The following is a 115,343-nucleotide window of genomic DNA, read 5'->3' on the forward strand; positions in this document are numbered from 1 at the left end:
TGAAAATTATACCACAGAATGACCTGAGATGCAAAAGAGAAGCGCTAGTTCAAGCGGGTTCCCTCCCACCGATCTGCGCTCGTCAGCCAATTTCTGATCGTATCATTTTGTAATGCGATTTGAGAAAGAAAGGCTAAAAGTAGAAGGATAATAACAACGTTACGTAGTATCCGCGTTGCACTTTCGGTGAACTTCATCAATTGTTCTCGATCACTATATTTCCTTACAAATTGTCGAAACATCAGGAATGCCTCCTTCCAACATGTGGATAGCATCCCGCGATTTCAATAATTTATTCTGACCTTAACGATTTCGATATTCAAGTTGTTTTTCAAAACAAAATCTAATAATTTTTTGCCTCTCTGAGTCGGTTATGCTAATAAATTTGGACATCACTTCTTTACGTCCAGATTCAAGTACGCTAACTCTTACAATTTCAGCGTGAAAGGATACATGCTCGATTGTCCCATTTTTATAAGGGACTAACAGCCAACACTCCAATGTCTGTTCACTTTGCAAAGGCCACTTACCTTCACATACGAATGAAATACCACCGCCGCCTACATCATCAGTATGACATAAAAAACGGGTGTGACTTGACATTTTCACTGCCATCTCAAGTTCAGCCGGTACTCGCAAAAAACTTCTTCTCTGAACTTTTGTCATTCGCTCTGGATCAGGTTTCATAATTTTTACTAATCGAACACCATCGTCCTTAAAGCCTATAACGTGAGAATCAAAAAAATGTTTGACTCCTTCATCCGACAAAAAAAACACCGACAATTCATCACCTAAAAAAAGACGTTTTGCACGCCCTGCTTGATTACTTAGCGGATATTCAATATGTAAAACTCCATCTTCTTCATCGGCAATACGTGAACGATATTCAATCGTTGCCTCAACCTCATCGGAAGAGGCGACTTGATAGTACAACATCTGATTAACTTTAGGCAACAACATGGATCCCCTCCCGTATATCAGACATTATAGCATGTCGTTTGGAGGGGAGCCATATCGATATTTGCCGAAAAATATCCTTTAGCTTTCAGAAACTTGCTTTTCTTGATTAGTTAAAACCTCTATCGTTTCTTCTATTCCTGTTTCAGCATTAATATATATCCGATAAGTCGAACCATTGATTTGACCCGTGTATTCATAACACAGTGTTTCATCGCCGAGCTCATTAATAATTATCGCAAGCTCTTCATCCGTAACCTTCATTGATGGATTTATCGCTTTTTTCGCTTCTTCTTTCGTTAAACTAGCTTTTGGCAATACACGTTTGTGATGCTCATATACATAGTCGTTTGCTTGCAAGCCAACTACCTCACCATTATCTAGAGCGACTTTAACTGTAAGCTTTTCCGGATAAATTAACACATCGTTTTGCGTGCCAATATATGTGAATGAACCGGAATTATTGTAGACGTCGTAGCTTATTGCCTCCATATCTTTAAAGCCATGATCCTCAAGAAATTTGTCAGCGGAGTCTTCCGCCTTTTCGAAATCAATTTTTGCGGCACCCAATTGGCGTTGCTTCATAAACCAAATTAATTGCCCACCTTTTTGGGTGAAATCCATTTGAACCTTATGATTCGGGTCCTTTTCATTAACAAGTGCGGAATAAGACGCATATTCCGTACCTTTAGCGTTTTCGGCTACTTTTACATGAGAAGGATCGACCTTCAGAAATTGTGCTGCTTTTTTCTTGATCTCTTCAGCGCTGACCATTTCGCCACCTAGCATTTTGATTGTGCGCTTCGCGTACATGCTACTTACAGATGGTCCCCAGTTTACTTCAGGGTATGAGCCAACTTTTTTATCAACGGATCTTAACCCATCAGCGATCACATTGCTGCCTGCTTCTTTATCTGATGCAATTGCAAGCTCGACATCCATCCAACGAAGTCGATTAGACAATACATCCTTCTGCATATGATGCAAATCTTTTGCAATTTCGTCAGATTTCTTATAGAGCGTCTGAAGTGTCTTGAACTCATCTTCAGAAAGCGGCTGCTTCGTTAGATCACGCACTGCCGTCTTATAAGCAAAATTAGAAATATGGGATAGAAAATCTTCTGCCTCCGTAAACGGCAAATAACTTAGTGGCAATTGACTGATCTCGCTTTGCGCTTGGCTAGTAAGTCGCCATACATTTACTAACCCTTTGCGATGATATCCTCCTGATGTGCTGTTAACCGCAAGCGTATTTCCGAGCTGTTCATGAACCTTTTCGACATGCAGAGTCAAATCATGAAAAGCGCGCTGATATTGATTTTCCGCTTTAATCAGAATGGAATTTTTCTCTTGATGCTCTTGATATCCCCAATAAACTGTGCCAATCAAAAGAACGGTCACTATTGGAAACATAACTGAGCTAAGTCTACGATACACCATGCAAAAAGCTCCTTTCTAATGCCAAACCTGGTGTTAGTTTGGTTATCAGTGGGGAGCTTTATGCATAACTGTATTCTTTTGTGAAAGAGTAGCCGGTTTAATAACCAGCATGTTCCTCTATATCTAGATCGTTGCTATTATTGCAAATACATTGCCTAAAGCCTGTATCAATAAAACCCTTTTCGCGCCTACCTCGTAGAACAAATTTTTCACCGCAGACGTTGCAGCGAATCGTCACTTTAATTCTAGCCGCCTCCATCTTAACCTCCCATATGTCTTTATATGGTCAGTATAGACGGAACAATTACAGTTTAACCTCGTCTTTGCGCCCAATAAACCGGAATGGCGATCTAGCGTTTGCTAACGTCATTTTACGTAATCCCCAAATCCAAAGGACAATCATAAAAGGAATGATAAACCAAATCCAATGATGTTTAGCCATCAATATAATCCAATCATATAAACCATGTAGCGCAAATGGTAATAAGAGGGAAATGACGATGTAATAGTTCATTCGGCCCTTCTTCATAAACTTGGCTTTACCCAAATAATAACCCATCATAATACCAAACAGTGCATGACCGGAAACGGGTAATAATGCCCTAACAAATAGTGTCCCGATAGAAGAAGGCATATAGATCGCATAGAGCACATTTTCCATCGTCGCAAAGCCTAATGAGATGGACGCCGCATATACAATTCCATCGTAGGGCTCATCGAATTCCATATGGTTATAGATGACATGGTACAACACGAACCACTTCAGAAATTCCTCCACACCTGCTGACATGATAAAGGCAGAAACAAATGGGTCCTCTCCAAGCCAAAGCTTTAATCCATGTTGTAATACCATAATCGGTACAACTACTAATATTCCAAGGATAAATAACCTCAGCACCATATGAAATGGTTCTGAGTCATACCGATCCCTCAAATATAAATAAGTTAGCAATGAAACACCTGGTGCCACTGCTGCCGTCAATATGGAAAACACAAGCATTTTTCCCCTGCTTTCTTACACCCACCCGCGATATCTGACAGCTTCCGCCATCTTTCTTACACCTGACATATAAGCAGCAAGCCTCATATCAACTTTGCGGGTTCGATGTATTTCATAAACATTTTCAAATCCACGGATCATCATGATACGAAGTTTTTCGTCAATTTCTTCTTCGCCCCAATAATAACCTTGATTATTTTGTACCCACTCAAAGTAAGATACGATTACGCCGCCTGCACTCGCCAGAACGTCTGGTATAAGCAAAATACCTCGCTCTGAAATAATCTTAGTTGCTTCTAGTGTAGTAGGTCCATTAGCAGCTTCCACAATGATAGATGCTTTTATGTTAGGCGCATTTTCTTCTGTAATTTGATTTTCGATAGCTGCTGGTACTAGTACGTCACAATCTAATTCAAGCAGTTCATCATTTGAAATCGTCTTAGGAAATAAATTCGTTACATTACCAAATGAGTCACGACGATCCAATAGATGAGGAATATCGAGTCCATCTTTATTATACAATGCTCCGTTCACATCGGAAATACCAATTACGCGTGCTCCTGCCTCATACATAAATTTGGCAAGGAAACTACCTGCATTACCGAAGCCTTGAATAACAATTCGAGCATCTTGAATAGGTATGTTTTTTATTTTTAACGCTTCATAAATCATGATGACAACCCCGCGAGCTGTTGCCGTCTCTCTTCCTTTGGAACCACCTAGTACAATTGGCTTACCTGTAATAAATCCAGGAGAATCAAATTCACGAATATGGCTATATTCATCCATCATCCAAGCCATAATCTGTGAGTTAGTCATCACATCGGGAGCTGGAATATCTTTTGTTGGACCAACAATTTGACTGACAGCTCGTACATATCCACGACTAAGCCTCTCAAGCTCTCGAAATGACATCTTGCGCGGATCACAAATTACGCCACCTTTACCTCCGCCATAAGGAAGATCCGCAATACCACATTTTAGACTCATCCATATCGACAATGCTTTAACTTCAGTTTCCGTTACTCCTGGATGAAATCTAACGCCACCTTTAGTAGGTCCAACGGAGTCATTATGCTGAGAGCGATAGCCTGTAAACACTACCGTTGACCCATCATCCATACGCACTGGAATACGGACAGTCAAGAGCCTCATAGGCTCCTTTAAAAGATCAATCATGTCTTGTCCATAACCTAATCTCTTTAGTGCTTGTTCAATTACAACTTGCGTTGCATGCAATACATCGCTCATTAAGTCCACCCATCCTGTTCTGCGTCATTATCTACAACTAATATGAACTTCACTAGCACATCATATTCTATTTTTGCATCAATAGGAAATATAAAAAAAGGAACATCGTGCAGAATTATTAATTCTGCTGATGTCCTTTAGTGTGGTGACAGAGTGATCTAATAAAGAAAATGATTGCAAATTTCATGAATTGCTGATTCTGGCATTATCACTTTACCGTATTCCTCCAGCATAGCATGAGTAACTGAAGTTGCTTCTCCATATTCAGCTAATAGTGCAATAACCGCATGATACCTCGTTGATTCTAGTTGTGCAGGTTCTAGCACAAGAATCCACTTACCATTGTAGGAATATAATCTTCCTCCTTCGGTCAGTTTTGAGGTTTTTAGCTGCTTGGCTACTGATATGACGTCTTCAAAGTCACGGAAAGCGAACATGACAACATCGCTATGTTCCATCGTTACTTCCATATCATATATGTCATCTTCCATTTCATCTTCATCCGTAGAATCATCACCAGCAGCGTTCGTTTTGCCGCGGGTCACATTTATGATCATTCCCTGAGCGGGCATAGCAAGCACTTCAACTGCAAGCGGTCCACTCGCGTCAAAACCAAGCTCAGTATATGCTTGATCCATCATTTCCAGGAACAGATCATGAAGCTTAGGCGGTTCTCGCCACATATCGTCCTTATGGATCCCACGTTCCGACAAGTCGTCGAACGTCAGGAAAATTCGTATTCTGTCCTGACTAAGTCGTTCGATTTTCATGACAGGATCCTCCTCTACAGCATCTGTCTTAATAGAATATGAATCTATTGTTCGAATGTGAATAAATTGGTCTCATTCACTATGTAATTACTTTATCATGTCTGCAACTTGAATGCACTATTATTGAACGAAAAAAGAATCGAATCAGCAACTGTTCCATTGGAACGTTACCGAATCGACTCTTGATTAATGACGGTATTATTTAATGTGTGATCGAGGACGATTCCGCTTTTATCTTCTCAACCTCTTGCTTCAGAGCTGGATCACTATTTAATAATAGTTCAATTTGCTCCCAAGATTGTGCGGATTTTTTTGCGGTATCGTCTGAAGACTTTGGGGCATTTGTTACTGCTTCATCTTTCCAATCAGATTGAATAAATTTTGTAACCGATTTGTTAACTAAAATTGTGCCTAAATCAGACATGGCGCTTGAAGCGAAGGCAATAGCTCCTGGCCGCTTCTTGGATAAATAAATAGTTGCTGCAGCGCCAATCAATCCGCCAAACAAAAGACCGCTTAACTTCATAGAGCTGGACACCTCTTTCTTGCTGCATTTTCATGACTTAGTGTGACCGTCTTACTACAGAACCATTCGGCATAAATTAAGGAAGGGCAGAAGTCAAGGGCACACCGAAATATGTTACAATATGATCGCATCCAGTAAGAAGCCAAATGATATTGGGGGATAAAGATGAGAAAAACATGGCAGACAGCGCTTATTCTTCTACTTGCTCTGCAATTAGCAGGCTGCGGAAACCATTCAAATGAAACCACTATAAACATCAAATCAACACCAATTTCAACTGAAACAACTAATCTCGTTCAGACTCAAACTGTAGAAGCTACAGCACAGCCAACACCTGACCCTAAAGAAACGATTCAAGTTGAAGGAACAGCACAAACGCTTTATAGAATGAATAACGTTTTTCGTTTCGAACCCCTCGATAAATTAGCTCCAAAAAAGGCTGTTCTTTTAACTTTTGATGATGGGCCTAATGACGAAACAACGCTGAAAAGTATATTAGATACGCTTGATAAACATAACGCAAAAGCAATCTTTTTCGTAAATGGATATCAAGTAAAACAACACCCTGACCTGTTGAAGCTAATTCATGAACGTAAACAAACGATCGGCAACCATTCCTATGATCACATTAGTTTGAGAAAAGAAAAAGCGGAAGTTGTTGAGAAGCAGCTAACCGGCGTCCAAATAGAGGTTAAACAGTTAACCGGCGTAGTGCCGAAGTTTTTCCGACCACCTTATGGTGAAGGCAGTGATCTTGTTAGGAAAATAGCAAAAGACCACGGCATGTTATACATGACGTGGTCGAATGGATCACTCGATTGGGATAAAACGGCTAAAAACAAACCAGATGTTGTAATCAAAAATGTAATGGAACAATTGCATCCTGGAGCAAACATTCTCATGCATGAACTTAAATGGACAGCTGATGCGCTTGATGAATTGTTAACAAAAATTGAAGCTGATGGATACAGCTTCATCGACCCTGAAACAATTGAAGTTACACACTAAACTTATTACCGTACCAGAATAAAAAAGCGACTAAACATAAAAACAAAATAAATAATAAATTATAGTACCATTTATTCACTTTATGGATGCTCGAAGGAAATTTTTTGCGCCTAGGCGGCAACTCAAGCAAATCATCGATTTCATTCGTGGTATGCGTAAGTTCACCCGCCTTTTCATGTTGTTGCGTTCGTGAGGAACGACTATGTGTTAATTTCCTGCTCATGACTACCTCCTAAAACGAATAATTAATCCCATAATGAGGTCGATCACAAAGTGGGCTATGATCGGCGCCCAAATAGTGCCGCTTTCGATGTATATCCAGCCTAGACCGTAACTAATTGAAAAGACTAGTCCAGTTGGAATCCAATGTTTAAGATATCGAACATGAATAGCGGCGAAGATGATGCTGGTCCAATAAGGACCAATTGCGTGCTGAATCGCACCACGGAAAAGTAACTCTTCGCAAACAGCAACAACAAACGAAATTAATACAATGTGCCAAATGGGACGATTACCAAATATACGATCATTTACTCCACCATCGTCTGCTACATCTTCTGGTATCCACCTAGAAATGAGCAGATCGATCGCAATGACAGCAGCTGCGAGTCCAAGGCCCCACCATATATACATTATCGTCGAAGGGACCGAAAATAGTTGAATTATATTTTGCCGCTGAAATAAAATCCATATGATACCGATAATAAGAGTAAGTGCTTGTGTAGCGTATAAATTAATAAGTAGCATGCGATCATCAATTTCATCAATATTGACCTTGCGTACCCTTATATTACGTATATCAAATTTTTTCATAGTTACCCGCCTGTCTGCAAATGTTGTCGAATACTCATATTTATATACATAAAAGGAGATTTATGATGGAAAAACGATTAACGACCACAGCAATGTTATTTAGTGTAGGATTTGTGTTTATGCTCGTCTGCGCAGTTGGAGCATTTTTCTACGGTGTCAAAATCGGCTCTGATAAAACAGAAATGAAATATGCCTCCACTGCTAAAGCAGATGAAGAAGCAGCCAAACTTGCAAGTACTCCTTATCAACAACAAGATTTAGTGTCCTTTTACTTAACTGTATATTCGCCCTATCGTGAATTTCAGAACGACTGGTTTGCTGCTATGACAAAGCTTTCAAAAGGACAAGACGTCGATACTGAGGCAACTTTCAAAAAATTAGCCAAGTTAGCAGAACAAAAAGCAAAAGAAGCAAGTTCATTCGATATGCAGAAGTCTCCGTTGTTAGGTGAAGCTCAAGTTGGTTATATTCGTAGTTTGAAAAAGTTTAAGGAAGCTGCTGACAAAGCCACCAACGCTAATTCGAATACGAATGTTATTGAATTATATAAAATCATTTTAAATGAAAAAAATTATATTGCAGCTACTGATGAATCGTTGATCGCTCAACGCGCTTACTTCTATGCGATGCAAAAATGGGCAGCTACTGTTGATCCAGATATACCTAGTGCATATAAAACGTCAGAACCAATTAGTGTGAAACAATGGAATTCATTACCCATTTCAATAAAAAACATTATCGTAGTCGATTATTTGGTTAAACGGAACGAATTGAATCCCTTCTACCCTCATGATTTGACTAGCCGTGTTGACGAGTTTATCGAATCCGGTCAAGCATCTAAGATGAAACTTACTACGTTAAATGCAATTGTCGATCTCCTTCTAAATACTGAAGCTGTCGATTTAGGAGATTTTGCGTTGAATAAAGGACGATTCTATCAATCCGAGGTTCTACCTCAACTGCCTTTCTTCTATCCTGAGACACCATAATTCAAAAAATGCTAAAGATGTTGCTTGAATCATAACGAAATTTTCACAAATGAGCAAGTTTCAGCATTGCATTTAACTGCTGTAATGCTATAAAATAATAAAGTCCAATTCGTTCGTAGACTGAACTCTTTATCCGGGCGCTGCACAGCGATGCGGGTCAAGAGTTTTTCTTTTCATATTTTAGCGGAGCTATTAATAGTTTCGCCAATTCTAGGAGGCATGTTCCACATGTACAAAGTGCTCGTATCTGATCCCATAAGTGATTTGGGGATTCAACAGCTTGTCGAAGCAACAGATGTAGTCGTCGACAAAAATCCTGGTCTTAATGAAGACGAATTAGTAGCCATTATTGGTGATTATGACGCTCTTCTTGTCAGAAGTCAGACGCGCGTAACTGCAAGAGTGATGGAAGCCGGCAAGAAACTGAAAGTCGTTGGACGAGCTGGTGTAGGTGTTGACAATATCGATCTAGCAGCAGCTACTGAGCGTGGTATCATTGTCATTAACGCTCCAGACGGTAACACAATTACAACATGTGAGCATACGTTTGCAATGATGATGGCAGTAGCCCGTCATATCCCTCAAGCTTATATGAAAACGGTAAGTGGCACTTGGGATCGTAAATCGTTCCTTGGTGTTGAACTAAGAAACAAAACATTAGGTGTACTCGGTATGGGTCGTATCGGCAGCGAAGTCGCTAAGCGAGCTAAAGCATTCGGCATGAATATTATGGGCTATGATCCGTTTATGACTGAAGAACGTGCAGAAAAAATGGGCGTTAAACTTGCTAGCGTAGACGAAATTGTCCGCCAAGCAGATTTCATGACAGTCCATACCCCTCTAACTCCTGAGACTAGACATATGATTGGCAAAGAGCAATTTAATGTGATGAAAAAAGGTATGCGTATCGTTAACTGTGCACGTGGTGGCATCATTGACGAATATGCATTGGTAGAAGCTATCGATCAAGATATCGTAGCGGGCGCTGCGTTTGACGTATTCGAAGTTGAACCACCAGCTGAAGACCATCCATTCCTTAAACATCCGAAAATAATTGTTACACCTCATCTTGGCGCTTCTACAATTGAAGCTCAAGAAAATGTAGCAATCGACGTATCTGAGCAAGTGCTTCATATTTTGCGTGACGAGCCGTTCACAAATGCTGTGAATATGCCTCCGATTCCTGCAACACTTCAAAGCAAGCTACAACCGTACTTTGCACTTGGTGAAAAACTTGGAAGCTTCATCGCTCAATCTACCGAAGGTGCGGTTACTGAAATTTCTGTTAGCTACTCTGGAGAACTAGCTGAAGTGGATACTCAACCGCTAACACGTTATGTAGTACGTGGTGTACTCGCTCATCATTTGGGCGCAGATCAAGTTAACGTTGTTAACTCCTTACATCTTGCTAAGCTCCGTGAAGTTAACATTGTCGTACAGAAATCACATACACCAAAGGACTTCACAAACCTAGTTACTGTCAGTCTCCGCACAAAGAAAGAGGAGCATGTTGTAGCTGGTACTCTACTTACAGGATACGGACATCGAATTGTTCAAATCGACAAGTTCCCAGTTGACGTAACACCTGAAGGTAATCTAATTCTAATTTCACATAACGACAAACCAGGTATCATTGGCCGCGTAGGCACGCTCCTAGGTAACAATGATGTCAATATCGCTACAATGCAGGTAGGACGTCAACTAGTTGGCGGTTCAGCTATTATGGTACTACGTGTAGACAAAGGAACACCTAAAGAAATTTTAGCTCAACTGACAAACATGTCAGAGTTAAATACAGCAAAAGAAATTATTTTACCTTAATATGTTTCACGAACAACAAGATTAATCTTCTTGCTTCAACAAAAACAGCGTCCCCGCTTAGGGACGCTGTTTTTTCTTTCTACCTTATTGGACAACATCTTTTTCAGATAGACATTATTCATGCACTTCGACAGGAAGCAGCATTGTGAATAACGTACCCGTTTCATAGGTGCTATCCACAACAATTTTCCCATGATGGAGATCGATTAAATTTTTGACAATAGCAAGTCCTAGCCCAGTTCCTCCTGAGGAACCTCTTTTCCTCGCCTTGTCCGCTTTATAAAATCGTTCGAAAATATAAGGAATATCATCAGGAGTAATCCCTTGTCCTTCATCCTTCACTTTCAATTGAATGTAGCCAGTCTCATTAATAATGAGACTTTCGCCAGAAATGGTAATAGCCTTTCCACTCGGTGTATGTCTTAGTGCATTATCCAGAAGATTCGTCAACACTTGTTCTAAACGATCCTCATCGCCTTGCAGCATCGCAAGCGGGTACTCCGGAATTTCCATATGAAGCGTCACTTCACGCTCCTTAGCATAAACATGGAACTTCCTATGAACTCGTTTCACAACATTACGTACATCAACCTCTTGAAAGTGCATATCGACATGGCCGGCTTCCATTCTCGCAATGTCCAGAAAATCATTCACTAAGCGACCCATACGTAATGATTCATCATAGATGACCTGGACTAGCTCCTTACGCTCTTCTGGAGAAACGACGATATCATCTAGAAGTGCTTCACTGTAGCCTTGCAGCATGGATAGAGGCGTTCTGATTTCATGTGAAATGTTCGCTACGAAATCACGACGAAGCTTCTCAAGCTTATGCTCCTCCGTTACATTACGAATAACGGCTACTGCTCCGCGTACAACTCCACCGGATTGAAGTGGAGCCATAACGACAGACCAGACACTGCTATGCACATGAACCTTCCCTGTTAGATCTTGTCCTTCTTCTCTAACATCCTGAAAGAGCTGACGAAGCGGCATCGGAACACTTGTAAACGAAGGCCCGTCATCTTCATTAGACTCTTCCTCCCATCCAGATTCAAGAGATGCCCATTGCTTGATCAGCATATGACCACTTGGATTTGTCAAAATGACTTGTCCATCGGCATCAAAAGTAATGACCGAGTCGCCCATACTTCTCAAAACGCTAGCAAGATGATTTTTCTCATGATTCAAATCATGGATTAGTTTATCCAATTGCTCCGTCATATGATTAAACGTATTGGCTAATTGACCAATTTCATCGGAGGAGCGAATATTGACCCGCGTACTATAGTCACCTTGTGAGACTGAATCTGCCGCATTTTTGAGTAGCAAAAGCGGTTGCTGAATTTTGTTTGATAAGAAAAAAGCAAAAAACGTTGATAACAAAAATCCAATGATCGCAGTAATAATAAAAAGGAGTTTAATATCATTTGCATCACTATGAAACCAAATATCGATGTACGATAAAAGGAATACGCCTAAAATTAATAGCACTACCGCCACGAGCAGCATAATTGTAGCCCAAAGCTTGCCAATTACGCTATGCCATAATAAACGGGCCATTCGATCCCATAACTTCATTTATTTCGGAACCTCGAGCTTATAGCCTACGCCCCAAACTGTCGTAATCATCGTTGCTGCTTCAGTAGATACTTTATTCAGCTTCTCACGAAGTCTTTTCACGTGAGTGTCTACTGTACGCAAGTCACCAAAAAATTCATAGTTCCATACGTCTTTGAGTAGTTCCTCACGAGAAAACACCTTATCAGGCGATACAGCCAAATAATGTAGCAACTCATATTCTTTAGGCGTTAAGCTAACTTCTTGTCCGCCCGCTGATACACGATGAGCATCATGCTCAATAACGAGATGAGGGAACACAATATTGTTACTTGTGTTAAGCTCCTTCGTTAAAAATGCTGTTGCAGAAGAGCGTCTTAGAATAGCTTTCACTCTATAAATAACTTCACGAGGGCTAAATGGTTTTACAACATAATCATCAGCGCCAACTTCAAATCCTTGAACTCTATTCATCTCTTCGCCTTTTGCCGTTAACATGATGACTGGTGTTGCTTTGATCTGGCGAAGCCTTGAACAGACTTCAACCCCATCGATTCCAGGCAACATCACATCAAGCAAAATAAGTGCATAATCTGTATTCGATGCAAGTCTTAGAGCTGATTCACCATCTTCGGCCTCATCAATCGTATAGCCCTCTTTCTCCAAATACATCTTAAGCAGACGGCGAATACGTTCTTCATCATCTACGACCAAAATGCGGTTCGCATAATCAGACATTCAAATCAGCTCCTCTCATTAGCTACATTATGTTCCAGAATAGGAATGCAATCCTGCGATAATTAAGTTAACACCAATTAACGTAAATAATACGATTACAAATCCGATTACAGCAAGCCATGCGGAAGGTAATCCCTGCCATCCTTTTGACAGACGGAAATGCAAGTATGCGCTGTAGAATAACCATGTAATAAGCGCCCAAACTTCCTTCGGATCCCAACCCCAGAACCTACCCCAAGCTATTTCTGCCCATATCATCGCGAAGATGAGTGCTCCAAGAGTAAAGATTGGGAAACCGATTGCAATCGCACGATAACTGATCTCATCCAAATCATCTGGATCGATATCTTGCATAACGGGATGAATAACAGCTCCCAATCGTTTACGAAATAGTAATCGAAGCAAGCCATACAGCAATGTACCAGCAATAATCGACCAAACTACCGTATTCAACTTCCGACCTGCATTTACTCCGTCCATCCAATGTGGAGCCTCAAACAATGGCTTGTCCATACCGAGGAAAGATTCAACACTTACTACTTCGCTGTTATAAGGTTTAACAATTGGCGGTAAGTAATACTTCACATTAGAAACTGTTGATTGCTCTGCACCAAGGTTGTCGATTGTGACTTGCTCTTGTGTAAACTCAGCAACATAACCCATTCCACGGAATGTAAATACTGCAATAATAAAGCCGACAATGACGATTATCGAATAAAGCGTAAACTCTATCCAAAATTGTGATCGACGTGCTGCTTTTGTTTTATCTTCAAAATTAACGACTCTAAGCAAATACATAAGTCCCGCTGCAAATCCTACTGCAAAAAATGCTTCCCCAAGAGCTGCTGTTGTTACATGAACTTTTAGCCAAATGGAGTTAAGAGCAGGAATTAACGGCTGTACTTCTTGCGGGAAAACTGAAGCATACGCAATAATGATAACCGTTAAAGGTAGTGCAAACATACCTAGTAATGGCTTGCGGTACATCGCATATACAATCGTGTAAGCGATCATAATAGCCATACCGAGGAATGTCATAAACTCATACATATTACTAGTTGGAATCTGTTTCATCGGACTTCCGAACCAACGGGTAAAGAAAAACGTAAGATGTGCAGCAAGACCAGTAGTTGAGACGATAAATGCTATTCTACCCCATCGTTTCACATGTTCTACCGGATCTCGATTGCTCCATTTCTTACCTGCTATTGCGATAACATAAAACATAAAGGCGAAGCAGTATAGAAAAAATGCCGCCATAAACGCATCGCTGCTAAACTCCAATAATGTCACGCGTTTTTCCCTCCGTTATCAAGCGTCTTAGGATCTATTGTTATCCCTATCTTCTTCAAGGCAAACGCAATATCCGAACGCATGCCAAACCAATTTTTGTTTGTATGTGCCCCGAGTGATAACTTTCCATTATCGATACGAAGCCATATTCTACGATGCTGCCAATAAGATCCCATAATTAGACCTACCATGGAGAAGATTGCTCCGACCCAAAGATACGGTAATGCACGATCTACACGAACATTCAGAAACGTCGTTGCCTCAGAGAAATCGACATTTTCCATTCCATCCACACGAATTTCAAGTTTATCTGCGAGGTCGCGATTGATTGTGTCTTGTGCAAACTTCACTTTATCCTTTTGCATAGGGAAGTAAATATATGGTTCCCCTTCTTTTGCAAGACCTGGCCCTGTAATATTAAAGACGAATGCAGGTGCTTTTGGTTCTCTGGACAAGGTAGTCGGTTTGCCTTCACTATTCAATGCAAATTCCATGTAATTCGCAAATAAGTCGAGCGTGTACGGCCCAAGCTTATATTGCAGTGCAGCATCTTTCATCGGGAGATCAAACGACCCATATTTTTCTCCAGTTTGCTTATCTTCCAATATCGGCTTCACTGCATTCAAACGTGGTGTTAGATCAAAGTCAAATTGATACAATTTGAGACCTTCATGTGTCAGTGGATCATTTACGATAATGTTATGTTCCTTCACCATTTCTAAAACAGGCTTATTAAGCGGGTCGCTGCAATTGCTTACACACTCATATAGAATTGCTTGTGTTTCAAATTTTTTCGCCCGGTTCATCCCCTGTAACTGCTCTGGCAATTCATCATTGCTATAAAACTCCACTGTGAACTTTTCACTTTTAATGTAGTAGTTAGTCCCAGCTATATGTACTGTGTCACCGTCTGGGATCGTAACGTAGCTATCCATCTGCCAGCCTGGAATGCTACGAGCAAGAATAGCTAGTAGAAACAAAATTAGACCAATATGGTTAATGTATGGCCCCCATCTACTGAACCTGTTCTTTTCAGCTAAAAGAGCAGTACCTGTTCCTTCTTCGTAATGAACCTTGTACCCTTTTCGCTTTAATTGTGCACCAAATTTTGCTGCCCATTCCGCTTCATTTGAGTCAATATCAGTTCTGTAAACTGCTTTTTGACGCATAATAAATTGTAAATGTTTACGAATTTGCTGTTTCTTCAGTGCTCGATATAACGGTAAAACTCGATCTAAGCTACATATGACCAGTGAAGTGCCGATCATAACAAGTAGACCGATAAACCACCAGCTCTCAAACGTATGCGAAAGGCCTAATTCATAATAAATTTTACCGAGTAAACCGTAATTTTCTTCGTAATAAACAGATGCATCAAAATTGTTAATAAACGTACTTTCCTGCGGATAGATCGTACCTAACATCGCTGTTACAAAAGTAATAACGATTAGATAGATTGCACTCTTCACAGAGGAGAAGAAACTCCATATTCGGTCAATGTAACTAGGATCACTCTTCTGTGAACGTCTAGCAACACCATCGTAACGCATTTCAAGCGGCTCGTCCGAATGCTCCAACTCTTTAAGTAAGGGCTTTCCACACGATTCACAAAGTACGGTCCCTACTGAATTTTGATGGCCGCACTCACATTTCGTATTTTCAAGTGCTAACACTAGATGACCTCCTAAAGCTTAAGCAAACGTTCAACCCGCTCATTAATATCTTCTTCTAGCATACCTCCGACTACAACTTCCATCAAAGTGCCGTCGGGCTTAACGAAAAATGTAGTTGGATATTGGCGCAATCCATAGCTTCGTTCTACTTTACGATTTACATCACGTAAAATAGGATAGGTTAGATCCATTTGCTTCACAAAATTGTTAACGGTTAACGTATCCTCACTTAAATTTATAGCTAGTATTACGAGTCCACGATCCGTCCACTTTTCATATTGCCTTTGAAACTCAGGCATTTCTCTCACGCAAGGCTCGCAAAATGTACCCCAAAAGTTGATTACAATTGGCTTACCTGCATAATCCGAAAGTCCCTTCACTTGCCCTGCTGTATCAGCAAGCTTGAACTCTGGAGGTTTGCTACCTACTTTTAACAATCCTTTTTCGTCTTTACCAAACAATGTTGTGCTAATCGCATAACCACCAATGATAAATACAGCCAATAAAATAATGATTTGAACAGTCTTTTTCGACTTTCCCACTTCGTCTTCACCACCAGTTCCATAAGCACGACTACTTTGACTTCATTATAACGAAAAGTCGACGGCAATTACTGCCGCCGTCGATTACTTTTTATGAACTTTATGTGTCTTAAGTGCACACGCTAGAAGCTCTTGCACTTCTTTTTCCGTTAGATGACGATACTTGCCACGAGCTAAGTTATGAAGACTTAAATCACCAAATTTGATACGCTTCAGACGAACAACTTTATGGTTTATCGCCTCAAACATTCTCCTTACTTGACGGTTACGCCCTTCATAAATCGTGATGGAAATGGTAGCTTCTTTTTTTTCTTGATCGACATCATGATATTCGACCTCTGCAGGTGCTGTCATTCCATCCTCAAGCAAAATACCTCTTTGTAATTGCTCAAGCGCTGTTCCATGAGGAATTCCTTTTACAGTCGCATGATAGGTTTTCGGTACATGATGACTTGGGTGCGTCAGCAAATTTGCGAATTCACCATCATTCGTTAGCAAAAGCAATCCTTCCGTATCATAATCTAGCCGGCCGACGGGATATACCCTTTCCTTAATGCCTGGCAAGAAGTCAGTTACAATTTTGCGTCCTTGTGGATCTTTTGCGCTTGTTATTACGCCTTTTGATTTGTTAAGCATCAAATAAAGCTTCTGTTCGCCGCGAACCGTTTTGCCGTTCACTGTAATGACATCGGTAGCTGGATCAGCTTTTACTCCAAGAGTCGTAACTTTCTCACCGTTAACTTCAACGGCTCCTGACAGGATAAGCTCTTCGCATTTGCGACGTGAAGCAACCCCTGCCTGTGCTAAAATTTTCTGTAAACGTTCCACTGCTTTCACCTCACTCTACATCATAACGATATAGCGAGCAAAGCACAAGCGTAGCGCTCAGAATATGTAGAGACAAATTGCAATTGCTGCAAAAAAACCGACAATATCTGAGAATAGACCCACTTTCAATGCATAACGAGTCCTTCTTACTGCAATTGCGCCAAAATAAACGGTAAGTACATACAACGTCGTATCTGTACTTCCTTGAATGGTAGATGCTATTCGTCCTATCATCGAATCAGGTCCATACGTTTGAATAAGATCAGCTGTAAAAGCTAACGAGCCAGCACCTGTGAGCGGTCTTAATATACCAAGTGGTAATACTTCACTTGGTATACCAACCCAATCAAATAGTGGTCTCACAGCAGAAAGCATAATATCCATAGCGCCTGAAGCCCGAAACATACTAATGGCAACCATCATTCCCACTAATGGCGGAATGATACTAATTGCTGTACTAAACCCATCCTTTGCACCTTCCACAAATGTTTCATATACAGGAATCTTCCTTCTTACAGCCCCATACAGAGGAATAAATACGATTATTGCCGGTATCATCCATGCGGAAAGCTTTGTAAATAGCTCATACAAGCTCGCCACCTCCCGATGTTTGAGCAGGTAAGGTATTGTTTCTCGTTTTGCCAGTTGGTGGGGCTAATGGCGGCAGCTTAGATCGATTACGGTACCAACGGTCTGCTGCAATTGCTGCGGCCGTGGCCACGATCGTTGCTGCTATCGTTGTACCTATAATTTCAGCAGGATTTGCAGAACCATAATTCATCCGAATTGCGATTAATGTGGTTGGGATAATCGTGATGCTTGAGGTGTTGAGTGCGAGTAGGGTGCACATTGCGGGTGTTGCTGTATCTTTATTGGGGTTCAGCTTTTGAAGTTCTTGCATCGCTTTGATGCCCATAGGTGTAGCCGCATTACCTAGTCCAAATAAATTGGCACTTAAATTACTCATAATATATCCGATTGCAGGATGGTCCTTCGGAATATCTGGAAATAACCATCTAACAATCGGACGTAACATACGAGCTAACTTTTTCAGTAATCCAGCATCTTCAGCGATACGCATCATCCCAAGCCAAAATACCATTATGCTGATTAAACCAAAACTGACGGTGACGCCTGACTTTGCACCTTCGAAGGCAGCCTGCGTCACCGTATCCATTTTGCCTGTGATAGCTGCTACAACAACACTCACAACGATAAAAAACAACCATATCCAATTTACCATAACAACAAACCTCCCCTTACAAACAATAGCTTTTGTGAGTACTCTTGTACCCTCTCTCCCAGAAGGTCAAGCTAATCACTTCGCCATATTAATTGCTAACCAATTTTCCCAATACTATAATTCATTTATTTGGAAGCGATAATCGTGTGCTACCACTATCGTAAACAGGTACAGAACCAATTAATTTGTTATTCAAATAAAATTGTAAATATCCTCGATCACCTAATGCATATTGCATGGATGTCGAGTCGATAAGAACAAGTTTTGACTCTACTCCGCCCACTTCTTCTGACTCAAGTGGGTAATTAAAGCTTTGACCAACTGCCAAAGGATAACCAGAAATGTCATTACCCCTTTCAACGACTGTTTTTAATGGAAAATGTTTATATCCCCAATCGAGCATATTGCGGTGATCAGCCCAATCGTCACCATCATTAATGGTTACAGCAGCAAGCTTTTGCCCATTACGAGTTGCAGAGCTTACCAAGCAACGAAACGACTTTTTGGTATACCCTGTTTTCACACCGTCTGCACCTTCATACATGTTAAGCATTTTGTTTTTGTTCGTCCATCGATAATCCCATGGATCATGAGGGTTTGGTGCTCGTTTCTCCTTCGTACTCACAATTTCTGCGAAAGCTTCATTTTTTAGCGCATAAGCTGACAGCTTGGCCAAATCATTGGCTGACGAATAATGATTATCCTCATCTAAACCATGTGGGTTCATAAAATGAGAATTCGTTAATCCGATTTGAATTGCTTTTTCATTCATCAAATGAACAAAGCCTTCCTCAGAACCGCCAACATGCTCTGCAATTGCGGTTGCAGCGTCATTGCCTGATCGTAGCATTAATCCAAAGAGCATATCTTTTAAGTTCATCTGCTCATCAAGCTGAAGATAGATGGAAGAACCTTCTTTTCCTACAGCACGCTTGGATGTTTTTACTGTGTCAGATAGATTGCCATGCTCAATAGCTACAATCGCAGTCATAATTTTAGTTAAGCTGGCAATTCTCATCGGTGTATCACCATTGTTGCTATAGAGTAGTCGTCCAGACTCAACATCAATTAGTGCTGCTGCTCTTGCATTAGTTCCAATTGCAGCTGGTGATGCTTGTACATGCTGAGCTGGACTCACATATAAACTGACAAGGGCTACCGTTACAATAAAAGTTGTTAACCGAATGTGTAGTAGCTTTTTGAAGATCATGTTGTTTTTTACTCCTCTCGGTGTGTTAGCGTCAGTTGTCCTAGGGTAGTACATGCTACGTTAGTATATGCTTGTATCAGCCTCGGTAGACGAGCAAAAAACAACTAAAAAAATGAAAAACTGCCCTCGCGGGCAGTTAGCTTGCTTTTAGGCTGACTAATTCCCTAAAGAATCATCAGTCACATGTCCATCTATAATTGTTGTTGTTGTGGCAGTATATTCAGCATTACTATTTCCAGACTGCTGTTTCATCATGCCCTGAAGTTTATCAAACACTTTTGGAGCAGAATCGATCACTTTTTCAATCAGATGTGTTCCGTTATCAAGCGGCACAATCTTTACACCGTTTGTTCCAACGACTAAGAATGCAATTGGTGTAATCGACACACCGCCCCCGCTACCACCACCGAATGGTAACGATACTGTTGCATGATGTGAATCATTTCCTGAACTGCCGTGTTTGTCATTGTTCTCCGTTCGAATATCGCTGCCTCCAGCGACAAATCCGAAACCTACTTTGGAGATTGGCATAATAATACTACCGTCTGGCGTTTGAACAGGGTCACCTACTATCGTGTTTACGTCGACCATTTCTTTAATATTTTCCATTGCAGTTTGCATTAGGCCTTGAATAGGGTGTTCTGCCATGCTTTGACGCCTCCTTTCCATTTCTTCATGCGAACTAATAGTTGCAGTCCGGCAAGGATAGCATAACCGAAGCGGATTTGAGCTATACACGACCATTCAGTAGCAAATGTAGACTGTTGAAAGTTCGGGTTCACTTCCATCGTTGGCTGACCCTTTACATGAACCATTTGGGAAATTAAACCTATAATCGATGTCTTAACAGACCAAAGTGTACCCGTCGCCATAGCGGTCCACATCGCATCACCAGTACCTACTGTAGTATTCCACCGCCACTCTGTAATGCTAACCTTTGACAAAGTCCCTTTGACCCATCCCTTTAGATCACGCGTTATATGGAAAATATGTTTGACCTTATCAATAAAGCTAGTCACTTTCTCTGCATCAATTTCATCATTAAATTGTTTCCATGTATTTATTCCAACGTCAGAATTACTTACTTCCTCCTCCAGTTTCAGTGATCTACCTGTAAAACTTACATATGGTATTTTGTATCGGTATCGGATTAGACCGAACAGCGCCTTTATGTTTAGCTCCGCATCTTCACTTTCCCCTACTCGCCGAATAGTACCATTCACCACGACAGGAGAAGCTGAAACTATAATCACGATGAGCAAAAAAAAGAGACCGCCCGCCATTATCCAACCGTAAGGGTGACTGAGCATCAACATGCTCCCTCCGTTCCCTAATATAGGTTGAATATAGTATGGCCCTGCGGTCAATTCTCATTCTTTCATTTCATCAATTGTCATTTGCCGTCCATCTAATCTTTCAAACAACATCTGAGTTTGTTCATCCAGAGCATCCTCAACATCAACATGTTTAGGTTCTGGCAAACCTTTAATCGAAGCTAATCCGAAATAATCAAGGAATGATTTCGTTGTTCCGTATAGGATTGGTCTTCCTATTGCTTCCGCTCTACCTACTTCTTCGATCAGATCTTTAGAAACTAAAGATTGAATTGCACGATCACTTTTTACACCACGTATTTCCTCGATATCAATCCGTGTAATAGGCTGCCTATAAGCAACAATAGACAACGTCTCTAATGCAGCTTGCGACAATTGCGCCCTTGTAGGAGAATAAGCCATTCTTTCGAAATAAGGAGCGTGCTCAGGATGTGTAGTCATCCGATATGCAGAGGCTACTTCCGTAATCTGCACACCTCTTCCTTCACGCTCCAAGTCCCGTTGAAGATCATAGACAAGCTCCGATGCAAAATCGGTATCAAGCTCCAATATGTCCGAAAGTTGACGTTTCGTTAACCCTTCGTCGCCTGCCATAAATAGTAGTCCTTCAATAATCGACTTCAACTTCTGAAAATCCATCTCCGCTGGTCTCTCCTCTCCAATGAATAACGATATCTTCAAAGAGCGAATGTTGAAAACAACGGATATGCTTCATCTTCATTAGCTCCAAGATCGCAAGGAACGTCACGACTACTTCATGTCTATTCATGTTTTCACGAATAAGCTTTGAAAATCTTACCGTTTCATATTGTTTTAATACTTCAACAATATCTCTAATTCGATCTTTTACTGATATTTCATCACGTTGAACCGTTGCAATTATATTCCTTCTTGCCGCTCTTCGAAGTGCCTTCTGAAATGCAGCGACTAAATCTGATAAATGCAGACCTTCAACTGGGTTGACCTTCTCTTCCTTCTGGAAGGGAGTCATATCTTCGGGCTCTCTTGAGAAAATAAGACTTCTCTCCAGTTCCTTTTCCCGAAGTTGTTCTGCGATCTGCTTAAATTTCCGATATTCCACTAGTTTTTGGATTAGCTCATCGCGTGGGTCCAGTCCATCATCTTGCCAATCATCGTATTCTTCCTCGAATATAGGCGGCTTTGGCAGAAGTTGCTTGCTCTTAATCGCAAGCAGTGTTGCAGCCATCACTAGAAATTCACTTGTTACTTCAAGTTCAAGCTCTTTCATCGCATCCAAATATTCTAAATACTGAGTCGTAATTTCGCTGATGGACACTTCGTGGATATCGATTTCAGACTTATCGATCAAATGAAGCAATAAATCTAGTGGCCCTTCGAACGCATCAAGCTTGTAAAGCACAGACACTGAGTAGTAACCTCCCGCATAAAGCGCTGGAGAGATTAACCCTGCAGCTGCTTCGTTAAATTAGCCATTTCAATAGCGGTAACTGCCGCTTCATATCCTTTATTACCGGCTTTAGTTCCTGCACGTTCGATTGCTTGCTCAATCGAATCAACGGTCAAGACACCAAAGATTGTTGGAACACCCGTTTTAAGAGCAACAGCGGAAACACCTTTAGCAGCTTCGTTGCACACATAGTCAAAATGTGGTGTTGAACCACGAATAACAGCCCCTAGTGTAATAACCGCATCATATTTGCCACTTTCCGCCATCTTTTGAGCGATTAGAGGAATTTCAAATGCACCTGGAACCCATGCCACTTCTACATCAGATTCTTCTGCACCGTGACGTTTGAATGCATCAAGTGCTCCACCAAGTAGCTTACCAGATATAAATTCGTTGAATCTACCTACAACTACACCATATTTTAAACCTTTTGTTACTAAATGTCCCTCATAATATTTCGTCATGTTAATAACTTCCTCTCCATTTTTAATTTTTCTGCTCTGGCACTGCTACTTCGGATACCATTTCGGAGCCTTCGAAACGAAGCATATGGCCTAGCTTTGCTTTTTTTGTACGCAAATAATTATTGTTACTTTCGTTTGCTTCCATTTGGATCGGCACTCGTTCCACAACTTCTAGACCATAACCTTCTAGTCCTCTAATTTTACGAGGATTGTTTGTCAGCAATCGCATCTTCGTTACGCCGAGATCTTTCAAAATTTGAGCACCTATACCATATTCCCGCAAGTCAGGTGCAAATCCTAGCTTTATATTCGCCTCAACTGTATCGAAACCTTGCTCTTGCAATTCATAAGCCTTGAGCTTATTAATCAAACCGATGCCGCGTCCTTCTTGACGCATGTAGAGCAGAATACCGCTCCCTGCTTTTTCAATCTGACTTAGGGCTGCTGCTAGCTGAGGACCGCAGTCACAACGATGAGAATGGAAGACGTCGCCTGTAAGGCATTCTGAGTGAACTCTAACTAATACTGGTGAATCAGAATTAATTTCTCCTTTAACAAGAGCGACATGCTCCTTCTGATCCACTTGATTTGTATATGCTATTGCACGGAACTGACCAAAATCCGTTGGCATCTTCACGTCAACTGCACGTTCAACCAGTTTTTCTTTCTCGTTTCGATATCGGATAAGCTCCTTAATGGTAATGAGTTTCAAGCCATGTTTTGCTTTGAACTCAATAAGATCAGGAAGTCTCGCCATCGTGCCATCTTCTTTAATAATTTCACAAATAACTGCTGCAGGTTCTGAACCGCTTAGCTTTGCTAAATCAATAGCCGCTTCAGTATGTCCGGCACGTCTTAGTACGCCACCCTCTTTAGCTATTAGCGGGAAAATATGACCAGGCCTGCGGAAATCAGCAGCTTTTGCATTAGGGTCAATTAATGCTTTTACCGTTAATGAGCGCTCATAAGCAGAAATACCCGTTGTCGTTGACGTATGATCGACTGAAACGGTAAATGCAGTACCATGATAATCTGTATTTTGTGTAACCATAGGTGGTAAATCAAGCTCATTTGCACGCTCTTGAGTTATTGGAACACATACAAGTCCACGCGCTTCAGAAATCATAAAGTTAATAACTTCAGGAGTTGTTTTATCAGCTAGTGCAATCAGATCACCTTCGTTCTCACGATCCTCATCATCAACCACGATAATTGGCCTGCCACTCTTTAAGTCTTGAACAGCGTCTTCAATGCGGTCAAAATCGTATTCATCCCCACGATTGGTTTCCATTCCGTTTCCCTCCTCTATATAGCTCATCCTTAAGTTATCCGCTTTAACATGTACATCTATAAGAAGCCATGTTCCGCTAAATAAGCTGTTGATAACTTCGAAGTTTCTCCGCGTTTTTGCGATTCTGGTTCTCTGAAGTGAAGTAAATGATCTACATATTTACCGATGATGTCACTTTCTATGTTTACAGTTTCGCCTATACGTCTATTTTGAAGAGCTGTTTCGGCTAATGTATGTGGGATTATCGATACTGTAAAGCCATCTTCCGTCGTATCCACAACAGTTAAACTAATGCCATCGATCGTAACAGAACCTTTTGGGATAATGTAGCGAAGCTGCTTCGGATCTTCTAGCCGAATCGTAAACACAACTGCATTAGCATCAACTTTACGTGATAGTACATGTCCTATCCCGTCAACATGACCTTGTACAATATGTCCACCAAATCTGGCGCCAGCTTGCATTGCTCGTTCTAAATTAATAGGCTCGCCGGTCTTTAGTTCATTCAAACTTGATTTTCGATATGTCTCTGGCATTACATCAACGGAGAAACTTGAGCGGTCAAAAGAAGTTACCGTTAGACAAACACCATTTACTGCTATACTGTCACCGAGCTTTACATCCTTTGTCACAATAGTTGCTCCTACAGTTATAACCATTGCCTCACCTTGTCTGGAGACACTTTTTAATCGGCCTACTTCTTCAACTAATCCAGTAAACATTTCTTCACTCCTTTCTGCTGATCTATTGGTTCACGTATATTGGATAGCCAGTGACACAAATATCCTCGCCAGCCATTTCAATTTTCATTTGTCCCAATTGAATTGCTTCACTCATTAGTTTACGTCCGTTAAAAGTGAAGTTTTGCGGAGCGAGCTGACCTCCAATAATTTTTGGGGCAAAAAATAATATAACTTTATCAATTAGTCCAGCATCAAGCATTGCCCCGTTCAGCTTTCCTCCGCCTTCAAGGAGGATCGAACCAATTTCATTTTTACCTAGCTCTTTCATTCCATACATGAGATCAACATCCCGTCCATCACCACATACGATAATTTCAACACCAGCATCAATTAGTTGACTACGCTTTGCAGGGTCAGCATGACTTGTCGTTAGCACAATCGTCCGTGCCGATCTATCCGTTACAACACGAGATTCTAAAGGCAGTCTAAGTTTAGAATCGACAATGATTCGTACTGGATCAATAGCTGGTACTGAAGCTCGTGTAGTTAGCAAGGGATCGTCCGCTAGGACTGTACCAATGCCAACCATAATGCCTCTATGCTGATGACGCAGCATATGCGTCTGTTCTCTAGCTACAGCACCTGTCACCCACTTGCTGTGTCCCGTTTCAGTCGCAATTTTACCATCCAGTGTGCTTGCCGTTTTGAGAGTTACGAATGGTAAAGCACTCGTAATAAATTTGTTGAATTTCTCGTTCATCTGACGTGACTCTGATTCAAGTAAACCAACTTCAACAACAATATTATGCTCCTTTAACCGCTGAATCCCTCTTCCTGCAACAACAGGATTTGGATCTGTAGTCGCAACAACAACTCTTGCCGCATTAGCGGCAATAATTCTATCGCAGCAAGGTGGTGTTTTACCATGATGACTGCAAGGTTCTAATGTAACGTAAACGGTAGCTCCTTCCGCTTCGTCACCTGCCATCTTTAAAGCATGTACCTCTGCATGTCCTTCGCCACGTCTCAAATGCGCACCAATGCCAATAATTCTACCGTCTTTCACAACAACACAACCTACTACTGGGTTAATGTCAGTCTGACCAGAAGCTTTAGCTGCCATGTCAAGAGCAAGTCGCATGTAATACTCATCGTTTAATACATCTAACAAAACAGAAAAACCCCCTCACCGGCTTGCTTGCCGACAGGGGGTCTTAAGATTGTGAGAACTACGACAGAATTGTTTTTGGTTCTAGATCTCCATTTAGATCACAAATAAACCGCAATTACGCAGTTTGAACCAACACAGCTACATTGTCAAAAAAACTTATCCACCTTGTGAAATTACTCACAAGAGAACAAGCTAAAAAGAGCACACGCAGCCTGCCGAAGCTTCTCCTTCTCCCATCCAGACTATACTGTCGGTCCCGGAATTACACCAGGTCCACCGTTCTAACGACTCACTAGAGCAAATTGCTCACAAGAGCTCATTAGCCCGGGTCACGGACTAACGGAAATGCATATTGTGCGGTTGTCCGCTCCATATTGCATTCCGATCACCGCCGGTTGGGAATCTCACCCTACCCCGAAGGAAAGCTAATTATTTATTTTGGTCAATAATGTCCGCTACAAAGCTAAACATTGATGAAATGTTACCATCTAAAAAATAAAAAAGCAAGGATTTTCATCGTTGCTTCTTTTCAGCTCTAACGATTCGGAAGATATTTGCTTTGATACTTCATTTACTTTAAACCGATTCGAAACCTATTTTGGAAATTTCCGTATTAAACACCATCTAAACCATTCTGAAAGGATTTGATATATGAAATACTCCGCAGGCGATGCTAAACTATTCTGCCCCTGTTGTCAAAACGACACTTTTGATAAAGATTATCGTCAACTCAATTCAAGAGGTGCTTCATTTTTAGGTTTAGATTGGGCTAATAAAAATGCAACCATTCTCGTATGTCAACGTTGTACGCACATATCTTGGTTTATGGATGAAGTATTTGCGACAAGTAACTAAAAGCCGTATATCATATACAAGGGATTGATGGTAATGAAGAAAAAAATCGAAGCAAGACTGACAATGTGTTATACAACCTAGACATATTATTAGAACTTTTGATTTACTTACCTCGCCTACTATTTCGACTATTCAAAGCGATAATTAATACTTAATAAAAACGCCACCAGCCCAATTATTTCAAGGCTGGTGGCGTTTTTGTTCAAATGGAATTTTTCCATCTCGATTAAAAGCACAATTACAAATGTATAACTACATTCGTAATATTACCCGTTCGACACTTCAACAGTTTCCATTTTATCTCCATTTTTAAGCGCGTCAACAAATTCCATACCTTTTGTTACTTTGCCGAACACAGTGTGTCCGCCATCAAGGTGTGGTTGTGGTTGGTAACAAATATAGAACTGGCTACCTCCAGTGTTGCGTCCAGCATGTGCCATAGCAAGAGTGCCACGCTCATGTTTGTTAGGGTTGATTTCACAGTTGATTGTGTAACCAGGGCCACCTGCTCCGCTACCATTCGGGCATCCGCCTTGAGCAACGAAACCTGGAATAACGCGGTGGAAAGACAAGCCATTGTAGAAACCATCGTTTACTAGCTTCTCAAAGTTTGCTACCGTATTTGGAGCATCTGTATCGAACAAGTCCAAATGAACTTCTCCGCCGTTTGCTAATTTAATTTTTGCTTGTTTTGCCATTTTGCATCTACCTCTCTTTTTCCGAATAGTACTACGTTACCAATTTTGCTCTTACTTCGCAAGTGTGGATTTTTGTAGTCTTGCCGGAATGACATCATTGCACACAATATTGTCCAGAGATTCACGCTTAACAGCAAGGTCAGCTACACCATCTTTTACGAATACGACTGCTGGGCGACGAATACGGTTATAGTTGCTCGCCATTGCATAGTTATAAGCGCCTGTGCAGAATACAGCTAACAAATCTCCGCTTTCAGCTTTTGGAAGTTCAAGATCCCAAATTAACATATCACCGCTTTCACAGCACTTTCCTGCGATAGAAACCGTTTCTTCTGTAGCATCATTAGCACGATTAGCCAAAATCGCTTCATATCGTGATTGGTAAAGCGCTGGACGCGGATTATCAGTCATACCGCCATCAACAGCAATGTATTTACGAACGCCTGGAATGTGCTTGCTTGTCCCAACTGTGTATAGTGTTGTTCCTGCATCACCGACCATACTCCGACCTGGTTCTACCCAAATTTCTGGCAACGGAAAGTCAGCATTTGTGAAATTAGTTTTGATCGCACCTGTAATTGCACCAACATAATCACTTATAGGAAGCGGAGTATCTCCGTCTACATAACGAATACCAAAACCTCCGCCGAGGTTGATAACTTTAAACGTTAAACCAAGCTCATCACGAATTGCAACTGCAAATGCAGAAACTTTATCTACTGCCATACGGAAACCTTCTACTTCAAAGATTTGAGAACCGATATGGGAATGTACACCAAGTACGATAAGGTTTGAAAGGCTCATTGCTGTTTGGATCGCTTGTTTCGCTGAACCGTTGCCCAAATCGAATCCAAACTTGGAATCTTGTTGGCCTGTTGAAATATAGTCATGTGTATGTGCTTCTACACCTGGTGTAATACGAAGAAGAATATTCACTTTTTTACCTTTGTCGCCAGCTAAAGCGTTTAGAAGATCAAGCTCATTGAAGTTGTCCACTACAAAACAGCCTATACCTGCATCTAATGCCATATTGATCTCGTCAGGAGTTTTGTTATTGCCATGGAAGTGAATGCGCTCCACAGGGAAACCTGCTTGCAATGCTGTATAAAGTTCGCCGTCAGATACTACGTCAAGCGATAAACCTTCTTGTTCAGCAATCGCGCACATTGCCATAACACTAAATGCTTTACTTGCATAGGCTACTTGAAATTTCAATCCAGATGCTTTAAAAGCTTCTACATATTCGCTTGCACGCTTGCGAATAAGCGCTTCGTCGACAATATATAGCGGTGTGCCGAACTGCCCTGCCAAATCGGTTACGTCACAACCACCGATCTCTAAATGACCTTTAGTGTTAATGTTGCTAGTTCCATGTAGAAACATTGCTACCCCTCGCTTTTCCTCTACCGTTTCGGCAGAACGATTATAGTTTGCATCAATAGCAACAGTATAACGCAAGAGGAGCGCTTCCGTAATGGATAATTTCACATTTCATTTGTATTTTTGCACATTTACTCCGGATTTGGCATCTTGTCCATCTCTTGCGGGCGTAATATGTTAGGGCGAGTTCGATTATGCAATACAGGCTGGCGAATAATAATGTTCCAAAGTGCCATTACATCGAACGGGATAACTGGCCACATATAGGGTCTATTCACCGAACGCTCATTGACAAGGAAAATCAATATTGCAGTCGTTGTAATGACAAATCCTGCTACATTAAAAGCAGCTACAGCCGTTAACAACAATAACCTAACAATACGATTGGCAAGTCCAAGCTCATAACTAGGAGTAGCAAACATACCTATCGCTGCAATCGCCATGTACAAGATGACCTCATTAATGAAAACACCCGTTTTGACAGCAATGTCTCCAATCAAAATAGCTGCAACAAGCGACATGGCGGTCGCCAGTGACTTAGGTGTATGCACCGAAGCCATACGCAATAAGTCAACCCCAATCTCCGCTAATATAAACTGTAAGTAAAGTGGTATTTTACCTGTCTTATTTGGTCCAATAAATTCCAGGATCGCAGGCTTATATTCAGGATGCATGACAAACAGAAGCCATAACGGCAGCAAAAACAACGATGCGAATATCCCTATAAATCTTACCCATCGCAAATAGGTTCCAATAAATGGAGTCTGCCTATTTTCCTCTGCGTGCTGCATGAGATCCATATACCCTGTAGGCAAAGTCATCACGCTTGGTGAAGTGTCCACAAAGATCGCAACTGCACCTTCTAGCATATGTGATGCTACTGTATCCGGACGCTCAGAGTAACGAACAAGCGGGAATGGGCTCCAACCTCGCTTAATGGTTGCTTCCTCCAGTTGCTTATCTGCAAGCGGAAGACCGTCAATTTTGACCATTGAGATCTTATCTCTTATGGACTTCAACATTTCCTTATCAACAATATCATCAATATATGCGATACAAACGTCAGTTTGTGTGCGTTCCCCAACCGTTACTAGCTCATAGCGCAACATCGGATCACGTAATCTACGCCTTACGAGGGATACGTTGACCATTAATGTTTCGATAAACCCGTCACGACTGCCTCGTACAACTTTCTCTAATGAAGGCTCCTCAAGTCCACGTGCTGGAAAGTTTTTTGCATCAATTTTGATTGCACTTGTCTCTCCATCAATAAAAAAGGCAGTCGCACCAGACAATACAACATACATTAGTTTATCCCAATCATCTTCGGCCTCAACCTGGGCTGCAGGTACATAGAGGTCTAGGAAGGAATGCAGCACACCACTGCTTAAATCTTCTGACTCGAGGTATGTAAGTCGTTTTAAAACCTCAGTCAAAATCTCTTCTTTTGCTAGCCCATTCATACAAAACATAGCTGTACGTTTCTCACCAAACGTCATTTCTCGTACAACAATGTCAAAGCTAGTCTTATATCCGATCTCATCTTCAAGCCTTTTAAGCACATCATCTAACTTAGATGGAATACTTCTTTTCTTCTTGTCATCCTTTTCGGAACTCGATGATGATTTTTGACTACTGGAATGCTCCTTTTGCTCAGAATCAGAACGTTCAGACTCCTCACTTCGCTTTTGTGACTCTTCTTGACGTTGTTCGTCTGGTATTAACAATACCGATGGAACATTGTTCTCATCATCATTTCCTTGTCCATGTTCATCTTGCCAATTACTCATAAGATGGTCACCCCATTCATGTTAAACTATAAAATTACCACTGGAATACGAGCCAATCGAATAGTGATCCAAGTGTCTTACCCAACACCATTGCCATAACTAAACTTGCTATAAATTTCGAAAGCTTCATTCGCTTAGCGAGAATAGGCAACACATTCATTACTTCAGTTAAAGCAGCAGCAAGCATACCTACGAATAGTCCATCAAATAGACCTATGATACTAATCAAACTTAGACTCTGTAAGCTAAATTTCCAATCCATAAAATCCGCAAAAGTCCAATAAAGTGATCCGCTAACGATAGCTGTTTCAAACCATTTGGACATCCTGTAAGCTCTAGCAAGTTGGGCTAGTCTTGGTATCAGATCAAATACGATCAGAAGTGCAACTAACCCACTTCCTACTGCTAGCCCCCCTGCAAGCCCCAATATTGCAATGAACAAATTAGTCGCTAGTTCAATCATATGGACCATCATCTTGTTGGTTGTAATGATTTTTTTTTCGCATTTCATCTGCAATAACATAATCATTAACGTTTTCTTGATATCTAAACAACTCAACTTCTAATGGATTAGGCTCTTCATTGAATCGTTTCTTAAAGATATGGTTAAAAAAAAGCACCATCCCAAGGCCAATGCCAATCGAATACGGTATCTGGAACCAAAGTGGATGATCTTCCCGCTCCCCTGTAATGAGCTCAACTATTCGAATATGAACATCCTTCATATTCACATCTGTGTGAAAGTTCATGACAGCAAGTCCCGCACCAAAAAAAAGTAATAGCCACGCTAACACAAGTACAACATATCGCGGCTTTACTGGCTTCTCAGAAACCATAATAAGCACTTGGGGATCACCGTAAGCTTCAACAGTCATATCGGGCGAGAGTTGACGTATCGACTTGACGATTTGTAATAAATCGATAACGACCCTGTTTCCATCCGCTTTGCAGTGCTTGTAGAGCACAATTCCATTGAGCTGTTCTTCCATTTCATGATCATCTGTCAGTAACCTAGCTACTTGCTTCAAGGAAACCGTTTGTTCCGGTTTAATGTAAATTCTTCTTTTGAGTCGCAGATAAAGGACCGCATGGCTGGAATCACCCATATGTCATCCTCCCTCCTGCCTATACTTGGTGAGATCTCCATTAGTATGAGACAAGGAGGATAAGGATACTCAGGCAATTTCATAAAATTTAATAATTAGGCACTCCATGACAAAAAAAAGATCAAACCGCCTATTGGGCGATCTGATCTCGTATCGATTGTAATATTTTTTTCTCTAATCGTGAAACCTGGACCTGTGATATACCTAGCCTGCTGGCAACTTCAGATTGCGTCTTGTCGCGATAGTATCGTAAGTATACGATAAGCCGTTCACGCTCGTTAAGTCCCTCGATCGCTTCTTCGAGTGCCATCTTATCAAACCAGCGATCTTGCGATTCGTCAGCTATTTGATCCATTAGTGTTATAGGATCTCCGTCGTTTTCAAATACTGTCTCATGAATAGAGGTAGGTGGTTTATTAGCTTCCTGAGCGAACACCACATCTTCCGGCGTTATACCTAAGCGTTCCGCTACTTCGGAAATAGTGGGCAGTCTTCCCAACGTTTTGGACAGCTCATCCTTCATCTTACGCACTTTATTAGCTGTCTCTTTAAGCGATCTGCTCACCTTCAACGTTCCATCGTCTCTTAAGAAACGTTGAATCTCACCGATAATCATTGGAACAGCATACGTCGAAAATTTCACGTCATAAGATAAATCGAATTTGTCAACGGACTTAAGTAAGCCGATGCAACCAATCTGGAATAGATCCTCTGGCTCGTACCCCCGATTGATAAACCGCTGAACGACAGACCATACGAGTCGGATATTGCAGCTAACAAGCGTATCTCTTGCTAACGTATCGCCGGATTGACTTAAAGCGATAAGACGCTTAACTTCCGCATCATCCAGATAAGGCTGGCCTGATTGCTTCATATCGACATTCATGAGGCTCAACCCCTATGCTCTAATTATAGAGCGCTTTTTTTGACTCGATGCGTTTCAGCATTTCAACGCGAGTACCGCTGCCTACTGCGCTTGTAACTTCAAAACGGTCCATGAAATTTTCCATAATCGTAAATCCCATACCAGACCGTTCAAGCTCCGGTTTAGACGTATAAAGAGGCTGACGAGCTAGTTCCACGTCTTCAATTCCACGTCCTTCATCCGAGATCGCTATCGAGACAGTATCTCGATCAATCGAAGCTACAATTGTTACTTGACGAGTTGCATCACTCTCATAGCCATGAATGATTGCGTTCGTCACTGCTTCAGAAACTGCTGTTTTAAGATCGTTTAACTCCTCCAGAGTCGGATCGAGCTGGGACACGAAAGCAGCAACTGCTATCCGTGCGAAGGCTTCATTTTCCGAACGAGCGCTGAACGAAAGATTCATTTCGTTTTTTCCAATCATGACACCACCTCCAAACTTGAAATAGCAGTTCGTTCATTGTCTTGAACCGATATGATTTTGAACAACCCCGACAATTCAAACAATCTTCGAACGCCCGGATTGATATCACATACGACCATTTTTCCACCTTTGTTCTTCACTTGCTTGTACCTGCCCAAAATAACGCCAAGCCCCGAGCTGTCCATAAACTGTAGTTCTTTGAGACTTAGAATGACATGACTGACGTTATCCCGCAAAAGCGACTCTTCCATCTTAAATCTGACGTCATTAGCGGTATGATGGTCAAGTTCACCATGAAGCCGTACAATTAGCACGTTGCGGTAATGCTCCAATTCGATTTGCAGACTCATTCAGCTGTTCATCTCCTTTTCGGGTAATGGTTACACTCGCCGAGATAAAACTAGCAATTCTCCAAATGAGCACTGTATTCCTGCACACCGACAAAACTAGAAGCATACCGCTATGAGATGACAAAAAATGTACGTAATTATACGCTAATGAAAGAGGCCACTAGCTGAACGCTTCAACATATTCCACCAACTAGCTTTATCCACATCTTGAGGTGATGCTATGTCATATTCCTTTAATAACTGATCACCTTGATAAATATGAAGCTTTCCGAGTTGCTGTCCCTCTTTGACAGGTGCTTTAATATTGTTGTCTAGCTTTAGCTCATACCTAATATCTTTTGTTTGACTTCCTTTTTTCAATAAAAGGCTATATGGCTGCTTAGCAACTAACTGTAATTGTGATTCCATCCCTTTTTCAACCCTAACGGCACCCATCGTATCTCCTTCACCGATGATAGGATAGTTCATATATTGAGCGAATGAATAGTCAAACATTTGCGAAACTTCAACATTACGTTGTTTTGTTGTAGGTTCACCCATCACAACTGCGACCATTCGAAGATTGTCTCTTTTCGCAGTTGCTGTTAAGCAATATTTCGCTTCACTCGTAAATCCTGTTTTCAATCCGTCCGCACCGCTATAAAAGCGCACCAACTTATTCGTATTTACTAACCAAAACGGTTTAGGAGATGATTTACGCAAATAATCTTGATAGAGACCTGTATATTTGGTCACTTCACTATGTTTAAGCAACTCTCTCGACATAACAGCAATATCATGCGCTGAAGTGTAATGTCCTTCCACAGGCAGACCGTTTGGATTAACAAAACGTGTGTCGTTCATTCCTAATTCTTGCGCCCGTTTGTTCATTAGTGCTACAAACTGTGATTCCGTACCCGCAAGCTTCTCTGCCATAGCTACTGAAGCATCATTTCCAGAAGCAAGTGCAATACCTTTGATCATATCATCAACTGACATTTCTTCGCCTTGTTCGAGAAAAATTTGTGATCCACCCATAGATGCTGCATATTCACTCGTACTCACTTGATCGGTTAACTTAATTTTTCCTTCATCCAATGCTTCCATGATGAGCAACAGAGTCATTACTTTCGTAATACTTGCCGGTGGGAGTTTATCGTGACTGTTTTTCTCATAAATGACAGTACCACTCTCAGCGTCCATTAAGATAGCCGACCTTGCAGATGGCGCTAAGTCAACTGCTGCTAAATTATTTTCCGCAGCCAACCTTTCTTCCGCGAACGCGGTAACTGGCAGTGCAAGTGCACACACCAACGTTAATGCAACAAATGATGTCATTCGAATTTTCAACGTAATGTCCTCCTGATGGAAATGTGTTGTATTACGATTTCAGTTAACGCCACAAATCGGTTATATTTTCCTTTTCAGTGTTGACGAATGATATGCAATTTATTCCACCTCGCTTCTAACAGAGACGATACTTTTGTATGTAAGCTCAATTCTGCACAAAAAAGAGCCTACTGAGAAAACTCAGCAGGCTCTTTACACGTAGGGTCATCGCCTCTAGCATGTAATATCAATTTATTATTATTTCAATACAATTCTATTCACTATAACGTGTTATACCATCTACCGTTACGACAGATAACAATAGAGGACGCGCAACTGGACGATCTTGCTGGATTTGGAATGCACGACGTACACGTTCAGCAACTCCGGCAGCACTTTCGTTCTGTTCACGGATATGAAGCGTTGCTAACGTTTCGCCAGCTTTTACCGCTTCTCCAACCTTTTTGCGAAGAGTGATTCCTACAGCATAATCAATAACCGCTTCCTTAGTAGCTCTACCCGCTCCAAGCACCATCGCTGACAAACCAAGCTCTTCAGCTTCTATAGCGTGTACATAACCGGATTCTGTTGCTGTTACCTCTAACGTGTGCGGCGCCGTAGGAAGCTTACTAGCGTCGTCTACGAAGCTATCGTCGCCACCTTGTGCAACAATGAACGTCCGGAATTTAGCTAAAGCCTCGCCGTTATGAAGTTGCTTGCGAAGCAATTCTTTTGCTTCATCGAAGCTTGCTGCTTTTCCACCAAGAACGACCATATGAGCTCCAAGCACTAGACATAACTCAGTCAAGTCCTCAGGTCCTTGTCCTCTTAGCGTATCAACAGACTCTAATACTTCAAGTGCATTACCGATTGCATAACCAAGCGGCTGATCCATGTCACTAATGACAGCAGCAGTCTGGCGTCCTACTTCAGAACCAATCGCAACCATTGCACTAGCCAATTGCTCTGAACGTTCGACAGTTTTCATAAAAGCTCCACTGCCTGTTTTTACATCTAGAACGATAGCATCTGCACCTGCTGCAATTTTTTTGCTCATTACTGAGCTTGCAATAAGTGGAATTGACTCCACTGTAGCCGTTACATCACGAAGCGCATATAACTTTTTGTCAGCTGGGGCCAAATCACCACTTTGTCCAATTACAGCTAAGCTGATATCGTTTACTTGGTTCATAAATTGTTCGCGTGTTAATTCAGTATGAAAACCTGCGATCGATTCAAGTTTATCGATAGTACCGCCCGTGTGACCAAGTCCACGACCAGACATCTTCGCAACAGGTACTCCAACAGATGCTACTAAAGGACCAAGAATAAGTGTCGTTTTGTCGCCTACGCCACCAGTACTATGTTTGTCTACTTTAATGCCGCTGATCGGTGAAAGATCCACTTGATCACCTGATCTAGCTATTTCAAGCGTAAGCGCAGCAGTTTCACTTGCTGTCATACCTTGAAAAAGAATCGCCATCGCCATTGAAGACATTTGGTAATCAGGTATTTCACCTTGGTTATATCCATTTATCAAAAATGAAATTTCTTCAGCGTTAAGTTCTCCGCCATCACGTTTTTTTTGTATTAAATCTACTGCACGCATGTTCTTCCTCCTCAGTCCTTCGCAATTAGGTCACTTTTGCAAGCGTACGGCGTTCAGATTGCACCCGAACAATAATTTCATCCAATGTTTGGCTAAGTACCAAAACATCACGATGCAATAGATTTTGTTCAGAAATCGCCGTCTCAACCATTTCATTGCGCAATTGCTCTAGTTGTATTAGTAAGTGCTTGTCCATTTTTAGGTCCACTCCATCTTTCTATGATCATGGACATTATACGACGAACAATAGATAAAACACTGTCAAATTGAGTCGAGCTAAATGTTACAATTATGTTACAAAAAAGTTACATCTTAGCGATTAATGCCGACACAAGACCTAAGAATTGGGACTTGACATGTTCTGCTGTTTCCATAACTTCATCATGTGACAAAGGTTGATCCAAAATGCCAGCAGCCATATTTGTAATACAGGAAATACCTACTACTTCCATACCTGCATGACGTGCCGCGATAACTTCAGCAACAGTCGACATTCCGACAGCATCTCCACCTAATGTACGAAGCATACGGATTTCTGCTGGCGTCTCGTAAGTAGGTCCTAGCAACCCAACATAAATACCTTCTTGCAAAGAGAATCCTTGTTCAGTAGCAATTTCAGTAGCAACGGCACGAAGACGTTTGCTATAGGCTTCGGACATATCCGGGAATCTAACGCCTAGCTCATTATCATTTGGTCCGATAAGCGGATTTTTACCTGTCAAATTAATGTGATCAGAAATTAACATTAGATTGCCTGAAGCAAAGTCAAGATTGATTCCACCAGCAGCATTTGTAACTAGAAGTGATTGTGCTCCAATCGCTTTCATTACACGTACAGGGAATGCTGTTAGCTCAGGGCCGTAACCTTCATACATGTGGAAACGTCCACGCATAAGAACAACATTTCTACCGGACAATTTACCAACTAACAACTCACCTGCATGGCCTTCAACTGTAGAAACCGGGAAATGTGGAATATCATGATATTGAATCGTTACTGCTTCTTCAATAAGGTCGCCAAGTACACCAAGACCTGACCCCATAATAAGGCCAATTTCAGGTGTTACATTGATTTTCCCTTGTATGTACTGTGCTGCTTCCTTAATGTGTGCTGCTGTTAGTTGATTCATGTAAATTTCCCCCTAAAATGATTATTTTGTTTCGAGTCGATCTAAGAAACTTGCTCCATTTGGAGGAGCTGCTGCACTGAAATTGTTAGCAATTGTTGCTCCCAAATCAGAAAACGTCGAAGCGATTGGTAGTTCTCTTGTCGCTTTAAATGCAGGGCTGTATAAAAGTACCGGCACGTACTCGCGAGTATGATCAGTACCCGGATGAGTAGGATCATTACCATGATCGGCAGTGACGATAAGAAGATCCTTTTCACCAAGTACACTTTCTAGTTCAGGTAATGCTTGATCAAACTCCTCAAGTGCACGAGCGTAACCTACAGGGTCACGACGATGTCCATATAAGGAATCGAAATCAACCAGATTCGTAAACATCAAACCTTTAAACGGCTTTTTCAAACGTTCGATCGTTTGTCTAATGCCATCAGCATTACTTTTTGTCGGTGAGAACTCGGTAATTCCTTCTCCGTCGAAGATATCATTTATTTTGCCAATGGCAATTGTATCATATCCGCCCTCTTTAAGTGCATCCAAAACAGTTGGTTCAGGCGGTTTTACTGCATAATCGTGACGATTTGATGTACGCTTAAAATCACCAGGTACTCCATTATATGGTCTAGCAATAACACGACCCAACGTAAAACGCTCATCCATCGTCAATTCTCTTGCGATTTCACAAGCACGGTAGAGCTCATCTAGTGGGATAATATCCTCATGTGCTGCAATTTGGAAAACGCTATCAGCTGATGTATAAACGATCCAAGCACCGCTTTTCATCTGCTCTTCGCCTAGCTCATCCAATATTTCAGTTCCACTTGCCGATTTATTTCCGATCACTTTACGTCCAGTCCGCTCTTCAAATGGTCCAATTAGCTCAGGTGGGAATCCATCTGGAAACGTTTGAAAGGGAACAGTAAGCTTAAGACCCATAAGCTCCCAATGACCAGTCATCGTATCTTTACCGACTGAAACTTCTGCCATTTTTCCATAATATGCACGAGCAGCTTCGTCTCCAGCTTTCCAATCAGCTATTGAAGCAATGCGGTCTAATCCCCAACTACGAAGATTTGGCAACGATAAATCCTTTACCTGTTCTGCAATGTGACCTAATGTGTGTGAGCCCTCATCACCAAATTCTGCTGCATCAGGCAACTCACCAATACCAACACTATCCAATACAACTACCGTAATACGTTCGAATTTCATTTTGTCATTTCCTTCCCTTCACCCTCAATTGTTAAGCTCTGGGGTGAGCACTAGTGTAGGCTTCTTTCATTCTTGTTTTAGTCACTTGTGTATACTTTAATGTCGTCGCAATATCGGAATGACCTAACAATTCCTGTACCGTTCGAATATCTGCTCCATTATCGAGGAGATGAGTCGCTACAGAATGTCTAAGCGTGTGAGGTGTAATCTCCTCGTTAAGTTTAGCTTCTTTTGCATACTTTTTAATCATTTTCCAAAATCCTTGTCTCGTCATCCTTGTTCCCAAATGATTGAGAAACAATGCGGAGTCAGGCTCACGCCCAGTAACTAGATGTTCTCTGCCAGCATCCAAATAGGACGTTAGCGCAGCACTAGCATGACTACCGATTGGTATGACTCGCTCTTTCATACTTATGCCTACACATTGGATATAACCTAGCGAGAGGTGTAAATGTTCCGTATTAAGCGATACAAGCTCAGTTACTCGAATGCCTGTCGCATATAGTAGCTCCAACATTGCTTTATCTCGTTTACCTGTTGCACTTACCGTGCAAGGTGTATCGAGCAACGTACTCGTTGTAGCAACAGTGAGCACTAGCGGTGGTTTTTTCTCCTGCTTTGGCGCTTCCATATGAATGGTAGGATCTTGTACGATTATGCCTCTCAAAGCTAAGTAATGAAAGAATGCTCTTACCGATACAATGTGCCGAGATATAGTAGCTGCCTTTCGTCCTTGCTCCTTGAGCAAAACCATATATTTGGAGAGATGATGTCTTTGTACCGTTGCCCATTCCGATATCCCTTGATCTTCAGCATAACCAACAAAGCTTACTAAATCTCTTTCATAAGAAGCCAGTGAATTTGCAGAAAGTCGTTTCTCCATCTGCAAATGCGAAATATAAAGATTCAATTGAGCTTTCATTATAACTCCCTTTCGCAGATGTCGCCATAATGACTGACTGTTCCTCAGAAGATTTCAACATTCGACATGCAAAATCCTTCTTTTTTCAATTGACACTTGTTGGTTGCTAATTTGCTATTCACCATACCAATAAAACCATCGAAGTCGATCAGCAGTATTACCTTGCTCTGGAGATTTCGGATCAGTGACAAACACTTTCACCGCATCCCCTTTCGGCTTCTGGTAAGGATGAATCGGAGATATAACTTCAACAAGAAATCGATATCCACCAGCCGCAAAAAAGAGTAGTATGATGAACACGATAATAAACAACAGTCGGTTCAACCAGCCCTGCAACGAAAACACCATTCATACCATCCTCCCCCTAATATGGACAACCTACAGTCTCTGTCCCTATCACCATATGAAGGAGAACATTTGAATATGATTAGAAGTGGTCATCACCTATTTTTTCAAGGCAATAGCTGATCATATGAAATACTGTTAAGCCCGTCTTCTATTGGTGTATACGCTAGACCAATTGCTTTCGCCACTTGTTCATTTGTAATCAAACCTTTATGTGTGTTCACACCTTTGCGAAGTGGTAAACTCGATCTTAGTGCTTCCAATCCACCATTTGCTAGTTCCATCGCGTAAGAAATCGTTACATTCGTTAGGGCAAATGTAGATGTTCTTGGCACTGCACCAGGAATGTTTGCGACAGCATAATGCAAAACACCATGTTTAATATAAACAGGGTCTTTATGAGTTGTAGGACGATCTACAGTTGCAATTGATCCACCTTGATCTACAGCAACATCAACGATTACTGAGCCCTTTCTCATCCGTTCTACCATTGGCTCTGTTACAAGATGCGGGGCTTTGGCTCCTGGAATGAGTACAGCACCAATAACTAAATCTGCATGACTAACAGCTTCCGCAATATGATAAGGACTCGACATAAGTGTTCGTATGCGACCGCCAAACACCTCATCCAAATATCGCATTCTGTCCGCACTCTTCTCAATGATAACGACATTAGCACCAAGACCAAGCGCCATCCTAGCTGCATTGGTACCAACGATACCTCCACCTATAATAACCACATCAGCTGGAGGCACACCAGGAACACCACCAAGCAGAACTCCCCTTCCGCCATTAAAAGCTTCCAGAAATTGAGCCCCAACCTGAACAGCCATTCTCCCTGCAACTTCGCTCATTGGGGTCAGTAGTGGTAAGCTGCCATTATCCAATTGTATCGTTTCATAAGCGATAGCAGTCACACCTTTATCAACAAGCGCTCTAGTTAGCTCATGTGCAGCCGCAAGATGAAGATACGTAAATAAGAGAAGTCCGTTTCGAAAATATTGAAATTCTTCTTGAAGTGGTTCTTTCACCTTCATAATCATATCCGCTTTAGCCCAAACTTCCGAAGCTTCAGTTAATATCGAAGCACCTTCTCGAATAAAATCTCCATCCTCAAATCCGCTTCCTTCACCAGCTCCAGTTTCGATAATTACTGTATGACCTGCCGCAGTTAACATCGTTACTCCAGCAGGCGTTAGTGCCACTCTATATTCACTTTGTTTGATTTCTTTAGGCACACCAATGATCATGAAGTTACCCTCCTATTTTGATCTTCTCAGCGATACCATTTCCAGCATTGGCCTAAAATATGTGTATGCGCACCGAATCGAATAGGAGACTTTACATTAATTTACTTATAAATGCCAAAACGGCTTGCTCTCCATAAAATGGATTGCACAGCCGTTTAATTTGAAGGTGGATTTTCATTTTTCTCTCTGCAGCGGCGACAAACGCCTTGGAAATCTAATCGATGATCTACGACAAAAAATCCGTATTCGAGCTCAAGACGTTCCTCTAACGGAAGGAGCCAATCATCCTTAATCTCATCCATTGTACCGCATTGAACACAAATAAGGTGGTGATGATGATGTTTATTGCTATCCGTACGTAAATCGTATCTCGCTACTCCATCTCCGAAATTAAGTTTCTCAACAACATGCATCTCGCTCAATAGCTCTAATGTACGATATACCGTTGCCAAACCAATTTCTGGAGCTTTATCCTTTACGAGCATAAAAACATCTTCAGCACTTAAATGGTCTTCTTCATGTTCTAACAAAACTCTTACTGTTGCTTCTCTCTGCGGGGTCAGCTTGTAGCCCTGCGATTGCAACTGTTGCTTAATCTTATCAATCCGGGCTTCCATGATTTCCCCCCTGCTACATGTCTGCGCCTTTAACAGAAAACGTTTCCTTTCATTATAGGGGTTAACCATTAAGAAAGTCAAACAATTTGCCCTCAAAGAATGCCGTTATGGAGCGAAATAAAAGGAGCGGCCCAACTTATTAATGGGGGTGAAATATAAGCTTCAAATAACGATGCCCCTGCAAATATCAGCAACATAATAATGGTTGTTGAGGTGAATGATCCCAGCTCCGGCAGAAGTTCTCCTTTTTGCTGAAGCAGTCTATTTTTCACAATATAGGTACCAAACGAAATAGCTGCTGCACTTGTGATGACAAGAGCGGGAATCGCTATTATATTCTGAGGTGCCACAGCAACTAAAGAAAAAAGGACTCCCTTCCACGCGTATTGTTGTAACAATACACCAACCGAAAATCCAATGAGAGTACCTTTAAGAAAGTTCAGTATTAAGATGACAGGGATTCCAACCACCGTAATTCCTAACAACCAAATCAACATCAGCCACTTAAAATGGAAAAAGAATCGTTCCCAAAATACATCTACCTCGTTGGAACTAACTCCACCGTCCATAAGCTGTATATATTGTTTCACTTCACCTGATAACTCCTGTTGTTGTTCAAGAGTCAATGCGTTAACAAGAAGAGCACCAAATATACCTCCTACAACAAAAAGAACAGAAACAAATATATAAAGGTTGTAATGATATTTCATAGAAAAAAGCCCCCTCACAAGCAACTTAGAACGAAATAGATCTCAAACCTTCCGAAACGTAATAAGGGAATGGTTGTCCTCTATTCATCCTATGCTTGCGACGAAGCCGCTATGACGAGTTATAAGACCTACAGCTTACCGCTGAGCAGATACTGCTTCCATGCATACACAGCTACAATCGTTTTGGCGTCGCTAATACGCCCTTCTGCAATATAAGCGTCCGCTTGCTCGATCGTTATAGCTTCGACAACTATTTCTTCATCGTCATCCAAGCTCTGTACACCACGCTCTACATCATCCGTAAAGTAGAGGTATGTCTTCTGATTTGAAAATCCTGGTGAAGTATAGAACGAGTTGATTAATGTAAGATTTTTTGCGCGATAACCCGTTTCCTCTTCTAGTTCCCGACCAGCAGCAACTATAGGATCTTCGTTAGCATCAAGTTTACCCGCAGGAATTTCAATTTGAAACTTATCAATTGCTTTCCTGAATTGATCGACAACAATGAGTTTCCCATCAAGCAAAGCGATCACTGCCGCCGCACCTGGATGTTTAACGATTTCACGTGAAACCGTACGTCCATCAGCTAGCGAAACGGTGTCGACTTGCATAGAAAGAAACGTTCCTTGATAGATTGACTCCGTTGCAATCGTTTCTTCGCGCCAAAGCTTATGCTTCGTCTCTTTCGCCATCAGAAAGTCACACTCCCTTTCTTCCACGCTTTCTATCAGCATAACTTGTCCTGCCCGTGCATACCTATTCAGTATCAACGTATAGGAGATGAAGACAATGAAACAATATATTGCTCCAAAACATTTGCGAATAGTAGGAAAAGGATGGGAGATCCGTCATCAGCTACGCAAACTAACTGCTGCTAATGACAGATTGCAATTAGATCATTTTACTAAAGGACTTCCTCCCATTAAAGTGAAGCTCGGTAATTACAATTCCACTACTTCAAGAAATAATTAATTATTTCGTAGCTGCTTGTTTAATAATCTCAACTACTAATTGCGTTGTTTTTACAAGATCTTCGACTTTAATCTGTTCCTTCGTTGTGTGGATATACTCATAACCTACAGCTAAATTAACCGTTGGCAATCCTAGTCCATTAAAAATGTTAGCGTCGCTTCCACCACCGGAATGGAATGTTCTTGGAGTAGCACCAATTGCAACGATTGCTTTTTTTGCTAGTTCAACAACAGCATCGCCATCTTTATATTCATAAGCTGGATAAATAACTTCACTATGGAATTCTCCACGAGCCCCATATTCTTTTGCTGTGCTTTCAACAGCTACGCGCATTGCTTCCAACTGTGCATCTAACTTGTGCTGAACGATACTGCGTGCTTCTGCATCAATCTTCACATAGTCGCACACGATATTCGTTGCGCCGCCACCCTCAAATCTACCGATGTTCGCTGTCGTTTCAGAATCGATTCGACCAAGTGACATTTTCGCTATCGCTTTTGCAGCCACTTGAATCGCACTAATTCCGTCTTCAGGATTTACACCAGCATGTGCTGATTTCCCGTACATCTTGATCGTTACTTTTGCTTGCGTAGGTGCAGCAACAGCGATATCACCGATCGAACCATTCGAGTCCAAGGCATAACCAAACTCCGCTTCCAGCTTCGATGCATCAAGCGCTCTAGCTCCTAGAAGACCTGATTCCTCGCCAACTGTAATGACAAATTGGATACGGCCATGAGGGATATTCTGCTCTTTCAATACACGAATAGCTTCGAACATAGCTGATATTCCGGCTTTATCGTCAGCTCCCAAAATTGTTGTACCATCGCTGCGGATATAACCATCTTCATCCAATTGCGGTTTAATGCCTTTACCAGGCGTTACAGTGTCCATATGACATGTAAAGAAGATCGTTGGTACTCCTTCTCCTCCATTACTTGCCTCTAACATTGCAAATAAATTGTTTGCTCCATGCCCTGTTTTTGCTGCCGCGTCGTCCTCACTTAACGTCAATCCGAGTGCACCAAACTTTTCTTTCAATACAATACTAATTTGCTCTTCATGTTTTGTTTCGCTATCCACCTGTACAAGCTCCATAAACTCTTGAACTAAACGATCTTTTTGTATCATCCTATTTCCTCCGCCCATTCTTTTGTTTACAATAGAAGTATTGAGTTACCTAATCTGCGTTTATAGAAAGGAGATATTACCGTATGCGTCAACAAAAAATAATCCGAATTGTAGCCATTGTTGTAGCTGCTGCATTATTAATTACAACCATTTTCGCCGGAATTGGTGCCTTCTTTTTATAGGCTAATCTACTTTGCAATTAAATTGGTTCAGGAAAAATGGCATTATGCCTTCGGCCGCTTCTTGAACAGTCATAGAACTGCCTGTAAGGTCATTAAAGGACGTCACGCCGTATTGTTCAATGCCGCATGGAATAATACCACTGAATCCTTCTGATGCTATGCCAGATTTAATATTGAGTGCAAAACCATGGCTCGTAATAAAGCCTCTTCTCTTGCGGGCTTTATTAAATTTAACACCAATAGCAGCAATTTTTTCATCACCAACCCATACACCTGTATATTCTGGTTTTCTGCCTGCTTCTATACCATACTGTGACAGCCAATCGATAATGACTTGCTCCAAACTTCTTAGGTAAGCATGGAGATCGAGTCCAACCGCGTCAAGGTAAAGAAGTGGATAGCCAACCAGTTGTCCAGGACCGTGATAGGTAATGTCACCGCCTCGATCAATTTCAAACAATGATATCCCCTTTTCACGTAGCTCCGCTTCATCTAGCAGCAAATGTTCTGGATGTTTGTCGGAACCCATCGTGTATGTAGGCGGATGCTGAAGAAGGAGCAGCGTCTCAGAACGCTCCTCCGTATCAATTTGTTTGATATATGATTTTTGTAAATCCCATGCTTCAGCATAAGGAAGCATGCCAATGTACTCGGATTCTAACCGTCTAGAGTAAGTATTTGCTCCCGCTTCCGTCATGATGATATCTCCTTCTCTAGTACAATTTACTTTCAATTGTATAGCTTTCCATGTTTTCCTTCACACGTTGCAGGAATCTGCCACAGATCACTCCATCTAATATCCGGTGATCTAATGATAGACATAGATTAGCCATCGATCTAATTGCTATCATATCATTTATGACAACTGGGCGCTTTACAATCGATTCAAATGTTAATATCGCTGCTTGAGGATGATTGACAATCGGATACGATAGGATAGAACCAAAAGAACCCGTGTTATTTATCGTAAATGTTCCGCCTTGCAAATCAGACAACGTTATTTTTCCATCACGTGTTTTACGTGCAAGTTCGTCGATTTCCTTAGCAAGTCCAGCGACATTTTTATGATCCGCATTTTTGATAACTGGTGTTATAACGGAATCCTCCGTACCTACTGCTAGTGAAATATTAATATCGCGTTTTACGATAATTTTATCACCGGCCCATGATGAGTTCATAATCGGATAATCCTTGATCGCATTAACGACTGCCTTTAATAAGAAAGCAAGGTAAGTTAGATTAATTCCTTCACGCTTCATAAACTCGTCCTTCAGTTTGTTGCGCAGTACGACCAAATTCGTAACATCGACCTCAACTGTCGTCCAAGCATGCGGAATTTCACTAACGCTTCTATGCATGTTTTTAGCAATCGTATTACGCATATGCGTTACATCAATATACGTTTCGCCTCGTCCTGGACTTTCAGACTCTTTAATTTCTATCTTAGGTAGGCGAGGTGTCTCCGACAAATGGATGCCTGATGATCGCACTTGTGCTCGCGGATCTACTGTTGAAACAGGCTGAACCGTATTCGCACTTGTTGATAGATTCGCACCAGATGCAACGTAAGCAAGCACATCTTTACGAGTTATACGGCCTCCTAGTCCAGTACCAGTTAAATCCGATAGACGAACGTTATGTTCACCAGCTAATTGCTGAACAGCTGGCGAGAATCGATTACGCATAGGTGCATTCTCATCCATCTTCATGGCAACGGCTTCATTTGTAGCCACATTAGCTCCGATAGAAGCCGTTCCATTTTCAACCAACTGTTCTTCAGTAGCTTCTGTTTCGATCAAACAAATCGTTGTACCAACAGGCACATTTTCTCCGTTGCCAACTAAAATCTTCACCAATGTACCAGACACTGTTGATGGTAGCTCAGCGTTTACCTTATCCGTAAGTATTTCACAAATTGGTTCATAAATATCAACCCAGTCTCCTGGTTGCTTCAACCATTTATCGATCGTAGCGGATACTAATGACTCTGCAAGTTGTGGCACTGTAATCTCTGTTAATGTTTTCATTTCAACCAACTCCCAACTGTCCAAGCTTTTGCAAGCTCTGCGGATAGGTTAATATAACGCTAAATTTTTCATCGCTTCTTTTACTTTGTCTTTGTTTAACAAAAAGAACTTTTCGCCCGGAGGATTGATTGGCATTGCCGGTACATCAGGTCCGCATAAACGCATAATAGGTGCATCAAGCTCAAAGAGAAGTTCTTCTGCTATAATTGCAGATACTTCAGCACCAACACCACCTGTTTTGTTATCCTCATGGATAATCAATACTTTACCAGTTTTACGAACAGACTCCAAAATGGCTTCTTTATCAAGTGGCTGTAACGTACGAAGATCAAGAATATGAGTACTAATTCCTTCTTGTTGCAATTCTTCAGCCGCTTGTTCAACGAAACGTAGAGGCATGCTATATCCGATAACCGTTATATCATCGCCTTCTCGCAACACATTTGCAACACCAATTGGAACAATATAATCTTCTTCTGGAACTTCACCATTGACAAGCTTATAACATTTTTTATTTTCGAAATAAATGACTGGATCTGCATCACGTACTGCCGCTTTTAATAATCCTTTAGCATCGTACGGTCGATATGGAGCAACAATCTTCAAACCAGGCGTCCCGAAAAATACGGATTCTGTACATTGTGAATGATATAGACCTCCAAACACACCGCCGCCAATCGGCGCTCTAATGACGACCGGGCAAGTCCAATCGTTATTGGAGCGATAACGAATTTTGGCTGCTTCACTTATAATCTGATTTGTTGCTGGAAACATGAAATCAGAATATTGCATTTCAGCTATCGGCTTCATTCCGTACATCGCTGCTCCAATGGCTACACCGGCAATTGCAGACTCCGCAAGTGGAGTATCCATAACTCTCATTTCACCAAATTGCTCATGCAAACCTTTTGTCGTCGTAAAGACGCCGCCTTTAACGCCAACATCTTCACCAAGAACGAAAACGTCTTCGTCTCGCTCCATCTCTTCTTTCATAGCTAACCGAATAGCATCGATATAATCCATAACAGCCATTAGCCTTGTCCTCCTTGCTCAGCATCTTCCGCATAAACATGCAGCATTGTAGATTCTGGTGTTGGAAACGGTGCTTTATCTCCATATGCAGTAGCATCGTCAAGCTCTTTGCGAATAGCCGCTTCTAATTCTGTTTCAAGCTCTTCGTTCCAAAGGCCACATTCAATCAAATATTGCTTGAACTTAGGGATACCGTCTTTTGAACGATGCAAGTCAACTTCTTCTTTTGTTCGATAAGCTAAATCGTTGTCGGATGTGGAGTGTGGGGAAACCCGATACATCATCGCTTCGATCAGTGTAGGCCCTTCTCCTGACACCGCACGCTCACGAGCTTCCTTAACAACTCGGAACACTTCAAGCGCATCATTACCATCAACCTGTAAGCCTGGGAAGCCATAACCAATAGCACGATCGGCAACTTTGCCGCCCAATTGCTTATGTATAGGCACTGAAATAGAATATTGATTATTTTCACACATGAAAATAACTGGTAGTTTATGAACACCTGCGAAGTTGCAACCTTCATGGAAGTCTCCTTGATTGCTTGAACCTTCACCAAATGTTACAAAACTAACAAATGATTTTTTCTTCATCTTTGCTGCCAGTGCAATACCTACAGCGTGTGGAACTTGTGTTGTTACTGGACTTGAGCCTGTAACGATACGAAGCTTTTTTGAACCGAAATGACCCGGCATTTGTCGTCCGCCACTATTTGGGTCCTCTGCTTTTGCAAATACAGACAACAACAAATCGCGGAGCGTCATTCCAACCGAAATGACAAAGCCATAGTCACGGTAGTATGGCAAAAAGTAATCATTATCGCGATCTAGAGCAAATGCTGCTGCAACTTGAGCCACTTCTTGTCCGATTCCGGATACGTGGAAGTTAATTTTGCCAGCACGCTGCAATAGCAACATTCTTTCGTCAAATTTTCTAGATTTCACCATCGTTGCATACATCTCAATCGCTTGCTCATCGCTAAGCCCTAATTCGAGATGACGATGATTTTTTACATGTGTAGTCACTTTGGTCATAAAGGTAGTCCTCCTTATTTGCCAGCTCTTATAACCTGGTACTAAGACCTCGTCTTACTCATTATAACCTCTTTTTAAGTAAAAGGAAATCCGACCTCTTTAAAAGGCAATAGACTTCCCATCAACTGCGAGCATCGCTTCGCCTAACGCTTCAGCAAGTGTAGGATGAGGATGAATCATTGAACCTACTTCCCAAGGCGTTGCATTCAACCACCCAGCTAAAGATGCTTCAGAAATCAAGTCGGTTGCATGTGGACCAATCATATGCACACCCAATATATCATCCGTCTTACGATCTACAATCACTTTTACGAAACCTTCCGCTTCACCCATAACTAAAGCTTTACCTATCGCTTGAAAAGGGACTTTACCAATCTTCACTTCATGTCCTCTCGTACGGGCACCATCTTCTGTTAATCCATACGAAGCTATTTCCGGACTTGAATAAATACACCTTGGAATTAGATGATGTGGTACTTGAGCTGTTTTAATACCACTAATATGATCAGCTGCTGCTAATCCTTCATGAGCTGCAGCGTGTGCTAGCTGAACTCCACCGATAGCATCTCCAATTGCATAGATATGAGGCTCAGTTGTCTGACCATTACCATTTACTTCAATAAAGCCGTTGTTCGTTCTAATATCGGTATTCTCGAGTCCAATACCCTCTATGTTTGCAACTCGTCCAATTGATACAAGCAGTTTCTCTGAAGTTAAAGTAACTTCACCATCTGCCGTCGATGCTTTAATACTAATACCTTCTACATTAACAATGTAACTTTCAGTATTGAGTTGTACATTAGTCAATATACGAACTCCTCTGCGACGAAGTTGCTTCGAAAGTTCAGCCGAAACTTCAGTATCCTCACCTGGCAACAATCGTGATCCTGTCTCAACAATTGTAACTTCAACGCCAAAGTCAGAAAGCATAGAAGCCCACTCAACACCTATAACTCCACCACCTACAATCAACATTGATGTAGGAAGCTCCTCCATTTGTAGTGCGTGGTCACTAGTCAATATATGTATGCCATCCGGCTCTAAACCTGTCAGTTCCCTTGGACGTGACCCAGTTGCAATAATTAAATTGGTTGATACAACGGAATCCATCTCGCCGTCAGCAAGTTCAACTGCAAGTGATCCACTTTTAGGCGAAAAGATCGAAGGACCTATTACTCTGCCTCTACCATTAATAATTTCAATGCCATGTTTTTTCATCAAGCCTTTAAGACCTCTATGTAATTGTTCAACTGTACTTTCTTTACGCAATTGCACTTTGTTAAAGTCGAGTGAAATAGCACCATCTGCCACATCGATGCCGTACACACTAGATTGTAGAAGTGTACGATATACTTCTGCACTTCGCAGGAGCGACTTGCTAGGAATACAACCTTTATGCAAACAAGTTCCTCCTAGCTTGTCCATCTCGATAAGCGCTACCTTCTTACCTGCTTGCGCTGCACGAATGGCTGCCGTATATCCGCCTGGACCGCCTCCAAGAACTGCTACATCTACCGTTATCGCCATACTCTCGCCTCCAATAATTACTACAATATATGATTATACCTTAATTTCATGCCCAGTCTATTATGTTCTAACCTAAATAAGCCGCAGTACTATTGTACTTGTTTTTGGTTCGTTTTTCACTTCCAACTTACAAAATAGACACCTTACTCAGAAAAAGGTATGATAGAAAAAGCCAATCTGAACGCACTAACGTAAGTATACCGCAACTGAATAAGGAGAAATCACATTAATGAAACTTTTGATATCACGTTTTATTGCTATTTTATTCCTTGTCATCCCTGGTTTGATTGCTTGTTTCGGATTTTTGAAAATAAAAGATTCCCTATTCAATTATTTTTCCGAATTCGGAAATGATGCGATTACACCTAATTTTGAATGGCTAACATTTATACTCGGGATTTTCATGTTTGCCGTAGGAGCAGGTTTCATCGGTGGCTGGATCTTCTTCCGAGATCGTAAACGTAATTATGTAGCTCCAAGATTCAAAGAAAAGCGCCCTCGTCCGCCAAAGCCACAAGGCTAGCGTCGATGGCGCTTTTTTTACATTGCGTGTATACTCCCGTCCAAACATTACATTGTTTATATATTGTTTTAATACCCATTTAATAGTTCAGCGTTACAATGTGACTAACAATATAAATGAGGTGAAAACATGAACATTGTATTCGATGTATTTGTTAATGGAAAGATGACTGAAACGATTCGACCAAATAAGTCTCGACTTAGAGATTTGCAAATCTTTATTGCTGAGGAAGCAGCAAATCTTATACGCAAATACGGTAATAACGTATATTTGAGCCGCAGAGTTGAATATTAACTAATGTAGTGCATTCACATAACCATCCTGTGACGAATAATAGATGACCCCATCACCAATAACTGGTGAGGAAAGGATCGGAAACTTCCCGCCTTCATATCGCCACAGTTCCTTACCTGTATCGAGGTCCACAGCATAAAATGCATCTCTAGGATTAATTGTTTCTGTGTACGCAGTACCGAAATATACGATATTACCAGCGATTGACGGCGAGCCAAACACTCTAGTTTTCTCTACCTTAAAGTCAAAAACAAGCTTATTACTCGTTCGGTCAAATACATGTACAACATTAGCATCAGATGACCCAATAACAACAAATTTATCATTCACCGCAGCAGATGAGCCAAGCCAAGAACCACTTGGTGACTGATAACTCCATAGCACCTCGCCTGTTTCTCCTTTAGTTCCATAAACAAATTGATCTCGTGATCCGTAATATAGTATTCCTTCTTTGTAAGCTAAACCACCATGTAATAACCCGTGATTAATTGACCAAAGCTTTTTCCCCGACGACTGCTCTAGCGCTGTTACCGCCCCTGAAAATTCTGCAATAAAAACTTTATCCTCTGCAACAACTGCTTTCCCATGTACAGCTGATTCAGTATTAAAAGTCCACTTAATCTCCCCATTTATTCGATTCAACGCATAAAATGATTTACCTTCGGAACCTATATAAATCGTATCCTCCACGATAGCTGGAGAAGAAATATAATAATCCCAGTGATCACTAATAATTTGATTTGCCAAGCTATCATCTAATTTATTTTCCCAGATAACTGTGCCCGATGAAGCTTCCAGCGCATACATAGTTGAACTTCCATCCATAAAATAAACTGAATCGTTAACTACTGTAGCAGAAGAACGAATTTTTCCATTCGCCTTAAATGTCCACTTTTTTGATCCGTCCGAAGTATTTATAGCGTAGAATGTTCCTTCTTCATCACCGATGTACAGCAAATTACCTGATAGAACTGGCGAACTATTCGTCTTCTCATTCAGTTTAAATTTCCACTTCAATCCTGTAAGCTTTGGAAGACCACTTGCTTCAAATACGCCAGTGTTCTGAATGTCACCTCGATACTCGTTGCTTACCTCTCCTTCTTTCCCCTCATTACCTTTACTTCCATTCGAACAGCCTGCACCAATAACAACTAAAACCATAACGATCATTACTGTCCAATAGTTTCTCATTTGTTTCCCTCCGACATCTTTTGTTAGGACTTTGCTCCTCACCTGTATAGATGCCAAAAGCATGAAACGTCTTACAACAATTTTAACAACTCTTCCAATTTAACTATTCCTTGATGTTCCTGTGCTTGTGCCGCCTCCAAAAGAACGATTGCTTCTTCTTTTATTTCAGGTAAATCTGGCTTTCCACCGTGAGGAAATGGAAATATTTTTTTTAGTTGCTGAAAAATAGTTACGACCTTTTCATACTCCTCAACTGCTTGACCTATTACTAGATCTATTTGAACCGCATTAGGTTTTAACTGCTTGATCCGCTCCTTCATCTCTTTTAAAAACTGTGCAGCGAAATATCTGCTATTCGATGTACTCCATATCATAAATGCATTTTCGAACGGCATAACTAAACCATTTTCGAAATGAGAAATCCAAGTGTCATAAGCTTCTAGCCCATAGGAGTACTTCCTGTTCCTCATTTCTTCTTTACCTTGTGAATGTTCGATAATAGATTTAATTGCCTCTTTATACGATCCAGACTCAGCGACAGACGAAACAGCTCCTAACGTCAGTACAAATAATTTGGAACTCCAGCCTAATCCTAATTCCTCATAAGGGATTGTTTTGGCATCGAATAACCCTATCATATGAAAGTGACGTTTCTTATCATCATAGCCATGAATAAGTCCAAAATATTGGCTCCGAATGCCCCAAACGATAACAGGTTGACCCTTATCAAGAGCGTCTTGTACGAACCCATAAGCTTCAATAATTAAATCATTGGAGGGATAAACTTTCATTCCATCCCCTAAACTTCTTACAGAATATCCTAACCGATTAAGACCTTTTCGAAAAACAGAAGGCCAATGAAAAGAAGCAGTAGTAACTGAGTTTAGTCCGCTTCGTTTTATTTGTAATCTGAACGATAATCCTGTAAGTCCCATTATTTCCTCTATAGAAATGTTCGATTTATTCGTAAATTGAGTAGCGCACAGTACACATAACGCAAATGAATCCCAAATTTCTCCGAAATAAACATAATTAACTTCTAGCTTATTGTGTGTGTAAGTTATTCCTTGATTTGAACGATCCTTTAAATATCTTGTTAAATTTAAGTGGTAGTAAAGGGACTGTAGCTTACGTCGTGATCGCGAAATGGTTGTGTAAACATTGGTAGTAGTTGTGGACAGCAAGTGAGCTATTTCATTTGGACTATAGTCCATAAGTGAATGTGCTTCGAATATCGATCGTTCTTTCGTACTTAAGCTATACAGTAAGCGATGTAGCGTTTCAGTAGATTCTATTCGAAGAGCTGATTCTAAAGGACTTTCTTCAATTTCTTTCGAATAATTCCCATTCATATATGCAGAGAAAGGTTTTTCCTTCGCGTATGGTCCTCCACACCTCATCATCATCAATGCATGATTGCAAACGATTCGCTTTAACCAACTTAGAAACTTTTCCGATTGTTGCAGCGTTCCTAATTGGAGAAAAGCCCGGATAAGAGATTCTTGAGCCGCATCCTCAGCCAGATGCATATCTTTTGTAATGGAATATGCCCATCCCAGCACTTTGTTTCGATGACGGAAAACAAGTTCATTAAAGGCATCCCTCTCGCCAAATTGAACAAGTTGCACCAACTCATTATCCGAATATAAATGGCATTGAAGTGTAGCGCTCAACTAGACCCGCCCCTTTTTTACATCCTTTTCCAATCAATAAAAGCATATCATATCTGTTTTTTATTTAATATGTTAATGATTCTCGTTAATTGATACTTTTCAAAGGGATTAGTATCAATTTTATTTTATGACTATCGTTCCCGACTTACTTTTAACACTTAGATTTTTCTCACCAGCACCTATCATTCCACTTATCGATTTATTTGTTTTTACTGTAGTTAAGAGATTAGCTAAGCTAACATTAGTGTCTCCTTTATTATTTTGTATTTCTACATTCAAACTGGATGGTGTTGTTAGAAAATCCACTTGAACATCGCCTGTAACTGTTTCTATGGTAATGTGTCTATTATCATTTGCCCTCTTTAAAACAATTTCGCCATTTATTGAAGTAACGTTTAAATCTGCTTTAACTTGATCCATTTTGATATAACCCATTTTATTATCAATACTTAGCTTCTCAGTTGCTAACGATTGAATAAGTAGATCACCATCTTTATTTATAATGTCTACTTGATCCACTGTATCTTTTGGAATGAGGATTGAAATGGTTCCTTCCTTAGCAAACGTGAAAGCAGATAGGGCTCCGCCAATTTGTTTATGCTGTTCAATAGTCAATGTTTTGTCTCTATTTGCAACCACAACAGGAACTTTTGTCTTATCCTTCTGCTTACCAAACACGACTACATGTACTTTATTGTCTTTTGATTCCTTCACCTCAATATTCCATGAACCATTAGTAATTTCAATTTTTTGAACTTCTACTACTGGGAATTGTTCTTTTATCTCAAACTTTTTTGAACCTACTTGCGAAGTAATGTAGATAACTACTGACAGACAACATATAATGACTACTAGAATCCATTTATTTGATTTCATTACGCCACATCTATCCTATCAATTTTTCGATACGAAAGATAAGCAATGAATAAACCAAGAAAACATAAAACGGTTGGTATAGTCATAATGTCAAAAATAGAAACTGAACGACTACCATCCGAAACCATTGCATTTAATAAAACGCCTATAATTACTGAACATGTGATAGTTGTCGCTGTAGACTTTTTGCGCATGCCGAAAAACAAAGCAATTAGACTTAAACCCGCTGTCATAGCTGATGCTATTAATATTGATGGAATGGTAATGAATAACACACTAATAGTTACAGGAGTTTCGAAAAATTTCACAATCGGGTTTAATAATACCGTAAATAGTTCAATCGCTATGGTTGAAAGAGCCACACCGAAGAAACAGAAACCAAATATGATCATTAGTTTCGCTTGAATCACTTTTTTTCGTTGTATCGGATATGTAAATAACTGCTGAATGGTTTTACTTTTATATTCTTCAATAATTAGTCTGGAAATAAGTATCCCTGAGAAAACAACAAAAGTAATACGAATAAAAATATTAACGAGTGACATAAAAGATGTAATATCTATAAACATAGGATCATGATGAGATTTTGACATTAGCGCCATCCCTGACACCATACCAAAAACAATAATCATTGTAATTAAAGCCTTTACAACATAACCTGTTAGATTGGTTTTCTCAAATTCTAATTTGATTAATTTAAACATGTTTTGAACCTCCATTAATAATGTTAAGGAAATACTCTTCTAAATTAGATTTCTTCGTTTCAATACTGTTCACTACGATGTCGTTTAATACTAACGCTTTATTTATCGATGCTTGAGTCACATCTTGTTCGTAAATCCGTATCGTTTCTAAATCGATGAGTTGATGGTCTAGGATGTTTAAAGTATCTTTTAATACAACTGAAGCCAACTTGCTATTAGCCACTTTTATTTCAATATAATGAACATTTTCTTTTCGTATATCAGCCATCTTAACTTCCTTTAATAAAGTTCCATCATTAATAATTCCAATTGTATCCGCAATCGATTCAATCTCCGAAACAATATGACTAGATACTAATATCGTTAATCCGCACTCATTCTTTAACTTTAATAAAAGCATCCGAATATCTTTTATGCCTACTGGATCTAAACCGTTAATTGGCTCATCCAAAATTAATACTTTAGGTTCAGTAATAATTGCTCTAGCTAATCCGAGACGTTGTTTCATTCCTAATGAAAATTCATTTATTTTTTTATTTCCTACCCCTCTTAATCCTACAGTTTCTAACACCTCTTCAATTCGATTGGCACCTGAATAGCCAACATATTTACAATGTAGCTTTAAATTTTGAACTGCTGTAAGCCGTTCATAAAAAATTGGATATTCAATAATGCTGCCTACATTCTCTAAATACTGATAAGAATTACGAGTCACAGCTTGATTGAGTATAAAGATTTGACCAGATGTTGGCTTCACCAAATTTAGAATCATTTTCATAATCGTTGTTTTTCCCGCACCATTTGGCCCTAAGAAGCCATAAATTTCCCCTTTTTCGATTCGCATCGATACATTTGAAACAATTTCGATGCCTTTATACGTTTTTGATAATTGATTGATTTGGATCATTGTTTTCATTATTGATCGCTCCTTTTGTTAACAGGTGTGTTTATATGTTCTGGCTGTACCAAAAGCATATCCCTATTATTAAACAATTGAGATAGTAGTATCGCCAACAGTACTTTAACCTTCATAAACGGTACTTTTTGCAACGTTCCACTAACATTAAAAACAACTAAAAAAAGAAGTGCTAGTAGCCATCTATGCGATAGCTTCTAGCACTTCATATGCAACATTATTTATCTTAATTAGAATCCTTAATTAGTTCTTTCCGACTTAAAGCTTCTAACTTTGTTATCATTTCCTTTTGCAATCTTCTTGAAACTAAACAACTTTCGTCATGGTCAAATAACACTAGTTTATTCTTTTTATCAATAGATCTAACGTTCGCTAAGTTAACTACAAATGCTCTATGGCATCTAAAAAGCCGATCATCATATTGTTCAATTTCTTTTAATTCAGCATAAAAACCAATTACTTTTGATTTGGTTTTTAATCTTATTTTATGCGCAATTTCTATCGTCTCAAAATATAATATATCTGAAAAAGGAATTTGAAAACTGGCGTATTTATTCTCAAAAGAAAAGTTATCTTTACATACTGGTATTGTGCGATGCTTGTCGGCAATTAATAAACATTGTTCAACCTTTAAAATAAATTGTTCTTCTGCCAAATCTTTTTCAATAAAATCTAATGCAGCTACACGATATGCAAATGTTGTAGGAGCTAACTCGGAATGTGTCGTAACAAAAACTATAGTACCATAAGGATCTTTTTTTCTTATTTCCTTAGCTACAGACAATCCTTTATGTGCTTCATTATTGATTTCCAAGTCTAGAAAATAAATGTGATGATTGGCTGTAAGATCTATCTGTGCTAATAAATGATCCGGCTTTGCTGTCGAAAATAAACTTTTGTAACGAATTTGATGCTTTAATGTTAAAAACTTAACAATCCGTTCTAAACGTTGCTGTTGAAAGAGGTTATCTTCTAATATAAATATGTTCATTACTGTTCTCCAGTCTTTCTTATTCGTAATGTCTGAGAGAATATGTTTGATTGATCCTCTGTTTCTATTGAAACAAACTTATTTTGTTTGAGTATTTGCTGTACGATATATAATCCTAAGCCACGTCCATTACCTTTCGTTGAATAACCTCTTTCATCTAACCGTCGTAAATTGACATTCCCATTACTACTATTTTGAATTTTAATTAATTGAATAGCTGCGTCTTCCAAAATCACTATGTAAATCTTTGACTGTTCCGTCGTTGCAGCTGCTTCAATTGCATTATCTAATAAAATAGAAAGGATTCTCGTAAAAGAAATCATGTCCATTTGAATCTTAAGTATTGGTTCTTCTATTTCCAACGAAACATCAATTTTCAATTGCTCCGCCTTTAACATTTTGGCTGCCAAAATACTTTTGACTTCTGACACATGAAGATTACGTAATTTAATAAAACTATAATCATTGTTGCGTATCAATTGCCTTGTTGGCTTTACCGTTTTTTCATAAACATCTTTAACTTGCACCCAATCTTCCCTATTGATGCCATCCTCTAAAGTCAACAGAATATTGGCATAATCATGACGAAATCCTTTAAACTCATCATATATATTTTCAAGTTGTGTAGTATAATCCTTCAACTGTATCAATTGTTCATTTTTGGACTTTTCAATTTCTCTTTTCCGCTGTTGATAGTATTGAAAGTGAATATAGAGTAAAGCGATAATAAATAACAACCACATACTTACAAGCAATGTATTCTGATAAGAACTATGCTGACCTTTTGTATTGCCTATTGATAATATCGGATACACTGAAAGAATTATTATAATTAATAATACGATAGCTGGTAACAAAATAACTTTACTGGATTCTTGCAAAATTACTTTATTGAGTTGTGGAAAATAGTGACGAACCATTCTAAGTCCTATTTCATTGATAATTGGTGGTGCTATAGCTGTAATTAGATACGGAAGATAATCTATATTGGCTGTGGATTGTTTAAACATAAATGAAACTAACCATGTAATTGGTTCTGATACAAGATAACCCAAAAAAGAATTCATAACCAAAGCATATGCTCCGTAAAAAACACCTAATGTAGTCATCGTTCCATTGTTTTTAACATAGGACATAAAAATTAAACAAAAAAATAAAATAATAGCTCCCCATATCCCAATAAAATAGGTGGACACAAATCCGATCGTTAAAAATATGGCTAGCCACATTGATATTTCTTTAATTGTAAACGGGTAGCGTGAAATGGATCGAAAAATAAAAAAGAAGCTTACAATTTGAATAGCAATAATAAATTGATACATTATTTCCACCACTTTTAACATCATTTTCTATTTCTTATCGATTATTTTAAAATCAGCAGTAACTTTAATAATTAATTATACACAAATTTCTTAATGGTGTTCAAAAAAAATACCATTCCTATAATGGCTTTGAGAGCCAATAAAGAAATGGTATCCGTATATACTAGAGAGTTATATTTTATTAAAGCTTATCTTTTTTTTCTTGAGCAAGCTTGTTCTTAAGCTTCTCTAGTTCAATCTCTACTTGCTTCGAATGATCATCACATTGTTGTTCATGTAATTCAGGTACAGAATGATTGAATCGAGCTTCATCATTTTGGATTTGCTCTGGTTGTGATTCAATTTCCAGTTGATCAACCTTGTTCTCGTTGTCCTCTATATGAGCAGGTATTGAGGAATGATTATTTCTTTCAGCTTCAATCAACGATTTTATTGTGTCACCTTCTGATAATACAAATGAAGTAGAATCATTTTCTACACTGACATCCTGCGCTGAAAGATTAGTTACAACATTACGTGTGCCACTAATCCGCTCATAGAACAAACGTTTTTCTCCTTTAATCATATTCCACAAAATATGAATCGCAAATACTAACAAAATTATGATGATAACTACTCGTATTGCATATACAGCTTCAATTGGAATATCTCCATAATCGGATATATAGACTAATAAATTTATCGTTCCAAAAACACCGAAGTAAAGTTGCAAATAACGTTTAAGTAGTCCAGTCCATGTTATGAACTTGTTTGAGTCACGTCGTGCATCCTCCACTACATGAATTCGTGTAATCCATTTACCAAGTGTTCGACCACCGAATAGGGCTGGTATTACTACGAAATAAATAATTACTGCTATACCTGATGATAGCATAAAAAACGCAGATTCATTTGGTGTTGCACCTAACGTAATTGAGCTTGTTCCATATAACACGATTGATAATAATCCCGAAATAATCATCAGTACAAACAAATCAACTACGAAAGAAATTCCGCGTCTTATGAAGCCAACCTTTACTTCATTAAGATTTATTTTCTCATCCAATTTATCTGATCGAGGCAAGAAATAATATAGTATAGGTGCTATTAAATATCCGACTACAACACCACTCGTATTCAAGATAAGATCATCAACATCGAATAATCGATAAGGACAAGCGTACAAACCATAAAGACCTGTTACTTGAGATATCTCATAAAATAAAGATACTAGGAGCGCAGATAAGACTGTTCCTAAAAATTTGAATCTAAAATAATAGCGCAAATAAATACCTAGTGGAATCATTAAAATAATATTAAATATGACCTGTAAAAATGAACGTTCTTTTAGTAGTGCAACATACGATGAAAATTGATTCCATGCAAAATTCGTTTCTCTAGTAATATCATTTACAAACGAAAAAGGCTTTAATTGCATATAGGACCATATTGAGCCGTAATCCGTACAATTATGAAGTATCTTTGGTAAAGGTAGTATAACGAGATAATAAGCAACAATGGAATAGAGCAACAAAGAGTAAAGAATAACTGAACGCAGTTTGTTCACATAGCCATATTTCCGATATTGCATAATCAAATACGGAATCGTTAATGCCAGTGCTAACAATGGAAATGTAATAATTGCCTGCTTTATAGGTATAAGATAATGATTCATGTTGCTTGTTAACCTTCCCTCTTCAAAAATCAAATCCGTTCAAAAAACCGTAATTACATTTTACCATAGCTATGACAAATCAATTCTAACAATAATGTAAGGTTTACTATTAAAAAAGTTAGTTTACTAAACTATAGGTTAAAGTAATATGGTCAATATTGGCTCGTTATACATTTATCATGTTGACCAATAATAAAAAGCTCTGTATGTAGCCAAATCGGCATGTACAGAGCTTCCAATTGATTTACAACATAGCGTTCAGGTTATGGGATTGGCAAGATGAATAAGATAGCGAAAGTTGTGCTATAGCTTGCTACTTACAGTTTCTTAAGAGTAAATGTAGAACCTATATAATTTATAATCACCCAGCCACTAGGTACAGGAGAACCTATTAGAGCTGTGACTGTTGCTCCTGACGGTGCCCCATTTAGATTTTTAATCCACACTACACTATCCGTTCTGTTTATCATCACCCAGCCGTTTGGAAGCGGCGAGATGGGTACAATTGTGTAAGTTTCACCATAACCTGCTCCGTTTGCATTTTTGAGTGTAAGCCAACTACTTGTTTGATTAATAATAACCCAACCGCTTGGAATCGCTGAACCCGGCAAAGCGACGGTAGTTGCGCCTGTTGTTGCCCCGATCAAGCACTTGGCAGTTATTGTGCCGCCGATATTATTTACAATGATCCATCCAGTTGGCAACGTCGTACCAACGGGTACCGATGTGGTCACACCGTAACTAGTACAATTAAACGTCGTTAAACTTACGGAAGCTTCTGTAATAGGTGGGGACACACTTACATTTATCCATAAAGAAAAGTTCAACAGCAATGCGAGCAATATTACCCTTGATATTCCCTTTTTAATCATCCGTTTGTCATTCCTTTCTTGTTTCTATTCAGAAGATTATAGTTTAGTATTTTATTCCACAGATTACCATGAGTCAACGGAAGAATTATTATTTTCACTTTCAATATCAGCATAAAAACTGGATTGTTCCAAGTGCAGAAAGTATAAAATTGTCTTACTGGAACTCTAAATCAGTCATAAAAAAATACCGTCTCTTTATTGGATCATAAAATCCAATAAAGAGACGGTATCAGTTGGTTTTAAAAACAGTTATATATCGGTTTTAACACCATATACTCCGCTATTTATAGTCAAATGGTTTTACGGATTGAATCCTCTCAATCCGCAATACTACTTCGTTCAACTAACCTTATGCTCAATACGCAGCTTATCTGCAACCATCGCGATGAATTCTGAGTTTGTAGGTTTCGACTTGCTGATGTTGATTGTGTAGCCAAACAGGTGTGAGATGCTGTCGATATTACCGCGCGTCCAAGCTACTTCAATAGCATGACGGATTGCACATTCTACGCGAGAAGGTGTCGTTTTGAACTTCTCTGCAATAGCCGGATACAACGTTTTCGTAATTGCACCAAGTATCTCAATATTGTTGTATACCATTGTTATTGCTTCGCGCAAATATTGGTATCCTTTAATATGAGCGGGTACACCGATTTCATGAATGATGCTAGTAATGTTTGCATCTAAGTTTTTCCCTTTAGCTAAAGGTACAACGTTAGACTTAATGGTTGTTGTTCCTGTGCTGTAGCTTGCAGTTGAGGAGAATGTCGTATTACCAACAAGTTGACGAATACGATTAGCCAATATATCCATATCAAATGGTTTCAATATGTAATAGGAGGCGCCTAATTGAACTGCTTTTTGCGTAATATTTTCTTGGCCGAAAGCAGTTAACATAATAATCTTTGGCATTGGCGACAAATTCATTTCTTTTAATCGTTCCAATACACCTAGGCCATCCAAGTGAGGCATAATAATATCAAGGATCAACACATCTGGTATGTTTCTTGTGTGCTCCAGATGTCTTATTACCTCTTCACCGTTATACGCAACACCACTAACATTCATATCACTTTGTTCTGATATGTATTCCGATAACAAGTTTGTAAATTCTCTGTTGTCGTCTGCTAACAATACTTCGATCTTATGCAAAGTCTAATCCTCCTCTAAATGATATTTATGTCATCGTTCATTTGCTGTCTGACTAAAGTTTTCGACACTCGCCATGGAATTCCTTCTGTCGAAAATCTTTTTTCTTTATTTTTTTGGAAGAATTCGATATAATAAATAATTTATTGCATGAACCGTACTTTTTCGGGTTCCTTCGACAAAATCCAATCAAATTGAGAATAAAAAGGAAACGTCTCCTGCAGTATAATTAATCCGCAGAAGACGCCTTAATCTTTCTTATGCAGCTTCACCACCACGTTTAGATGATGATTTCAACAACACTCCAGCATCCTGTAGCATCCATTCGATGAAACATCCATAACCAGATGACGGATCATTCACAAATACATGCGTGACGGCTCCAACTAGTTTTCCATCTTGTAGTATGGGACTTCCGGACATGCCTTGCACAATTCCACCGGTCTTATTAATTAAGCGCTTATCAGTAATTTTGATTACCATACCTTTTGTTGCTGGCCCAGATTGTTTAGAAACATGGACAATTTCGATGTTGAATCGCTCCACTTTTTGCCCATTAACGACAGTTAATATTTGTGCAGGCCCTTCTTTAACATCTTCTGCAAAAGCAACAGGCAACGACTTCTCGCTATAACTATGTGTAGGAGCTTCGTTCATCTTCCCAAATATTCCGAAAGGGGTATTCCGTTCAATATTACCCAATATTTTTCCTTCTTTGACGAACTGAGCTCTTTTTTCACCTGGCTCGCCAGTTTGACTTTTGTTTATAGAAATAACATTGGACTGCAATATTTGCCCTTCTCCTACTTCAATTGGCGTTTGAGTATCCATATCCGTTATGACGTGTCCTAGTGCCCCGTAAACGCCCTGATCTGGGGCATAGAACGTTAACGTGCCAACCCCTGCTGCTGAGTCCCTTATATAGAGGCCTAGCCTCCAAGCACGATCATCTGCATCGTACACAGGGCTTAGTTTCGTTCGATTTAGCTGGCCTCCGCGCTTATACGTTACTTGCAATGGCTGCTTGTCATTACCGAACTTTTCGCAATGCTCCCCAACCCTGTGCACTTCATTAATAGGTACGTCATTAATGCTCATAATCAAATCACCCATCTTAAGTCCAGCTGCTTCACCAGGCGATTGCTTCGCACCGTCTCGATCCATAACCTGATGATGTCCAACAACTAAAATTCCAGCTGACTTAACCTTGACCCCAATCGTCTGCCCTCCTGGTATTACACGAAGATCAGGAACGACATTAACTTTAATCGTCTTGAAAGGAATTTTACCAAATAATTTCACTTTCATGTTGGTTTGACCGCTTTGATTCGGTTGCAGTGAAAATGGTTCGTTCAAATTAACGGATAAGGACTGCTCGGATGATCCGTTAATTTGTAGCATCTGAGGATCTACCGTTACCTCCGCATGTACGGGTACTCCATATTGCAGTCGTTTCATTTGTCCAGAGAATAAACGTAGTTCATTCGGAAATGCGGCAAATTGCTGAAACGGGGTGGAGAAACCAACCGTACATACGAAGATAACAAGAACCAGTCCAAACCATCGCTTCCGTTGATTGGAGTTCAATGATTTCACGCTCCTTGTCATTCCATCGCATGACGAAAAAGGATTAATCGCCAATGGCGTACCTTTAAGTTACCCTTCGTCTCAGCTTTTATGTCCACAAAAACATTCCCTGAATGCCTACCTTTACGCCCCCTTCAGTCCATGTGCCAAATCAAGCATTTCCTGTGCATGATGCCTTGTTTTTTCCGTTATTTCCACACCACCGAGCATTCGCGCAAGCTCATCAATTCGAGCTTCATTAATGAGTTGATTCACCGAAGTAGAAGTTCGCTCTCCAATGACTTGTTTTCTTATTTCATAATGATGATCGGACATACAAGCAACTTGTGGTAAATGTGTAATGGAAAACACTTGACACTTTGCTGCAAGTCTAGACAATTTTTCCGCAATTGCTTGTGCAGCCCGTCCACTTACACCTGTATCCACTTCATCAAATATTAAAACCGGAATTTGATCGATTTCCGCAAATATACTTTTTAGTGCTAACATGATCCGAGACATTTCTCCACCGGAAGCAATTTTGTTTAACGGTTTGAGTGGTTCACCTGGATTTGTAGATAACATAAATGTAGCTGCATCGAATCCGTTAGCATTAAGCACTTTTCTTATAGAAGCAAGATCATCCTCTAACGGTCGATCTAATTGAACTTGAAATCTTGCAGCTGGCATTTGCAACTGCTTGAGCTCCTGCTCAATTGACTGAGACAGTCGTGTAGAAGCATGCAATCGCAACTGAGACAATTCTTTTGCAAGTTCAGCTACATACATAAATCTTTCTTCTTCTAGTTTGCGCAAACCTTCAAGCAATTCATCCCTATTTTCAATCTTGTCGCGCTCAGACGTCGTCTTTTCTAAATAAGCTAATATATCTGGGATTGTTTCTCCGTATTTGCGCTTTAGGCCATTAATTAAATCTAAACGATCTTCGACGTATGACAGTTCCTCTGGGTTCGTTTCGATCCCATCACGATAGTCGCGAAGCTGAAACACTGCATCCTCCGCTTGATAAAATGCTGATTGTAATTGCTCAAGTAGTGGTCCCAGTACCTCAGGATCGTAATTTTGAATATCATTCAACTTTGATATTGCTTTACTGAAGACATCAAGTCCTTTGCCACCAGACATAAGCGTATAAGCTTCTGATACTGCATCTATACGCTTCTCTGCATAAGTTAACAATCGGCGTTGCTCCATTAATTGTTCATCTTCTAACGGCTTTAACGCAGCGTTTGAAATCTCTTCAATCTGGAAGCGATACAAATCAAGCATTTGTACATTGTGACGAGTAGAATCTTCAAGTTCTCTTAGTGAACTACGGGCTTGCTGCAATTGATCATATGCATTTTTGTATTGTTGTTTACGTTCCAGTAAAAGATCTCCGCCAAACATGTCGAGCCATTCCAAATGTTGCTCGGTCCGAAGTAACGATTGATGTTCGTGCTGTCCATGAATATTAACTAGACATTCACCAATCTCTTTAAGCATTGATATCGTAACAAGTTGTCCATTTACTCGACTACTGCTTTTCCCATGTGATGACAACTCACGTTTAATCACTAACATTTCCTCAGTACTATACTGCACCCCAAGTCGATCAAGCTGCTTCCATACTGGATGTGTCGCAGGTAGATCGAACATAGCTTCCATCTCAGCTCTTTCGCAACCATATCTAACCATGTCTGCGGAACCTCTCCCACCGACAACTAAACTCAGAGCGTCAATTATGATTGATTTACCTGCTCCTGTTTCTCCTGTTAACACATGAAATCCATGATGAAATGTAACGTTAACTTCTTCAACAACCGCTAAATTCCGGATAGATAGCTCGCGCAGCATGGCCGGGTCCCCTTCCTAATTCATAACTGCAAGCAATCGCTCAACGATTTGCTCGCTCTGTTCTTTAGTTCTACAAATAATAAGTATAGTATCGTCACCACAAATGGTTCCCATTACTTCTGACCACTCCATATTGTCGATAAGTCCACCTATCGCATTAGCAGTTCCTGGAAGGCATTTCAAAACAACTAAATTGTCCGAGAAGTCGATATGCGTAAAATGATCCAGCATCGCTCTTTTTAGCTTATGTATCGGATTTTGACGCTGTTGCTCCATCGGCATTGAATAGACATATCTTCCTTCAGTTACTGGTACTTTAACTAACATAAGTTCCTTAATATCTCTAGAAACTGTTGCTTGAGTTACTTGCATACCCGAATTGCGTAATGCCTCAACTAGATCTTCCTGCGTTTCAATTTCCCCACCCATAATGATTTCTCTAATTTTAAACTGTCTCATACTTTTCATATGGAACCTCCATGGATTGTTAATCGCCTAGTTGAAATGTAATTTTTCGAATGATTCCTTCTTTTGCATCTACAAACAACACACCTGAGCTCTCTGGGAGCAATAAAGAATAGACCAATAATTTGTCCCTAACTCCGCTAGCCGTCCAATCGATCGGCATACGTTCACGAGCAGTTTTTACTACATATGTGCAGTCATCTTTCTCTGCTATATAATCAATATACATTCTAGTACCATTACCTAATGGCACATCATTTAACTCAATAGGTATCGGAATAACATGTTTACCGGAGGAGACGGTGTAACCTGATCGCTCAAGTAACGAGACATTCTCATCATTAGATGAGATAGCTCCTCCCTTACCTAACTTTATCCGATTGACACTTATAGGAGAGTGAAGCCAGCGGTAGAAAGCACGATAGGCCCATACAGCAAGCAACACACCTGCAACCAGCATAATAAACCAATCTCCGTACTGTTCGATTGCTAACACCTCATTCACCATTGGATATACAATGAAAGCGAACGTTTGTTTGGTATAAGTTTATCAAATAAAGGACATGCCTGTAAAGTAAAAAAAGATGCCTTACAGTTATAAAACTGATCGGCACCCTTCCTGGTTGCATGTATTTATTTTGTTACTTTGAAAGTTCCATTAGCTTCCTCTACCAGCTTGCGTAATTCGGACTGTTCTGGTACACCCTTATTAGGATCATTCATCCACAGCCAATAAGCAAGAAATTCAATATTTCCTTCCCCACCTGTAATCGGTGAGAAAGTTATGTTTTGCAAAACATAACCTAGTTCTGATGCCATGTGAAGTACATTCTCAAGTACTTCCACATGTACATTAGCATCCCTAACGACACCTGACTTACCTACTTTTTCTCTTCCAGCTTCAAATTGCGGTTTAATTAAGGCAACTATTCCCGAACCTTCAGCTAATAAAGTAGACAATGTAGGCAGAATCAATTTTAACGAAATGAATGAAACGTCAATACTTGCAAAAGTTGCGGGTGGCCCTTCCAACTGTTCCGGTTGCAAATATCGGAAATTAGTTCTTTCCATAACATTAACTTTCTCATGTTGTCTTAGCGACCAATCCAATTGATTGTACCCTACATCTATTGCGTATACATAATTTGCACCATTTTGAAGTGCACAGTCTGTAAAACCGCCAGTAGAAGCTCCAATGTCGAGCATGACTCTTTCTTTTAGATCGATGTCGAACTCACGTATTGCTTTTTCTAGCTTTAGGCCACCACGGCTAACATAAGGATGGATTGCACCTTTAACTTTAATATCAGCTAGACGCGGCACTTTCATACCGCTCTTATCAACTGGTTCATTGTCAACAAGGACAAGCCCTGCCATCAACGCTTTTTTGGCCTTCTCCCTGCTATCGAAGAAGCCAAGCTCCACAAGCAGCACATCTATTCGTTCTTTCTGAGTGGTTGTCATGATTCTCCTTGATCGTTACACTTGTCCTGTAACGCGTTTAATCCTTTGGGGGAACATTGCTCTTACTTCTGTAGCAACACGCTCTGCTGTCAAACCAGCTTCTACATATTGCTGCCCGATTGAACCATGCTCGATAAACTCATCTGGTATACCGATAATGTGAACAGGTACGTCATATATACTTCTTTGGGAATAGAATTCAAGTACAGCGCTACCTAAACCTCCTAGCACCGAACCTTCCTCGAGTACAATAAGACGTTTACCTTCTTCTGCTAGAGACAATAACATCGTCTCATCCAAAGGTTTAATAAATCTTGCGTTTACGATTTGCACATTAACACCATCGGCACTTAGAATGTTAGCAGCTTTCTCAGCTACTGCAATCATTGGTCCTAGAGCTAGTATAGCGTACGAATCCCCTTCACGAATCGTTTCCCAAGTACCAATTGTAATTGGCTGCGGATTGGCATCTAGTTCAACACCAACACCGTTTATTCTAGGATAACGAACTGCAATCGGACCATCGTTGTAATCAAAAGCCGTTTTCATCATACGACGTAGTTCATTTTCATCCTTAGGCATCATAAGCACTAAGTTAGGTATATGACGTAAGAAAGGAATATCATATACACCATGATGTGTTTCACCATCTGGTCCTACGAATCCTGCACGATCTATTGCGAACACTACATTTGCATTTTGTCTACAAATATCATGTACCACTTGATCATACGCTCTCTGTAGGAATGTAGAATACACAGCATATACAGGCTTAAGACCCTCCATAGCTAGTGCCGCAGACATTGTTGCAGCGTGTTGCTCTGCGATTCCAACATCTATCATACGTTTCGGATATTTTTGTGCAAATTCCAATAGCCCTGAGCCACCTGGCATAGCTGGAGTTATCGCTATAATCCGCTCATCTTGATCAGCTAGTTCAATAAGCATGTCACCGAACACTTTTGTATACATAGGTGGACCTACAGATGCAACCATTTGGCCCGATTCAATCTTGTATGGAGAAGCACCATGCCACTTATGGGAGTCTGCTTCAGCAGGTAAATATCCTTTACCTTTTACGGTTAACACATGTACCAGAACTGGACCAGGCATAGAATCAGCTTGCTTCAAAATATCAATAAGCCCTTCCACGTCATGTCCGTCTACTGGACCTAAGTATGTTAATCCGAATTGCTCAAACAAAATACCGCTAACGAGCAAATACTTTAGACTGTCCTTAACTCGTTCAGCTGTTTTCGCAAGCTTACCACCAATTGCCGGTATTTTGTTTAACAGATACTGAAGTTCATCTTTTGCTTTATGGTAATGTCGGTCTGTTCTAATTTTTCCTAGATAATGATGAAGTGCACCAACGTTAGGTGCAATAGACATCTCATTATCGTTTAAAATAACGATCATGTCCCGCTTCTCATGACCGATATGGTTAAGTGCCTCTAAAGCCATACCGCCTGTAAGAGCACCATCACCAATTACAGCTACGACACGATTAGATTCACCTTTTAAATCTCTACCTAGAGCCATGCCCATTGCAGCTGATAAAGAAGTGCTACTATGTCCAGCTTCCCAAACATCGTGTTCACTTTCAGCACGCTTTACAAATCCGCACAAACCTTTAAATTTTCTAAGGGTATCAAAACGATCCATACGCCCTGTCAAAATCTTGTGCACATAAGATTGATGACCCACGTCAAATATAAATTTATCTTCCGGACTATTAAATAAGTAATGCATAACCAAGGTCAATTCGACGACACCCAAATTGGGAGCTAGATGCCCACCTGTAACAGAAAGCTTCTCAATAAGAAATTGTCGGATTTCTTCGGAAAGTTGCTCTAGTTGAGCAACATTTAGCGTTTTCAAATCTTGAGGTCCGTCTATTTGATCTAGCAGCACGTTACTTTCCTCACTTTCGAGAACAGCTATGGAGCCGTCCTATACACATCTACATTTTACCTATTATATCATATTGCCATTCAGTTGCCCAATTTTCTGACAGTTACAGAACTTGTCAATGGTCCCGTTGCACTAAATAATCGGCAATCTGTAGCAATCGTTCAGGCTGGGCAAGATTTGCTTCTACTATGGCATTTTTCGCTTCTTGCGTTAGCTTTTTCACTAATGCGATACTTTCTTCCATTCCAATAAGGAATGGATAGGTTACTTTCTGCTGGGCAACGTCACTATTCGTTTTTTTACCAAGCTTCTGCTCATCGCCAATCAAGTCCAAAATATCATCTTGGATTTGAAAAGCTAACCCAATATTTCGGCCATAAAGCGCAAGTTTATCTAGTTGTTCCTCATTTGCTCCACCAATTCTTCCACCTGCTACAACCGAAAATACAATCAAATCACTCGTTTTATGCAAATGGATGTACTCAAGCTCATTAATAGAAGTAATACCTTGTTCACCAAGCATGTCTGCCGCCTGACCACCAACCATACCCGATGCTCCTGCATACTTTGCTAAATCATCAACGATTGCAAGTGCTATTTCGGGTTTCACATTGCCTTGACGAGCAGCTTGCGGAATGAGGCGAAATGCATGTGTGAGCAGAGCATCACCTGCTAGTATAGCCATTGCTTCACCAAATACTTTATGGTTTGTTGGCTTTCCCCGACGGAAGTCATCGTCATCCATCGCTGGCAGATCATCATGGATCAATGAATATGTATGTATATATTCAACTGCACAAGCAATTGGCATAGCATCATCACAAATAACCGATGATCCCTGTATAGCATGTGCTGTAGTTAAAACCAGTGCAGGACGAATCCGCTTACCTCCTGCATCTAGAGAGTATTGCATCGCATCACGAAGAAGTTGTGGTACATCCCAATCCGTTGGAAATGAAGATTGAAGCGCCAACTCGATCTTAGACGCGCAGTCTTTCAGATAGGTAGCAGTTGTCACGCTAGCGTTCAAGCTCATTCCCCTTTATCTTCGTTTGTAGCTACAAACGGTTTTTTCTGGAAGCCTTGTTCTGATTCGATCAACAATTCAATTTTGCTCTCCACTTGCTCAAGTTTACTACCACAAAGATGGGAGAGCTTCATTCCTTCTTGGAACAATTCGATTGCTGTTTCAAGAGGGACATCACCGTTTTCAAGCTTTGCGACAATAGACTCAAGACGTTCCATCGCTTGCTCAAAACTTAGCTCATCACTTTTCGCTGCTTTTTTCATTGTTCCAACCTCCTGTCAGGGATTCAACGCGACAAGTTATACTACCATCTGCGAGTTTAACTTGAACGTCATCGCCTACCGTAACATCTTGAATCGATTTAATTAATCGTTTTTTGTTTTCATCATAGACGAGACTATAACCTCTTGCCATTACTTTTAATGGGCTTAATGCATCGAGTTGCTTAATCCCACTTTGTAACCGCAACTTTCCAGACTTTACTAATGCAGCCGAAGCAATCTCTAATTGATGCGTGGCTCCGCTTAATCGTTTAGCGGCATAAATGACACGTTCACCAGGATGATGAGCTGCTAATTGAGATTGGAGCTTTGCTAATTTACTATGTTCTTTCATTGTCAGTCGAGATGTTCTTTCATGGAGCTGCTCTTTGAGACGATCTAGACGCTGAGCTTGATCCAGTAAATATCTACGTGGGTATAAGAAGAACGGAGATCTCCGCACACGCTGGAGACGTTCTTTATCTACCCGAACAGATAGACGTAGAGCAGAAATTAATCGTTGCTCCAAACGGTTTTTCCCTTGTGCAAGTTCAGCAACATGAGGAACAGCAAGCTCTGCTGCTGCTGTAGGTGTTGCTGCTCGTAAGTCAGCAACAAAATCAGATATTGTAAAGTCCGTTTCATGACCGACTGCACTTATTATTGGTATAACCGATTTAGCTATTGCTCTCGCCACTACTTCCTCATTGAATGCCCAAAGTTCCTCTAAAGAACCTCCGCCACGACCTACAATTAATACGTCGCATTCCCCAAAACGATTCATTGCTTCTATTGCATTCACAATTGTAGGCGCTGCTTGTTTACCCTGCACTTGAACCGGATAGATATATACCGGAATCAGCGGATATCTACGCTGAAGTGTAGTTATAATATCACGCACCGCAGCACCTGTAGGTGAAGTAATTACACCAATCGATTTCGGAAATGATGGCAATGCCCTTTTTCGAGAAGAGTCGAATAGCCCCTCTTGCGCAAGCTTGCTCTTAAGCTGCTCATAAGCAAGATATAAGCTACCGATCCCATCAGGTTGCATTGCCATTACATAAAATTGATAATTACCATCTCGTTCAAATACAGAAATATTACCTCTTGCAATTACTTTTGTACCTTCTCGAGGAATAAATGGAAGCCTAGTATTGTGAGATGCAAACATCACACATTTTAGCTTGCTGTCACTATCTTTGAGCGTAAAGTACATATGACCACTGGAATGATGAGTGAAATTAGAAATTTCTCCACGTAACCAAACATCACCTAAGACGAGGTCAGTCTCTAGTTTCATTCGAATGTATTTATTTAGCTCTTTGATCGAGTATACTTTAGGATTAGTTCCCATTTGATGCTTTACACCTCGATTCCGTTTGCCCTTCTAGCCGCCGTAATCGTGTTTTTCATTAGCATAGTAATGGTCATAGGACCTACACCACCTGGAACAGGGGTAATATATGACGCAGCTTCTAAACAATCATTAAAATCAACGTCACCTGCTAATTTTCCGTCTGGTAGACGATTGACTCCAACATCAATTACAATCGCACCAGGCTTCACATATCGGCTGTCGATTGCTTTAGCTTTACCTATTGCAACTACAAGAATGTCTGCTTGTTTAGCGATTTGCTCCATGTTTGTTGTTCGAGAATGACAAATCGTTACGGTAGCATGCTCACGTAATAACAAGTTTGCTACAGGTTTACCAACGATATTGCTACGCCCGATCACTACTGCATGTTTACCTGCGATGTCAACGCCTTGGCGCTTAATGAGTTCAATAACACCAGCAGGAGTACATGGCAATAAACTGTCATCGCCAATAATAAGATTTCCTACACTTTGAGGATGGAAGCCATCTACATCTTTATCTAAACGAATTGCATCAATTACTGCTTTTTCATTAATATGATTTGGAAGTGGAAGCTGAACTAAAATACCATTGATTGTAGATTGTTCATTCAGACGATTAATGAGCGCTAGTAGCTCGGACTCTGTTGTAAGCGCATCTAAACGATGCACCTCAGAGTAAATGCCTAACTGCTGACAAGTCTTTTCTTTGGAACCTACATAAACTTTTGATGCAGGGTCTTCACCAACAAGTACAACTGCTAAACCCGGAACAACATTTTTTGCTTTTAGAGCGGTAACTTCCTGTAAAATCTCGCCCCGTATTTCATCAGAAATTTTTTTACCATCAATAATTTGTGCGCTCATAACCGCTTCAGACTCCTTTGTCCTATAGTAGCTACTTCCCCAAAATTATAATCGTTATTGTTTCAGCTCTTCGATTTCTTGCAACAACTTGCCTAGAACACCATTTACGAACTTACCCGATTCCTCAGTCCCGAAATGTTTAGCAACCTCAATCGCCTCATTAATTGCTGCTACTGGAGGTACATCGTCTCTAAATACCATCTCATAACATGCAAGTCTTAACACTTGTCTATCGACACGCGATAAACGGTCTACTTGCCATCCTGTCAAAAACTGCTGTAGCATTCCATCGATTACTTGTTTGTTTTCCAAAACACCGTTCACAAGTTCACGAACGAACTCGTCTGTACTGCCAATTTCAGATGGATCTGCTTCTATTTCATTTTCCTGACGTAGTTCTTCCATCAACATTTCTATTGCTTCTGATGCAGTAACTTCGTTCATTTCCAATTGGTAAAGACTTGATACTGTTATTTCTCTCGATAATCTACGTTTCATGTAGTATCCACATCCGTTCTTGCCAAATATTTTTTCAGAAAAAAACTATGATCTCCTCCCTGCCCCGAATAAGCGGCTGTCCGAAATCCGGAGTACGGAGGAGACCACAGAATTATCGAAATGGTCTAAATTTATCTTGAAGTGAGTACCATACTCTCTGTAAAGAAAATTCTTCACCATTCGTTTGCTCTTTACCTTTTCCAAACCAATAACCGATGGCGACGAGCAGCGCTACAAAGAGCATGTCCCAGAACCCAAATGCTAAATAAATGATTCCGAAAAACAACCCAACTGCTGCGCCAACCAAACGTTTCCAATAGATTTCCCAGAACTCCCTCCACATCGGTAAGTTCACCTCTATTCTACGCGGCTTTTGAATGTATTTGCTTGAATAACATTAGCAACAAACACAGCTACATTCGTAACTGGTATTCCCGTAATTTCTTCTATATGTTCTTTGACCGCACGCTGAATTTCTTCAGTTAACGTTGGTATCGAATGTTCACCATCAATAATTGCACGAAGCACAATTTCAAGACCTGCATCATTTGCACGAACACGTGCTTTAATGTCTTTTACGCCACGTTGTTTAACAGCAGTCTTCAGTGCCAAGTTTTCAATCGTTTCAATTGAAATTCTAATGTCTCCGAATTCTGTGCGTTGGTCAATTGATTGAGCAGAAATTGAACTACGCTGGACAGATACAACTACTAATCTCACACTAATAAGAAGCAATACACAACCTAGCACTCCACTTGTAAATGAAAGTGAATCACGACTAAAGTAATCGTCCAGTACATCAACTATATTGTAAGCAGATACCCAACCAAAGCCCAAACATATGATGACTACCGAAATAATCCCGATGACGATGCTATACAAAAACAAAAGAAGCTTGTCCACAACTTTTATCAACGCATCCACTCCTCCAGTCAGACCTAATGAAAACCCCCTTGTGCCGAGCGGCATGCCCAATCACGAGGGGGTTGTACGAAATCAACGCTTCATTTGTTATTATTTAACTCTGTTTAGACTATCTTCTTCTACAATCTTCTCAGCAGGTTTGAAATGAACATCATGGATATGAACATTCACTTCTACTACATGAAGACCAGTCATCATCTCAATAGAACGTTTCACATTCGCTTGAATTGCTGAAGCAACCTCAGGAATTTTGTTACCATACTCAACGATGATAGATACGTCTACCGCAGCTTCTCTTTGACCTACTTCAACCTTAACACCTTTAGACAAGTTTTTGCGACCAAGCAATTCGGCAATACCGCCTGCAAGTCCACCACTCATCCCTGCTACGCCTTCCACCTCAACTGCAGCAAGTCCAGCAATAACTTCAATCACTTCAGGTGCAATCTGAATCGTACCGATTTCTGTTTTTTCGTAGTCAGCAGCTATCGTACTCATGTTCGTTGTACACCTCCCTAATATTGCGTGCACTTGGCTCATGCCAAGTATTGATCCGCATCTTATTTCTATACTATAACATTCAGCTTGAAATATGACAAACTATACAGACTTGTTCAAATCTCCGCTAATTGCCGCTTCCGGGGCATTAATATCATGCTCCTCCAGAAATTTAATGTCGAAATCGCCCTGCACAAATTTAGGATGATTAAGAAGCTTAAGATGAAATGGAATAGTTGTGCGAATTCCTTCGATTGCGAATTCAGATAAAGCACGTTTCATTCGTGCAATCGCTTCTTCACGTGTTCTTCCCCATACAATAAGCTTAGCGATCATCGAATCATAGTGAGGAGAAATCGTATAGCCAGGATAAACAGCGCTATCTACACGTACACCTGCACCACCTGGTGGCAAATAAAAAGGAATATGACCAGGTGAAGGCATGAAATTACGTTCCGAATCTTCAGCATTAATACGACACTCTATGGACCAGCCATTGATTGTAAGATCTTCTTGCTTAAAGGAAAGCGGATTGCCTTCCGCAACACTAATCATTTCCTTAATCAAGTCCACATTCGTAATCATCTCAGTTACAGGATGTTCTACTTGGATACGAGTATTCATCTCCATAAAGTAGAACTCTCCATCCTGCCCAAGCAAAAATTCTAATGTGCCTGCACCAGAGTATTGTACTGCGAGTGCAGCACGTACTGCAGCTTGGCCCATCTTTTGGCGCATTTCAGGAGATAATACTGGACAAGGAGCTTCCTCAACCAGCTTTTGTCTTCTACGCTGTACAGAACAATCACGTTCGAACAAATGTACAGCATTACCATGCTTGTCCGCCATAATTTGAATCTCAACATGCTTCATGCCAGTCAAATATTTCTCCAAATATACGCCAGCATTACCAAACGCTTTTTGGGCTTCTTGTTGTGCTGTCGTTATTTGCGTAATAAGAGACTCTTCATCTTCAGCAATACGGATACCTTTGCCTCCGCCGCCTGCAGTTGCTTTGATAATAACGGGATAACCGATTTCTCTTGCAACAATGATTGCATCGTCCATGTTTTCAACTAAGCCATCAGAACCTGGAATAATTGGCACGTTTGCTGTTTTCATTGTCAGCTTAGCGACCGCTTTATCCCCCATCTTACTAATTGCTTCCGGAGAAGGACCTATAAAAGTAATATTACAGGATTCACAGATTTCAGCGAAATCAGCATTCTCAGCGAGGAAACCATAGCCAGGATGAATAGCATCACATTCTGTAATCGTAGCAACGCTCATTATATTGGTTAAATTTAAATAGCTATCTTTAGATGCGGTGGGCCCGATGCAATAGGCTTCGTCTGCTAGACGAACATGAAGCGAATCACGGTCTGCTTCAGAATAAACGGCTACTGTACCGATTCCAAGTTCACGACAAGCGCGAATAATCCGCACTGCGATCTCACCACGGTTTGCAATTAATATTTTTTGGAATTTCACGTAGGAACCCCTTTCAGACGACAGTTTCCCAATTGGGAATGAAAGTTTTAGTCCGCTTTAACAAGAAACAGCGGCTGGCCATATTCAACTAATTGACCATTAGAGACCAATACTTCAACGATCTCACCTTTAACTTCTGCTTCTAGTTCATTCATAAGCTTCATCGCTTCCAAAATACAAACGACGGACTTCTCTTGTACACGGTCACCCGACTTAACGAAAGGACCTGATTCAGGAGTCGGTGAACTGTAGAAAGTACCGACCATAGGCGAAACGATCTGATGAAGATCTGCTGCCGGAGCTTTAACCGGAACCGCTTCTTGAACAGCTGGCTGCGCGCTTGTTACAACGGCTGGCTGCTGCTGAGCAACAGGAAACGGAGTTTGTGAATATGTATGCGTAATTGGAGACGCTTGCACATTCACCACTTCGGTTTTACCTGGTTTACGGATATGCAGACGTGCTCCTTCGTTTTCAATTTCGAGCTCCTGAACGGATGTTTGATCAACCAATTTGATCAATTCTTTAATCTCGCTCAACTTGAACATGAACGTAATCACTCCTCTTCTTCACATAACGTTAAACATTATATCATAAATGTGCGACAAGACGAATCATTTTTTATACAAGCTATTTATTAGCAAAATACTGCACGATCCGCCTCGCAAAGTTCGTCAGAAATTGTTGTATATTAACACAATTATAGCGAAAAAACTCCGTTCGAAGCGGCGTAAAGCCGGTTACGAACGGAGTCTTCTACAATGCCCAATATTTTCTATGGTACTGGAACGTATTGTACAGAAACTTGATCAGCGCCCACTTCCATCACGGTCATTACTTGATCAATAATGCTTGCAGCTTCTTTCTTTTCGAGCTTATCGCTTGTAACAACTACTTTAAATCTTTCGTTTTCTTCTTCAGAAATAAGCGCTATTTTATATTGCTCCATTAAAGTTGACTCCAAATTTTTAATACGGACGATCTTCTCTTCGAGCTCTGCAATTTGAGTTGAAGCTGCAGCCGATTCATCTTGTTTAACATTTACATTTGCTAATACTGACATTATTTTATCGTTAGCTTCCGCATAACTTTTTTCTCGTTTTGCTAACAACTCACTGAAGTATCCGCCTTCAGCAAAGCCTTCTTGCTCCAATTGCTTAAGCACCTGCTGATTAACTTCGCTAACCTCATTACTACCTTCAACTTTCACAACCTCATCAATGACTACTTCCGCCCCGTTTCCTGTCGCCTCTGTTACATTTTGTTCGGGTGTAGTGCTACCTGAAAGTTTGTCAGCATCATTTAAATCTTGAGTGAACAAATAATAAGCAGATAATACCACCATCAAGCTAAGCATAGATACAAGCCAAATTGTTTGTCTTTTTGTGTTCATAAGTAATTCCTCCTCAAATTTTTGTGAAACAAAAATGACTTCGTAAGTATCGATTTTATTGCTTACTCGGCACTACAGAAATTCGGTTAATCGGTACATCAACACCCTTTTCTATTGCATTAACAATTAGTCTTCTAACCATGGCGTTTTCTGCACCTTTGGCAACGATAATGACGCCGCGAATTTTGGGATTGATCGTTTTAGTAACGATTGGTTTTTGATCACCAGATACTTCATTCAAAACAACTTGGCCATCTTTTCCAATCGATGTAATGTGTCTCACCCCTCCATTTGGATCATTTTCATCTGTGATCGTCTGCGTCTCCTGTCTATGTCTTTCGACAACGATTTCCTCAGTTGATTCAACCGTTACCATTACGTCAACAGTACCGACTCCAACGATCTTTTCCAAAATTTCCTTCATTCGTGCCTCTAGCGTTCCTTCAATCGATTCAAAAGGAGAGTTCGAAGTGTTTCCCTTATTCAAGGATTCCTCAACTTTTGGCGGCGGATTGTTTTGCTGCATGGAAGGTTCTACTCCTCGAAAGGGTAGGAATGAATTTAAGAGCATAAGACCAGCTCCGATCCCTCCTACAATAAGAAGTATTCTAAGTGTTCTAACACGTTTCGGCCCACTAGGACCACCGCCGATAGCTGACTCTAATCCTTCCAACCATTTAGCCATTCCAATCCTCCTCCTTCCCTTCATCTTCGTTATTTCGGAACACTTTGGTCCGTACGTTGACGGATTAAAATATTTTTTTTATGAACGCCCCAGCCTTGTGCTAGCACGCCCTGAATGGCGATTGTTTCCGCCTTATTCACTAGGATATAACCTTGTTCCTCAGCTTGCTTCTCTGGCTCACTCTTAGTTGTAGATCCTACTTCAATGCTATTAATCTCTATATTTACTGCTACAGGTGCAACAGCCTTTATACTAGTTTCCCCTTGTTCTACAGATCCACTAGGCACAGGGGCCTTTAATGTAACGGTGATTGCCCCTATATCAGGAGTTGGCTCCCCTTGGCCTTGCTTTTTCCATACCAGTTCGACATTAATGGATTCAACTTTGTTTTCTGTTTGCTGTTCTATTTCCTTCTGCATCGCTTCTTCTAGAGTAAGCTTCGTAATTCTAGCTGCTTCTTGATTACGCTTGTCTCGAATTTCGTTTGCTCTACTTTGTATTTCTTCGAGACTAGGCATCTTAATGTCTTTTTCCATCGCTTGTTCGTTCCATATTTCCATCCCAGCATCCAATCGTGCACTCATATCAGCCTGGAAAAGACGAAGAATTGGCGATAGAATCGTAAGTAGAATAAGTAGACCAATGACAAGTCGTGCATACCGTTGCATCGCTTTGTTTGGCAGCAACAACTCAACAAGAACGGCAAGTAGAATGACTGCGATAATGTCACTAAGCCAATCACTTAACCAAACCATCACATTTAGCTCACCTCCCAAAGTTTTGCGGAGCAAAACTTACTCTTCTATTCTTTACTCAGCGGACCATAATAGCTGCATTGCCAGCTGTCAAAATGATCGTTACCGCCAAAAAGAACATGAGACTTACAGCAGCTAATGCGGCGAAAACATAGATCATTGTTTTTCCAATCGTCTGCAAGCATCCTACTATTGGAGAATCACCTAACGGTTGCATAATTGCTGCCGAGATGTTGTAAATAAGTGCGAGCGTTAATATTTTTAACGCTGGGAAAGCACTCAAAAATAAAAGAATAATTACACCAGCTAAACCGATTGCGTTTTTTGCAAGCATAGATGCCGAGATTACAGTATCAGCAGCATCAGAGAACATTCTCCCCACGACTGGAACAAAGTTACCTGTAACGAACTTTGCAGTTCGAAGCGTCACCCCATCCGTTACAGCCCCCGTTGCACCTTGAACGGAAATTACTCCAAGAAATATTGTTAGTAGTATACCGAGCAAACCAACTGCGATCGTCCTTAATAGATTAGCAAGTTGTGTCACTTTAAACTTCTCCGACAACGCGCTAGCGATATGAAGAACGGCAGAGAAGAACAACAACGGAAATACAATCGTATAGATGACTGTTCCAACGATATGAATCATAAAGATGATAAGTGGATGTAGAACTGAGACGGTTATTAAACTTCCCATTGAAGCAAGTAATGTAAGTAAGAGTGGTACCATGGCAAGCATAAAAGTAATCATATTTTCTATCGCTTCTCTCGCATAACCAATCGCGACATGAAAGCTATTAACTGCTATGATGACAAGCACCATATATGTGATGGAATAAGCAACTTTGCTAATCGTATTTCTTTCAAAAGCATTTTGCAGCGTCTCCAGCACCATGCTAAACACGGTAAGCATAATGATTGTGACGAGCAATTTGCCATTATAGAGCACCTCATGCCACAAATAACGTAGTAAGCCTTGAAAGACGTCCGCTAGCTTCATGCCGCCGCCCGGCATTATCATTTGACTAAAGCTTGGAACACCTTGATCCGGGAAATATCCACCGTACTCATCGCGGAGCTTGTTCCAATAATTTTCGACTGGTTCTGTCTCAAGGACACCAAGCTGTTCCTTAGTTAACTCTTCTGCTGTTGGTGTTGTAGTTACGCCACTTGGTTCACCTTCTGCCTTGCTAATAGAGGTCATAAATGAGAAACAAAACACAGCTACAAACAGGAATAGCATCATCTTAGCTCTGCCTCGCACGTCACCTGACGGCATCATACTGGTCAACTCCCCGCCGGCAACAATCCGATGACTGTCTCGACAATGACGCTAATAATCGGGATTGCCATGACGAGAATGAATACTTTGCCGGCAAATTCAATTTTCGAGGCGATGCTTTCTTGCCCAGCATCTCTTACAATTTGTGCACCAAACTCAGCGATATATGCGATGCCAATTATTTTCAAAACCGTCTTTAAGTAGATCGAAGGTATGCCTGATCGAGTGGCCAAATCCTCCAAAACGGTAATAACAGCTTCAATCTTTCCTATAACAAAAAGGAATATGAATAAACCTGTGAAAGCCGCTAGTAGAAAAGCGAACATCGGCTTTTGCTCTTTGACGACCAAAATGAGTACAGTTGCCATCAAGCCGATACCGACAATTTGAATAATTTCCACTTCGTTCACCTACTGGAACAAAAAGATCGTTTTGATTTCTTGGAACAATTCATTGAGCATCCGAACGACCATAAACAAGACGACCACAAATCCAATCACTGTAACCCAATGCGCCATATCTTCCTTTCCCATCTGTTTAAGAACAGAATGAATCATGGCGATAATGATGCCGATTCCAGCGATTTGAAATATAGCGCTAACATCGATATTCATAAGAAGCGCACCCTCTTACACCATCAAAATGACGATCAGTACAGCGAACAGCACTCCGAGACTTTTCCACATTTTCTCATATCGACCCTGATCGTCTCTCGCTGCATCTTCTTCAGCTTTAAGCTGTAACAATGCCAGTCGCAAATGCTTCATCTGATCTTCTTTATCACTAATACCAAGCGTAGATCCAAGCCGAAGAATGACTGACTGCTCATTACTTTTCATTGACGTTTCTCCCCAATGGGATCGAACCGCTTCTCCCCAACTCTCTTGAAAAGAAAGTCCTTCTGCTTTCCATACTCCAGCAGCCGCTGCTCTTAACATGGATGCAATTGGCTCTGTGGAAGCTTCTGCCGTCCTCTCTAAAGCTTCTGGGAGCGGTGTATGTCCATAACCAATTTCGGTCTCTAGTCGTTGTAGTGCATGAGCTAGTTGCTTCAACTGTTTCGGACGTTCTGAGAAGCGAGCTGCTTGTTGAAAACCTATCAATGTGCCAGCAATTATAATGAGGACTGCCCCAATCAACTTCATAAATCATCAACTCGATTTCGCCCTGTAAAGCTAAGTGATCCTTGTGCTTGCGACAATTCCCTACCCTTTGCTGATGAAGTTCCCGTATTCGAACCGACACTAATAATACGATGCATAATGCCGTCATTCGTACGCTTTAACTCCACAATTTGAGCAAACGTACCGTCCTGAATCAACTTTTGCAATTCTGGTCGTCCTTTAGCATCATGAACATCAAAGGCATGTGCTGTTGCAATTACACTTACACCAGCATGACTTGCTTCTTGAATGGCATCAGCATCTTCTGGCCGACCAATCTCATCGACAATCAATACCTCTGGTGACATAGAACGAAGTAGCATCATCATTCCTTCTGCTTTGGGACAAGCATCCATTACATCTGTACGCGGACCAACATCAAAAGTCGGGATACCTCGAACACACGCTGCGATTTCTGATCTCTCATCAACGATGCCTACTTTTTTTCCACCATTACTGTTCGTGTTACTGCCTGTCCATAGACCGTAACTAATCGATCTAGCGATGTCTCTAATTAGTGTCGTTTTACCTTGCTGAGGAGGTGCCAGTATAAGTGTTGAGTTGACTGTCCCCCTCGTTCGATCAATCAGCTTTGGCATAAGATGACTTGCTGCACCGATAACTTCTCGAGCGATTCGGATATTAAAACCTCCAATATCTCGAATCCCTCTTACCGTCCCACTGTCTAAAATCGTCCTGCCAGCAAGTCCAATTCGATGACCTCCAGAAACGGTAATATATCCTCTGCGAAGTTCCTCTTCCATTGCGTATAACGAATAATTGGTAATACGTTCGAGCAACTTCCGACAATGCTCCGCTGTTGGCTTAAACGCCCCTTCTGACAGCACTTTCAACGAACCGTCAACTCCAATAAATTTGGATGCTCCCTGGAATGAAACTTCCAATGGGCGCTCCTCCCTTATTCGAATTTCTTCTAGTGTCCCTTTGACATCAACAGGGAGCATATCAAGCAGCCTCTTCACCTCTAGCGGCAACAAATGCGAAACTTGGGATAGCATACTTCAATCACTCCCTTATGATTGTCTAACGTCCATACATATTTATGCTTGTCTGCTGAAAATATGACATTCTATTTTGTTATTACTAGATTTACAATCTATTATTTTTTCAATATGCCAATCATCAAACATATAACACCAACAGCTACCCATATAAACTTCGAAACAGATAACTTATCGGACAAGCCAACTAGTCCAATTGTCGTCGTTGCTATTAGAATTAATGGTCCAATTAAAGCAAGTGAAGAATTAACGACTAGCGCCTTCTCTATATCATTCATACGGAGCATGATTAGCGCTGCACATATTTCAATACTGCCAGAGAGCATTCGAAGCATTACCATACTTAAAACGATTTTGTTAAGCACATTCCATAAGCCTCCTTTCTGATTTACACATTTCTTATCTATATGCATGCTTGTCTTACATTCATACCGGACACCTGCCTACATAACGCAGCATATAGTGGATTATTGATCTTTCATGTAATCGGATGAGAAGATTAGTACGAAGCGCACAGTTAATCGATCAAATGATTGAAGAAAGAAGGAATATAAATATGCATGTCCAGGTGATTTCCAGCGTGAATGAATCCTGTTCCGCGAAGTTTCATCACAAGACAGCGATCGTCATCGATGTGCTGCGTGCAACAAGTACGATTGTAACGGCACTTTCAGCTGGAGCTAAATGTGTTGTCCCTGCTGAGACAGTGATGGATGCGCGAGCGATGCAACTTCCTGGCGATGTGCTGGGAGGAGAGCGGTTTTGCCGAAAAATAGCCGGCTTCGACCTTGGCAATTCACCGAATGAATATACACAGCAAACTGTTGGAGGCCGTAAAGTCATTCTGACAACAACGAACGGAACACGCGGCATTCACAAATCAATGCGAGCTGATCACATTATAGTCGCATCATTATTGAACGCTGATGCTTGTGCAAGGTCTGCTTTAGAGCTACGTAGAGACATTGTTATTTTATGTGCAGGAAGTCACGATGATTTCGCGATTGAAGATGGTTTATGTGCAGGACTTATATTGGATTGTTTAAAGAAGCAGAGTGGAATTCCCATTGATGTGGATGACTTCGGTCATGCGATGCACTCTCTTTACCGTGATCGATCAGAAATCGTCTTTGAAACACTGCTTAATAGCCAGTCCGGTAAACGACTGCAAAAAATTGGCTCACGTGGAGATATCGAGTCATGTGCTTCAATAAATACATTGAATCTTGTACCTTATTTAAGTGGTGACCAGCTAATCATACGCCATTAGTCAATCCATAAAAGACGAAGAGGGTGCCCCTGATTGGGACACCCTCTACTTTATTAATAAATGATTATTATTATATTATCTGCGCTCCGATGGACCACCGACGAAAGCTTGCTCATCTGCATCTAAACCATAAACTGTATGAAGTGCTTGAACTACCTCTTTAAGCGGTTCAGAAGCAATAATACAAGAGCATCTGATTTCAGATGTACTCACCATCTTAATGCTAACACCAAGAGAAGATATGGCAGTGAACATTTTTGCAGCTACACCCGGATTACTTACCATGCCAGCTCCAACGATAGAAACTTTAACTAAACCAGCTTCAGACGTTGTTTCTCTGTATGGGACAACATCGCGATTTCCTTCAATGACTGAGATTGCTTTATCTCTGTCTTCACCAGATAGAGTGAATGAGAAGTCCGCTTTACCATCTTGTACTCCGCTTTGAACGATAATATCAACATCAATTCCATTATCAGCTAGTGCACTAAACACATTTGCAAGTACGCCCGGCAAATCCTCAACACCTAAAATGCTAATTCTTGCTACATTTTTGTCAAAAGCGATACCGCGAACGACCACGCCTTGTTCCATGACCGCATCCTCCTTCACACTTGTACCTTCATTTTGCGTAAAGCTTGAACGAACAACGAGACGCACATTGTTATGCTTAGCATACTCAACTGCTCGAGGATGAAGGACTGCAGCACCTAAATTAGCCAGCTCCAGCATTTCGTCATACGAGATTTCATCAAGCTTGCGAGCATTTTTTACAACACGCGGATCCGTAGAATAAATGCCATCAACATCTGTATATATTTCGCAAATATCAGCTTTTAAAGCAGCCGCCAAAGCTACAGCGGTCGTATCAGAACCGCCTCGACCTAACGTTGTAATATCACCTGCTTCACTCATCCCTTGGAAGCCAGCTACTACTGCAACGTTGCCACCTTCCAAAGATTTGAATAGTCGGTCAGGTTTAATATCGATAATTTTAGCTTTACCATGTACGTCATTGGTCAACATACCCACTTGCCAGCCAGTAAAGGACTGGGCTTTGCCACCCACCTGATGTATGCTCATGGATAGAAGAGCGATCGATATTTGTTCACCTACAGTTAAGAGCATATCCATCTCACGAGCAGGAGGGTTCAGGTTAAGTCCCTTCGACTGATCGATTAAATCGTCCGTCGTATCTCCCATAGCAGAAACAACAACTACAATGTCATTGCCTTCTTGCTGTCTCTCGATTATACGTTTTGCTACTCGTTGCATTCTCTCAGGCGTTCCAACAGAACTACCACCAAACTTCATCACGATCAAAGACAAGCCGTCCACTCCCCAACCCCGACATATACATACAAGTTCATATTATACCATATCAGTCCATTTCATGGGTATATCAAACGACAAAAAAACCGTTCGAATTTCTCGAACGGTTTTCCATTTGAGCAATTAAGCTCTTGAGATATATTTGCCTTCGCGTGTATCAATTAGAAGTACATCGCCTTCATTAATAAACAAAGGTACTTGAACGCTTAAGCCAGTTTCACATTTTGCACTTTTAGTTGCACCTTGAGCCGTGTTACCTTTAACGCCTGGCTCAGTTTCAACAACTTTAAGCTCAACACTGTTTGGCATTTGAATTCCCAAAATTTCATTTTGGTAGCTGGAAATGTTAACATTCATGTTTTCTTTAAGGAAGTTAAGTTCCCATTCCAATTGATCCTTTTCCAAGTTGAATTGGTCATAAGTCTCATTGTCCATGAACGTGTATTCCGAACCCGAGTTGTACAAGTACTGTACTGCACGATTTTCGATAATTGCACGGCCGATTGTTTCACCTGCACGGAATGTCTTCTCTGTTACGTTGCCATTACGCAAGTTTTTAAGCTTAGAACGTACAAACGCTGCGCCTTTACCAGGCTTAACATGTTGAAAATCTAGTACTGTATAAATATCGTTATCAACTTGAACTGTCAAACCTGTCTTAAAATCGTTTACTGAAACCATCTCTGATTCCTCCTGAATGATAATCCTTATCCCAAGCTAATAAGCTCTTTCGGGGATGAGGTTAATATTTTAATACCGGATTCCGTTATAACGATGTCATCTTCGATCCTTACTCCGCCGAAGCCTGGAATATAGATACCTGGTTCTACCGTTACTGTCATGCCGGGGGTTAAAATCGTTTCGCTAAGTTTGGACAATCTTGGTGCTTCGTGTATTTCCATACCGAGTCCATGTCCAGTTCCATGACCAAAGTGATCGCCGTAGCCATATTTCGTAATAATATCACGTGTCAAAGCGTCTGCTTCTCTTCCAGTCATTCCTGGGCGAATATACTCAAGTGCATGCATCTGCGCTTCAAGTACGATGCTATGAATTTCACGATGTCTGTCATTCGGTTTGCCGATAACGACAGTACGAGTCAAATCTGAACAGTAGCCATTGTAATATGCGCCAAAGTCTAATTTGATGAACTCATCAACACCAATGACACGATCACTTGCAACGCCATGCGGCAATGCTGAACGTTCACCAGATGCAACAATTGTATCAAACGATGAGCTAGTAGCGCCATTGCTACGCATGAACACTTCCATCTCAAGTGCTACATCTGTTTCCTTCATTCCGCTACGGATCAATCCAAGAATGTAAGTGAAAGTACGATCAGCCAAATCTGCTGCCTCTTGCATCACCTGAAGCTCAGAGTCATCCTTAATCATTCTTAGCTTCTCAACAAATCCTGCAACTGGTTTAAGCTCAATACTTCCGAGCGTCTTCGTCCATTGAACAAACTCACCATAATTGACATGATCCTGCTCGAAGCCTAGTTTGCTTATTCCGGATTGTGCAAGTAACTCATGTACGTCATTCAATGGATTAGTTCCATGCTCAACGATTTCGAAACCCTCTACTTGCTGGGCTGCTTGTATACGATATCGGAAATCTGTCAGCAAATAGCTTTTCTGAGATGTAATGAGTACATAACCTGAAGATCCCGTAAATCCACTAATATAACGTCGGTTATAGGGGCTGCCGATCAAAATAGCTTCCAGTTGTACATCATCCAAAAGCTTTCGAAGTTGGTTCACTCGATTTATCGTCATCTTATTCTCCCTTTCATGCTTCATTCTCGCTCTGCAGTACTTGCTTAACGATCGCTTCAAGTGCAAGCACATACCCTAATGAGCCAAAACCAGCAATTTGTCCTACCGCTACTGGAGCAACAACCGATACATGCCTGAATGCTTCCCTCTTATGAATATTGGACAAGTGCACCTCAATCACAGGTAAAGAAACCGCAGATAATGCGTCACGGATCGCATAACTGTAATGCGTCCATGCTCCGGGATTAATAATAATACCGTCTTCGTTGCCATAAGCATTATGTATCCGGTCAATCATTGCGCCCTCATGATTACTTTGAAAGAAAGAAACCGAAACACCAAGCTCTTCTGCCCTATTCTTTACAAGCAACTCTATCGCAGCTAATGACTCATTTCCGTACACTCCTGGTTCTCTTATGCCAAGCATATTCAAGTTAGGACCATTCAAAATAGTGATTTTGCGCATACCAGCACCTCCTGAGCAACTGTAGTCCATCAATCGTCGAAGATCACTAGACATTTTACCACAAATGTCTGTCCCTTGAGAAGCAATATGTCAGGACTTCGCAGCGATAGGCTCCCTTGAAGCTTCATCCGTGAATTCGAAGGCGATAGAATAACCGATAAACACTCCCCATAACAAGAATAAACAGATTTCTGTATAAATCGTATTCCATCCTAATTTCGTTATCCATTCCATCATCCCAACAAAAGGGCCAACTCCTATAAATAAAATAATCCACCAAGCTAACCCATACAATATGCCTGGCCAAGGCCCTTTACATTTACGAAGTACTGCAATATAGATAAAAGCTGCTGCGATTGAAAAAACAATAAATGCTCCAATGCCTGCTACGATACCCCAGCTTGTCTTTAAAAATGAATGACGAAGGAACGAATCTAGAAGAAATCCGGGTACTACCGTCGTAAATTTCATTCCATAACTGAGCCAGCGAATTACTCCCCATATCAAGCCAGCAAAAAATCCTATTTTAAGTGCAAATAACCAAGGATTTGTTTTGTGAATACGAGCTTTACCACTACCCTTTTTGGATTGATGCTGCATTTTTGGTCTCTCTCCTTCTAAACACTTATGTATTGCTTATATTCGCTAGTATGTGAAAATTTATCTCTCTATAACCATAGTGACATTTGACCCTCTCTTATCCTTTTAAGTACGCTCGCATTTAACAGAAAGATCAAGTACAATAGAACCATACATTTAAATGGAGATCTCATAGTTGAGATGTACCCTAATCAAGGAAGGTGACATGCATTTGCCGCAAGATCTACGAAATATATATGGCGGACAAGCCGTTATTGAAGGCGTTATGTTTGCAGGTAAACACGTAAACGTAACAGCTGTCAGACGTAAAAATGATGAAATCGAATTTTACGAAGTGCCGAAAGTATCGCAGAAATGGGTACATTATTTAAAGAAAATACCTCTTCTTAGAGGAGTAGTCGGAATCGTTGACTCTAGTGCTAAAGGTTCTCAGCATCTAAACTTCTCTATGGAAGCCTATGCAGATGATGAAGCAGAAGAAGATACAAAAGACGGTTCACCGAAAGTAGTAGTGAAGGAAGAAAAGAAAAGTGGTTTCAGTTTGGGAATGCTGATAAGCGTTGCTGTAGCAGGCGTTTTATCTTTCATCTTTGGTAAGTTGATTTTTACTGCGGTACCTGCTGCTCTTGAAGAATTATTGTTTAGCGGGTTATTTGAGAATCAAGTAGGTCATAATTTATTAGAAGGACTTATAAAAATAATATTGTTGCTTGCATACCTCTACTTTATTTCCTTAACACCACTGATTAAACGGTTGTTCCAATATCATGGTGCAGAGCATAAAGTAATTAGCGCTTATGAAGCGGGCGAAGAACTCACTGTACGCAATGTGCAAAAGTATAGCAGACTTCATTACCGTTGCGGTTCCAGCTTTATCGTCTTTACAGTAATTGTTGGTGTAATCGTTTACTCCCTTCCATTCTTTAGTTGGGATTCGATTTGGGAAAGAATTTATATTAGAATTTTACTTCTTCCTTTAGTATTAGGGTTATCATACGAAGTATTACGACTAACGAATGCTGTTCGTGAAGTACCGTTATTGCGTTTCCTTGGTTATCCAGGATTATGGCTGCAGCTTCTTACTACGAAGGAGCCAAAAGACGCTCAGGTTGAAGTGTCAATTGCTTCATTCAATCGGATGCGTGAGTTAGATGCTCAATTGACAACTTCAAAATAGAAACAATTGCAATTTGTTAAGGGAAAGGTGTGATGACGTTGTACAAACGTACAAGGAAACTAAGTATCGGGGCAATCATTATATTTACACTATTGGCGATTGGTTTGATAGTTGGACTAAGTAGAAACTTTTTTCAACTACTACTACCGATTATCGTCTTTGGAGGAATATTTCTCTTATACAAGTATCCACCATCCTTTCTTAGAAAGAATCCATCGCAGCACTATCGTTCAAATGTAATACAAAGTCGAACTACTTCTGACAATGCAAAAAAAGTTCGACCTCGTTCAAAAACAGTTCCATTCAGAGTTATTGATGGCGGCAAAGATGATAACGATCATCCCAAATACCATTAATAAATCGTACAATAACGCAAAGGCAGCCCGACGTCATTTCCAATGACGCTGAGCTGCCTTTTTTTAAATACATGATTTCCTCTTATACGGATCATATGTATTACTCATATAAGTAAAAAAGAGTGACTGTACAGAATTAATATCTGTATAATCACTCTTTCAACTACCAACTAAAACTGTGCTTGGTCACTATATATTACTCCGTGTCCATTTCTGATCTTAACGCTTTAAGCTCGTCCATTCTAGTACTATCACGGCGGAAATATTCAACCAGCGTTTCAATACAAGTTATTGAATCCCAGCTCAGATGATGTTCGATTCCTTCTACATCACGATAAATATTTTCTTCTTGAACACCAATTGTTTCAAGAAACGTTTCTAACAGATGATGGCGATCAACGAGACGTTTACCCATCTTCTTACCTTTATTAGTTAATACAAGTCCACGATATTTCTCATAGATCAAATAATTATCCTTATCGAGCTTCTGGATCATCTTCGTTACTGAAGAAGGATGAACTTCCAGTCCCTCGGCTATATCCGATACACGAGCGTAGCCCTTTTCATCTATTAGCTTGTAAATACGTTCCAAGTAGTCTTCCATGCTCGGAGTCGGCACCTAAGAACCTCCTTACCTTGCTTCATCTTCTAGTTCCCACGTTATCACTCTATGTATCATACACTGTTCAACATAGCGACTGCAACTGAATCAACAATAAGTATATGACGAACCGAAATTAAAATTGTAACCATGAAGGCGTTATACCATTAAGCCAAATTGTAATTTTTATCATTTGATCCGTAAACAATAGTATCCCCATAAAGATCATCATAACGCCACCAACCTTCATAACAACCGCGGAATATTTGAGTATCCAGCGTGCCGTTCCAAGGAAAAAGGCAAGAATAAAAAAGGGAACTGCGAATCCAACAGAATATGCTGTCGTAAGTCCAAACCACGTACCAGGCTCAGCAGCAGCCAGTCCAAGAATTGCCGTAAGTACAGGACCCGTACATGGCGTCCATCCAGCTGAAAATCCGATTCCGAATATAAATGAACTAACATAATTAGCTTTTTTCGGAATAAGGTTCATCCTTCGCTCTTTCATTAGTAGTTTCGGTTGAAATATACCTACTAAGAATAATCCCATCAAAATAATTAAAATGGCTGAAAGCTGTCTAATTAGATCACTATACTGGTCAAAAAATTCACTAAACACATTAGCGCCATACCCTAACGTATAATAAACGACACTAAACCCTAATATAAAAAACAGCGTGTGCGTCATCATTACAATTCGTTGCCTCTTCGTCAACTGTGAATCCTTCAATTCAGAAACTGAGATTCCAGTTATATAAGACAAATAAGACGGATAAAGTGGCAAACAGCATGGTGAAATAAATGACGCAAATCCCGCACCTAATGCTATCCACATATTAATGTCTGACATCATGTCACCTCATCTCAAATAAATCGTTACTTTCATCCCCCTGATTTTGCACCACGACGGAACAACAACAATAACAGCAATATTGCAATCAGCAGCAAAACGATCGTTCCACCTGGAGCTAAATTCCATACACCTGCAATAATTAAACCTGCTATTACCGCAATTTCACCAATGATTACAACGGTAAAAATACTTTGGCGAAAACTTCGAGCAATAATTAAACTACATGCTGCAGGTATTGTCAGTAGTGCGGATACGAGCAAAGCCCCTACAATTTTAATAGATACGCTTATAACAAGTGCAGTAAGCACGCTAATCATAACATTATAGAATTTAACGGGCAACCCACTAACAGCGGCCGCTTCCTCATCGAAGGTAATAAGAAATAATTCCTTCACTTGCAGTCCTATCACAATTAATACGATTGCAGTTACGCCACCAATAATATACAAATCCGTACTATTTAACGTATAAATACTTCCGAACAAATAACTATTAACATTCATCGAAAAGCTTTGTCCCATTGTGAAAAGGATTGAAGCAAGCCCTATACCGCCTGACATAATGATGGCCAGTGATAACTCAGCATACGTTTTATACGCCTTACGCAGCTTCTCAATAGCAAATGAAGCGATAATAGCGAAGACTAGACCTGCAAGAAGTGGGTATACACCCGTTAGAAACCCTAATGCTACTCCTGCAATCGCTACATGCGATAAAGTATCTCCAATCATGGACAATCTACGCAAAACGAGGAATAGTCCCATTAAAGGTGCGGTAATACCGATAAATAATCCACCTAATAACGCTCTCTGAAAAAATTCACTAGTAATGATCTCCAACCTGGTTAACCTCTCTCCCTCTTTCCATTTTCCTTCTCAAACCTTTAAGGCTATGGGCTAAATTATTTTCAACACAATCTTGTGTCTCATGAGAATGTTTAATATAAAGTTTTAGCTTGCCTGAAGTCGAAGCAGGCTCCTGCCCCAAATATCCTTTAATCATTTCCATGTCATGAGAAACCATCAAAAACGTCATATTATGATGTTGATGCATATGTTTGATCATATGGAAAAAACTCTCTTGTGTTTCTGCATCAATACCAACAGTTGGCTCATCCAATATGAGCAACGACGGATTGTTAATAAGCGCTCTAGCCAAAAACACTCTTTGTTGCTGTCCTCCGGAAAGCTGACCTATTTTCTTATCCCCAAGGTCTACGATTCCCATTGCTTCCAATGCATCAATAGCTTTAGTATGATCCGTTTTTGTCACTCTTTTAAACAACTTAGAGCGACCATACAGTCCAGATAATACAACTTCCTTTACGGTTGCTGGGAACTGTGGATTAAGTGCATTTTTTTGCGGAACATATCCGATACGGTCCCACTCTTTAAACTGCTCAATCGGTTGTCCAAACAGTCGAATACTTCCTTCACTAGCTTTATTCAACCCTACAATCATCCGCAGAAGCGTCGTCTTGCCAGCTCCATTTGTTCCGATCAAACCGATGAAATCACGTTCCTTTACACCGAAGCTAACATTGGACAACACGGTTTTGTTCTGGTACGAAAATGATACATTTTGTACTGATATAACTTCATGATGACATCCCGCATTTGAATCAGAACGTTCATTTATCGTTATCATAATTTCACTCCTTACAACAAAAATGGAGCTGAATCAGCTCCGAATTAGTTAATGATCTACTCTATTGTAATGCTTGCATCAAATTTTGCAAGTTGCGTTGCATAAGATTCAAATAGGTTTCGCCGGATTTCTCTTGTTCCTTTGTTAAACCTTCCAGTGGATTAAGCACCATCGTCTTTACATTTGCTTCACCAGCAAGCATTGTAGCTAGTTGATCCGATACAAGCTCTTCGAAGAAGATGTATTTTACATCATTTTCCTTCACAAATTTAGCAATTTTCATAATGTCCTGAGCACGTGGTTCAGCGTCTGGGCTTATTCCCATTATCGCTATTTGATTCAAATCGTAATCTCTTGCTAAGTAACCAAATGCATGGTGAGATACAACCATATTTCTTTGCTTTGCTGTTGCAAGTTGTGATGTATATTCACTATCTAACTTCGCAATCTTCTCTTTTACAAGTTCGTAGTTTGCAACATAATAGTCCGTGTTTGCCGAATCTGCTTCTATCAAACTATCCTTCACATTTTTCGCTAAAATAAGCGCAGACTTCGGACTTACCCATGTGTGCGGATCAATGTCGCTAGAATGCTCATGTCCATGATCTTCTTCCGCATGGTCATGCACTTCTTCCTCCTTGCTGTTTATAAGAGGAATACCTAGACTCATTTCTTTTGTCGCTACTCCGCTATCTTTGGATAGACCTTTAAGAAAATCATTAGCCCACGTCTCTAATCCCGCTCCATGATAGAGAAACAACTCTGCTTTAGATGCTCTATTTAGGTCTTGGCTTTTAGGTGTCCAATCATGTGGCTCTATACCAGCTGCAATTAAATTGTCTACATGAACATGTTCTCCGCCAATTTCAGTTGCTAAAAAATATAACGGATAGAAACTAGTCACTACATTAAGCTTATTGACTTCTACTTTGTTATCATTAGTTGGAGTTCCATTTGTTGACGATGGTGTTGGTGAGTTCTCATTTGGTTTTTGCGTATTTGAGTTAGCTCCATTACCACAAGCCGAAACAGTTAACATTGCAAATAATGCAATCATTATTAATATCGACTTTGATCGGAAGTGATTTATGTTCATTTCATTGATCCCCATTCTATTCCCATTTCCTTTTTAGTAATCGTTATGATTACGTTTAGAATTATACGGTGGATATTAGCCTCTGTCAATATACAAATCAAATAGGAGAACGATGACCTTTTTGATATAGCTAAGCATGCTACTACTAGCCATAGACATAAAAAAGTCGTTCCATACCCAGCTAAGGGATTGGAACGACTTTTTATTTTGAAAATCATTTTACTTTACAATAGCACCATTCGGCATCGAATCTGGTACCGTAGCAAGCGTTAATTGGTCTCCATGTGATGCAGCAAGAATCATCCCTTGCGACATTTCGCCACGTAGCTTCACTGGTTTTAGATTCGTTACACAAATCACTTTTTTGCCAACCAAATCTTCTGGCTTATAGAACTTCGCTATTCCAGAAACAACTTGACGTTTCTCAAAACCAAGGTCTAGTTGCAGTTTCAGTAGCTTATCTGCTTTTGCAACTGGCTCAGCGGACAATACTTGTGCAACGCGAAGTTCTACTTTCGCAAAGTCATCAATTGCTATTTCTTCTTTGCTCTCTACTGCTGGTGCGCTAGTTTTATCAGTAGTTCCTTCTGCACTAGCTGAAGAATCAGCTTGCTCTGCTTTAGGGGCAGAACCTCCACTCATCGATGCTGCAATAAATGCAACCTCCTCCTCCATCTCTAGACGAGGAAATAGTGGTGTACCTTTATCTACTTTAGTACCACCTTGCAAGCTGCCGAATGCTCGCATACTATCCCAGCTAGTTAGTTCACCTTCTGTTAAACCAAGCTGTTGCCACATTACACGAGGCGAATGTGTTAGGAATGGTTGTAACATAATCGAGATCAGACGAAGAGATTCTGCAAGATGATGCATAACGGAAGCTAACTCATCCTTTTTCGCTTCATCTTTTGCTAGTGCCCATGGCTGTGTCTCATCAATATATTTGTTCGTACGACTCACGAATTGCCACAATGCGGATAGTGCAACAGAGAACTCCATACGCTCCATCGCATTTTCAACCTGTTCAATTGTATCAGTCGCTAATTGCTGTAGCGAAGAATCGAACGGTGTAACTTCACCAGCATATTCCGGTATAGCACCATCGAAATATTTATCGATCATTGCGATAGAACGGTTCAATAGGTTACCTAAATCATTAGCCAAATCGAAGTTAATACGTTCTACAAAGTTTTCTGGCGTAAACGCTCCATCTGCTCCAAAAGGAACTTCTCGCAGCAAATAATAACGAAGAGCATCTAGACCATAACGTTCAATTAGAACGACAGGATCAACAACCGTTCCTTTGGACTTCGACATTTTGCCTTCTTTCGTCAATAACCAGCCATGTGCAAATACTTTTTTTGGCAAAGGAAGTTCAAGCGCCATAAGCATAATTGGCCAATAAATCGTATGGAAACGTACAATTTCTTTACCAACTAAATGAACATCAGCTGGCCAAAATTGTTTGTATTTCTCGTCTTTCCCCTCTTCACCAAAGCCAAGAGCAGTAATGTAGTTAGACAGAGCGTCAATCCACACATAAATAACGTGCTTCGGATCTCCAGGAACCTTTATACCCCAATCAAATGTAGTACGTGATACTGCCAAGTCTTCAAGGCCAGGCTTAATAAAGTTGTTAATCATTTCATTTTTACGAGATTCTGGCTGGATAAACTCTGGGTGCTCCTCATAATATTGCAACAAGCGATCCGCATATTTGCTCATTCTGAAGAAATAACTTTCTTCTTTTACGAGTTCAACCGGTCTTCCGCAGTCCGGACAATTTCCATCGTTCAGCTGTCTCTCTAGGAAAAAGGATTCACAAGGCGTACAATACCAACCTTCGTATGTTCCTTTGTAAATATCATCTTGTTTAAGTAGTTGCGCAAAGATTTTTTCCACTACAAGTTTATGACGATCCTCCGTTGTACGGATAAAGTCATCATTAGATATTTCAAGCTTTGCCCACAACTCTTTAATACCAACAACGATGTCATCAACAAACTGTTGTGGTGTCTGATCTTTTTCTTTCGCTTTACGTTCAATCTTTTGACCATGCTCATCAGTACCAGTCAAGTAATGTACGTCATATCCACGCAACCTCTTGTACCTAGCCATTGCGTCACCCGCAACTGTTGTATAGGCATGACCAATGTGCAGCTTGTCACTCGGATAATAGATTGGTGTTGTAATATAAAATGATTTATTCGACATCGAAAATCCCCCTTGTTTATCATTGTTTACAAAGTCAAAAAAACGCAAAAAACTCCCGTCCAACATGGGACGAGAGTTGTTACTCACGTGGTACCACCCAACTTCCAATTGCGCTAAAAATCACATTCTTGCACCATAACAGGGGCAATCCAGTTAGCCGCAACCGCTTCATACGCCGTCATTTGACGACAGTCGTCATTAACGCTGACTCACGCCTCTTCCTTACCCAAGCATGCAACTTCGGTTCGAAAGCGGGCCTCCCGGACCATCTTCCAACATTGTCCCTACCGGCTTTCACCATTTAGCCCGGTTCTCTGCAAAGGGATTTCAGCTGTACTCTTCCATTCATCGGCTTCCTTATATTTCACAAATATATCTAATCCACTTACACAATGTCAAGCGCCATCTCACTTTTGTTTGAAATGATCCTACTTTTCCGCATCAGCAGGAACAATATCCGGTACTGGATCAAAGCCACCTGGATGAAACGGATGACAACGACCAATTCGTTTCGCTGCAAGCCAAGCACCCTTTGCTGGTCCATGTCGTTCAATTGCTTCTAACGCATAAGCCGAGCAAGTCGGATAAAATCTACAAGTTGGCGGTTTCCATGGCGAGATTGCTTTACGGTAAAAATGGACTGGTGCTTTTACGATTTGCCCAGCTAAACGTTTCCCTTGATTCATTCTTCAGTAGCCGTCGCTTCGTCCTGTACACATTGTTTACAGTATCCGAACACCTCGAATTTGTGCTTCACAACACGAAAATCTGCTGGTACTGCGGTTTGTTCCATCGGACAGAACGTAATGGGATACGTTATTCCACATTGCAAACAAATCATGTGATGGTGATGATGTTCTTCCCTGCAATGAAGCTTAAACTTCGCGCCCTCTTCGAACACAACTTGCTCCAATACACCTAGCTCTTCCATCACTCTCAAATTTCGATAGACAGTATCAAAGCTTAAACCGGAATACGTTTTACCCATAAATTCATAAACGTCTTTCGGCGATAAATAACCTGGCGACTCCGCGAATAGCTTTGCAAGCGTCTTACGTTGATCCGTAACGCGTAGCCCTTGACTAGACATCCGCCCAACGATTTCTTCTATAGTATGCATCGTCGATCCTCCGAATATGAAAGTTTCTCTCTACATAATGCCGAAAAAAAAGACTCTCGTCAATGAGAGCCCTCTGTTATCCATTAATCTTCATGTTGATGACAAAGCTAGCACACATCGCAACGAATAAAATGACAGTAACAATTATAAATAGTTGACGACGAAACTTAAGTACTTGAAGTCTTTCAGGATTAGCTCCATTTGACTTACCTTCCGTATACGCTCTTTGCATAAACAAGGTAACGATTGCAGAAGTTACAAAAATCATATTTACAACAAACCAAACTGCGGTCCAGAACAATCTCATACCCCCAGATTAAGCCACTAATGATCCTCTAAACGTACTATGTAGGTAGCTTCATAAATACCATTTGTTCAAAATAAACATAAACACACTAAAGCTAACGATCGCGCCTCCGAAACTTATCCAGCCCGCACGAAATTTTTGTTGGAACATACGAAGAATTCCAAAGCTCAATAAACCGAATATGAGCAATAGAAAGATAACTCCAAGTATAAACAACGTCGGCGATACGCTACTTACATCGACTAACGACATAACGACACTCCCTTTTTGAGCCCAAAATATTCACTTTACTAGCCATTATAAGGGATAGCTCGACCATTATCCAGCCATCAACACAACCAATTCCAGTCTATTTCGTGACAAAAACACGAAGAGCGCATCTATTCGACGCACTCTACTTTAATCTATACTTTTTAAACCCAATTGATCGGGCATTCATTCACCTTACGACCTCGCATACGCTTGCGTACTTTAACATGTAGAACCCCTGCTTTAACAGTTGCTCGACTTAATCGAGGTTGAACTAACTTAGGCAACTTAATTAGTTCATGTTTCCCTCCAGGTAGACCTTCGATACGAATCATATCTTCACGAATTAGTAGCCTAATATCATCACGTTTACATCCATCCGGCAGCTTGAATTTGACTCCGAGAAACTGCTTCGATTCAGAAATTGCAGCAGATGTAGTCGCAGACATATGACCCGCTATATCGGGCAGCGCCTTTGTCATCATTTTCCGAACGAAGTGTTCTACCCAATCGGGCTCCCTTAGTACATCAAAGCCTCTTGGCAACTTCTGTCCTTCCATCCACCGTTCAAGATCCTCCCACTTCGAAGTCATTTTACAATTCACCTGCCTCCTGTCGTTCCTATTACCATATGCGAATGCCTACTCTTAGGATACTTCAACATCGGTAACCTATAGGCGAATGCCGCATACACTATCAAATACCGAGAAGATGACGGGAGTGAAGCACATGCCAGCTGTAATCGGTTTTGTCAAAATTGTAAGCGTCGGATCAGCCTCAATCGTCCAATTCGGCGACACCGTCCAAGTGTCACCTTCAAGCAACTCGAAAGCTTACGCAGGCTCAGGTTCATTCTTAACCGGAAGCTTAACGAATTCAAATACTGCGGTAAGTGCGACTAACTCCATTGACCCTGATCTTCAAGATAATACAAATAATGAAATAGGTAATGGGGTGAGTGCAATATGAGCTGGACCATCCATCAACAAATTACGATTCATCAGTTGCGAGTTGACAGTGTATCGAACAGTTCTGTCTTGCAAGTCGGCAGTGCAGGTGCTATTCGATCTTTGTCACAACTTTATAATAGCGGCGGTTTTACCGGACCAGCACCACAACTTGGCGAAGAAAACCCGTTATCATTTGTCCCGCTTCCGAGCCCAGCTCAAGTGTAATTACACCAGCACATTTGGAGGAGGAATTATACGGTGAAAGATAACAATCAACTTTCTCCTTGGCAGACCTGGTCCTATTCAGTTGAGAAAAGACTTAAGGAACAACAAGAGCAACTTGAGCAGCTCAGATGTACGGTTGCGGATTTATGTGCTCAGCTCAAAAAAGTGGAAGAGAGACCAACCTACAACATCGAAAGTATTGCGTACAGCTTTGATCAGCTTAAGGTAGAAAAACTTGATGGTACACTCAATATTGGGATGACAGCACCTGGTATGGGAAGTAGCAGTGGAGGAAGTAACGGAGGAGCTAACGGCGAAGCAACCTTCCCAGACAATATTGAGCAATTATCAGTCGGAAATCAACTTCAATTTCCATCAGCAGCTTCCTCCTTAACACCTCCGGAGGGACCCTACAATGATATTTTTAGAAAACTAAATACGTTTCTAGATAACGATGCACCACTAATACTTATAGGCCATGAAGATGAGCTAAGTTTGCCTTTAGATCCTCATCATCGTCGAATTATTATCGAGGACGTTCGAAAGCAAATGCCAACACGCATTCATTATTATTTACAACGAGTGCAGAAAGACGACAAGGAATCATTCGACTTGTATCCGAATCTCCTTATCGACAGAGTGTATGGAAAAACGAAGCAGGACGCAGAAACTGCAATTAGCGCTTATATGCGTCAGTTAAAAGCAGGAAACTTAATGTCAGGAGGAAATGCTTAATGGTCAATTTTACTGTTATTAATCATTGTTTGACTGTTGGTGAGATTGAAATATTAGGTGTTTCAAGTGCATCTATGCTTCAAGTAGGTGATACCGATCACGTAGCACTTTATTCGATGTTCGACACACCTCCGGAATCTGTTATCGTTGGTCCTTTAGCTCCGTTGCCAGCACCAGCAGATGGGCGAGATGCAATAGGTGAATCTAACGTCAATGGTGAATAATACTAGCCAATATTACAATGAAACCACTTATCCTATTCGAACATCAGAAGTTGGAATTGTAAGTATTATAAATGCATCTTCCTCCACAACGATTCAATTTGGTGATCGTGGTGAAACGAACGGCAAACTTCAAGCGTTAGCGATCCAGCGTGCAACAGATCATACTACTTCGGGCAATGTTTATTTTGAATCCTATCGTATATTTAATCGACCTCGACCAGAGTTGATTGATCCCGTATACGATGCAGGAGATGCTATTTATGTTAATCGTACTAACCGCTCACCAGCCATTCTTGTTGGATGTATTCGAGTAATCGCTATAGGTGCGTCTTCCAGCCTTCATATCGGGAACAGTAAACGTGTTATTGAAGACTCTAGAATTAAACATATAAGGCAATTCCCTCTCGATCATCCACCCACATAAAAAATTTGGCGCTGCTTCATAAACAGCGGCTAACCTGATTTTCTCAGGATAACCTACACTTCTCGCACTCTTCGGGGCGGCTAACCCGATTTTCTCGGGTTAACCTACACTTCTCGCACTCCTCGGGGTGCCTAACCCGACTTTCTCGGGTTAACCCAAAGTACTTACGTTACAAACCCGAACATACGAGAAAAACTTCACAGCAAAGAAAGGAACACGCTCTAGTCAGATGGATAATCGAACCCGGTAGTACATTCGAGCAAATGGAGAACAATCGAACATTTCAACGTTTCCTTCATGAAAACTTACCAAAAGAAAGCCGAGAAGTTGGGTTGCTTCCACTTGCCTCTAATCTGCTTAAGCAGGTAGCTTTAAACCAAAATAGCAGTACAGGAATAGTACCCTGTACCGCTTCTTTTTAAAATGTATACCACTTTTGTCTGAATCGAGCTGTCTCTTTAGTGTACTTATTGCTTATGGGACAGCTTCTTCATTTTTATCCTTTAACGTTAAGCTCTTTATATTTTGCAACATACCTACATACTGTTTGCACTACCGTAGCATGTGACCACGTAAGAGGCGCTACTGATAGAGGAGATCCGTCAAACGGATTTAACTGTTCTGGCAATAAGCCGCTTTGTAAGGCATGATTAGTAACCCACTGTAATGTTCTTCGAGGTTCCTCAAGATCTTGGATAGACTGGGCAGAATCAATTTCAAAGTTAGCAACCCATAACGTACAAATAATCCACGGATTACCAGGCACTTTATCGATATCGCCCGATTGTTGGAAGTAATAATCGTTAGTATATCTTGCGATCCCACCAACATCTGTTTTGATACGGAGCCCCTCTTTGATAGCTCTCATCGTCCGAATTACTCGATCATCATCCACTGGGAGAACACCAAACTCAAACACTCCAAACACACTGCTCTCTAGTGTCAAATCTTTCACCCAACGATTTTCCTTTTGGATTAGACCACGGGCAAACCGCCCAGTCTCCTCATCCCACAGATGAGTGATAATACCTTGTTTAATACTTTGTGCTGCACTTTTATATCGATCGCTACGTTCATAATCACCGAATAAATCTGTAAAAAAGGCTGCTGCCATTAACCCGCCATAGACGGATGCCGCCGTATAGGTCCAAATGCCGTAACGTTCTTCCCACAAATCGTAGCTTGGCTTTGGTAACGAAAGCGCTGGCTCCATATATTCGCTTAAGAAAGAAGCTCCTTTACGAATTAGATTACTATATAGGGATTGTGGTAGTTCGATGACACCATGCCGCAGATAATCTCTCCACAAGGCAAACAGAACGAGTGCAGTCTCATCCTCCTGAATAGGAAGTCTTCTACTACCCTGCACAATATATGGATGCCAGCTGGAGCCTACTGTACCGTCTGGATTGTATTTGTGATACAAATAACCATCCGGTGACAACGCATTTGCACAGAAATGAAAAAACGGTGCAATTACACTTTGATATCCGGCCATCGACATAGCATCAGCAATGAGCGCTCCATCTCGCGGCCACATGTAACTATAATGATCTCGGTTATATTGCAAAATATCAGTATCGTTAGCTGCCAATATCGCTCCACGCTCATCAACTTGAGTTCGAACAAGCAGTAAACTTTGCTTAAATTGTTTTACTACAGATAGAGGTAGATCTCCTAAATCATTTTCGGATCGACGAAGCCAATGATTCCAATATACAACCATCCGACTAAGCAACTTCTCCGGATGATTATCATGAACATATCGATCAAGCTCCTTGACTTCCTCAAGATTGCGACCGATAGACATCCAATAATAGATCGTTTTTTCGGAATGAGGTTCTACATGTGTTTGGAAGCTTATTGTACTGTCTACAGAACCTTGAGCAATCGTATTACCCATTAAGACACCATCTTCAGCATCCCGCCATGTTCCTTCTGCTGATTGGAACCTCTTAATGCCTGTGGAATACTGCATTATGCCACCTTCATCGGAAAACCCGTTGAACATAAAATAGTTAGAACGTTTGTAATGATACAAACTATGATTTTCGGGATAATAAACAGCCGTGTCACCTACTTCGGAGCCGTCAATCATAAGATCCTGATGAAAAAACAACCGAACATTTCGTGATTGATCTCTTCGATTTCTTACAACGACACGTTTGATGTAAATACATTCGCGCTGATGGATGCCATCGTTAATATACAATTCAATGCCAAAACGATGGTGTTTAGCAACGATATTCGTTACTAATGAATCCTCGATATAATCAAGCTCAAAGCTCCATTCCGGTTCATCGAGCCACGAGAACACCCCATCCACCCAAATACCAAATCGGCAATAATGTCCACCTACATGATTCAATTGACCAACGTACGGATAATAGATATCCCTAATATAACAATGTTGGTCTAGATTAAGCAGCATCTTTCCGTTGCCGATTACGAGATGACGGGCCATCTTTCGTTCTCCTTTCGGTGAGCGAGCAGTTGTGCGTACATGTTCAAATAAGCTTTGGCTGACACATCCCAGCTATAATCTCCACGGGAACCATTTTCCACGATTTTTTTCCATGTTTCTTCATCGTTATAACATGCCAGCGCTCGTTTCACGGTGTACAAATAGTCATGTGCATTATAATTAGAAAAGCTAAAACCATTGCCTTCCCCGGTATATTCGTTATATGCCTGAACGGTATCCTTTAGCCCTCCCGTCTCACGAACAATCGGAACTGAACGATATCGAAGCGCAAGTAGTTGACTTAAACCACAAGGCTCGAACTTGGACGGCATAGCAAAAATGTCTGAACCAGCGTATACTCTACGCGCCATTCGCTCACTATAGCCATGCCAAACGACAGCCTTTTCTGGATGACGTCTTGCTACATCTGCAAATAGTTGTTCATAATGCGTTTCCCCCGCTCCGAGTACGACAAGTTGCACATCTTCTTCCAAAACTTCATCAATCGTTGCTGCGATTAGATCAAAGCCCTTCTGTTCAACAAGTCTAGAAACGATTCCAATTAACGGAATGGACGAAGATTGTGGTAATCCAAGTTCCGCTTGTAAATCAACTTTATTTTTACGTTTACGAGAAATAGAGTTACGGTAAGGTGTATGCAGCGCCATATCATTCATTGGATCATATAAGTCTTCATCAATTCCATTCACAATACCGACTAAATCACCCGCACGATATCGCAACAGTGAGTCAAGATTCTCACCGTAATAAGGCGTTTGAATTTCTTGTGCATACGATTCACTTACTGTAGTTAGCTTGTCCGCGTACACAAGCCCACCTTTCATACAACTTGCAGCTCCATAAAATTCAAGAGATTCCGCGACGAATAGATCATCTCCAGCACCTGTTAGTTCTTTCAGTAAATCAATGCCGAATATGCCCTGATACTTTAAGTTATGGATCGTAAAAACGGACTTCGTATAAGCCCATGCAGGATCGAATGCATATCTTGTTCTGAGTAGAAATGGTATTAGTCCCGTTTGCCAATCGTTGCAATGAACAATGTTAGGATGAAAATCCATATAACGTACTGCTTCCATCACGGCAAATGAGAAGAAAACAAAACGCTCTGCATCATCACCATAACCATACAAACCTCTACGTTTAAAATACAATTCATTATCAATTAAGTAATAAGTAACACCATCGATCGTCCCTCTTTGAAGTCCACAATATTGATTGCGCCAACCAAATGACACTTGAAATTCAGCTATCGTTTCAAAATACGCTAAGTACTGTTCGGCTATATCCTCATACTTAGGTAATACGACTCTAACGTCAACGCCACGTTTGTTTAATGCTTTTGGCAATGCTCCTGCAACGTCCGCCAGACCACCTGTTTTCGCTAGAGGCACTGCCTCTGAAGTTGCGAACAATATGTTCATTTTCTTCTTTACCCCCTCAAGAAGGTGAAGCGGCCTAAGCGACCGCTTCAGCACTTATATTAATTTTCTTTTTCCAGCTAGAAAAGGAGAACTACCAACACCTCGGATATCACGTGCTTCTTCGACTCGAACATCTTTATCCAAAATACTGTAATGTATGTGGCTATTTAAGCCGATTTGTCCGTTTTGCATAATGATACTATCTTTCACGACAGCCCCTTTTTCAACCTGTACACCTCTAAACAAAATGCTATTAATGACCGTTCCTTCGATGCGGCATCCGTTACCAATTAGCGAATTTTTCACCTTTGATTCCGAAGAATATCGAGTTGGTGGTGCATCCTTTACTTTTGTATAAATAGGTCCGGGCTGAAAGAACAGCTCGCGCCAAACATTCGGTTTTAATAGATTCATATTATGTTCATAATAACTTGCAAGCGTATTAACAACGCCTAAATAACCTTCATATTGATAGCCATATACGTTCAGCTGATCAAGCCTTGAGAAAATAGCATGTTTGACAAAATGATCATGTCCTTGTGCAAGCGAAGTTTCAACAAGCTCCATTAACAGCTCCTTACGCATCACATACATCTCCATTGAGGTAGTATCGCTAATCATTCGGCCATAATGGTCCTGAATAGCTTTAATACGTCCGTCATCCCCCATCTTCACCTTGCGAGCTTTTCCGGAAAATGGATCGTTTTGTTGCTTGCAGACAACAGTTATATCCGCGCCTTTCTCTATATGAAAGCCAATCACATCTTCGAAATCAATGTTACAAACCATATGGCTTCTAGTAATAACAACAAATTCAGCAGAAGATCGTTTGAAATAATCTCTATGTTGGTAGAAGTGATAGAGATCACCTCTGCTAATCTCTTGGATATCATCCGTAGCTGGCGGCAGAATAAACAATCCGCTCTGACGATGCTGTAAATCCCAATGCTTTCCTGAACCTAGATGATCCATTAAAGAACGATACTTCGTATGAGCAAATACAGCAACATTACTAATACCTGAATTCACCATACTAGAAAGAACAAAATCGATTAGTCTATATCTTGCACCAAACGGCACAGTTGCCAGACAACGTCCTTGTGTTAATCTTTCCAACTCATCCGTCTCATGAATAAGATTAATAACGCCTAATACTTTATGTTTCATGATTGCTCTACCTCCAGCAGTTGGTGTTCAACCGATACGTATTGCTCCACTGCCACTACAGTAATAGCGTCATCATTAGGATCACCAATCGTTACACCGGCCTGCACAACAGCACCTTCTCCGATAATTGCTCTATGAATATGTGCGCCAGCTCCAATACGAACATTAGGCATTATTACAGACTCAGTAACGGTGCTACCCCGCTCCGCATGAACACCATAAAATAATACAGAACGATCGACGGCCCCTTCCAAAATACAACCTTCCGTCACAAAAGAAGAGGTAACCTCTGCTGTAGATGATGCAAACTGCGCCGGACGATTTGGACTAACAGAGAAAATTCGCCACTCTGGATCATATAGATCAAGCGAAGGTTCATCCGCTATCAAATCCATATTAGCCTCCCACAGCGATTCTATCGTTCCAACATCTTTCCAATAACCTTTAAACGCATATGTATGTAGACGTAATCCATCACGCAACATCGCTGGGATGACATCTTTACCAAAGTCATTGCTTGATAATCGATTGGACTCATCGTAAATTAAATATTTCTGAAGTGCTTTCCACGAAAAAATATAAACACCCATAGAAGCAATGTTACTTGTCGGATTTTTTGGCTTTTCTTCAAAGGCTCGGATTCGATCTTCATCATCTACATGCATAACACCAAAGCGGCTAGCTTCTTTCCAATCTACTTGTATCCCTGCTATCGTGACATCCGCCTCGCAGCTCTTATGATGCTGCAGCATCAGATCATAGTCCATTTTATAAATATGGTCACCCGATATAACAAGCACGTATTCTGGATTATAACGCTCGATAAAAGCCATATTCTGATAGATCGCATTTGCTGTCCCTTTGTACCAAACTCCACCTCTTTGCTTAACATAAGGCGGCAAAATAGTCATGCCACCATCACGTCGATCGAGTCCCCAAGGACTCCCAATACCTAAATATCGATTAAGTTCCAAAGGTTGGTATTGCGTGAGAACGCCAACGGTATCAATGCCTGAATGGGCACAATTGCTAAGAGTGAAATCGATAATGCGATACTTCCCTCCGAAATATACGGCAGGTTTAGCTAGATCTTTTGTGAGCACACCTAGTCTCTTTCCTTCGCCTCCTGCAAGCAGCATAGCGATCATTTCTTTTCGGCCCATGGACACCAACTCCTTCTTAAATTGTGTCCCCCATGTGTGGAGAAAGCAGCAGAAATGTGAGTGGGGGTAAATGAATGGAAATACTTTGCTCGCGACCATGCCACATTATATTTTCGCTTACGTAGCAGTCCTTCGCTTGTGTTACCCCTCCGCCAAATAGAATGTCATTGCTATGAATAATTGAGTAGTAATTGCCTGGCTCAGGAACACCGATTCGATAATCGTGGTAGTCATTTCTGGAGAAGTTGGCAACGATGATGGAAAGGCTAGAAAAGCCACAACGAATAAAGGATATGACGGATTGCTCATAATTATGAACATCTATCCAACTAAAACTTTCATGATCACTATCTCTTTCCCATAAGGATGGCAATTGACGATAGGTTTGGTTGAGTGTTTTGACATATTGTTGCATCAAATTGTGGGAGTCATATTGCAATACCATCCAATCGAGCATGTCACCATCTTTCCACTCATCGAACTGCCCCCATTCGCCTCCCATAAACAGAAGCTTCTTACCTGGATGCGTCATCCAATAACCATAAAATAGTTTTAATTGCTGAAATTTTTCTTCGTAGGAGCCTGGCATTTTATTCAATAATGATTTTTTGCCATGAACGACTTCGTCATGTGATAGTGGGAGAACATAATTTTCCGAAAATGCATAACAAAGCGAAAATGTGATCAGATGGTGATGCCCAGGTCTATCAAAAGGGTCTAGCTCCATATAACGAAGCATGTCGTTCATCCAACCCATATTCCATTTGAAATTGAAGCCAAGGCCTCCCTTGTAAGTCGGCGAAGTAACGGCAGGCCACGCAGATGAATCCTCTGCTAGCATTAAGGTGTCGGGGTAGTAGTGAAATACAGTCTCGTTTAATCTCTTGAGGAAGCGTAGAGCGTCTAAGTTGTCTCTTCCGCCAAATTCATTGTAGGTGTACATGTGGTGTGGTTTATCCATATGCAAGTTAAGCATATTGGCGACAGCGTCTACTCGTAGTCCATCAATGTGGTAGATGTCCATCCAAAAAATTGCGTTTGATATGAGGAAGCTAAGCACTTCTCTTTTGGAAAAATCGAAAGCAAGTGTCCCCCATTGTGGAAGCTCTGCCCGATTGGAATCAGCACCTTCAAAAATCGGTGTCCCATCAAATAATCGTAAACCGTGATTATCTTTACAGAAATGTCCCGGTACCCAATCCAATATGATACCGATATCATTCTGATGACAGCTATCAATAAATCTCATCAGTCCATTAGGATTCCCATATCGACTCGTTGCGCTATAAAAACCTGTAATTTGGTAACCCCATGATTGGTCTAGTGGATGCTCCATAATGGGCATTAATTCAATATGGGTGTACCCCATATCACACAAATAAGGAATGATATCATCGGCCATTTCCTCGTACGTATAAAAAATCTCTTTTCCCTTGATCTTCCATGAACCAATATGTACTTCATAAATCAAAAGTGGATTTGAATATGGCTTTCGTATTTTTTTTACGGATTGCCATTCTTCATCTCCCCAATGATATCCCGTCAAATTAGTAACAACAGATGCTGTCCCTGGCCTACGTTCGGCTAAAAAAGCATACGGATCACTCTTTCGAATTGGAATACCATCTCTAGTAATTAATTCATACTTGTACAATTCACCTTCTGATAGTTCAGGAACAAATAGCGTGAAGATGCCAGTTGTTCCTTGCCGAACCATAACGTGCAACTTTCCATTCCAGTTATTGAAGTCACCAATGACCCGCGCTTCAGACGCATTTGGCGCCCAAACTGTAAATCTTACACCATCGATGCCTTCCCAAACGATAGGATGCGCCCCCATAAATCGATAGCTATGATAAGAGGAGCCTTGATTGAATAAGTAGAGATCTTGCTCTGATAATCCATACAGCGATGTCTCAATCAACCGCAGCTTCACCTCCCAAAAAAGTAATTACGCTTATTATACATACTTCTGTGAAAAAAAACAGTCTATTTTCATAGAACATAACTCGACATAGTAGGTGTGTGTCATAAAACCTCACGTTTCGACGTGATTTTTATGTTGGCACTTATTTTACTAAACTCATTACGCGATTAATATAATAATGTTTAGAACAGTATCCTTTTGTCATAGCTCGCTCTTCACATTTAACCCAGCTACATTTGACAGTTTTCTTAACACGTCTTGGTCTAACGATGGAAGGATCACCATGGCGTAGCTTCCTCTGATGATGCATTGCACATAAACATTTGGCTTTGACAGGTTTTATACACCCTTCAATGCTACAGTTATTCACTTAAAGTCCCTCCTGATGTTAAAATTCTAATGACATTATTGCCTTGGAGTGGCACGGATTAATCTTATAGTGAAAGCGCTTAGTAATAAAGTTCGCTATACGCTCGTTAGAACGGGCAAAATCAAACATATACCCTTAATGCTACGTATAAGCCCGTTTATAGCTATGAAGTTTAAAATATTAAACAAACGGCATATGGAACAATAAAGAAGCCATTAATTGTTTGTTGTACAGGTTAGTTTAATATTTTATACTTTAATTCTATTAATTATGTGTGTTTTGAGTCAGAAGTAAGAGGTGGATTAATTTGTCCGTACATCATCATGTTTTTCAATTACTTAATCAACCAATGCTCATTCTCTCAGAACAAGACGGCCTTGTGAAAATAGAAGATGCAAATGAAGCTTACTTAGAACTAGTAGGCAAAACACTTGATGCAATTAAACAGTTAAAAAGTTCAACACTTAAAGAGAGTTACCATATTGACTTATCAAAACGAATAATCCGTAATGAAATCATCCAAACAAGAAATTGTGACTCAATAACTGTTCGAATCGAACAATTACCATTGCCCAAAGCCGAAAATAACAACATTAAAAGAGCATTTATTATATTCGAGGACCTATCTGCTCAACTTTGGATTAACGAACAGCAAGAAAAAGGTAAAGTTCTAATTAGCGGTATTGTCGACAAACATCTTCAGATTCGATTTTTTAGAGATCTGTTAGCTTCTTTTCTGGTAGATCCTGATCAATCGACAAATGATGAGCACTTACTGCAGTATATCGCCGATCATGAACGACAAAAAATGTTAGATACGATGGAAGCTGCAGCACACGTTAACCAAGAGCAACATATGACATTACAAACAAGTAAACTTGGTGGCGTGCAGCTCGAGTTTGAGCTAACTTTTATTCCTATATTAAATGGTTTTTGCGAATGCAAACAATTTGCATTCGTTATTTGGGATTTCCGCCCAACCGATAATGAGATTGATTCAGCAATGAAGCTTAAAATATGGATGGCTAAACGGGATATGTCAACCGGTCAATTATCAGCAGCAACAGGAATATCACAACAAACGATTTCTAAACTTCGTAATGGAAAAATCGAGAAGCCCCAAAGGCTAACAGCAGAGCTGATCGCATCGGAGCTTCAAGTTGATGTTCATGAAATATGGACAGTTATTCGCAAATAAATAATTGTACGTTGATTTATTCCAAGAATGGCGTCAACTCGCCTGTATAATATAGATGCAGTTCATGCATAGCACGAGTACAGGCGGTATAGAATAACTTCCGTTCGCTTTCTAGTGAATATACTTCGCTTGACGCATTGCAAATAATAACTGCATCAAACTCCACACCTTTCGCCAAATACGACGGTATGACGACAATTCCTTTCTGGAACGTTACCGTCTCCTGTTCAATAAGTCTCATTTCCGGGCAAATTGCCTGTAACTGCAGGCTTATTTTTTTTGCTTCCTCGGCTGTTTTGCAAATCAGTGCGACAGATTCATAACCCGAAGTGATCCATTCATTCATTTGTTCGCCGACTTTATTAATAAGACCTGCTTCATGGTCGAACTTAGTTATAGCTGGTTCAGCGCCATCTCGATTAAATGATTGGATCTGATCCCCACCTTGAATCATCTTACTCGTAAATTGTACAATTTGACGCGTCGAACGATAACTGCGACTCAGCACTATCTTTTCTGTTTCACTCGTATCGTATAGTTGTGATAACGCATGGAATATGTTTCCAGAACCTGAATGTGTAAAGATAGATTGATTATAATCGCCTAATACGGTCATTTTGCAATTCGGAAATATTTTTTTCAAATAATGATATTGGAAGGCTGAATAATCTTGTGCTTCATCAATGAAAAGATGTTTAACTGTAGTATTCGTCTGGAAACCTTCAAGCTTCTCCTTTAAATACAAATATGGAGTTGCATCCTCATAAGGCATTATTCCCGCTTCCAAGCTAGACAACGTCACATCGCTAATAGCTCCCCAGTTTGTAGGAAGTTCAATCGCCAAATTTGTTGACTGTTTAACTAATGATTGAACCTGTCCCTTACCTTGGAACAACGCTTTATATATAGCAGGTACATTCAAAAACTTACCTTGTTTCACTCTTTTCCGTATCGTTTTGAACTTTTCTTGAACGATTTCAACGGCAAGGAAATCTCTTTCCGCACGGTAATCATCAAACGATGATTCTGTAAATTTATTTTTCTTTCTGAGCTCTTGGAAAGCATGCACATATGCATCCTGATCCATCAATTCTATCTCATCATCTACCCATTTTTTCTCCCGTTCAAGTTTACTTAAACGAGTGAGCTCTTTAAGCAGCCACTTAGTTAACTCATTCAATCGATTCGGGATAGACACTTTTGAATCCATTTGATAAAACTGTTCGGCAATCAAGTCCTTCTTAATAATTGCCCGACCTCGGAAAATGATTGAAGAGAAAAGCAAACCTGAGTGACCAAGTGCCACAGTATACGCGTCCATAAGCTCCATAAATGCAACTTCTGATTTGTAGGAAATGCCGTCCATTCTTGCTTTATAATTTGCTTCATCATGTGATGTAAGCGTATATTCCATTTGTGTAAATGGATCTTCTAGCGCAAAGTCTCTAATTAGTCTGTGTTCCAAATATTGCTGATACGTCGTTTGCGCCATATTTTGTTCACCTAGTTCCGGAAGAACGGTAGACACGTAGCTATTGAACATCGGGTTTGGCGAAAATAATACGATTTGATTCGCTTGAAGCAAACCGCGATAGCGATAAAGTAAATAAGCAACCCGTTGAAGTGCAGCCGATGTTTTCCCACTGCCTGCTGCTCCTTGAACAATTAAAAGTTTAGCTTTTTCATTACGTATAATCCGATTTTGCTCCTGTTGGATCGTAGCTACGATACTTTTCATCTGAGCGTCGGATTGTCTGCCAAGTACTTCTTGCAGCAGTTCATCACCAATCGTGACTCCCGTATCAAACATACTTTTAATTTGGGCCTCACGAATGATATATTGACGCTTAAGTGTCATTTCTCCGCGAACTTCGCCGCCAGGCGTCTCATATTTCACTGGACCAGGACCATAATCATAATACAGACTTGAAACGGGTGCTCTCCAATCATAAATAAGATAGTTTTCGCCAGAATCATCCAGCATGGAACCAATTCCGAGGTAAATCGATTCACAATCGCTTTTTGGACTACCATCTTCTTTAATGTCGATTCTGCCGAAATAAGGAGACTGCTGTAATCTGAGCAATGTAGCCAGCTGCTGTTCCATATGCCTAAAGCTTCTTTCCCGCTCAGACAATATCTCCGCTTGCTGCTTCATACTGGCAAATGTTTCTGCTTCCTCAGCGGCATCTTCGAAGTTGACTGTCACGTCGTCCCAGAAATTTTTACGAACATCGACGATCTCACTTCTCGACCCACTCATTTGATCTTGTAAAAATGAAATTCTCTTCGTAATTACTTTGTTTAATTCAACAACACGTAACTGCTCTTCCTGCCATTCAGTTGTTGTACTCGACATAGGTACCCCCTTTTGATAAATAACCGATATCGTCGATCATGACTTTACCTTGATTACTATTAAAACGAAACTTAATTGACTTAATCTCCATAAGATCATTGGTTCCGATTGCATCTGTTTTATTTGTCGTATTAACACCTTTAAATTTTTCGATGGGAATAATATAGGTGTGCATCGTTGCTTCTGCCGCTTCGTTATATTTGTTTTCTTTTATGTGATGCTCCAAAAATCCCATAGATATAAATGAACTGTATATAGGCGACTGCACAGGCATAAATTCATTAAGCACTATACTAATTTCTTTACCTGAGTTCGTATTAATTACTACCTCAACCTCAGGTAAAGATGGCAGCGTAGTTAACTTCCCTTGTTCATTTACCACATTTTCAGTATCTTTTAATTTTTTTTCTTCATTATAAGTACGCAAAAGATGCCATTCCATATTCGCCATTGAAAATACAATACTACCATTACTTACATCCCCTAATCGGTTTGATAATCCATTGGATAGATTCATCTCAAACGATGCCGGGGCCTTATCCCATTGTAATACCAACCCGTCGGTTCCTTTACTATTATTATCTCGATCTTTTAATGGTTCTTTTTCTTTCTTGACCATATTTGATGCCGAAGTAGAAAGAATATTTGTATTTATCCTTTCAAAACGTTCAATTGCAACAAAGTCGGCCCCTTCGTATCGACCCATATACGTTGTATGCGGTAGAAATTCTTCTCCGCTACGGTAATCTTGGAATAACGCTTTGTATTCCGATTTCTGATGAAGAGTAGCCTCTAGAAATGCAGAAATGTAAACTTTTGCGATTTGACGTTGATTCTTTGGTGTAAGCATTCCTTCTTTGTTCAAAAATAATCCACCTGGAAGCCGCTCATCATTGCTCCCCCAATCCTCATTAAATTGACTGTGATTGGCATCTCCTATGTAAATGGATGCTTTAAACCTCTCCGACCGTTCATCAAAAGTCACTCTATTATATTGCCGATCTCCATAAAAAACGTTAACATCTGCATCCCTTGCACCCTGTAACGTTAAATAATTGACATTTTCTAAATTCGCAGACTTTTCGTCCACTCTTTTGTCTGTTGGGGCAATGGCTACAACAGATTGAATCGTTACGTTATCTAAACTTGCAAGTGAGTTATCATCAGCAAACCATTTCTTTTTGTCCGCTGCCATTGCGACTGCCTGTCCACCTCTTGAATGCCCGACCAATGCTATGTTAGACCAATCGACTGCTCCCTGTAATGGATTATTTGCAATGTGTCCACTATCCATTCCTTGAATGTGTTGTAGATGTTTAAGTAGTAACCATGCTCTCATTTTCATATCGTCATTCGGTATTTTAGACCATACAGAGAAGTTCATGAAGTTAGCATCTACAGATACAGCGATCATCCCTCTACTCGCAAGTAACTGTCCCAAATATTCGTATCCATCATCGGAGAAATATTCCATAAGATGATTCCCATGAGCAATTAATACCAAAGGAAAAGGTCCTTTTCCTTCCGGTACCCAAACACGTCCATTTATAGGCAGATCATGTTCATCAAATCTCCAAAACAATGTTTTGAGTCTAGACCAATCCGTAATATATTCAGTAGCATCCACAGAAGAAGAGATAACATCCGTATCATTACCAAAAATAGTTCGATGTTTATCTAATCCGCTTCCATAACTAAACGTTTTTACGTTGTATTCACCCTGCAATGAAGGGTCAGCAGCCATCCCTTTTACAATTGATGATGACAATTTCGCCACAGTACCAGATCGTATCGGATGTGGAGCAGGTGTTGGCCAATCAGAAATAATTGCAAGAGTAACAATCATAATTGCTGCTGCACTAGCAATACTAACTTTGAATAGCCATTTCAATTTCATCTGCATTAGCGCGGCAACACCAATAGATGCTATAACTGCAATATTTGCGTATAGTAAGCTCAAGCCTAGAGACATCCAAACTCCAAGCTCAGTAATGTGCAAAATAATAAAGGATTGAACACTATTATAAAACCATACCGCCAATAATCTGCGAGGAAGAGGTAAATATAGTAACGAAAAGATATAAGTAAAGATAAATGTCACAATACTCAGCAAAGCTCCATTAGCAACAAGAAAAATAATCATGTCCAACACTGTCCCGAGACCTGTTGGCATTCCTATAACTGCTACTGCCATTGCTAACATACTGAAAAATGCAGCAGCACCAGCCGCAACTCTTGTCGTATTACCCTCATAACAATGTCTTACATCATATCGACTGCGAAACCAAAATAATAGTTTCTTAGGTTTAGAAGGATTTTCAATTATAATCTCCATTCTTCACCTATGACCGAAAGCCAATATCTATCTTTTCTTTTTTCAATATTTACCTGCACATCAAAA

General features: G+C 40.5%; 128 protein-coding genes and 1 riboswitch (1 of these 129 only partly in view). Of the genes, 17 read left to right on the forward strand and 111 right to left on the reverse strand.

Annotation, left to right across the window (positions count from 1 at the left end):
* Positions 1–44: 44 nt before the first annotated feature.
* The 8 genes from I6N90_RS09205 to I6N90_RS09240 all read right to left on the reverse strand — a co-directional run bounded on the left by I6N90_RS09205 (position 45) and on the right by I6N90_RS09240 (position 5,944).
* Positions 45–242: a hypothetical protein gene (locus tag I6N90_RS09205; RefSeq protein WP_197935227.1), complete on the reverse strand. Its 198-nt coding sequence runs from the start codon at positions 240–242 to the stop codon at positions 45–47.
* 61 nt (positions 243–303) lie between these two features.
* On the reverse strand, positions 304–957 hold the full coding sequence (locus I6N90_RS09210; RefSeq protein WP_197935817.1) for a flagellar brake protein: 654 nt from the start codon (positions 955–957) through the stop codon (positions 304–306).
* Between the two features lie 81 nt (positions 958–1,038).
* Positions 1,039–2,394: a germination protein YpeB gene (gene ypeB, locus I6N90_RS09215; protein WP_197935819.1), complete on the reverse strand. Its 1,356-nt coding sequence runs from the start codon at positions 2,392–2,394 to the stop codon at positions 1,039–1,041.
* Between the two features lie 100 nt (positions 2,395–2,494).
* Positions 2,495–2,656: a hypothetical protein gene (locus I6N90_RS09220; RefSeq protein ID WP_197935228.1), complete on the reverse strand. Its 162-nt coding sequence runs from the start codon at positions 2,654–2,656 to the stop codon at positions 2,495–2,497.
* A 45-nt stretch (positions 2,657–2,701) separates the two neighbouring features.
* Positions 2,702–3,397: a glutamic-type intramembrane protease PrsW gene (gene prsW, locus I6N90_RS09225; protein ID WP_197935229.1), complete on the reverse strand. Its 696-nt coding sequence runs from the start codon at positions 3,395–3,397 to the stop codon at positions 2,702–2,704.
* A gap of 15 nt (positions 3,398–3,412) precedes the next feature.
* Entirely contained in the window at positions 3,413–4,648 is a 1,236-nt protein-coding gene (locus I6N90_RS09230) for a Glu/Leu/Phe/Val family dehydrogenase (RefSeq protein WP_197935230.1), read from the reverse strand.
* Between the two features lie 158 nt (positions 4,649–4,806).
* Positions 4,807–5,418 carry a genetic competence negative regulator gene (locus tag I6N90_RS09235; protein ID WP_197935231.1) on the reverse strand — a complete coding sequence of 204 codons (612 nt, stop codon included), beginning with the start codon at positions 5,416–5,418 and terminating at the stop codon, positions 4,807–4,809.
* Positions 5,419–5,620: 202 nt separating this feature from the next.
* Positions 5,621–5,944, reverse strand: coding sequence for a hypothetical protein (locus I6N90_RS09240; RefSeq protein ID WP_197935232.1), 324 nt, complete (start codon positions 5,942–5,944; stop codon positions 5,621–5,623).
* Positions 5,945–6,109: 165 nt separating this feature from the next.
* On the opposite strand from I6N90_RS09240, the gene I6N90_RS09245 reads away from it, so the two are divergent.
* Positions 6,110–6,952 (forward strand): polysaccharide deacetylase family protein, encoded by an 843-nt coding sequence (locus I6N90_RS09245; protein ID WP_197935233.1) that lies wholly within the window; start codon positions 6,110–6,112, stop codon positions 6,950–6,952.
* On the opposite strand, the gene I6N90_RS09250 is transcribed toward I6N90_RS09245, so the two are convergent.
* On the reverse strand, positions 6,942–7,175 hold the full coding sequence (locus I6N90_RS09250) for a hypothetical protein (RefSeq protein WP_197935234.1): 234 nt from the start codon (positions 7,173–7,175) through the stop codon (positions 6,942–6,944). The genes I6N90_RS09245 and I6N90_RS09250 overlap by 11 nt on opposite strands.
* Positions 7,176–7,177: 2 nt before the next feature.
* Positions 7,178–7,765, reverse strand: a complete 588-nt coding sequence (locus tag I6N90_RS09255) for a CPBP family intramembrane glutamic endopeptidase (RefSeq protein WP_197935235.1) — start codon at positions 7,763–7,765, stop codon at positions 7,178–7,180.
* Positions 7,766–7,827: 62 nt separating this feature from the next.
* On the opposite strand from I6N90_RS09255, the gene I6N90_RS09260 reads away from it, so the two are divergent.
* Together I6N90_RS09260 and serA are read left to right on the forward strand one after the other, a co-directional pair.
* Complete coding sequence (locus tag I6N90_RS09260) at positions 7,828–8,754, forward strand: hypothetical protein (RefSeq protein WP_232242815.1); 927 nt, start codon at positions 7,828–7,830, stop codon at positions 8,752–8,754.
* Positions 8,755–8,982: 228 nt separating this feature from the next.
* Entirely contained in the window at positions 8,983–10,575 is a 1,593-nt protein-coding gene (gene serA, locus I6N90_RS09265) for a phosphoglycerate dehydrogenase (protein ID WP_197935237.1), read from the forward strand.
* A 114-nt stretch (positions 10,576–10,689) separates the two neighbouring features.
* On the opposite strand, the gene I6N90_RS09270 is transcribed toward serA, so the two are convergent.
* From I6N90_RS09270 to I6N90_RS09445, 36 genes are all read right to left on the reverse strand, one after another.
* A complete protein-coding gene (locus I6N90_RS09270; protein ID WP_232242817.1) occupies positions 10,690–12,156 on the reverse strand; it encodes a HAMP domain-containing sensor histidine kinase in 1,467 nt (488 codons plus the stop codon).
* On the reverse strand, positions 12,157–12,873 hold the full coding sequence (locus I6N90_RS09275) for a response regulator transcription factor (RefSeq protein ID WP_197935238.1): 717 nt from the start codon (positions 12,871–12,873) through the stop codon (positions 12,157–12,159).
* 27 nt (positions 12,874–12,900) lie between these two features.
* Positions 12,901–14,166: a cytochrome c biogenesis protein CcsA gene (gene ccsA / locus I6N90_RS09280; RefSeq protein ID WP_332262432.1), complete on the reverse strand. Its 1,266-nt coding sequence runs from the start codon at positions 14,164–14,166 to the stop codon at positions 12,901–12,903.
* Positions 14,163–15,839 carry a cytochrome c biogenesis protein ResB gene (gene resB / locus I6N90_RS09285; protein ID WP_197935239.1) on the reverse strand — a complete coding sequence of 559 codons (1,677 nt, stop codon included), beginning with the start codon at positions 15,837–15,839 and terminating at the stop codon, positions 14,163–14,165. The genes ccsA and resB overlap by 4 nt, the downstream gene beginning before the upstream one ends.
* An 11-nt stretch (positions 15,840–15,850) precedes the next feature.
* Entirely contained in the window at positions 15,851–16,381 is a 531-nt protein-coding gene (locus I6N90_RS09290) for a redoxin domain-containing protein (protein ID WP_197935240.1), read from the reverse strand.
* Between the two features lie 84 nt (positions 16,382–16,465).
* Positions 16,466–17,209: a pseudouridine synthase gene (locus I6N90_RS09295; RefSeq protein ID WP_197935241.1), complete on the reverse strand. Its 744-nt coding sequence runs from the start codon at positions 17,207–17,209 to the stop codon at positions 16,466–16,468.
* A 57-nt stretch (positions 17,210–17,266) separates the two neighbouring features.
* Positions 17,267–17,800 (reverse strand): spore maturation protein, encoded by a 534-nt coding sequence (locus I6N90_RS09300; RefSeq protein WP_269669472.1) that lies wholly within the window; start codon positions 17,798–17,800, stop codon positions 17,267–17,269.
* On the reverse strand, positions 17,793–18,452 hold the full coding sequence (locus I6N90_RS09305; RefSeq protein ID WP_197935242.1) for a nucleoside recognition domain-containing protein: 660 nt from the start codon (positions 18,450–18,452) through the stop codon (positions 17,793–17,795). The genes I6N90_RS09300 and I6N90_RS09305 overlap by 8 nt, the downstream gene beginning before the upstream one ends.
* A 121-nt stretch (positions 18,453–18,573) precedes the next feature.
* The gene (locus I6N90_RS09310; protein WP_197935243.1) at positions 18,574–19,662 is read right to left on the reverse strand and encodes a D-alanyl-D-alanine carboxypeptidase family protein; all 1,089 of its coding nucleotides are present in this window, start codon (positions 19,660–19,662) and stop codon (positions 18,574–18,576) included.
* Between the two features lie 156 nt (positions 19,663–19,818).
* Positions 19,819–20,310: a GerW family sporulation protein gene (gene ytfJ, locus I6N90_RS09315; protein ID WP_197935244.1), complete on the reverse strand. Its 492-nt coding sequence runs from the start codon at positions 20,308–20,310 to the stop codon at positions 19,819–19,821.
* Positions 20,283–20,978 carry a DUF2953 domain-containing protein gene (locus I6N90_RS09320; RefSeq protein WP_232242819.1) on the reverse strand — a complete coding sequence of 232 codons (696 nt, stop codon included), beginning with the start codon at positions 20,976–20,978 and terminating at the stop codon, positions 20,283–20,285. Before I6N90_RS09320 ends, ytfJ begins: the two co-directional genes overlap by 28 nt.
* A 54-nt stretch (positions 20,979–21,032) precedes the next feature.
* A complete protein-coding gene (gene scpB / locus I6N90_RS09325) occupies positions 21,033–21,635 on the reverse strand; it encodes an SMC-Scp complex subunit ScpB (RefSeq protein WP_197935246.1) in 603 nt (200 codons plus the stop codon).
* Positions 21,604–22,383: a segregation and condensation protein A gene (locus I6N90_RS09330; protein WP_197935247.1), complete on the reverse strand. Its 780-nt coding sequence runs from the start codon at positions 22,381–22,383 to the stop codon at positions 21,604–21,606. Before I6N90_RS09330 ends, scpB begins: the two co-directional genes overlap by 32 nt.
* Before the next feature lie 35 nt (positions 22,384–22,418).
* Positions 22,419–22,889 (reverse strand): 6,7-dimethyl-8-ribityllumazine synthase, encoded by a 471-nt coding sequence (gene ribH / locus I6N90_RS09335; RefSeq protein ID WP_197935248.1) that lies wholly within the window; start codon positions 22,887–22,889, stop codon positions 22,419–22,421.
* Between the two features lie 22 nt (positions 22,890–22,911).
* Positions 22,912–24,180: a bifunctional 3,4-dihydroxy-2-butanone-4-phosphate synthase/GTP cyclohydrolase II gene (locus I6N90_RS09340; protein ID WP_197935249.1), complete on the reverse strand. Its 1,269-nt coding sequence runs from the start codon at positions 24,178–24,180 to the stop codon at positions 22,912–22,914.
* 56 nt (positions 24,181–24,236) lie between these two features.
* On the reverse strand, positions 24,237–24,902 hold the full coding sequence (ribE, locus tag I6N90_RS09345; RefSeq protein WP_197935250.1) for a riboflavin synthase: 666 nt from the start codon (positions 24,900–24,902) through the stop codon (positions 24,237–24,239).
* 22 nt (positions 24,903–24,924) lie between these two features.
* Positions 24,925–26,034: a bifunctional diaminohydroxyphosphoribosylaminopyrimidine deaminase/5-amino-6-(5-phosphoribosylamino)uracil reductase RibD gene (gene ribD / locus I6N90_RS09350; protein ID WP_232242821.1), complete on the reverse strand. Its 1,110-nt coding sequence runs from the start codon at positions 26,032–26,034 to the stop codon at positions 24,925–24,927.
* Positions 26,035–26,255: 221 nt separating this feature from the next.
* A riboswitch (FMN riboswitch) is annotated at positions 26,256–26,460 on the reverse strand.
* Positions 26,461–27,155: 695 nt separating this feature from the next.
* Positions 27,156–27,587 (reverse strand): peptidylprolyl isomerase, encoded by a 432-nt coding sequence (locus tag I6N90_RS09355; RefSeq protein WP_197935251.1) that lies wholly within the window; start codon positions 27,585–27,587, stop codon positions 27,156–27,158.
* Between the two features lie 51 nt (positions 27,588–27,638).
* Complete coding sequence (lysA, locus tag I6N90_RS09360; protein ID WP_197935829.1) at positions 27,639–28,970, reverse strand: diaminopimelate decarboxylase; 1,332 nt, start codon at positions 28,968–28,970, stop codon at positions 27,639–27,641.
* 128 nt (positions 28,971–29,098) lie between these two features.
* On the reverse strand, positions 29,099–30,757 hold the full coding sequence (locus I6N90_RS09365; protein WP_197935252.1) for a spore germination protein: 1,659 nt from the start codon (positions 30,755–30,757) through the stop codon (positions 29,099–29,101).
* A 34-nt stretch (positions 30,758–30,791) separates the two neighbouring features.
* Complete coding sequence (locus tag I6N90_RS09370; protein ID WP_197935253.1) at positions 30,792–31,220, reverse strand: stage V sporulation protein AB; 429 nt, start codon at positions 31,218–31,220, stop codon at positions 30,792–30,794.
* On the reverse strand, positions 31,213–31,863 hold the full coding sequence (locus I6N90_RS09375) for a stage V sporulation protein AA (RefSeq protein ID WP_197935254.1): 651 nt from the start codon (positions 31,861–31,863) through the stop codon (positions 31,213–31,215). The genes I6N90_RS09370 and I6N90_RS09375 overlap by 8 nt, the downstream gene beginning before the upstream one ends.
* Positions 31,864–31,993: 130 nt before the next feature.
* Positions 31,994–32,749, reverse strand: a complete 756-nt coding sequence (sigF, locus tag I6N90_RS09380) for an RNA polymerase sporulation sigma factor SigF (protein WP_197935255.1) — start codon at positions 32,747–32,749, stop codon at positions 31,994–31,996.
* A 19-nt stretch (positions 32,750–32,768) separates the two neighbouring features.
* Positions 32,769–33,215 (reverse strand): anti-sigma F factor, encoded by a 447-nt coding sequence (gene spoIIAB / locus I6N90_RS09385; RefSeq protein WP_197935256.1) that lies wholly within the window; start codon positions 33,213–33,215, stop codon positions 32,769–32,771.
* Positions 33,212–33,565 carry an anti-sigma F factor antagonist gene (gene spoIIAA, locus I6N90_RS09390; RefSeq protein ID WP_197935257.1) on the reverse strand — a complete coding sequence of 118 codons (354 nt, stop codon included), beginning with the start codon at positions 33,563–33,565 and terminating at the stop codon, positions 33,212–33,214. The genes spoIIAB and spoIIAA overlap by 4 nt, the downstream gene beginning before the upstream one ends.
* A 144-nt stretch (positions 33,566–33,709) precedes the next feature.
* The gene (locus tag I6N90_RS09395) at positions 33,710–34,882 is read right to left on the reverse strand and encodes a D-alanyl-D-alanine carboxypeptidase family protein (protein ID WP_197935831.1); all 1,173 of its coding nucleotides are present in this window, start codon (positions 34,880–34,882) and stop codon (positions 33,710–33,712) included.
* 265 nt (positions 34,883–35,147) lie between these two features.
* Positions 35,148–36,482 carry a pyrimidine-nucleoside phosphorylase gene (locus tag I6N90_RS09400; protein WP_197935258.1) on the reverse strand — a complete coding sequence of 445 codons (1,335 nt, stop codon included), beginning with the start codon at positions 36,480–36,482 and terminating at the stop codon, positions 35,148–35,150.
* Positions 36,483–36,507: 25 nt separating this feature from the next.
* Positions 36,508–36,678, reverse strand: a complete 171-nt coding sequence (locus tag I6N90_RS09405; RefSeq protein WP_197935259.1) for an aspartyl-phosphate phosphatase Spo0E family protein — start codon at positions 36,676–36,678, stop codon at positions 36,508–36,510.
* A gap of 109 nt (positions 36,679–36,787) precedes the next feature.
* Positions 36,788–37,612 carry a purine-nucleoside phosphorylase gene (locus I6N90_RS09410; protein WP_197935260.1) on the reverse strand — a complete coding sequence of 275 codons (825 nt, stop codon included), beginning with the start codon at positions 37,610–37,612 and terminating at the stop codon, positions 36,788–36,790.
* Between the two features lie 21 nt (positions 37,613–37,633).
* Entirely contained in the window at positions 37,634–38,818 is a 1,185-nt protein-coding gene (gene deoB / locus I6N90_RS09415) for a phosphopentomutase (RefSeq protein ID WP_197935261.1), read from the reverse strand.
* A 31-nt stretch (positions 38,819–38,849) separates the two neighbouring features.
* On the reverse strand, positions 38,850–39,740 hold the full coding sequence (xerD, locus tag I6N90_RS09420; protein ID WP_197935262.1) for a site-specific tyrosine recombinase XerD: 891 nt from the start codon (positions 39,738–39,740) through the stop codon (positions 38,850–38,852).
* 114 nt (positions 39,741–39,854) lie between these two features.
* On the reverse strand, positions 39,855–40,088 hold the full coding sequence (locus I6N90_RS09425) for a DUF4227 family protein (RefSeq protein ID WP_197935263.1): 234 nt from the start codon (positions 40,086–40,088) through the stop codon (positions 39,855–39,857).
* Between the two features lie 104 nt (positions 40,089–40,192).
* The gene (gene ald / locus I6N90_RS09430; protein ID WP_197935264.1) at positions 40,193–41,335 is read right to left on the reverse strand and encodes an alanine dehydrogenase; all 1,143 of its coding nucleotides are present in this window, start codon (positions 41,333–41,335) and stop codon (positions 40,193–40,195) included.
* 155 nt (positions 41,336–41,490) lie between these two features.
* Positions 41,491–41,952, reverse strand: a complete 462-nt coding sequence (fur, locus tag I6N90_RS09435) for a ferric iron uptake transcriptional regulator (protein ID WP_197935265.1) — start codon at positions 41,950–41,952, stop codon at positions 41,491–41,493.
* A gap of 92 nt (positions 41,953–42,044) precedes the next feature.
* A complete protein-coding gene (gene spoIIM / locus I6N90_RS09440) occupies positions 42,045–42,662 on the reverse strand; it encodes a stage II sporulation protein M (protein WP_197935266.1) in 618 nt (205 codons plus the stop codon).
* A 128-nt stretch (positions 42,663–42,790) separates the two neighbouring features.
* The gene (locus I6N90_RS09445; RefSeq protein ID WP_232242823.1) at positions 42,791–43,396 is read right to left on the reverse strand and encodes an NUDIX hydrolase; all 606 of its coding nucleotides are present in this window, start codon (positions 43,394–43,396) and stop codon (positions 42,791–42,793) included.
* Positions 43,397–43,451: 55 nt separating this feature from the next.
* Between I6N90_RS09445 and mciZ the strand changes: the two genes are divergently transcribed.
* Positions 43,452–43,634, forward strand: coding sequence for a Z-ring formation inhibitor MciZ (gene mciZ, locus I6N90_RS25435; RefSeq protein WP_197935267.1), 183 nt, complete (start codon positions 43,452–43,454; stop codon positions 43,632–43,634).
* Here the strand turns inward: mciZ and I6N90_RS09455 are convergent, their stop codons facing one another.
* Entirely contained in the window at positions 43,635–44,765 is a 1,131-nt protein-coding gene (locus I6N90_RS09455; RefSeq protein WP_197935268.1) for a M20/M25/M40 family metallo-hydrolase, read from the reverse strand. It lies immediately after the preceding gene.
* 83 nt (positions 44,766–44,848) lie between these two features.
* Here I6N90_RS09455 and prli42 point away from each other — a divergent pair, with 83 nt between their 5' ends.
* Complete coding sequence (gene prli42 / locus I6N90_RS09460; RefSeq protein ID WP_197935269.1) at positions 44,849–44,947, forward strand: stressosome-associated protein Prli42; 99 nt, start codon at positions 44,849–44,851, stop codon at positions 44,945–44,947.
* Position 44,948: 1 nt separating this feature from the next.
* Here prli42 and lipB read toward each other — a convergent pair whose 3' ends face one another.
* The 5 genes from lipB to lpdA all read right to left on the reverse strand — a co-directional run bounded on the left by lipB (position 44,949) and on the right by lpdA (position 50,567).
* Entirely contained in the window at positions 44,949–45,644 is a 696-nt protein-coding gene (gene lipB, locus I6N90_RS09465) for a lipoyl(octanoyl) transferase LipB (protein ID WP_197935270.1), read from the reverse strand.
* A gap of 16 nt (positions 45,645–45,660) precedes the next feature.
* Positions 45,661–46,983, reverse strand: a complete 1,323-nt coding sequence (locus I6N90_RS09470) for a dihydrolipoamide acetyltransferase family protein (RefSeq protein ID WP_442950952.1) — start codon at positions 46,981–46,983, stop codon at positions 45,661–45,663.
* A gap of 39 nt (positions 46,984–47,022) precedes the next feature.
* The gene (locus tag I6N90_RS09475) at positions 47,023–48,006 is read right to left on the reverse strand and encodes an alpha-ketoacid dehydrogenase subunit beta (RefSeq protein ID WP_197935272.1); all 984 of its coding nucleotides are present in this window, start codon (positions 48,004–48,006) and stop codon (positions 47,023–47,025) included.
* Positions 48,006–49,040 carry a thiamine pyrophosphate-dependent dehydrogenase E1 component subunit alpha gene (locus I6N90_RS09480; protein ID WP_197935273.1) on the reverse strand — a complete coding sequence of 345 codons (1,035 nt, stop codon included), beginning with the start codon at positions 49,038–49,040 and terminating at the stop codon, positions 48,006–48,008. The genes I6N90_RS09475 and I6N90_RS09480 overlap by 1 nt, the downstream gene beginning before the upstream one ends.
* A 99-nt stretch (positions 49,041–49,139) precedes the next feature.
* The gene (gene lpdA, locus I6N90_RS09485; protein ID WP_197935274.1) at positions 49,140–50,567 is read right to left on the reverse strand and encodes a dihydrolipoyl dehydrogenase; all 1,428 of its coding nucleotides are present in this window, start codon (positions 50,565–50,567) and stop codon (positions 49,140–49,142) included.
* Between the two features lie 229 nt (positions 50,568–50,796).
* Between lpdA and I6N90_RS09490 the strand changes: the two genes are divergently transcribed.
* Together I6N90_RS09490 and I6N90_RS09495 are read left to right on the forward strand one after the other, a co-directional pair.
* Positions 50,797–51,090 carry a DUF2627 domain-containing protein gene (locus I6N90_RS09490; protein WP_197935275.1) on the forward strand — a complete coding sequence of 98 codons (294 nt, stop codon included), beginning with the start codon at positions 50,797–50,799 and terminating at the stop codon, positions 51,088–51,090.
* 129 nt (positions 51,091–51,219) lie between these two features.
* Positions 51,220–51,384: a mechanosensitive ion channel protein MscL gene (locus I6N90_RS09495; protein ID WP_197935276.1), complete on the forward strand. Its 165-nt coding sequence runs from the start codon at positions 51,220–51,222 to the stop codon at positions 51,382–51,384.
* On the opposite strand, the gene I6N90_RS09500 is transcribed toward I6N90_RS09495, so the two are convergent.
* The 35 genes from I6N90_RS09500 to I6N90_RS09670 all read right to left on the reverse strand — a co-directional run bounded on the left by I6N90_RS09500 (position 51,385) and on the right by I6N90_RS09670 (position 83,587).
* Positions 51,385–52,575: a PQQ-like beta-propeller repeat protein gene (locus I6N90_RS09500; protein ID WP_197935277.1), complete on the reverse strand. Its 1,191-nt coding sequence runs from the start codon at positions 52,573–52,575 to the stop codon at positions 51,385–51,387. It abuts the gene before it with no gap.
* Positions 52,576–52,646: 71 nt separating this feature from the next.
* The gene (locus I6N90_RS09505) at positions 52,647–54,248 is read right to left on the reverse strand and encodes an RNA polymerase sigma factor (RefSeq protein WP_197935278.1); all 1,602 of its coding nucleotides are present in this window, start codon (positions 54,246–54,248) and stop codon (positions 52,647–52,649) included.
* A gap of 120 nt (positions 54,249–54,368) precedes the next feature.
* Complete coding sequence (locus I6N90_RS09510; RefSeq protein ID WP_197935279.1) at positions 54,369–55,124, reverse strand: DUF4097 family beta strand repeat-containing protein; 756 nt, start codon at positions 55,122–55,124, stop codon at positions 54,369–54,371.
* On the reverse strand, positions 55,124–55,828 hold the full coding sequence (locus tag I6N90_RS09515; protein ID WP_197935280.1) for an ABC transporter permease: 705 nt from the start codon (positions 55,826–55,828) through the stop codon (positions 55,124–55,126). The genes I6N90_RS09510 and I6N90_RS09515 overlap by 1 nt, the downstream gene beginning before the upstream one ends.
* Positions 55,821–56,744 (reverse strand): ABC transporter ATP-binding protein, encoded by a 924-nt coding sequence (locus tag I6N90_RS09520; protein ID WP_197935281.1) that lies wholly within the window; start codon positions 56,742–56,744, stop codon positions 55,821–55,823. Before I6N90_RS09520 ends, I6N90_RS09515 begins: the two co-directional genes overlap by 8 nt.
* A 226-nt stretch (positions 56,745–56,970) precedes the next feature.
* A complete protein-coding gene (locus I6N90_RS09525) occupies positions 56,971–57,735 on the reverse strand; it encodes a response regulator transcription factor (protein WP_197935282.1) in 765 nt (254 codons plus the stop codon).
* Positions 57,735–59,081, reverse strand: a complete 1,347-nt coding sequence (locus I6N90_RS09530) for a sensor histidine kinase (protein ID WP_232242824.1) — start codon at positions 59,079–59,081, stop codon at positions 57,735–57,737. The genes I6N90_RS09525 and I6N90_RS09530 overlap by 1 nt, the downstream gene beginning before the upstream one ends.
* Before the next feature lie 157 nt (positions 59,082–59,238).
* Entirely contained in the window at positions 59,239–60,711 is a 1,473-nt protein-coding gene (locus I6N90_RS09535) for a VanZ family protein (protein ID WP_197935284.1), read from the reverse strand.
* Between the two features lie 317 nt (positions 60,712–61,028).
* Positions 61,029–61,583: a hypothetical protein gene (locus I6N90_RS09540; protein WP_197935285.1), complete on the reverse strand. Its 555-nt coding sequence runs from the start codon at positions 61,581–61,583 to the stop codon at positions 61,029–61,031.
* 339 nt (positions 61,584–61,922) lie between these two features.
* Entirely contained in the window at positions 61,923–62,735 is an 813-nt protein-coding gene (gene spo0A / locus I6N90_RS09545) for a sporulation transcription factor Spo0A (protein WP_197935286.1), read from the reverse strand.
* A gap of 255 nt (positions 62,736–62,990) precedes the next feature.
* Positions 62,991–64,319, reverse strand: a complete 1,329-nt coding sequence (spoIVB, locus tag I6N90_RS09550; protein WP_197935287.1) for a SpoIVB peptidase — start codon at positions 64,317–64,319, stop codon at positions 62,991–62,993.
* 123 nt (positions 64,320–64,442) lie between these two features.
* On the reverse strand, positions 64,443–66,155 hold the full coding sequence (recN, locus tag I6N90_RS09555) for a DNA repair protein RecN (protein WP_197935288.1): 1,713 nt from the start codon (positions 66,153–66,155) through the stop codon (positions 64,443–64,445).
* Between the two features lie 15 nt (positions 66,156–66,170).
* Positions 66,171–66,623, reverse strand: coding sequence for a transcriptional regulator AhrC/ArgR (ahrC, locus tag I6N90_RS09560; protein WP_197935289.1), 453 nt, complete (start codon positions 66,621–66,623; stop codon positions 66,171–66,173).
* 19 nt (positions 66,624–66,642) lie between these two features.
* Complete coding sequence (locus I6N90_RS09565) at positions 66,643–67,128, reverse strand: hypothetical protein (protein ID WP_232242826.1); 486 nt, start codon at positions 67,126–67,128, stop codon at positions 66,643–66,645.
* Positions 67,129–67,253: 125 nt separating this feature from the next.
* Complete coding sequence (locus tag I6N90_RS09570) at positions 67,254–68,084, reverse strand: TlyA family RNA methyltransferase (RefSeq protein WP_197935290.1); 831 nt, start codon at positions 68,082–68,084, stop codon at positions 67,254–67,256.
* A 15-nt stretch (positions 68,085–68,099) separates the two neighbouring features.
* Positions 68,100–69,998, reverse strand: coding sequence for a 1-deoxy-D-xylulose-5-phosphate synthase (gene dxs / locus I6N90_RS09575; RefSeq protein WP_197935291.1), 1,899 nt, complete (start codon positions 69,996–69,998; stop codon positions 68,100–68,102).
* A gap of 115 nt (positions 69,999–70,113) precedes the next feature.
* On the reverse strand, positions 70,114–71,028 hold the full coding sequence (locus I6N90_RS09580; RefSeq protein ID WP_442950953.1) for a polyprenyl synthetase family protein: 915 nt from the start codon (positions 71,026–71,028) through the stop codon (positions 70,114–70,116).
* Positions 71,029–71,030: 2 nt separating this feature from the next.
* Positions 71,031–71,288 (reverse strand): exodeoxyribonuclease VII small subunit, encoded by a 258-nt coding sequence (xseB, locus tag I6N90_RS09585; protein ID WP_197935293.1) that lies wholly within the window; start codon positions 71,286–71,288, stop codon positions 71,031–71,033.
* Positions 71,266–72,642 carry an exodeoxyribonuclease VII large subunit gene (gene xseA / locus I6N90_RS09590; RefSeq protein WP_197935294.1) on the reverse strand — a complete coding sequence of 459 codons (1,377 nt, stop codon included), beginning with the start codon at positions 72,640–72,642 and terminating at the stop codon, positions 71,266–71,268. The genes xseB and xseA overlap by 23 nt, the downstream gene beginning before the upstream one ends.
* Positions 72,643–72,650: 8 nt before the next feature.
* Positions 72,651–73,511, reverse strand: a complete 861-nt coding sequence (gene folD, locus I6N90_RS09595) for a bifunctional methylenetetrahydrofolate dehydrogenase/methenyltetrahydrofolate cyclohydrolase FolD (RefSeq protein ID WP_197935295.1) — start codon at positions 73,509–73,511, stop codon at positions 72,651–72,653.
* Between the two features lie 54 nt (positions 73,512–73,565).
* On the reverse strand, positions 73,566–74,009 hold the full coding sequence (gene nusB / locus I6N90_RS09600) for a transcription antitermination factor NusB (protein WP_197935296.1): 444 nt from the start codon (positions 74,007–74,009) through the stop codon (positions 73,566–73,568).
* Positions 74,010–74,121: 112 nt separating this feature from the next.
* Positions 74,122–74,352, reverse strand: coding sequence for a DUF2273 domain-containing protein (locus I6N90_RS09605; protein WP_197935297.1), 231 nt, complete (start codon positions 74,350–74,352; stop codon positions 74,122–74,124).
* A gap of 14 nt (positions 74,353–74,366) precedes the next feature.
* Positions 74,367–74,924, reverse strand: coding sequence for an alkaline shock response membrane anchor protein AmaP (gene amaP / locus I6N90_RS09610; RefSeq protein ID WP_197935298.1), 558 nt, complete (start codon positions 74,922–74,924; stop codon positions 74,367–74,369).
* 99 nt (positions 74,925–75,023) lie between these two features.
* A complete protein-coding gene (locus I6N90_RS09615; protein ID WP_197935299.1) occupies positions 75,024–75,431 on the reverse strand; it encodes an Asp23/Gls24 family envelope stress response protein in 408 nt (135 codons plus the stop codon).
* A 102-nt stretch (positions 75,432–75,533) separates the two neighbouring features.
* Positions 75,534–76,922: an acetyl-CoA carboxylase biotin carboxylase subunit gene (accC, locus tag I6N90_RS09620; protein ID WP_197935300.1), complete on the reverse strand. Its 1,389-nt coding sequence runs from the start codon at positions 76,920–76,922 to the stop codon at positions 75,534–75,536.
* 47 nt (positions 76,923–76,969) lie between these two features.
* Positions 76,970–77,470: an acetyl-CoA carboxylase biotin carboxyl carrier protein gene (accB, locus tag I6N90_RS09625; RefSeq protein ID WP_197935301.1), complete on the reverse strand. Its 501-nt coding sequence runs from the start codon at positions 77,468–77,470 to the stop codon at positions 76,970–76,972.
* A 227-nt stretch (positions 77,471–77,697) separates the two neighbouring features.
* Complete coding sequence (locus I6N90_RS09630; protein WP_197935302.1) at positions 77,698–78,315, reverse strand: SpoIIIAH-like family protein; 618 nt, start codon at positions 78,313–78,315, stop codon at positions 77,698–77,700.
* A gap of 55 nt (positions 78,316–78,370) precedes the next feature.
* Positions 78,371–79,000 (reverse strand): stage III sporulation protein AG, encoded by a 630-nt coding sequence (locus I6N90_RS09635; RefSeq protein WP_197935303.1) that lies wholly within the window; start codon positions 78,998–79,000, stop codon positions 78,371–78,373.
* 29 nt (positions 79,001–79,029) lie between these two features.
* Positions 79,030–79,755, reverse strand: a complete 726-nt coding sequence (spoIIIAF, locus tag I6N90_RS09640; RefSeq protein ID WP_232242927.1) for a stage III sporulation protein AF — start codon at positions 79,753–79,755, stop codon at positions 79,030–79,032.
* A gap of 58 nt (positions 79,756–79,813) precedes the next feature.
* On the reverse strand, positions 79,814–81,034 hold the full coding sequence (gene spoIIIAE, locus I6N90_RS09645; RefSeq protein WP_197935836.1) for a stage III sporulation protein AE: 1,221 nt from the start codon (positions 81,032–81,034) through the stop codon (positions 79,814–79,816).
* Between the two features lie 8 nt (positions 81,035–81,042).
* Entirely contained in the window at positions 81,043–81,438 is a 396-nt protein-coding gene (spoIIIAD, locus tag I6N90_RS09650) for a stage III sporulation protein AD (RefSeq protein ID WP_197935838.1), read from the reverse strand.
* Between the two features lie 9 nt (positions 81,439–81,447).
* On the reverse strand, positions 81,448–81,651 hold the full coding sequence (gene spoIIIAC / locus I6N90_RS09655) for a stage III sporulation protein AC (RefSeq protein ID WP_197935305.1): 204 nt from the start codon (positions 81,649–81,651) through the stop codon (positions 81,448–81,450).
* A gap of 15 nt (positions 81,652–81,666) precedes the next feature.
* Positions 81,667–82,182, reverse strand: coding sequence for a stage III sporulation protein SpoIIIAB (gene spoIIIAB, locus I6N90_RS09660; protein WP_197935306.1), 516 nt, complete (start codon positions 82,180–82,182; stop codon positions 81,667–81,669).
* Positions 82,179–83,219 carry a stage III sporulation protein AA gene (spoIIIAA, locus tag I6N90_RS09665; RefSeq protein ID WP_197935307.1) on the reverse strand — a complete coding sequence of 347 codons (1,041 nt, stop codon included), beginning with the start codon at positions 83,217–83,219 and terminating at the stop codon, positions 82,179–82,181. Before spoIIIAA ends, spoIIIAB begins: the two co-directional genes overlap by 4 nt.
* Before the next feature lie 101 nt (positions 83,220–83,320).
* Positions 83,321–83,587: a YqhV family protein gene (locus I6N90_RS09670; protein ID WP_197935308.1), complete on the reverse strand. Its 267-nt coding sequence runs from the start codon at positions 83,585–83,587 to the stop codon at positions 83,321–83,323.
* A 125-nt stretch (positions 83,588–83,712) separates the two neighbouring features.
* Between I6N90_RS09670 and I6N90_RS09675 the strand changes: the two genes are divergently transcribed.
* Complete coding sequence (locus I6N90_RS09675; protein ID WP_332262433.1) at positions 83,713–84,492, forward strand: 2-phosphosulfolactate phosphatase; 780 nt, start codon at positions 83,713–83,715, stop codon at positions 84,490–84,492.
* A gap of 75 nt (positions 84,493–84,567) precedes the next feature.
* On the opposite strand, the gene I6N90_RS09680 is transcribed toward I6N90_RS09675, so the two are convergent.
* The 5 genes from I6N90_RS09680 to I6N90_RS09700 form a co-directional block, all read right to left on the reverse strand.
* Entirely contained in the window at positions 84,568–85,821 is a 1,254-nt protein-coding gene (locus I6N90_RS09680) for an aspartate kinase (RefSeq protein WP_197935309.1), read from the reverse strand.
* A gap of 126 nt (positions 85,822–85,947) precedes the next feature.
* Complete coding sequence (gene efp, locus I6N90_RS09685; RefSeq protein WP_197935310.1) at positions 85,948–86,505, reverse strand: elongation factor P; 558 nt, start codon at positions 86,503–86,505, stop codon at positions 85,948–85,950.
* 26 nt (positions 86,506–86,531) lie between these two features.
* Positions 86,532–87,605 carry a M24 family metallopeptidase gene (locus I6N90_RS09690; RefSeq protein ID WP_197935842.1) on the reverse strand — a complete coding sequence of 358 codons (1,074 nt, stop codon included), beginning with the start codon at positions 87,603–87,605 and terminating at the stop codon, positions 86,532–86,534.
* Between the two features lie 13 nt (positions 87,606–87,618).
* On the reverse strand, positions 87,619–88,071 hold the full coding sequence (gene aroQ, locus I6N90_RS09695) for a type II 3-dehydroquinate dehydratase (RefSeq protein WP_197935311.1): 453 nt from the start codon (positions 88,069–88,071) through the stop codon (positions 87,619–87,621).
* A 90-nt stretch (positions 88,072–88,161) separates the two neighbouring features.
* Positions 88,162–88,671 (reverse strand): YqhR family membrane protein, encoded by a 510-nt coding sequence (locus I6N90_RS09700; RefSeq protein WP_197935312.1) that lies wholly within the window; start codon positions 88,669–88,671, stop codon positions 88,162–88,164.
* Between the two features lie 205 nt (positions 88,672–88,876).
* Here I6N90_RS09700 and I6N90_RS09705 point away from each other — a divergent pair, with 205 nt between their 5' ends.
* Positions 88,877–89,848 carry a DUF1385 domain-containing protein gene (locus I6N90_RS09705; protein ID WP_197935843.1) on the forward strand — a complete coding sequence of 324 codons (972 nt, stop codon included), beginning with the start codon at positions 88,877–88,879 and terminating at the stop codon, positions 89,846–89,848.
* A 38-nt stretch (positions 89,849–89,886) separates the two neighbouring features.
* Positions 89,887–90,204 carry a hypothetical protein gene (locus tag I6N90_RS09710; RefSeq protein ID WP_232242830.1) on the forward strand — a complete coding sequence of 106 codons (318 nt, stop codon included), beginning with the start codon at positions 89,887–89,889 and terminating at the stop codon, positions 90,202–90,204.
* Positions 90,205–90,400: 196 nt separating this feature from the next.
* Here the strand turns inward: I6N90_RS09710 and mntR are convergent, their stop codons facing one another.
* The 11 genes from mntR to I6N90_RS09765 form a co-directional block, all read right to left on the reverse strand.
* Positions 90,401–90,823: a transcriptional regulator MntR gene (mntR, locus tag I6N90_RS09715; protein WP_197935314.1), complete on the reverse strand. Its 423-nt coding sequence runs from the start codon at positions 90,821–90,823 to the stop codon at positions 90,401–90,403.
* A gap of 118 nt (positions 90,824–90,941) precedes the next feature.
* Positions 90,942–91,655 carry a cytochrome c biogenesis CcdA family protein gene (locus I6N90_RS09720; protein WP_197935315.1) on the reverse strand — a complete coding sequence of 238 codons (714 nt, stop codon included), beginning with the start codon at positions 91,653–91,655 and terminating at the stop codon, positions 90,942–90,944.
* A 32-nt stretch (positions 91,656–91,687) separates the two neighbouring features.
* The gene (locus tag I6N90_RS09725; RefSeq protein WP_197935316.1) at positions 91,688–92,497 is read right to left on the reverse strand and encodes a metal ABC transporter permease; all 810 of its coding nucleotides are present in this window, start codon (positions 92,495–92,497) and stop codon (positions 91,688–91,690) included.
* Entirely contained in the window at positions 92,481–93,305 is an 825-nt protein-coding gene (locus tag I6N90_RS09730) for a metal ABC transporter ATP-binding protein (RefSeq protein ID WP_197935317.1), read from the reverse strand. The genes I6N90_RS09725 and I6N90_RS09730 overlap by 17 nt, the downstream gene beginning before the upstream one ends.
* A gap of 61 nt (positions 93,306–93,366) precedes the next feature.
* Positions 93,367–94,401, reverse strand: coding sequence for a metal ABC transporter solute-binding protein, Zn/Mn family (locus I6N90_RS09735; RefSeq protein WP_232242832.1), 1,035 nt, complete (start codon positions 94,399–94,401; stop codon positions 93,367–93,369).
* 219 nt (positions 94,402–94,620) lie between these two features.
* A complete protein-coding gene (metG, locus tag I6N90_RS09740; protein WP_197935318.1) occupies positions 94,621–96,615 on the reverse strand; it encodes a methionine--tRNA ligase in 1,995 nt (664 codons plus the stop codon).
* Between the two features lie 428 nt (positions 96,616–97,043).
* Positions 97,044–97,301 (reverse strand): membrane protein insertion efficiency factor YidD, encoded by a 258-nt coding sequence (yidD, locus tag I6N90_RS09745; protein WP_197935319.1) that lies wholly within the window; start codon positions 97,299–97,301, stop codon positions 97,044–97,046.
* A complete protein-coding gene (locus I6N90_RS09750) occupies positions 97,298–97,735 on the reverse strand; it encodes a Fur family transcriptional regulator (RefSeq protein ID WP_197935320.1) in 438 nt (145 codons plus the stop codon). Before I6N90_RS09750 ends, yidD begins: the two co-directional genes overlap by 4 nt.
* A 76-nt stretch (positions 97,736–97,811) precedes the next feature.
* Complete coding sequence (locus tag I6N90_RS09755) at positions 97,812–98,036, reverse strand: hypothetical protein (RefSeq protein ID WP_197935321.1); 225 nt, start codon at positions 98,034–98,036, stop codon at positions 97,812–97,814.
* 57 nt (positions 98,037–98,093) lie between these two features.
* On the reverse strand, positions 98,094–98,294 hold the full coding sequence (locus I6N90_RS09760) for a hypothetical protein (RefSeq protein WP_197935322.1): 201 nt from the start codon (positions 98,292–98,294) through the stop codon (positions 98,094–98,096).
* Between the two features lie 161 nt (positions 98,295–98,455).
* Positions 98,456–98,884 carry an Hsp20/alpha crystallin family protein gene (locus I6N90_RS09765; RefSeq protein WP_197935323.1) on the reverse strand — a complete coding sequence of 143 codons (429 nt, stop codon included), beginning with the start codon at positions 98,882–98,884 and terminating at the stop codon, positions 98,456–98,458.
* A 136-nt stretch (positions 98,885–99,020) separates the two neighbouring features.
* Here I6N90_RS09765 and I6N90_RS09770 point away from each other — a divergent pair, with 136 nt between their 5' ends.
* The 6 genes from I6N90_RS09770 (at position 99,021) to I6N90_RS09795 (ending at position 101,271) form a co-directional block, all read left to right on the forward strand.
* The gene (locus tag I6N90_RS09770; RefSeq protein ID WP_197935324.1) at positions 99,021–99,260 is read left to right on the forward strand and encodes a spore germination protein; all 240 of its coding nucleotides are present in this window, start codon (positions 99,021–99,023) and stop codon (positions 99,258–99,260) included.
* The gene (locus tag I6N90_RS09775; protein WP_197935325.1) at positions 99,257–99,466 is read left to right on the forward strand and encodes a spore germination protein GerPB; all 210 of its coding nucleotides are present in this window, start codon (positions 99,257–99,259) and stop codon (positions 99,464–99,466) included. The genes I6N90_RS09770 and I6N90_RS09775 overlap by 4 nt, the downstream gene beginning before the upstream one ends.
* Positions 99,467–99,499: 33 nt before the next feature.
* Positions 99,500–100,201, forward strand: coding sequence for a spore germination protein GerPC (gene gerPC / locus I6N90_RS09780; RefSeq protein WP_197935326.1), 702 nt, complete (start codon positions 99,500–99,502; stop codon positions 100,199–100,201).
* Positions 100,201–100,425, forward strand: a complete 225-nt coding sequence (locus I6N90_RS09785; protein WP_197935327.1) for a hypothetical protein — start codon at positions 100,201–100,203, stop codon at positions 100,423–100,425. Before gerPC ends, I6N90_RS09785 begins: the two co-directional genes overlap by 1 nt.
* A complete protein-coding gene (locus I6N90_RS09790) occupies positions 100,415–100,849 on the forward strand; it encodes a spore germination protein GerPE (RefSeq protein ID WP_197935328.1) in 435 nt (144 codons plus the stop codon). The genes I6N90_RS09785 and I6N90_RS09790 overlap by 11 nt, the downstream gene beginning before the upstream one ends.
* A 263-nt stretch (positions 100,850–101,112) precedes the next feature.
* Positions 101,113–101,271, forward strand: a complete 159-nt coding sequence (locus tag I6N90_RS09795; RefSeq protein WP_197935329.1) for a hypothetical protein — start codon at positions 101,113–101,115, stop codon at positions 101,269–101,271.
* A 74-nt stretch (positions 101,272–101,345) separates the two neighbouring features.
* On the opposite strand, the gene I6N90_RS09800 is transcribed toward I6N90_RS09795, so the two are convergent.
* The 5 genes from I6N90_RS09800 to glgB are packed head-to-tail and all read right to left on the reverse strand — an operon-like array spanning position 101,346 to position 109,012.
* Positions 101,346–103,313, reverse strand: a complete 1,968-nt coding sequence (locus I6N90_RS09800; protein WP_197935330.1) for a glycoside hydrolase family 15 protein — start codon at positions 103,311–103,313, stop codon at positions 101,346–101,348.
* Positions 103,295–104,758, reverse strand: coding sequence for a glycogen synthase GlgA (glgA, locus tag I6N90_RS09805; RefSeq protein WP_197935331.1), 1,464 nt, complete (start codon positions 104,756–104,758; stop codon positions 103,295–103,297). The genes I6N90_RS09800 and glgA overlap by 19 nt, the downstream gene beginning before the upstream one ends.
* Before the next feature lie 54 nt (positions 104,759–104,812).
* Positions 104,813–105,925, reverse strand: coding sequence for a glucose-1-phosphate adenylyltransferase subunit GlgD (glgD, locus tag I6N90_RS09810; RefSeq protein ID WP_197935332.1), 1,113 nt, complete (start codon positions 105,923–105,925; stop codon positions 104,813–104,815).
* Positions 105,922–107,088, reverse strand: coding sequence for a glucose-1-phosphate adenylyltransferase (locus I6N90_RS09815; protein WP_197935333.1), 1,167 nt, complete (start codon positions 107,086–107,088; stop codon positions 105,922–105,924). The genes glgD and I6N90_RS09815 overlap by 4 nt, the downstream gene beginning before the upstream one ends.
* A gap of 16 nt (positions 107,089–107,104) precedes the next feature.
* Positions 107,105–109,012, reverse strand: coding sequence for a 1,4-alpha-glucan branching protein GlgB (glgB, locus tag I6N90_RS09820; RefSeq protein WP_197935334.1), 1,908 nt, complete (start codon positions 109,010–109,012; stop codon positions 107,105–107,107).
* Positions 109,013–109,692: 680 nt separating this feature from the next.
* On the opposite strand from glgB, the gene I6N90_RS09825 reads away from it, so the two are divergent.
* Positions 109,693–110,583 (forward strand): helix-turn-helix domain-containing protein, encoded by an 891-nt coding sequence (locus I6N90_RS09825; RefSeq protein ID WP_197935335.1) that lies wholly within the window; start codon positions 109,693–109,695, stop codon positions 110,581–110,583.
* A 16-nt stretch (positions 110,584–110,599) separates the two neighbouring features.
* Here I6N90_RS09825 and helD read toward each other — a convergent pair whose 3' ends face one another.
* The 3 genes in view from helD to I6N90_RS09840 are tightly spaced (each overlapping or abutting the next) and all read right to left on the reverse strand, a layout consistent with a single transcriptional unit that may run on beyond the window.
* The gene (helD, locus tag I6N90_RS09830) at positions 110,600–112,942 is read right to left on the reverse strand and encodes an RNA polymerase recycling motor HelD (RefSeq protein WP_197935336.1); all 2,343 of its coding nucleotides are present in this window, start codon (positions 112,940–112,942) and stop codon (positions 110,600–110,602) included.
* Complete coding sequence (locus tag I6N90_RS09835) at positions 112,923–115,277, reverse strand: alpha/beta hydrolase family protein (protein WP_197935337.1); 2,355 nt, start codon at positions 115,275–115,277, stop codon at positions 112,923–112,925. The genes helD and I6N90_RS09835 overlap by 20 nt, the downstream gene beginning before the upstream one ends.
* A protein-coding gene (locus I6N90_RS09840; RefSeq protein ID WP_197935338.1) for an ABC transporter ATP-binding protein crosses the window boundary here: on the reverse strand, positions 115,265–115,343 show its final stretch. 713 nt of this gene lie beyond the right edge of the window; only the last 79 of its 792 coding nucleotides appear in the window; the start codon falls outside the window, past its right edge; it ends in the stop codon at positions 115,265–115,267. The genes I6N90_RS09835 and I6N90_RS09840 overlap by 13 nt, the downstream gene beginning before the upstream one ends.

The sequence above is a fragment of the Paenibacillus sp. GSMTC-2017 genome (assembly GCF_016019935.1).
GTDB lineage: Bacteria > Bacillota > Bacilli > Paenibacillales > Paenibacillaceae > Pristimantibacillus.

Excerpts from the sequence above, each read along its gene's own strand:
- I6N90_RS09205 (WP_197935227.1), bottom strand. The coding sequence starts at position 242 with ATGTTTCGACAATTTGTAAGGAAATATAGTGATCGAGAACAATTGATG.
- I6N90_RS09220 (WP_197935228.1), bottom strand. The coding sequence starts at position 2,656 with ATGGAGGCGGCTAGAATTAAAGTGACGATTCGCTGCAACGTCTGCGGT.
- prsW (WP_197935229.1), bottom strand. The coding sequence starts at position 3,397 with ATGCTTGTGTTTTCCATATTGACGGCAGCAGTGGCACCAGGTGTTTCA.
- I6N90_RS09230 (WP_197935230.1), bottom strand. The coding sequence starts at position 4,648 with ATGAGCGATGTATTGCATGCAACGCAAGTTGTAATTGAACAAGCACTA.
- I6N90_RS09235 (WP_197935231.1), bottom strand. The coding sequence starts at position 5,418 with ATGAAAATCGAACGACTTAGTCAGGACAGAATACGAATTTTCCTGACG.
- I6N90_RS09240 (WP_197935232.1), bottom strand. The coding sequence starts at position 5,944 with ATGAAGTTAAGCGGTCTTTTGTTTGGCGGATTGATTGGCGCTGCAGCA.
- I6N90_RS09245 (WP_197935233.1), top strand. The coding sequence starts at position 6,110 with ATGAGAAAAACATGGCAGACAGCGCTTATTCTTCTACTTGCTCTGCAA.
- I6N90_RS09250 (WP_197935234.1), bottom strand. The coding sequence starts at position 7,175 with ATGAGCAGGAAATTAACACATAGTCGTTCCTCACGAACGCAACAACAT.
- I6N90_RS09255 (WP_197935235.1), bottom strand. The coding sequence starts at position 7,765 with ATGAAAAAATTTGATATACGTAATATAAGGGTACGCAAGGTCAATATT.
- I6N90_RS09260 (WP_232242815.1), top strand. The coding sequence starts at position 7,828 with ATGATGGAAAAACGATTAACGACCACAGCAATGTTATTTAGTGTAGGA.
- serA (WP_197935237.1), top strand. The coding sequence starts at position 8,983 with ATGTACAAAGTGCTCGTATCTGATCCCATAAGTGATTTGGGGATTCAA.
- I6N90_RS09270 (WP_232242817.1), bottom strand. The coding sequence starts at position 12,156 with ATGAAGTTATGGGATCGAATGGCCCGTTTATTATGGCATAGCGTAATT.
- I6N90_RS09275 (WP_197935238.1), bottom strand. The coding sequence starts at position 12,873 with ATGTCTGATTATGCGAACCGCATTTTGGTCGTAGATGATGAAGAACGT.
- I6N90_RS09305 (WP_197935242.1), bottom strand. The coding sequence starts at position 18,452 with ATGGTAAATTGGATATGGTTGTTTTTTATCGTTGTGAGTGTTGTTGTA.
- I6N90_RS09310 (WP_197935243.1), bottom strand. The coding sequence starts at position 19,662 with ATGATCTTCAAAAAGCTACTACACATTCGGTTAACAACTTTTATTGTA.
- ytfJ (WP_197935244.1), bottom strand. The coding sequence starts at position 20,310 with ATGGCAGAACACCCTATTCAAGGCCTAATGCAAACTGCAATGGAAAAT.
- I6N90_RS09320 (WP_232242819.1), bottom strand. The coding sequence starts at position 20,978 with ATGTTGATGCTCAGTCACCCTTACGGTTGGATAATGGCGGGCGGTCTC.
- scpB (WP_197935246.1), bottom strand. The coding sequence starts at position 21,635 with ATGGATTTTCAGAAGTTGAAGTCGATTATTGAAGGACTACTATTTATG.
- ribH (WP_197935248.1), bottom strand. The coding sequence starts at position 22,889 with ATGACGAAATATTATGAGGGACATTTAGTAACAAAAGGTTTAAAATAT.
- I6N90_RS09340 (WP_197935249.1), bottom strand. The coding sequence starts at position 24,180 with ATGGAAACCAATCGTGGGGATGAATACGATTTTGACCGCATTGAAGAC.
- ribE (WP_197935250.1), bottom strand. The coding sequence starts at position 24,902 with ATGTTTACTGGATTAGTTGAAGAAGTAGGCCGATTAAAAAGTGTCTCC.
- I6N90_RS09355 (WP_197935251.1), bottom strand. The coding sequence starts at position 27,587 with ATGGCAAAACAAGCAAAAATTAAATTAGCAAACGGCGGAGAAGTTCAT.
- lysA (WP_197935829.1), bottom strand. The coding sequence starts at position 28,970 with ATGTTTCTACATGGAACTAGCAACATTAACACTAAAGGTCATTTAGAG.
- I6N90_RS09365 (WP_197935252.1), bottom strand. The coding sequence starts at position 30,757 with ATGAGTAATTGGCAAGATGAACATGGACAAGGAAATGATGATGAGAAC.
- I6N90_RS09370 (WP_197935253.1), bottom strand. The coding sequence starts at position 31,220 with ATGATTGAACTAGCGACTAATTTGTTCATTGCAATATTGGGGCTTGCA.
- I6N90_RS09375 (WP_197935254.1), bottom strand. The coding sequence starts at position 31,863 with ATGGGTGATTCCAGCCATGCGGTCCTTTATCTGCGACTCAAAAGAAGA.
- sigF (WP_197935255.1), bottom strand. The coding sequence starts at position 32,749 with ATGAATGTCGATATGAAGCAATCAGGCCAGCCTTATCTGGATGATGCG.
- spoIIAB (WP_197935256.1), bottom strand. The coding sequence starts at position 33,215 with ATGATTGGAAAAAACGAAATGAATCTTTCGTTCAGCGCTCGTTCGGAA.
- spoIIAA (WP_197935257.1), bottom strand. The coding sequence starts at position 33,565 with ATGAGTCTGCAAATCGAATTGGAGCATTACCGCAACGTGCTAATTGTA.
- I6N90_RS09395 (WP_197935831.1), bottom strand. The coding sequence starts at position 34,882 with ATGACATCATTTGTTGCATTAACGTTGGTGTGTGCACTTGCACTGCCA.
- I6N90_RS09400 (WP_197935258.1), bottom strand. The coding sequence starts at position 36,482 with ATGCGTGCAGTAGATTTAATACAAAAAAAACGTGATGGCGGAGAACTT.
- I6N90_RS09405 (WP_197935259.1), bottom strand. The coding sequence starts at position 36,678 with ATGGACAAGCACTTACTAATACAACTAGAGCAATTGCGCAATGAAATG.
- I6N90_RS09410 (WP_197935260.1), bottom strand. The coding sequence starts at position 37,612 with ATGAATCAACTAACAGCAGCACACATTAAGGAAGCAGCACAGTACATA.
- deoB (WP_197935261.1), bottom strand. The coding sequence starts at position 38,818 with ATGAAATTCGAACGTATTACGGTAGTTGTATTGGATAGTGTTGGTATT.
- xerD (WP_197935262.1), bottom strand. The coding sequence starts at position 39,740 with ATGAAAGCTCAATTGAATCTTTATATTTCGCATTTGCAGATGGAGAAA.
- I6N90_RS09425 (WP_197935263.1), bottom strand. The coding sequence starts at position 40,088 with ATGGTGTTTTCGTTGCAGGGCTGGTTGAACCGACTGTTGTTTATTATC.
- ald (WP_197935264.1), bottom strand. The coding sequence starts at position 41,335 with ATGATCATTGGTGTGCCTAAAGAAATCAAACAAAGTGAATATAGAGTG.
- fur (WP_197935265.1), bottom strand. The coding sequence starts at position 41,952 with ATGGAAGCCCGGATTGATAAGATTAAGCAACAGTTGCAATCGCAGGGC.
- spoIIM (WP_197935266.1), bottom strand. The coding sequence starts at position 42,662 with ATGAAATATCATTACAACCTTTATATATTTGTTTCTGTTCTTTTTGTT.
- I6N90_RS09445 (WP_232242823.1), bottom strand. The coding sequence starts at position 43,396 with ATGCTGATAGAAAGCGTGGAAGAAAGGGAGTGTGACTTTCTGATGGCG.
- mciZ (WP_197935267.1), top strand. The coding sequence starts at position 43,452 with ATGAAACAATATATTGCTCCAAAACATTTGCGAATAGTAGGAAAAGGA.
- I6N90_RS09455 (WP_197935268.1), bottom strand. The coding sequence starts at position 44,765 with ATGATACAAAAAGATCGTTTAGTTCAAGAGTTTATGGAGCTTGTACAG.
- prli42 (WP_197935269.1), top strand. The coding sequence starts at position 44,849 with ATGCGTCAACAAAAAATAATCCGAATTGTAGCCATTGTTGTAGCTGCT.
- lipB (WP_197935270.1), bottom strand. The coding sequence starts at position 45,644 with ATGACGGAAGCGGGAGCAAATACTTACTCTAGACGGTTAGAATCCGAG.
- I6N90_RS09475 (WP_197935272.1), bottom strand. The coding sequence starts at position 48,006 with ATGGCTGTTATGGATTATATCGATGCTATTCGGTTAGCTATGAAAGAA.
- I6N90_RS09480 (WP_197935273.1), bottom strand. The coding sequence starts at position 49,040 with ATGACCAAAGTGACTACACATGTAAAAAATCATCGTCATCTCGAATTA.
- lpdA (WP_197935274.1), bottom strand. The coding sequence starts at position 50,567 with ATGGCGATAACGGTAGATGTAGCAGTTCTTGGAGGCGGTCCAGGCGGA.
- I6N90_RS09490 (WP_197935275.1), top strand. The coding sequence starts at position 50,797 with ATGAAACTTTTGATATCACGTTTTATTGCTATTTTATTCCTTGTCATC.
- I6N90_RS09495 (WP_197935276.1), top strand. The coding sequence starts at position 51,220 with ATGAACATTGTATTCGATGTATTTGTTAATGGAAAGATGACTGAAACG.
- I6N90_RS09500 (WP_197935277.1), bottom strand. The coding sequence starts at position 52,575 with ATGAGAAACTATTGGACAGTAATGATCGTTATGGTTTTAGTTGTTATT.
- I6N90_RS09510 (WP_197935279.1), bottom strand. The coding sequence starts at position 55,124 with ATGAAATCAAATAAATGGATTCTAGTAGTCATTATATGTTGTCTGTCA.
- I6N90_RS09515 (WP_197935280.1), bottom strand. The coding sequence starts at position 55,828 with ATGTTTAAATTAATCAAATTAGAATTTGAGAAAACCAATCTAACAGGT.
- I6N90_RS09520 (WP_197935281.1), bottom strand. The coding sequence starts at position 56,744 with ATGAAAACAATGATCCAAATCAATCAATTATCAAAAACGTATAAAGGC.
- I6N90_RS09525 (WP_197935282.1), bottom strand. The coding sequence starts at position 57,735 with ATGAACATATTTATATTAGAAGATAACCTCTTTCAACAGCAACGTTTA.
- I6N90_RS09530 (WP_232242824.1), bottom strand. The coding sequence starts at position 59,081 with ATGATGTTAAAAGTGGTGGAAATAATGTATCAATTTATTATTGCTATT.
- I6N90_RS09535 (WP_197935284.1), bottom strand. The coding sequence starts at position 60,711 with ATGAATCATTATCTTATACCTATAAAGCAGGCAATTATTACATTTCCA.
- I6N90_RS09540 (WP_197935285.1), bottom strand. The coding sequence starts at position 61,583 with ATGATTAAAAAGGGAATATCAAGGGTAATATTGCTCGCATTGCTGTTG.
- recN (WP_197935288.1), bottom strand. The coding sequence starts at position 66,155 with ATGCTGCGCGAGCTATCTATCCGGAATTTAGCGGTTGTTGAAGAAGTT.
- ahrC (WP_197935289.1), bottom strand. The coding sequence starts at position 66,623 with ATGAAAAGTATGAGACAGTTTAAAATTAGAGAAATCATTATGGGTGGG.
- I6N90_RS09565 (WP_232242826.1), bottom strand. The coding sequence starts at position 67,128 with ATGGTGAATGAGGTGTTAGCAATCGAACAGTACGGAGATTGGTTTATT.
- I6N90_RS09570 (WP_197935290.1), bottom strand. The coding sequence starts at position 68,084 with ATGACAACCACTCAGAAAGAACGAATAGATGTGCTGCTTGTGGAGCTT.
- xseB (WP_197935293.1), bottom strand. The coding sequence starts at position 71,288 with ATGAAAAAAGCAGCGAAAAGTGATGAGCTAAGTTTTGAGCAAGCGATG.
- xseA (WP_197935294.1), bottom strand. The coding sequence starts at position 72,642 with ATGGGAACTAATCCTAAAGTATACTCGATCAAAGAGCTAAATAAATAC.
- folD (WP_197935295.1), bottom strand. The coding sequence starts at position 73,511 with ATGAGCGCACAAATTATTGATGGTAAAAAAATTTCTGATGAAATACGG.
- nusB (WP_197935296.1), bottom strand. The coding sequence starts at position 74,009 with ATGAAACGTAGATTATCGAGAGAAATAACAGTATCAAGTCTTTACCAA.
- I6N90_RS09605 (WP_197935297.1), bottom strand. The coding sequence starts at position 74,352 with ATGTGGAGGGAGTTCTGGGAAATCTATTGGAAACGTTTGGTTGGCGCA.
- I6N90_RS09615 (WP_197935299.1), bottom strand. The coding sequence starts at position 75,431 with ATGAGTACGATAGCTGCTGACTACGAAAAAACAGAAATCGGTACGATT.
- accB (WP_197935301.1), bottom strand. The coding sequence starts at position 77,470 with ATGTTCAAGTTGAGCGAGATTAAAGAATTGATCAAATTGGTTGATCAA.
- I6N90_RS09630 (WP_197935302.1), bottom strand. The coding sequence starts at position 78,315 with ATGAACACAAAAAGACAAACAATTTGGCTTGTATCTATGCTTAGCTTG.
- I6N90_RS09635 (WP_197935303.1), bottom strand. The coding sequence starts at position 79,000 with ATGGCTAAATGGTTGGAAGGATTAGAGTCAGCTATCGGCGGTGGTCCT.
- spoIIIAF (WP_232242927.1), bottom strand. The coding sequence starts at position 79,755 with ATGGTTTGGTTAAGTGATTGGCTTAGTGACATTATCGCAGTCATTCTA.
- spoIIIAE (WP_197935836.1), bottom strand. The coding sequence starts at position 81,034 with ATGCCGTCAGGTGACGTGCGAGGCAGAGCTAAGATGATGCTATTCCTG.
- spoIIIAC (WP_197935305.1), bottom strand. The coding sequence starts at position 81,651 with ATGAATATCGATGTTAGCGCTATATTTCAAATCGCTGGAATCGGCATC.
- spoIIIAB (WP_197935306.1), bottom strand. The coding sequence starts at position 82,182 with ATGAAGTTGATTGGGGCAGTCCTCATTATAATTGCTGGCACATTGATA.
- spoIIIAA (WP_197935307.1), bottom strand. The coding sequence starts at position 83,219 with ATGCTATCCCAAGTTTCGCATTTGTTGCCGCTAGAGGTGAAGAGGCTG.
- I6N90_RS09675 (WP_332262433.1), top strand. The coding sequence starts at position 83,713 with ATGAGAAGATTAGTACGAAGCGCACAGTTAATCGATCAAATGATTGAA.
- efp (WP_197935310.1), bottom strand. The coding sequence starts at position 86,505 with ATGGTTTCAGTAAACGATTTTAAGACAGGTTTGACAGTTCAAGTTGAT.
- I6N90_RS09690 (WP_197935842.1), bottom strand. The coding sequence starts at position 87,605 with ATGACGATAAATCGAGTGAACCAACTTCGAAAGCTTTTGGATGATGTA.
- aroQ (WP_197935311.1), bottom strand. The coding sequence starts at position 88,071 with ATGCGCAAAATCACTATTTTGAATGGTCCTAACTTGAATATGCTTGGC.
- I6N90_RS09700 (WP_197935312.1), bottom strand. The coding sequence starts at position 88,671 with ATGCAGCATCAATCCAAAAAGGGTAGTGGTAAAGCTCGTATTCACAAA.
- I6N90_RS09705 (WP_197935843.1), top strand. The coding sequence starts at position 88,877 with ATGCATTTGCCGCAAGATCTACGAAATATATATGGCGGACAAGCCGTT.
- I6N90_RS09720 (WP_197935315.1), bottom strand. The coding sequence starts at position 91,655 with ATGTCAGACATTAATATGTGGATAGCATTAGGTGCGGGATTTGCGTCA.
- I6N90_RS09730 (WP_197935317.1), bottom strand. The coding sequence starts at position 93,305 with ATGATAACGATAAATGAACGTTCTGATTCAAATGCGGGATGTCATCAT.
- I6N90_RS09735 (WP_232242832.1), bottom strand. The coding sequence starts at position 94,401 with ATGAACATAAATCACTTCCGATCAAAGTCGATATTAATAATGATTGCA.
- metG (WP_197935318.1), bottom strand. The coding sequence starts at position 96,615 with ATGTCGAATAAATCATTTTATATTACAACACCAATCTATTATCCGAGT.
- yidD (WP_197935319.1), bottom strand. The coding sequence starts at position 97,301 with ATGAATCAAGGGAAACGTTTAGCTGGGCAAATCGTAAAAGCACCAGTC.
- I6N90_RS09750 (WP_197935320.1), bottom strand. The coding sequence starts at position 97,735 with ATGCATACTATAGAAGAAATCGTTGGGCGGATGTCTAGTCAAGGGCTA.
- I6N90_RS09760 (WP_197935322.1), bottom strand. The coding sequence starts at position 98,294 with ATGTCGTTAGTCGATGTAAGTAGCGTATCGCCGACGTTGTTTATACTT.
- I6N90_RS09765 (WP_197935323.1), bottom strand. The coding sequence starts at position 98,884 with ATGACTTCGAAGTGGGAGGATCTTGAACGGTGGATGGAAGGACAGAAG.
- I6N90_RS09770 (WP_197935324.1), top strand. The coding sequence starts at position 99,021 with ATGCCAGCTGTAATCGGTTTTGTCAAAATTGTAAGCGTCGGATCAGCC.
- I6N90_RS09775 (WP_197935325.1), top strand. The coding sequence starts at position 99,257 with ATGAGCTGGACCATCCATCAACAAATTACGATTCATCAGTTGCGAGTT.
- I6N90_RS09785 (WP_197935327.1), top strand. The coding sequence starts at position 100,201 with ATGGTCAATTTTACTGTTATTAATCATTGTTTGACTGTTGGTGAGATT.
- I6N90_RS09790 (WP_197935328.1), top strand. The coding sequence starts at position 100,415 with ATGGTGAATAATACTAGCCAATATTACAATGAAACCACTTATCCTATT.
- I6N90_RS09795 (WP_197935329.1), top strand. The coding sequence starts at position 101,113 with ATGGAGAACAATCGAACATTTCAACGTTTCCTTCATGAAAACTTACCA.
- I6N90_RS09800 (WP_197935330.1), bottom strand. The coding sequence starts at position 103,313 with ATGGCCCGTCATCTCGTAATCGGCAACGGAAAGATGCTGCTTAATCTA.
- glgA (WP_197935331.1), bottom strand. The coding sequence starts at position 104,758 with ATGAACATATTGTTCGCAACTTCAGAGGCAGTGCCTCTAGCGAAAACA.
- glgD (WP_197935332.1), bottom strand. The coding sequence starts at position 105,925 with ATGAAACATAAAGTATTAGGCGTTATTAATCTTATTCATGAGACGGAT.
- I6N90_RS09815 (WP_197935333.1), bottom strand. The coding sequence starts at position 107,088 with ATGGGCCGAAAAGAAATGATCGCTATGCTGCTTGCAGGAGGCGAAGGA.
- helD (WP_197935336.1), bottom strand. The coding sequence starts at position 112,942 with ATGTCGAGTACAACAACTGAATGGCAGGAAGAGCAGTTACGTGTTGTT.
- I6N90_RS09835 (WP_197935337.1), bottom strand. The coding sequence starts at position 115,277 with ATGGAGATTATAATTGAAAATCCTTCTAAACCTAAGAAACTATTATTT.